The following is a 112,855-nucleotide window of genomic DNA, read 5'->3' on the forward strand; positions in this document are numbered from 1 at the left end:
GTACCAGGGCAAGCACGCCGAGTTTAACCGAGCGCTGATGCAGAGCCAAGGCAAGCTGTCCTCTGAAAGCATCCGCGCCGCCGCCGACCGCGCGGGCATTGATCGAACTCGGCTCGCGGCGGATTTGAAGAAACATGGCACCGAGATCGATCAGGCGCTCGGCAGAACCAGCCAATATGCCGCGATGATGGGGCTGTCCGGCACGCCGGGCCTGTTGATCGGTCCCTACCTCGTGCCGGGCGCGGTCGAACTTTCGGGGCTTCGGCAAGCAGTCGGAATGGCGCGGGGAGCTGCGACAGAAGAAGTTCCGCAGCGACGCTAGGCGCATTTGCCGAGAGAAAGAGAATCTTCCACCGCCATACCGGTAATTATGCTCGTCGTGAAAGGTCCAGAAAACCCGGTTCATAAGGAGTGATCAACAAGCTGTGCCCTTCAATATACGACAGCTTAGATATGCCATCATGGCGGCCGATCACGGTAGCTTCTACCGCGCGGCGCGAGCGTTGGACGTCGATCAATCAACTTTGAGCCGCGCTATTGTTAGACTGGAGCGCTCGATCGGTATGCCAATCTTCGAGCGCTCACGCTCGGGGGTCAAAATGACCCTGGCCGGAAGCACATTCATTCGTGGCGCCAAGCCGATGGTGGACACTGCCGACAAGCTGGTGGCCATGATGCGTGCAGCGGGTCAAGGCCGTGCTGGCGGCCTGATGCTCGGACACAATAGCTCGGTCTCCGCTGGGCATTTGCGCGCAACGCTGATGAACTGGAGTGAAACACACCCGGAAGTGGATGTGGAATGCGTTGAAGCCGACCGAAGTGTCCTTCTGGCAGGACTGGACACCGGAGAAATCGATATCGCGATCCTGATGGGCACTGCAAGCCAAAACGGCTTTCGTTGCGAGGCGGTATGGAGTGAGCGAATGCTTGTCGCGCTGCCGGCGCTCCATCCGCTTGCAAACCAAGACGTTGTCCACTGGACTGATCTTAGAAGAGAGCGGTTCTTGTTACCGGCCGCTGATCCCGGCCCTGCCATCCGAGATATATTACTTGGGCGTTTGGCAGTTTCTGGCAGCAACCCGAACATCCGAATAGCTCGCTCGAGCCGAGAGACAGTGCTGAGCGTACTCGGTGCTAGCTCTGGGGTGAGTGTTGTTTGCGAGGGATCGACCGGTGTGCGCTATTCTGATGTGGTATATCGGCCAATACACGGGGAACAAGGCCCGGCATTATCTACATTTTTCGCTTGCTGGCGCGAAGATAACAGAAATCCTGCTCTTTGCAGATTTCTTGCTTTCATCAAATCACGCCATGCACTCAACTTTGAACTTGTTAAAAAATAATTGGTAAAGCAGTGTAGAAAATAGTTGGAGCGAGGCACCATGTCGCAAGGCAAGACAATTATCATCGTGGTCGTCAGCTTAGTCATCGGTTTCACGGGCGGGTTTGTCCTACGACCAACGATTGCACCGATTCCTCAAGCGACTACCGCTTCAACCAGCCCTGCCGTGGCTACGGCATCGAACCAGGCGCGCGGGACGCAGTATTTTGTCGCTCATATAGACGAAGCTCGACAGGTGGCGGCCGGGTGTCGTGACGGCTCGGTGCGTGGCGGCGAATGCGCCACGGCTGAAGAAGCGATCATCAAGGTCGATGCTCAAGAACGCCGGCGACGCTTTTTTGGTAATTGACAGCGGCGAGGCGGATTAGCCTCTTGAGGTATGCCGCCGCCGGGAAAACCCTCGGTCGCTCGCCATAAACTTCGCGAGCATCGGCGAGACGAGCTTTTCGGGAGCGACGGCTTCCCCGCCGGTCTCGGCCGCAAGCGCGGCGGCATAGGCGGCAAGATCGCGGTGGACGGCGGCGGGCAGCTCGACAGTCAGCTTGACGGGTCGATCGTCAGCCAACGGCCCCAGCTTCAACTTGGTCATCGCGTTCCTCCGATGGGTTCGAGCACCAGGTCGCGGGTCAGAACCACGCGCAGCGGATACCCTGGCCGGATGGTGAGCGTCGGCTGCACGTTGAGCTGACGGCGCACGATCTGCTGGCCGGTTTGATTGATGGTGTCCTGCGATCCGCGGCGCAGCGCGCGGGTCAGGTCGTCCTCACTGTCCGCGCCCACCTCGGCTCCGACGCCGAGCAAGGTCGAGACGGCCGCTGCCTTGAGCAGATTGCCCCAATGCTGGTTCACGCGGTCCTGTAGCCCCGCGAACCCTGCGCCGTCCGCGCCGGGCTGGCGCTCGAGAACCATCGAGCGCCCGTCCGGCAATATCAGCCGATCCCACGCGAGCAGCACACGGGTCTGCCCGGCCGCGATCTCGCTGTCGTATTCGCCGATCAACCGCGCACCTTGCGGGATGAGCAGGATGCGCCCGGTGGGGCTGTCATATACGTTGGCGGTTACTTGGGCGGTGATTTGGCCGGGCAAGTCCGAACGGATACCGGTGATGAGCGCAGCCGGGATGATGCTGCCGGCCTGCACGATGTTGGGCGATGCTGGAGCGGTCAGCCGCTCGATGCTGACCGTGCGTTGGTTGGCGGCCTGCGCCATGAAGGCGCGCTTGCCGGCCTGATCCCCTTGCGCTGATTGCTGCGCGGGCTCCTGCCCGGACGGTCCTGGCAAGCCCGACGCCGAGGCAGGCTCCGCACCCGCACGCGCGCCGCCGCTGCCGAGGAAGACCGAGCTGGTACGGGCAGCGTCGCGCTCCTGAGCGGCGCGCTGCCGGGCCGCCTCCGCAGCCTGAGCGCGCGGATCGGGCGGGCCTGGCTGCGCGCCTATCGGCGGCGCGGTGACATCCTCGCCGCGCCGCTGTGCCGACACGATCGGACGGCCGAGGTCGCCGGGAAGCGGTGGGCCGAGCCGGGGCGCTTGAGCGTAGTCGCGTGGCCCGGACGTGATCGCCTCGGAGGTGGCGCGGCTATCGGTGTTGTAGAGTTCCTGCGCCGCCCTCTCGCCCGGTGGCCGCAGCGCATAGATCAGCGAACCGCCGATACCGAGTCCGGCGGCGACGCCGACGACGGCGAGCGCCTTACGGGATAGCCGCATGACGCGGGGCGTATCGCCGCGAAGCTGGAACGCGGTTGGATCAGGGCGAGCCGACTGCGGGGCGGGCCGCTCCTCTGCTGGCGAAGCCTGGCTGTCGGTCACGGCCGCGCCCTCCGTCCGTCATCGCGCACGATGCGGACGCGCTGTTCGCTGCGCCGGTCGCCCAGGCGCAGCTCGGCGGCGGCGAACAGGCGATCGACCACCATGTAGCGGCTTTGGACACGGTAGTTGACCAGCTCGGCGTCGCCGGCCGCGCCGGTCACGAACAGCGGCGGCATCTCGCCCTGCGAGATCCCGGCCGGAAACTCGATGAATACCTGTCGGCCATCGTCGAACGCGCGAACGGGCTTCCACGACGCGCGATCGCCTTCGATCCGGTAGCGGAAATTGAGCGCGGACACGTCCACGCCGCTCGCGATCGGCGCGGCGGCTGCGGCGGCGGCATTGCCGCCGCGCAGCGCGATGAGCTGGTCTTGCGGGTAGGTCCACGACACCGACGCCATATAGGTCGAGGCCGTCGCCCGCAGCTCCACATGGTAGGTGCGGCGGTCGGTGTTGATGATGAGGTTCGTAACGAGGTCGGGCCGTGTGGGCTTCACCAGGATATGCACACGCGCCGTAGGGCCGCTGCCGCTGATAGTGTCGCCGATGATCCAGCGCACGGTATCGCCCGCCGCGACCGGCCCCGGCCCCACAAGCTGCTCGCCTTCCTGCAAGGTTATGTCCGTCACTTGTCCGGGAGCGGCATAGACCTGATAGAGCGCGCCGTCCGTCCACGGATATTGCTGAATGGCGTTGAGGAAGCCGTCGCGCACGGGCTGGATGCGCGCGGCGTCGTTGGCAGCGCCGACACGGCGGCGGGGATCGGCAGGCTCCGGCGGTCGCGGGCTCTCCGTCACCGGTTTCAACTGGCCGGGCAGCGGCAACGGCTCAGGGATCGTCACGATCTCGACGGCGCGCGGTGGTTCTGCCGCTGGCGTCGCCACGATTGCCGGGGCCGGATCGTCAAAGGCGATCACGGGCGGCTTGGCCGACGTGGTGGCACAGCCGGCGAGTGCGGAAGCAGAAATTAACAGCGCGGCCGTGGCGGCGCGGCGGATGGGTATGCCGGTCATTGCGACAGCTCCTTCGACCAGTTGAGGGCGTTGACGAATACGCCGAGTGGATTCTTGCGCAGAGCGTCGGGTGTGCGCGGCGGCTGGACGACGATGGTGAGGATCGCCGACCAGCGTTCGGTGGCGGCAAGGCTGCCGTCCTGATAGCGGCGCTCGATCCAGGCGACCCGGAAGCTGTCGGGCGATGCCCGGATGACGCTCGACACTTCCACCGCGACCTGCACCCGCCCGACATTGGCGAACGGATCGTTGGCCCGCGCGTAATCGTTGAGTGCGAGCGCGCCGCGATCGGTGGTGAAATCGTAGGCCCTGAGCCAGTTCTGGCGGACGATGACCGGATCGGCCGGGATCGCGCGGACCTGCTCTATGAAGCGGGCGAGATGGAACGCGACCTGCGGGTCGGTGGGACGGTAGCCGGCGTCGGCCGGCGCGACCGCTTGGGCCTCGCCGAGCCGATCGACCTGCACGACCCAGGGGACGATATGGCCGCGCGTCGATTGCCAGACCAGACCGCCGGCCAGACCGCCCGAGAGGGCCAGCGTCCCGAAGAAGGCGAGCCGCCAGTTCTTCGCCTGCACGCGCGCCGAGCCGATGCGGTCGTCCCATGCCTGCGCTGCGCGCTGATAAGGGGTGGCCGGTTCGGGCGTCTGGCCGTAGCGGATGCTCGGTCGCTTGAACATGGATCAATCCTTCTGGCTGGTGTCGACGGACGCGCCGCTACCGCCGCCATCGCCGGAGCGCAGCGTGTGGGCGGCGATGGTCGCGCCGTGGGTCATGGTCTGGCGGTTCTTCATCGCGGACGCCCAGGCGGGCGCGCCGGTCGGTGCGTCCGGCGACGGCATGGAGCTGCCGCCCGAAATGGTCCCGCCGGTGGCAGTAACGGCGGCACGTCCGCCGGAACGGTAGCTGTCCTTGAGCGAAGCTGCTGCCTTGCGCAGCGGCGACATGGCTGCGCCGACGGCGGCTTGGCCGACGCCGCCTGCGCCTCCAGCGACTGCGGCCGCGCCGGACTTGCCGGCCGAACCGAGCGCATAGGCGCTGTTGGCGGCGCCTGAGGTGAAGGCAGCGCCTCGCGCAGCCCCGCCGACCGCGCCCGCCGCCGCGCCGACGCCGAGGCGGGCCGCAGCGGCGCCACCGGCCAGCGCGCCACCGGCTGCGAGCACGGTTCCCGCTGCGGCCCCTGCGCCAAGCGCCGGGCCGCCGGAGACGATGCCATTGGCGATCGACGGGCCGAAGATGCCGAGCCCGAGCAGGCAGAGCGAGGCAAGCGCGACCGCCATCGCGTCCTCGATGCTCGGCTGCGCGCCGCCGAATCCGGCGCGGAACTCGTCGAACAAGGTCGAGCCGATGCCGACGATGACGGCGAGCACCAACACCTTGATGCCCGACGAGATCACTAGGCCAAGCACGCGCTCGGCCATGAAGGCGGTCTTGCCGAACAGGCCGAACGGGATCAGCACGAAGCCGGCGAGCGTCGCCAGCTTGAACTCTATCAGCGTCACGAAAAGCTGGATCGCCAGAATGAAGAAGGCGAGGATGACCAGCAGCCAGGCAATCAGCAGCACCGCGATCTGGATGAAGTTCTCGAAGAACGCGACCCAGCCCATAAGGTCGGAGATCGACTGGAGGATGGGTTCGCCGGCCTCCAGCCCGACTTGCGCGACGCGGCCCGGCTGGAGCAGCTCGGCGGCGGTGAAGCCGGTGCCGGACGCTTTCAGTCCGAGCCCGGCGAAGCTCTCGAAGACGATGCGCGCCAGGCTGTTCCAGTTGCCGATGATGTAGGCGAAGACGCCGACGAACAGGGTCTTCTTGACGAGGCGCGCAATGATGTCGTCGCCTTCACCCCACGTCCAGAACAGCGCGGCCAGGGTCACGTCGATGACGATCAGGGTGGTGGCGATGAACGCCACCTCGCCGCCGAGCAGGCCGAACCCGCTGTCGATGTAGCGGGTGAAAACATCCAGAAAACGATCGACGACGCCGGTGCCGCCCATGTCAATTCTCCTGCGGGGTAGCGCCATCGGCGCGCGCGCCGGGCGCAAGGAACCGGCGGCGGTTCTCGGCCCAGGCGCGCAGGCAATCGGGGTCACTTGCCCCGGCCGCGCCGATTGACTGGCAGCGGCGCAGCTCGATCAGCAGCGGGTCCGTCGCCGATTTCTTGGCGACGGCCGCCGGCCCCGCGCGCGGTGATTCGGGCGCACGGCTCATCTCGATCGCCGTCATCGTGATGGCGATGGCGATGAAGATGACGGCGCCGATGCGCGCGAGGAGCTTGCTGTCCATGACGATCAGTCGTGGAACATGCGGGCGTTGCCCGGCTGATAGCCGGTGGACCGGGTGAGGAAACGGCGGAGCCGCTCGCGGCTTTCGGCTTCGACGGCGGCGTTGCGCGCCGAATCCAGCGCCTGAGCCCGACCCTGCGCGGCGAGCAGCGCCGTCAGGTCTGCGAGCTGCTGCGATTGCAGCGCGAGAAGTTGATTGCCGGCCTGCGCGGCCTGAAGCGCGCCCGTCGCCGACTGGCTCGACGTGACCAGGCCGTCCATCGTCGTGCGCGCGCCGTCGATATTGCCGACGACGCCGGCCTGAACGCGAAGCGCGTCCTCGAACGCGCCGACGCTATCCTCCCAACGCGCATTGGCGTTGGCGACCATCTCCGCATGGGTGCCGGTGAGCGCCGCGCCCTTGTAGCGGCCGTTGAAGACCTGCTGGACGTTCTGCACATCATAGGCGATGCGCTGCGCCTCGCCGAGAAGCTGCTGGGTGCGCTGCACCTGCTGCTGCAACTGCTGGAGCGAGTTGAATGGCAGCGACGCCAGATTGCGCGCCTCGTTGATGAGGCTGGTCGCCTGCTGCTGGATTTGCTGAATCTGATTGTTGACCTGCTGGAGCGACCGCGCGGCCGTCAGCACGTTCTGCGCATAGTTGGTCGGGTCATAGACGATTCCGCCGAACTGAGCGTGCGCCGGCGTGGCGGCAGTGATGCCGATCATGCTCGACGTGGCGATGGCGCCGGCCAGCATGGCACGGCGCAGGATGGAGGTCTTCATGGGGTCATGTCCTTCAAGGCAAGGGGGAACTGGCCGGGTTCTTCCCGGCGGCCGGCCAGCGGATCGGATTGGGGATCGGGAAGAAGCTCGACCGCCCAAGCGCAGCCGCGACGACGCAGCCACTCGGCCGCGAACTCCGACTGCCCGTGGGCGGCGATGATTTCGGCGATGGCGAGCTGGTCGGTTTTGGCCGAGGCGGCGGCGAACGCCAGCGCGACCTCGCCCAGCCCTAGCTCGAACAGGCGATTGCCCCGCCGGCTCTGGCAGTAATAATCCCGCTTGGGCGTTGCCCGGCTCAGTATCTCGATCTGGCGGGCGTTGAGTCCGAACCGCTCATAGATGGCGGCGATCTGCGGCTCGGCGGCCCGCTCGTTCGGCAGGAAGATGCGCGTCGGGCAGGACTCGATGATGGCCGGCGCGATGTCGCTCGTCTCGATGTCAGCGAGGCTTTGCGTGGCGAAGACGACGCTGGCGTTCTTCTTGCGCAGCGTCTTCAACCATTCACGGAGCTGCGCGGCGAAGTCGGGGCTGTCGAGGACCAGCCAGCCCTCGTCGATGATGATAAGCGTGGGCGAGCCGTCCAGCCGATCGCCGATGCGGTGGAACAGGTAGGACAGAACCGCGGCGGCCGAGCCGGCGCCGACCAGGCCCTCGGTCTCGAACGCCTGCACGTCGGCTTCGCCGATCCGCTCGGCCTCGGCGTCGAGCAGCCGGCCCCATGTCCCGCCGATACAGTATGGCGCGAGCGCCTGCTTGAGTTGCTGGCTTTGGAGCAAGACGGCAAGGCCGGTGAGCGTCCGTTCGGTGGGCGGCGCGCTGGCGAGCGAGCCAAGTGCCGACCAAAGATGCTCCTTGGCCTGCGGATCGACCGCGACGCCTTCGGAGGCGAGGATCGCCGCCAGCCATTCCGCCGCCCAGGCGCGCTCCGCCGGATCGTCGATGCGCGCGAGCGGCTGGAGCTGCACGCCGTCGCCGGCCTCGTCGGCGAGCATCCCGCCGAGATCCTGCCAGTCGCCGCCCATGCCGATCGCGGCGGCGCGGATGCTGCCGCCGAAGTCGAAGGCGAAGACTTGGCTGCGTTCGTAGCGGCGGAACTGCATCGCCATGATCGCGAGAAGCACCGACTTGCCGGCGCCTGTCGGGCCGACGATCAGCGTGTGGCCGACGTCGCCGACGTGAAGGGAAAACCGGAACGGGGTCGAGCCTTCGGTTCTTGCGTAGAGCAAGGGGGCTGCACCGAAATGCTCGTCCCGTTCCGGCCCCGCCCATACTGCTGACAGGGGGATCAGGTGGGCGAGATTGATGGTGGAAATCGGGGACTGGCGGACGTTAGCGTAGGTGTGGCCGGGGAGACTCCCCAGCCACGCCTCGATCGCGTTCATGCCCTCGGGGATGACGGTGAAGTCGCGGCCCTGGATGACCTTCTCGACCAGCCGCAGCTTCTCGTCGGCGATGGCGGGATCGCGATCCCACACCGTCACGCTGGCGGTGACATAGGCCATGCCGGCATAGTCTGCGCCCAGCTCCTGCAGGGCGGTGTCGGCGTCGGCGGCCTTGTTCGATGCGTCGCTGTCCATAAGGGCCGACGCTTCGTTGGTCATCACCTCTTTCAAGATCGCCATGACGCTCTTGCGCTTGGCGAACCACTGACGTCGGATGCGGCTCAGCAGCTTGGTCGCGTCGGTCTTGTCGAGCATGATCGCGCGGGTTGACCAGCGATACTCGAAGGCGAGCCGGTTCAGCTCGTCAAGCAAGCCGGGAAAGGTCACGCTCGGGAAGCCAACGACAGTAAGCGTCCGCAGATGATGCTCGCCGAGCTTTGGTTCGAGCCCGCCGGTCAGCGGCTCGTCGGCCAGCAGCGCGTCGAGTTGCATCGGCGTTTCCGGCACGCGAACGCGCTGGCGGCGCGTCGAAACCGTGCTGTGCAGATAGGTCAGCGTCTCGGCATCATCGAGCCAGCGGACCTCGGGCACGAAGCCTTCGACCAGGTTGAGCACGCGGTCGCTGCGATCTGCGAAGCCCTTGAGCAGCTCGCGCGGATCGACGCCGGTGGTGGCGCGACCCTCGTAGAGCCAGCCTTCGGCGCGCGTGGCGTCCTCCGCCGGCGGCATCCACAGCAGCGTCAGGAAGTAGCGGCTCTCGAAGTGAGCCCCTTCCTCGCGGAACTGTTCGCGCCGCTCCATATCGACCAGCGCCGACACGGGATCGGGGAATGCGCCGCCGGGATAGTCAAGCGCGGGCGTGCGCTGCGCCTCGACGAAGATCGCCCAGCCCGATCCGAGCCGGCGCAGTGAATTGTTGAGCCGCGATGTTGTCGCGACCAGCTCGGCCGGCGTGGCGCTGTCGAGATCGGGACCGCGGAAGCGGGCGGTGCGCTGAAACGACCCGTCCTTGTTCAGCACGACGCCTTCGTCGACCAGCGCGGCCCAGGGCAGGAAGTCGGCAAGGTACGCCGCCTTGTTGCGGTATTCGCGCAAACTCATCATGGCCGCATCCAGCTCGGGTAACGGAGGTGGCGGCGGGCCACGTCCACGAATTGCGGGTCGCGGCGTGCGGCCCAGACGGACAGCGCATGGCCGATCACCCAGATGACCATCCCGGCGATCCATAGCCGCAGGCCGAGACCGATCGCGCCCGCCAGCGTCCCGTTGACGATGGCGAGCGAGCGCGGGGCGCCGCCGAGCAGGATCGGCTCGGTCAGCGCCCGGTGGACGGGGGCATAGAAACCCGCGATCGGCTCGCCCGCTTCCATCAGACCAGCGCTCCGCCGCCGAACGAGAAGAACGACAGGAAGAAGCTCGACGCGGCGAAGGCGATCGACAGGCCGAACACGATCTGGATGAGTTTCCGCGCACCGCCTGACGTGTCGCCGAAGGCGAGCGTCAGCCCGGTGATGATGATAATCAGCACTGCGATAATCTTCGCCACCGGCCCCTCGATGCTTTCGAGGATCGACTGGAGCGGCGCTTCCCACGGCATCGACGAACCGCCGGCATGGGCGGGAACAGCGAAGGTCAGCGCGATCACGCTGGCGGTGGCGGTAAGCATGGCGCGGTGTGCGCCATGCCGAAGGGCATGGATCATGGCAGGTCTCCGGCTTGGTGGTTGGTAAGGGGTGCGAGGCGGTAGTCGCCGGTCGCGGGGTCGAGCCCTTCGACGCGGGCCAACTCGGTGAGCCGCCGCCCGTGCGCGTCGCGGACCAGCACGGCGATGAGGTCAATGGTCTCGGCGATGAGCGCGCGCGGGACCGTCACCACGGCCTCCTGCACGAGCTGCTCCATGCGGCGGAGCGCGCCGAGCGCGGACCCGGCGTGGATCGTGCCGACGCCGCCGGGATGGCCCGTGCCCCACGCCTTGATGAGATCGAGCGCCTCGGCGCCGCGCACCTCGCCGATCGGGATGCGATCGGGGCGCAGGCGCAGCGACGAGCGCACCAACTCGGCAAGCGTCACCACGCCGTCCTTGGTCCGCATGGCGACGAGGTTGGGCGCGGCGCATTGCAGCTCGCGCGTGTCTTCGATCAGCACGATGCGATCGGTGGTCTTCGCCACCTCGGCGAGCAGCGCGTTGACCAGCGTGGTCTTGCCGGCGCCGGTGCCCCCCGCGACGAGAATGTTGGCGCGCGTCTCGACGCCGTGGCGCAGCGCCTCGGCGTGCCCCGCCGACATGATGCCGGCCGCCGCATAGTCGCCAAGCGTAAAGACGGCGACGGCGGGCTTACGGATGGCGAAGGCGGGTGCTGCGACGACGGGCGGCAACAGCCCCTCGAACCGCTCGCCTCCTTCCGGCAGCTCGGCCGACACGCGCGGGGAGCGGTCATGCACCTCGACGCCGACGTGGTGTGCGACCAGGCGAACGATGCGCTCGCCATCGGCGGCGCTCAGCGACTCGCCAGTGTCGCTGATCCCGTCACCGAGCCGATCCAGCCAAAGCCGACCGTCCGGGTTCAGCATCACTTCGATGACTGCCGGGTCGTCGAGCCAAGCCTCGATTGACGGGCCGAGCGCGGTGCGAAGCATCCGCGCGCCGCGTGACCTCGCTTCGGAACGGATCGGGTAAACGGTCAAGGATCAACCCCATAGATGGGCCGGGGCGAACCGCCGCTCGGCTGTCGGGGCACAGCAAGAGACGCAGAAATATTGGTGCAGCAATAGCTAGTTGCGGGCGTAGTAGAGAGGGCGGTAGATACGGTGCCGAAGGCGAGTTTTGTTCCGCTCGAGTGGAGTCCGCGCTTAGCTCATTCGCGCTTTATGCTGCAGTTGATTCGCCAGCGCGGCGGACGCTGCCAGCCGCGCTGAAGCGATCGATTCGTACCGAAGCGCGTTGACGATGAGGCTTGTAAGGGCCCCGATAGAAAGGATTACCCGTGAGCTTGATTATGGCGGTCGCGTTTCTTGCGGTGGGAGTTGGGGTCGTTCTTTTGATTAACCGGCGAGTATTCAACCGCCGCAATGTCGCGGGAGTTCAGGAGTTCAGCTCTTACGGTCACTCGCTTTTAGTCCGAATTTTCGAGATGATCGGCCGGATTGCGGCTTGGCTGTTCATACTGGCCGGGATAGGTGGTATCCTCTCAACATTCTTGGCTCAGCCACGCTAAGTGTCTGTTGAAGACTGCGATGAGACTTCTTCTGGAATTTCATCGAGCAAGCTCTTGCCACTGGCGAGGCGGCGGCCGAGTGTTTCCACGAAGCCCTCATAGCGCTGGCGCCCCTTCACCTGCGCTGCGGCCTGATCCTCCTCAGGTAGCGGTGGCGTCACCGCCAACCAGAATCTAACGAACAACGTCAGCGCCTCGGTCGTCAGGCCGGTGTTGCGCTCCAGGCGCTGCACCTGACGCGACAACCGATCAAGCCGGCGCGCGAATGCTGCCTCCATGCGGTCGGCGCCGTCTGGCGACAGGTATGACGACACCGCCGCCTCTACGATCGCCGACCGCGAGATGCGTCTTCGGATCGCCAACTCGTCGACCTGCTTGGCAAGCGCGGGCGGGAAATAGACGTTAAGCCGGGTTCGCATGGACGTTGCTCCTACAGCTCGATGCCGTCGCCGGGATCGAGCGACGCCTGCCGCGCGAGCCCTTGCATCCGCCGCCGGACTGTCGCCTGACGCGCGGCGTCGTCCTGCTCGTCATCGACGATCGCAAACTCTTGGCTCGGGGGCGTCGTCTTCTCCGGCGCTATGGCGACGTGCTCGGGTAGCTCCGGCTCCCGGCGCAGTCCGCCGTTGGCGGCATCCTCCTGCGCGCGCACGATGCGCGCCACATCGGTGGGATCAGCGGCGGCGGCGCGCCCGGTCCAATCGTCGGGCCGCACCGCATCGACGGCAGGCATCGGCGCATCCATGATCCGCTCGGCGAGACGCCGATCACGGAAGTAGCGCGCCTTCTTCGCGCGGATCGGATGAACGCCCGCGACCATTACGATCTCATCGTCGGGTGGGAGCTGCATCACTTCGCCAGGGGTGAGGAGCTGCCGGGCCGTCTCCGACCGCGACACCATCAAATGCCCCAGCCACGGCGACAGGCGGTGGCCGGCATAGTTTTTCATCGCGCGCATCTCGGTCGCTGTTCCGAGCGCGTCCGACACGCGCTTGGCGGTGCGCTCGTCGTTGGTGGCGAAGCTCACGCGGACATGGCAGTTGTCGAGGATCGCGTTGTTAGGACCGTAAGCTTTCTCGATCTGATTGAGCGACTGAGCGATCAGGAATGCCTTGAGCCCGTAGCCGGCCATGAACGCCAAAGCGGACTCGAAGAAGTCGAGGCGGCCGAGCGCCGGAAACTCGTCCAACATCAACAATACGCGATAGCGGTTGCCCTTGGGGGTCAGCTCCTCAGTCAGCCGGCGCCCGATCTGGTTGAGGATGAGGCGGATCAGCGGTTTGGTGCGGGATATGTCGCTGGGCGGCACGACCAGATACAAGGTCGCCGGCCGATCGCCCTCGACCAGATCCGATATGCGCCACTGGCACGCCCGCGTCACCTGCGCGACGACGGGATCGCGGTAAAGGCCGAGGAACGACATGGCGGTCGAGAGCACGCCCGATCGCTCGTTGTCCGACTTGTTCAGAAGTTCGCGGGCGGCGCTGGCGACAACGGGATGCACGCCGGCTTCGCCCAAGTGCGGCGTGGCCATCATTGCCGCCAGCGTCTGCTCGATCGTCCGGCAGGGATCGGAGAGGAAGGAGGCGACGCCGGCGAGCGTCTTGTCGGGCTCGGCGTAGAGGACGTGCAGGATCGCGCCGACCAGCAGCGAGTGGGAGGTTTTCTCCCAGTGGTTCCGGCGCTCTAGCGAACCCTCGGGATCGACCAGCACGTCGGCGACATTTTGCACGTCGCGCACCTCCCACTGGCCGCGCCGGACCTCCAGCAGCGGATTGTAGGCGGCCGACGCGGCGTTGGTCGGATCGAACAGCAGCACGCGCCCGTGCCGGGCGCGAAAGCCGGCCGTGAGCGTCCAGTTCTCACCCTTGATGTCGTGGACGATCGCCGAGGCCGGCCAAGTCAGCAGCGACGGCACGACCAAGCCGACGCCCTTGCCGCTCCGGGTCGGCGCGAAGCACAGCACATGCTCGGGACCGTCGTGGCGCAGATAGTCGGCGGCGAGCTTGCCGAGCACTACGCCGTTCGCCCCCAGCAGCCCGGCCGCGCGCACCTCCCGCTCGGTCGCCCAGCGAGCGGAGCCGTAGGTCTCGGCGTTCTTTAATTCACGCGCGCGCCACACCGACATGCCGATGGCGACCGCGATCGACACGAACCCGCCCGACGCGGCGATGAACCCGCCGGTCTTGAAGATGTCGGGCGCATAGGCGTCGAACGAGAACCACCACCAGAAGAAGGCCGGCGGCGGATAGACCCGCCACTCGCCGAGTATGAACCAGGGCGGCCCCAGCTCGAGCTGATAAGCGAGCGCTGCGGCGGTCCACTGTGTCGCGCCCCACACGGCGGCCAGCACGATCAGGAACACGATGATGATCTGGCCCCACAATATCTTGGTCGCAGACATGGATTCTCCTGTCGTCAGAGGCCGAGGCCGCGCTTGCGGCCGAGCGTCCAGTCGACGCCGCCACCGGCGCGGACGACGCCCGCGACCTGCCGGCCGAGCTGTTGTTCGAGCGTGCTGGCCCAGGGCACGAGGCGGAAGCCTAGGCCGTCGTCGATCATCGCGAAGCGGCCCGAGGCGAGCGCGAGGCGTTGGCGGACAACGCCGGCGATCCTTTCGCCAGTGGCGGCCGGGCGGTAGGCAAGGCCGGTCTCGTCCGCGATCTTCGCGCCAACCGAGTCCAGCTCGCGCTTGCGGAGCGTGTCGAGCATCCCGCGCTCGAACACCGTCCGCTCGCCGAAGCGACGGGCGAGCCCTTCCTTGACAAGATGGTCGGTGCGCGCGTCCATCGCGCGGCGAACCTCGACGCCGAACCCGCCATCGGCGACGCTTGCGCCGCGCTCGATCAGCCGGTGGTCGAGCCACGTCGCGCCGGGCGCCCTGATCTGAGCGGCGAGGTCGAGATCCGAGCGCGCGGCGAGGATAAGGGCAGGCTTCTCCTCGCCGGCCCTTCCGATCGCGCGCAGCTCGACGATACCGCCGACCTTGGGGCTATGCTCCAGCGTCTCGATGCCGGGGAGCCGGACATGATGGGTGCGGCCATCGGTGCCGTCGATCACGGCGTAGGCCGTGCCGGTTAGCTCGTCGTGCAAGCCCTTGTCGATCAGCCTACCGGCGATCGGCTTCTCGGGCGCGCTGGTGACGACAGCGTAGCTGTCGAGCGGCCGGTCCTGCCCTCGATCCTTGAGGGCCGCGCTGATCGTGCGGATGATGTCGCTGCGCGTGCCCAGCTCGCGCAGCTTCGCCGCCGCGCCTTCGGCCACCGCCCACTGGCCGGTATCCCCTTCGGCCGCGAGCCCCATCGTTTCCAGATGCTGCAAGCGGCCGACCATCAAGCGGCGGAGCCGCGGATCGTCCGGGCCGGGCCGCTCGGGTCGTAGGTCGATGATTCCCATCTCGTCGGCGGAGCGCTGGATCTCGGTGTCGAGCCGGGTCCAGCGCTCCGCCGTCACCTCGCGGTCGAGCGCATGCTGCACCTCATGCTCGGGCTTCGGCCCAAGCTCGGCGAAGGCCAAGTCTTGCGCGCGCGAGCGGAGATTGTGGCTGATGTAGTCGCGGGAGATGACGAGATCGGCGCCCTGATCGGTAACGCCGCGCACAAGCAAGTGGACATGCGGATTGTCGGTGTTCCAGTGATCGACCGCGACCCAATCGATCCGCGTTCCCAGGTCTGTCTCCATTTGGCGCATAAGGTCGCGGGTGTATTCGCGCAGGTCGGTCAGCTCGGCGGCGTCCTCGGGCGAAACAATCACCCGGAAATGGTGCCGGTCATCCTTGCACCGCTCGGTGAAGCCGCGGTCGTCGGCGTTGTCCCCAGCCGCATCGAACATGCACGTAGGCGAGCCGTCGCGGGTAACGCCGTCGCGCTTCAAATAGGCGACGTGCGCGGACAGCGGCGCGGAGCGTCGGCCGCCCCGGTTGCGGGTGGTCACGGGTAGCATCTTGACCATGACGCGACGGCCGGAGCCGAACAGGCGGCTGCGGGCAAACGCGGTGCGTCCCCGCCCGAAGGTCGATTGCACACCCCGGCGCGCGCCGCCGGCGCCGCCACGTCGGCCGCCGCTGTGGATCGCGGCAACCCGCAGCACCTCCGCAACCAGACCGCGCGCGTTGCGGCCCTGCGACTTGCTGCGCTTGGACTTGCCTGGCCGGACGCGGAACTCGCCGTCCTCGCTCATGGCCGGGGCGCTTTCGGCCGAAAATGGCCTGTGGTGCCGTTCGAGGCGTTGATATTGCTGGCATTTCCCTTCCGCGCGGCACGCGCGCCGACCGATGCCCCCGCGTGAAGCCACGGAAAAGCCTCGGCTTTTCGGCTAAACGGGGCGCTGCTTATATCTTGCCCTCGTCTGTCCCTGCCGTATTCCTCCTCTCCAGCGCCTTTACTGCTTCGGACGGATGAAGGGAGCGACAGGCCGATCATTGCGGTCGGCCCGCGCGGGCGCGGGACACGAACAGCGTGTCGCGCGCCTCATTGGCCGGCGGATCAGCAGCGCGAACGTCGCCCGATGTCGGTCGATCGGTCGGCAGCTCGGACGCAGGTTCTTCGCCGTCCGACTGCCTGATGACAGCTTCCGAAGCGGCGCTGGCGGTGCGGACGAACAGTGTCGCATGACGCCATGCGAACGGATCAGGCTTAGCGATCGCCCTCACCTCCACCGCGCCCGATGCGCCCGTGATCGGTGCGAGCTGGGCGAGATAGCCGACCGTCTCGGGCGGCAGCGGACGGCCGCGCGACATGAAGGCGTCGTAGCGGCCCGGCCCGGCATTATAGGCCGCCAGCATCGCGCTCGCGTTGCCGTAGCGGTCGTGCATCGCGCGCAGATAGGCCGCGCCCGCCATGATGTTGTCACGCACGTCGAAGGGGTCAGCGCCAAGGCCATGCCGGATGCGAAGATCAGCCCAGGTCGCGGGCATGATCTGCATCAACCCCATCGCACCCGCGCTTGAGACGGCGCGCGCGTTGCCGCCGCTCTCGACGCGCATCACCGCCCATATCCATGCCTCGGGGATGCCGAACCGCCGCGCGGCATCGGCGACGTGGCCGGCGTAGGGATGAACCGCGGCCGATCGCGCGGCCGGCAAATCCTGCGCCGTCGCCGCGACCGGCGCAGCCCCGCCGGACAGCAGCGCGACAGCTAACGCCAACGCCGATCCGACTCCACTCCGCCGCCAGCCTGCCAGCGTGCTCGCTACGCTCAAGGGTGCGCGCGCTGCGCCGGCCTGCGGCCGCCCTTGACCTTCGCTGCGCGCCCCGGCCGGCCTGCGACCAAGCGGGACAGAGGGATGAGACGGCTTTCCCGCGAACAAAGGGATGATGGACAAGCGCACCGGATCAGTCCTGCTCGCGCGACTTCGGCTGGCGGTTCCAGCGCAGCGACCAGGCCGACTTGTCGCCGGTGTTCTGGAACAGCGCGGCGCGGAGCGGCTGCGCGAAGGCGGGATCGTCGATGCGCAGCGAGACGTAATCCCCGGCGCGTTCGCCGGTCTCGTTCCAGCCGGCACCGATCTCCGGGCCTTCACCATCGTCGCCGCGATGAACGCGCCAGTCCGGCGCCTTGTCGGCGTCGCTCGCCTCGGCCGGGACGATCGAGATGCGGATGTCGAGCGTCGCCGTCTCGATGATGCCTTCGTAGCCGCTGGCGGTGCGGAAAAAGCTGCCGATCTGCATGGGACTCTCCTTTGGGTTGGCAGAAACAAGCGGGTTCAGCGCCACGCGAGCGGCGCGTTTGGGGTGTCGCGGGTGAGCACGGGCACGGCGCGGCCGAGCACGCTCGAGGCCGGCAGCGGCCCGAAATAGCGGCCGTCCATGCTGTCTGCGTGATCGGGATTGAGCATCAGCAGCTCGCCGGCGCGCAGCGTGCGGCAGCCCTGCCAGACAGGCAGCGACCGGCCTCGTCCATCACTCGCCAAGGCGACGACGACGAGCCGTGCATCGACGCTCACCACGGCGCCGATCCGGCACACGCGCTGTCCGGCTCTTGCCGCGACATGCTTCAACAGCGGCACGCGCTCGCCGAGATAGCCGCGCTCGGCCAGCCACCGCGCCAGCGGCGCGGGCGGCGTCACGGCGACCAGCGCGCCGACTTCGGGATCGTGGTCGGGCTCGATGCGGTAGAGGCCGAGCGGCGCGCTCGCGCTGGCGTTCCAGATGACGCGCGGCAGCGGGTCGAGCACCGCGACGGTGGTGAACGACACGGCGAACAGTGGCGCGGCGAAAGCCGTCGCGATGGTCCAGCCCCGGCGCGTCATCCTTCGATCTCCCGGCGCTTGAGCCAAGCGCGATGACGCTCCAGCGTGTAGGGGCGCGGCTGATGTCCGGCGGCGATGCGGTTGGCGACATGTCGCCAATGATCGGGCGCGGCGTCGCACGGATCTACGCCTGCGGCCTCGGCCGCGTCGATTGCCGCGAGCACTTGGCTGACCTTAGGCCAGCCTTCGATCTTGAGCAGGATGTCGCCGCCGGGCCGCACGAACGGCAGCGTCGTGAACGCCTCGCCGGGCTCGACCGCACCCACGATGTCGATGCGCGAGCTGACCGTGCCGTAGTCGTTGGCGGCCCAGCGGACGAACGCGAAGATGGTGCCGGGACGGAAGCGGACGATGCGGCGGCGGCGGTCGACGATCTCGTCGACGGCGACGCGCCCGAACCTGATCCAATGCTCGACGCGCCTCTCTATCCACGTCAGTTCGACCCGGGTCATGCCGTCGTCGGACGGTTGGCGGTGGCGCATGGGAGACGGCGGGACGGTCATCGCCGGCTCCGGGCGATGACCGAATCCGCGCGCGGCATGAGGTCGTCCTGACCCGGATCGGAGGTCGAGTGCTTGATGCCGATGTCGGCCCAGGCGCGCAGGTCATCGACCGAATAGACTACCCGCCCGCCGATCCGGCGGTAGGCAGGGCCAGTCCCGAAATAGCGGTGCTTTTCGAGGGTGCGGCCAGAGAGGCCGAGGAAGCGTGCGGCTTCCGGCGTGCGCAGGAAGCGAGGCGGCAGATTGGTGGGCGTATCGGACAAGTGACGGCTCCTGCGGGCGGTGGCGGCAGGAGACGTGATTGTCAGAATGGAGGTGGCCGGGTGGGGTATGAAGATCTGCGACCGCACGGATGTGACCACCCCAGGCAGGGCGTGCGTCTCCATCGCGGCGGCCAGCCTCGCAATTCATCAGGATGCTTGGCGTGTAATGTCTAGACTGGCAAAAAAGCCGGGATGGACAGCCTCTTTTGCTTTCCGGCTGCGCGCCGAGATGACCCCGAGGTGGAGGCATGGTTCTCCCACGGCGACGCGCTTCGCGGCTTACTTGCCCCATGGTTTGCTCGGTTGTGTGCCTGTGACGACGAGGTGGGCAGCCTGATTCATGACGGGCGTCCTACCGTGTGTCTGGAAGACGTGGCCTTCGCCTACGTCGACTCTTATGCGCAGCACGCCAATATTGGATTCTTCTTCGGTGCCGATCTCGATGACCCCGCCAGCTTGCTCGAAGGGGCCGGAAAACATATTCGTCACGTCAAGTTGCGACCCAGCCGGATGCCTGATGAGGCTGCACTTGCCCGCCTAATTGCCGATGCCTATCGCGACATTTGTCGCCGGCTCGACGAAGCTCGTGAAGTGTAGCCGCGGTCAAAATTGAAAGGCGCAGCACCAACGCGGATTATTTGGATGGCTGAGATTGAACCCTTCGAGAAGCGTCACAGGAATGGTAGCATCTGGGCCGTTGGTCAGACGCTAGACGGGCAGCCCACTGGATATTGGGAGTGGTTTCGTAAAGATGGATCGAAGCTTCGATCCGGCCATTTCCGAGACGGTGAGCAAGTCGGCGAGTGGACGACCTACGATAGTGCCGGACGAGTCTACAAAGTCACCACGATTAAGCGCGCCGAGTGATGCAGGGGGGATTTCCGGCATCATCTGATGCGGAGTAGTTTTCGGTAATCGCCACCGGCCAGCGCCTTTGCGTCGCGCACCAACCGCACCACGAACGAGCGAGTTGCCGAAACCTTCCACTCGATTGCGGGTAGCTGTGCCGCTTCTTCGCGGCCTAGCTCGACGGCGATCTGGCGGTAAGTCGCGCCGCCGTCGCGCAGGTCGAGCGCCCGAAGCATTAGATCGAGCCGCGCCAGCCGGTAGGCGGTCAGGGGCCAACCGCGCGGCAATGGCCCCGCCGCTCGGCCGAGCAGGCGGCGGTGGAAGCGCAGCAGGCTGGCGATGCGGGTGATGAAATCCTTGTCGAGCGGGACGATTGCCGCGAGCGGCCTGCCCGGTGAGGGCTCGCGGAGCCACAGCCGATGCTCGCCGGCCGCATCGGCGATGATGACATGGCGACCGTCAATCCCTGCCAGGTCGGCGAGCAGCGCGCCGAGCGTGCGCGGATCAACCGGCGAAGCGCTGTCGAATCCTTCTGGTGCTGCGTCGAGGATGACCGTGACGGCGGTCAGTTCCGGGCGCCAGCTTACCGGGTCTGAAAGGTCATCCGGGGCCGTGGCGAAAGGATAACCCCCATCGCCGCGCGAAGGCCGCCTCGGCGACGCTCTGCGCGACGGCGCCGCTCGCGATGCGCTGCTGCATCTGCGTGTGTTCGGCGCGATAGGTGCGGTTTCGCCGCAGGAACTCGGCGGCTAGATCGGCGCGCCCGAGGGCGTCGGGCAGTCCGCCGGCGCGCCACTGGCGACGCCCAGGCGGCGTCGGCATTGCATCCTCCCTACCGCGCCCTGCGCGGATTTCGGAACACCGAACATCCCCGTCGCCATTCACATGCACTAGGGCGAAGATCGCGCACAATCATGCCGCGTGGGCGGGGCGATTGCCTCCAAAATCGGTCCAGACTGGAGTTGAATCTTAACGACTTAGCGGGCGCTGACAGCCGAGAAGATGAGCATAACCGACCTCGGTCATCCAGCGCGCTCGGGCCAAATGGGTGTCGTGCATCGTCTTAGCGCGATCCGGTTCGGACGCTACGTTGATGCCGAAGATTACTCCCGCAGCCTCGCGCCAATCGGCCCCATCGGCGTCGGCATCGAGCAAGCGAAGATAGTCCACTAAATGACCTTCGTCATAAGCGGTGAGCTGCTGCGATTTGGGCGCGAAATCATCGAATCCCATCTTGACCATGATGCCCCCAACTTCTCGCCCGCGTTAACCAATGGGACATTCACCCCGCATTTTCGATGCGCTTGTTCGGCATGACTTCATGCGGATTCCGCATTGCTCAACAACTGCTCGTGGGGCTGCTGGTTTGCGGTGCGCCCCCGCAAACAGCTCCTGACCCGTAGCCGGGGAGTTGGAAAACCGGAATATCTCGGTCCCTATGACCTTTAGCCCGGAAGCCTGTTGTATACGTCACAGGCTCCCCGACCATGTGGTCAAGGATGGCGGCGTCGTCACGGCCGACGCCCAACCGAATATTCAGGGGTTTCCACGCCCCAGGCCACCGCGTAGCGGCCCGCCCGCTTCATAGAGCAGCGCAGCCGTTTTTGCTACCCAGCGCGAGCCGCGCGCCCCTGCGGCCGCGCGCCCCTGCGGCCGCGCGGACCTCTGGGACGCGCGGCCGCCGCCGATCCGGGGCAGCGGATCGGCGCGAAAATGGCGAAACCGCAGGGGCGGAAGCCCGGCCCTGCGGCGTGGATGGGTCAGGCGGCCTTCAGGCGCTGCATTCCCTCGGCCAGCGTCCAGAGCGCGCGATTGAGGGTCACATTCTGATCGATACCGTTGATGGCGCGGGTCTGCGCCCGGCGGATACGGCCCTCGGCATTACGCTTGCGGCCCTGCAACCCGCCACGAACCACATTCTCCTGAATGACGTTGAACGTGGTCCACAGGCTGCGGTCCACATCCTCACGGCGGCGCGGCTCGATGATCTGCTCGGGCCGAACCGGGCTTTCGTCCTCGTCATAGCGGGCGACAAGGCTGACCTCGCCGAGCAACCGTCGCTCGTCTTCGGAAAGCTGGATGGACTTCATCGACTCGCTAGCGTCAATCAGCCGGGGGAAATCCTCGGCGACGGTGAACACGCCCTCAATAATGTCGTGCTCGATGTTGCCCTTGTGCGGCACGCGGACTTCCTCGAACCGCTCACCCGCGATCATGCTGTTGGTGCAGACGAACCGCAGCATCCCGGCGAACATCTGATAGGCGCTGGTCCCGTCATGGCTGTTGACGATGATGACTTCGGCAGCCTCCGGCTTGCCGATGCCGTCATCACGGCGCAGGCGGAGCATATGCTTGGCGTGACCGTGTCGGCTGCCGTCGCGGGGGACCGACTGGACGGCGAAGAACGGCGACCATCCCTCCCGGCGAAGCCCATCTACGATGTCGATGGTGGGGACGTAGACGTAGCGATCCGAACGGCTGTCGTGCGCCTCGCGGGCGAAGATGGACGGGACGTGCCGATACAGCGCCTCGTTGTCGAGTGGCTCCCGGCCGCTGATCTGATGGGCGTTCCGGCCGAACCGGGTGGCAAGCTGGTAGTGCATTTGGGCCTCCTTGGGCTTGGGTTTCCGCGCAGCGGAGCGCCGCGCTGAAACCCTGCCCGTCGGCGAGACCGGGGGTGCAAACGGAAGGCGGCTTCGCGGGGAACCGGCTGCACTGAGCGAAGCGAGGGAAGCTGGGCGGAAGCCGCTTGAAGTGCGCCGGGGGCTGGCCCCAAGCGCCGCGCCGCCCTGCGGCGCCCACAAACAATCCTTGCCATTTGTTCCTGTTTTGATCCAAACCGGAAGCAAGGAGTCGGTATGAGTATCACGATCAAAGGACAGCCGGGCCAGCGCATCGCTGTCGCGGGCGACATCACCAAGACGCTGCGCGTTCCCTATCACGAGGCAGAGGAACGCTTTCTGCTGGCGGCGAGCGACGGTTCGCTGATCGAAGGCCGCCTCGGAGCCGAGGAGGATCGCTTCGATTTCCGGGTCGTGGTCGACGGTGCGGGGATCTCGCATGTCGGTCCCGGTGTGCTGACGCTGGACTGGCAGGTCGAATGGGTGACGATCGCACCCTATGACGCCGGCGCGCTGCCAGAGCGCGGCCCGATGCCTCTGCCTCTGTTTGACTCACTGTCCGGCTAGTCGCCCCCTCCAACGCGAGAGGCGCCCCCGCTCCGGTGGAGCGGGGGCGCCGCGTCGGGTCAGCGGGACCAGATGAGCGCGTATTCGCCGACGGTGTCGGTTTCGGACAGGGTGGCGTAGATCGGAGCCGGGAAGGTCGGATCGTCCAGCTTGACCGAGATGTAATCGCGGCCTTCGCGGCTGGTCTTCTTCCATCCCGCGCCGCACTCGACGGAGCCGACTGCGAGACGGTAGTCGGGCGCCTTGTCGCTCTCCTTGTCGACCGGCCGGAGGGTCGCCTTCGCGTTGAGGGTCAGAGTCTTGATGGTTCCGGTGAAGGAGCCGTTGCCTGCCTGAGTGAAAGTGCCGATGGTCGCCATGTCGAAGTTCCTTTCGTTTTCGAGCCACGACCGCCGCGGCCTCGATGGCGATCGGTGAATCGGGGACGATCGGACGCGCACCGCTTGCGGCCGGAGCACAGCGGAGGATGGCGACGCGCGGCTTTTTTGCTTCGCGATGCAAAGCCGAAGGCGGCGGAAAAAAGCCGCGCGGCGGCGTTGCGCCAGGCCGAGCGAGGCGAAGCCGGCCCCGGTTAGATCAAGCCAATCGAGAGGCCGCGCGATCGTGGCTGGCGCGAGGATAAGTTATGGCGACGACGCTGCACTCACCTCAAATCCACAGCAAGCGACCTAGTACCTCAAACGCCATTTCACGACGTCGGCGCCCACTTGCCGGCGACATTTGCGACCGCAGGCGCATTAAGGACGCGGGAGTGCGTCATTGTCGCGGACGCGATGCGAAGGCCAGCGTCCGTCGCGTGAAATCCGCGAGTTCACGGTCGTTGATGGCCTCTGTCTGATAGGCTGGATTTTCGTCATGGTGATATCGGTTGCCGAAGTCTAGCAACGCTCTCAATTCAGCGGTGTCGATCGGCCCCATCACTTCATCTGCGCTACCGATCCGCTGACGGCAAATATCGGCGAACTGACCCAGCTTTCCGCCGGGCCTGAACTGCGCTGGAAAGGCAACGCGGACAAAGGTTTCGAGCATCGGGCGAAGCGACTCCGCAATTTTGCGCTCGGCGGCCGGGTCCGCCGCCTGGAGATAAGCGAGCGCATCGGCGTGCCTCTTGTCGTGCAGCGTAATCATGTCGCCAGTGACGTCCCAGCCCACCAGCGTAGAGCCTTGCTGCGCGCGCACGACCTGGAGTGAGGCGCGCGGGAGCGCGCCACACTTTTCCCAGACATTGAGAATGAACGGCTTCGAGTGCGAGAGGACGATAACCTGCCCCACAGCGCCCGCGAGGCGGTGAATCTCTTGCACAGTGTGCAGGGTGCGGTGCTCATCAAGGCTGCTCATGGGATCATCGATCACGACAATCTTCTGCGCGAGCGCCTGGTCACGTTCGAGCGTGGCGAAGAAGAAGGCGAGCGCCAAGGTGTTGCGATCGCCCGCACTCAGCGCAGTCCGGAAACTCGGTCCCTCGGCGGCGTTAAGCCCCACGGCGATATTGTTGATGAGCACGTTGTAGTTGGCGGCCGATCCGCCGCGATTGTTCACGGGAGCGACGTTGCCCAAGCGAAAGCCGGCGTTGAAACGACGCAGGTAGTCGTTCACCGCGTCTTGGTAGGCCGGGAAGACGTTCTGACGATATTGGTTCAGCGCCTCGCGGGCTTGGTCCCGCGCGGTCTCGGTCCGGCCCTTCTCATCGCGCTCGTCAACATAGGCGGTGCAGAGCGCCGCCATGTCCGGCTGATGTCGGGCCTCGACGGCGCGAAGCCGCGTTAGATCGGCAGCCAGCGCGGCGACGTTGGCCGCCCGCGCTTCTTCCTTGACGAGCGCCAGAGCCTCGTTCGCCTGCACCAAGATCGCAGCGACGCGGTCAAGGCCAAACCGCTGTTCCTCATACGTCGCGGCGGCGGCGCGCACGTCGTCGCCGAGCACCAAGGGCTCCAGCGGGGCGGCCTGCTTGGCTTTCAAACGCTCCATGATGCCGTCGCGGGCGGCTTTCCAGGCACGCGCAATTTCCGCAGTGTCGATCTGGATGGCGGGAACTTCGGTGAATGCCTGCCAAAACTCGCGGCGTTCGATCGCCTCGCGCACGGTACGCTCGAAGGCGGCGGGCACGTCGCCGGCATGGGTGGTCGTGAGGGCATGGATGGTGTTGGCGATGTCGCGCTTCAAGTCGTTGTAGGCGTCTCCGAAATAAGCGCGGTAGTGCCCGATCACAGGGGAGCCGGCGAGATCCTGGGCGCAGAACGGACAGATGGCCGCGCCTGCTGCCGCGGCATGGTCGGCGTGCGTCAGCCCTTCGCCAATCCAGCGCTCGCCGCCACGGGCAAGCAGCGCGATATGGGCCTGCACCCGCTCGGCCGCCGCCTCTTCCAGACCCGGCAAATCTCGGCCGAGAAGCCCGTCTAGGGCGTCGAGGTCGAAGGCCGGCAGGGAGAGCGCTGGGAATATCGCCGCCGCCGCGACGGCCTCGGACGACCGCGCGGCGGCCAAGCGCTTTTCTGCGTCGGCCAATTCCCGGTCGAGGTCGGGGATCGGCTGCAACGCGCAGAATGCTTCGGCATCGAGCCCGCCGCGCCGCGCGGCGGGGATCGCTTCGGCCTTGGCGCGGAGATCGCGGTTGTGCTGCTCGATCCGATCGACATGCGTTTGCACGGCGGCGTTCAACGCGACACCCTGGCTCCCGACAATCAGCTCATGCAGGTTCTGGCGATTGCCGGGAATAACCTCGATGCCCGAACACACGTTCTGCGCCACGAACTCATCGTCGAAGACGGCGACATTGGGCTCGGTTCGGGACCAGGCGCCGTTCTGGAAGACGGCGGGCGCCCCGGCGGCCAAGCCGATCACCACATGCGGGGGATTGGCGGCGCCGAGACGATGCCGATCGGTGATCGGCGCGGCGGCCCCGGTCGCAAGTGAGCGCAGGATGGCGGTCAGCGTCGTCTTCCCGCGCCCATTTTCGCCATAGACGACCGTGAGCTTCGCGAACGGAATCTGAGCACCAGCGTTCACCGAATCGAATTGGCCAATATTCCGCAGTAGTTGAATTGCCTGGACCACGCCGAATCCCCCCTTGGTCCGCCACTATACTATGGATGGCACAACCATAAGCTGCTCCGTCGCGAGGTCAGTGGTGATTCAGGTCAAAACCACCGGCCTGCGAACTTTGGGTCTGCGCTGCCCGGCCGACATCGCCAGATTGCGGGTCCGGGCCACGATTCTCAGAATAGCGGCGCCATGATGGAATTGCCGGAACGCGGCGACAACGGCCGGATCGACGAATGTCGTCGTGGTTTGGCTGTCTGCCGGGACAGTAACGGTGCCGGGGCGCACTTCATGCTGCCATCCTCGCGCGGCGCGAAAGCTCAGAACCAGTTGGCCGAACGTCGGATAGGCGTGGTCGATATGGGCCGATTCGATAGTGATAAGCTCGTCGGTCAGCTCGCAGGGGACGCGACCGAGTTCATCTCCATAAGTTTTGAAGTGTCGGGCTTTGGCGGCTTTCAAGTCTGCCGCAACCGCCGCCCGGCAGGCGTCATAGAACTCCTGGGCGTTTGATTTCGGCGCTCCACGAACGGCCGCTAGATAGCTGAAATCCGTCTCGCTGCCGTCAACGCGCCGCACCCAAAAGCCGGGTGTCGAGTAGCCGTCGCCGGTGTTCCGGCGCCGGAAGAAAGAATCCACTCCGTTGCCTATCTTCGAGGGGCCATCGACAATGACGGCGTCATAGCGTTCGAGGAGGGCGATCAGGTCGTCATGGTCGACACGGTCTTCGACCACTTCCTCATCGGAATAGCGGGCCAGCATAACCTTGAAATGAGCCAAGGCGGCGCTTTGGGTCTTCCATGCCCTGCCGTTCGACAGATTGATCGCCTTTGCCACCGTTGCCCCGTATCCTCGTTCCGCTTGCCAAGCTGGCTATCGGCGAGGATGGTTCGACGCAAGGTGACACACAACAAGGTCGGCCGCGCGCCCGCGCGCGGCCGAATTTTTCTGGGTGAGAGCAAGGCCGGGACCGCTCGCGCGGCCCCGGCCCGGTGCCGCTACTCGGCGGCGATGGCGTAGGACCTTTCGCCATTCTCCGCTTCGCACGCCTGCTCCACCGCCTCGGCGTCCTCGGCCTCGATGGACGCGGGCTGGTCCGCCTCCGGCTGCGGTGTCCGCAGCGCGGCGGGAAGCCAGCCAGTCCCGGCCAGAAGCTGCTCGGCGGCTTGCGCCATGTCCGGCTTCTTCATGTCAGCGAGACGGCGGGCGGCGTCCTCGGACACGCCCTCGGCCACTGCCTCGACGATATGCGCCTTGGTGACGCGGCCAAGATAACTGTCCACGGTCGGTGTCCAGTCCTTCGCCACGTCCAGCGCCAGCGCACTCGCCAGCCGGTCGGCGGTTTGTAGCGAACGGGGCTTGCGATCCCACGGCAGCCACAGGGAGTTGACCGTGCGAGCGGCGCAATGCGCCAGCAGCGCAATCCGCTTCTCGTCCGTTAGCCCGACGATGAAGCCCCACAGGTCCGTCACGTCGCGGGGCATCCGTTCGGCCCAAGCCTCGTGCTGCTCGCTCGACCGCGCTGCCAAGGGGGTATCCTCGATCCCGTCCGCGTGGCTTCCCAAGGGGGTCACGGTCGGGCGGACCTCAAGGCAACCCGCCTCCGCATAGCTGTAGAACAACTGCGCGGTGAGCGTGTGGGCCAGCGCGATCAACGCCGTATCCGGCTGCTCGGCCAGCGCCACGCGGAGCGCCAGCGTCCGGTAGGCGGACAGGTCGCGAGTGAGGCTGTCAGAAATGGGCTTGCCCGGCTCCTCGTCCTCTTCCTCGTTTTCCTGCACCGCTTCGTCGCCGTCCTCCGGTTGCTCGTCCTGACCGGCCTGCGGTTCGGGCGCATCACCCTCTGCCTTCGGCTCGGGCTGCGGGTCCGCCAGTGCCTCGTCCTCGGCCCGAACGAAACCGCGCTCGACCCTGACACTGCCGTCATGGTGAAGCACGACGAACGCGCCGCCATGCGCGACCACGTTGGCGTCGTAGGCGGAACGCTTCTCGGAAATGGCGTCGATCTCGTCGGACACCGCCTCCAGCTTTGCCGCCACGTCCTCGGGCATTTCGTCATAGGACGAATAGCCTTCGGCAAGCTCGTCATGCTCGGTGGACAGCGCCTCCAGCCGCGCCTCGTCCTCGTCGGACAGGGAAACGGACTGCGGATAGAAACGCCGCATCCCGTGGGCGTGGGGATAGTCGATATGCGCCTCGGCCCATTTCCACCCCTCGGCCTGCACTTGCTCGGCAACCTCCCGCAGCTTCTCGGCGGCAAGAATATCGAGCAAGCCCGCATCCTCGAAGAACCCGCCTCGGTCTTCGCTGAACAGGTCGCGGATGATATGGCCGCCCGCCTCGATATAGGCGTCGGCCCCGACGAACACCGCGCGGCGATCATCGGCAGGCACATTGCTCGCGGTCATGTCTCGCCGGATGATCCACGGTTCGCGGTTGTGATGCAGGTTGGCGAACACCTGCTCCTGCCGGTCATGGTCCTCGGTGATGGCGAAGGCCATAAGCTGGTCCAGCGTAAGCCCGTCCTCTCGATAGACCTGCAACAGCTTGGGACTGACCGCGCCGAGGCGAAGCCGCTGCTTCACCACTGCCGCCGTCTTGCCGAACCGCGCGCCGATTTCCTCCGCGCCCCAACCCTTGCCGTCCGCCAACTCGCGGAACCGCTCGAACTCGTCGGCGGGGTGCATATTGGTCCGGGTCACATTCTCGTCCAGACTGATCTCGGACGGGTCGTTGGCGGTATCGAGCCAGCAGCGCACCGGCTCGGACTTCTTGATCTGCTTACGCTTTGCGCGCAGCAGCATCGCCAGCCTGCGGCCTTCGCCAGCGGTGACGAGATAATAGCCGGTCGGCGTCCCGTCCTCCTTGGTTTCCGGCTCCACGACAAGGTTCTGGATCAGCCCCTTGTGCTGGATCGAAGCGGCCAGCGCCTCGATAGCGGCTTCCCCATGCGGCACCTTGCGGGCATTGCGCGGGGACTTCTTGAGCTTGGCGAGCGGCACGAAAATCTCGATGCCCGACACAGGCTCGGCGGCTGCGGTTTGAGTAACAGCGTTCATCACACTTCTCCGTAAAACCACACTCACCCCGGAATGGGGTGGGCGGCGAAGAAGCGACCGGCAGGCCCGCCGGCGGAGCCGGGCAGCATCCGCAGGACCGGAACGTAGAGGAGGTAAGCGCGCCTGCGCGCGTTGCGGCCCGGCGCGGCGGGCCTAAAGGGAAGCGTCGCCCACCCCATATCGGGAGTGCAACGACCAACAATGCAATCGGGCCGGCGAACGCCCTGGCCCGATCTCCGCAGCAGGAAGAATCGCAATCCGCGCCGCGGATTGACCGACGGGCGCCAGAGCGCCGTACGCCAGTCCGGTCGTCACCCGCATGGGACGAGACCCGTCAGGGGCTCGGTCGAAGCGCAGCGGAGATAGGGCGGCGGTCCCGCCGGGAGGCGCCAACCCTGATCTTGCAATTTTCATCACCATCGACTAATATGCAGTCATTGACTTATGGAGGCGCGCATGGCGGTTATGACGATTCGAAACATCGACGATGCGATCAAAAATCGGCTGAGGCTGCGCGCTGCAATGCACGGCCGTTCTATGGAGGATGAAGCCCGCGACATCTTGCGCTCGGCGCTCTCGACCGAAATCCCGCGCCCTCGCAATCTGGGCCAGGCCATCAACGAGCGCTTCGGCGAGCTGGGCGGCGTCGATCTGCCTGACGTTCCGCGCGAGGCGATCCGGCTGCCCGTGGACTTCGGCGAATGATCGTCCTCGACACCAACGTCATTTCCGAGATGATGCGACGCGAGCCTGACCCGCAAGTCATGGCGTGGATCGCCGATCAGCCTATGGCGGGCGTGTTCACGACTACGTTGACGCAGGCGGAAATCTTCTACGGGCTGGCGCTGCTTCCCGAGGGACGCCGCCGCGATGACCTGCTGGCGGCCGCGCGTCCGATGTTCGAGGTCGATCTGGCCGGGCGTGTCTTGCCGTTCGATACCGACGCGGCCAGCGCCTATCCCGAGATTGCCGCCGGGCGGAAACAGGGCGGCAAGCCGATCAGCCAGATTGACGCGCAGATTGCCGCCATCGTGCGCTCGCGCGGCGCGCGGCTGGCGACTCGCAATGTGCGTGACTTCGCCGAGTGCGGGATCACGGTCGTCGATCCGTGGGGCAAAACATGACGCCCGCCGCCGCACATCCCTATCTGCGCTACGCGGGGATGGAGCCTTTGTGCGAGGCGCAGCGGCGAGGCAGCTTGGCGGGATGGCCCTTCCTCGCAAAGTCCGTCGCCGCACGCCTCAACGCTGGGCCGAGTGCCCGGATGACCTGCACGACTACACCAACCGGGTCGCACCGCGCCGCGCTTCGCGCGGGTCGCGCAAGGATGATGGACCAATCGTCGTCACCGACGATTGGCCGGAGCAAGTTCCCATCGGCGACGCCGAGCTGCGCGCGATCGAAGGCCACATGCGGCAAGAGCTGGACAAGATGTTCGGACCGCTGCCGTGAAGTGAGGAGTGAAGCATCATGACCAGCGCCGCGTTGCGACAGGATGATCATGAGGCGCCGGTCGCCGCGACCGCCCGCGCGGCGCTCTACCTGCGCGTCTCCACCGGCCGCCAAGCCGATAGCGATCTGTCGATCCCCGACCAGCGCCGCCAGATCGAAGGCTATTGCCTGTCGCGCGGCTGGGAGGTGGCGGCGGAGTTCGTCGAGCCGGGCAACACGGCGACCGATGATCGTCGCCCCGCTTTCCAGGCGATGATCGACGCCGCGATGCAGAAGCCGTCGCCGTTCAACGTCATCCTCGTCCACAGCTTCTCGCGGTTCTTCCGCGACCAGTTTCAGTTCGAGTTCTACGTTCGCAAGCTGGCGAAGAACGGCGTTCGGCTGATCTCCATCACGCAGGATTTGGGCGACGATCCGATGAGCGTGATGATGCGTCAGATCATGACGCTGTTCGATGAGTATCAGTCGAAGGAGAACGGCAAGCACACGTTGCGGGCGATGAAGGAAAACGCCCGGCAAGGTTTCTGGAACGGCGCTCGCGCGCCCATCGGCTATCGCGTCGTTGCGGCCGGGGAGCGCGGCGCAAAGATCAAGAAGAAGCTAGAGGTCGATCCGCTCCAAGCCGAGACGGTGCGGCGTATCTACCGCATGGCGCTCAATGGCGTCGATAACCGCGGCCCGATGGGTCTCAAGTCGATCGCCACATGGCTCAACGAGAACAACATCCGCACCCGCGACGGCGGGCGTTGGGGCTTGGGCGCGGTGCATCAGGTGCTCACCCGCACGACCTATATCGGCCAGCACCGCTTCAACACCCGTGATCACAAAACGAAGACGCCGAAGCCGGAGAGCGAGCACGCCGTCATGGAAGTGCCGGCGATCGTTTCGGAAGCCGAGTTCGAGGCCGTCCAGCGTTCGCTCAAGGCGCGCAGCCCGAAGATGATGCCGCCGATGGCCGTGGGCGGCCCGACGCTGCTCACCGGCATCTGCTTCTGCGCGTGCTGCGGCGGCGCGATGACGCTGCGCACCGGCACCAGCAGCGTCGGGCGGGAGTATCGCTATTACACTTGCTCGACGAAGGCGCGGCAGGGTGCGACCGGCTGTCCCGGTATCACCGTGCCGATGGACCGGCTCAACGAGGCCGTGGTCGGTCATCTCGAAGCCCGGCTGCTCGACCCGGCGCGGCTCGAAGTTCTGATGGATCAGATCCTCGAACGGCGCGACGAGTGGGTGAACCAGCGCCGCGAGCATGTCGTCGATCTCGAACGGCGTGCGACCGAGGCGGAAGCGAAGCTCAAGCGCCTCTATGATGCGATCGAGAACGGCGTCATCGACGTGAGCGACCCATCGCTCAAGGATCGCATCGGCGAGCTGACCGCGACGCGGGATCAAGCCAAGGGCGATTCGGAGCGCGCCCTCGCCCATATCGTGAAGATCGGTCCGGCGATCACGCCGGAAAGCCTGCGCGCGTTTGCGGCGGCCCTGCGCAAGAAGTTGCGCAACGGCGACGGGACATTCGCCCGCGACCAGGTTCGCGCCGTCGCGCAGCGCGTGGAAGTCGTCAATCGGAATGAGGTCCGCATCCGTGGGCTGCGGAGCGAGCTGCTCCGAACCCTAACCGCCGCCTCTGGCGTAGAGGCGGCGGTGCTAGGCGTTCGTGCCTTTGAACCGAAATGGCGCACCCGGAACGATTCGAACGTCCGACCCTCAGATTCGTAGTCTGATGCTCTATCCAGCTGAGCTACGGGTGCGTTGGAGTGGCGCAGATAGAAGCGGCCAGACATTTGGGCAAGCCCTTTTTACACTTTTTTGGCGGACTGCCTGATCGAAGGCGCCGTACCGCAACCTTGTCCCGCTCCGGTCGTTCGAGAGGCAGGAAAGGATGCTGAGATGACCTTCACTCCCAACGAAATTGCGCTGCTGGTGATCGCGCTGCTGATCGGGCTGCTTCTGGGCCTCATCATGAGCGGACGCGGCAAATATAAGCGCTACTGGCGTGATGAGCAGCTTGCCCACGCCCAGGCGGTCAAGGACCGCGACGCCCGCCTGACGGCGGCGCAGGAGCGGATTGCCGAACTGGAACGTCAGTCGGTTCCTCCACGCTCCGCCACCCTTGGGACCGCCGGAAGCGCGCATGAGCGGGATGATTTCAGCCGCATCCGGGGCATCACCCCGCAGGACGAGATCGCGCTCAATCAGGCGGGCTATCATCGCTACGATCAGATCGCGGCGATCAGCAGCGAGCAGGAGGCAGCGCTTGAAACGCGCCTCGGCCTGCGAAGCGGCATGATTTCCCGGGAGGAATGGCGGGAACAGGCCCGCCTGCTGGATGCGCGTCAGGATCATGAACATGCGAGGCTCTACGACCAGCGCGCCACGCCTGTCTGAAAATGAAGGGGGCGGGATAATCTCCCGCCCCCTTCCTGTCATTTCCGGTTCGCCAGCGCCGCCTGAGCCGCCGCCAGTCGCGCGATCGGCACGCGATAGGGTGAGGCCGACACATAATCGAGGCCGGTCTTCTCGCAGAAGGCGATGGAGGCCGGGTCGCCGCCATGTTCCCCGCAAATGCCGAGCTTGATGCCCTCGCGGGTCGCTCGACCGCGTTCGGCGGCCAGTTCGATCAGTTCGCCGACGCCTTCCACGTCGATGCTGACGAACGGGTCGCGGGCGAAGATGCCCTTGTCCACATATTGCGTCAGGAAGCGGCCGGCATCGTCGCGACTGATGCCGATGGTGGTCTGCGTCAGGTCGTTGGTGCCGAAGGAGAAGAATTCGCCCACTTCCGCGATCTCGCCTGCCTTCAGCGCGGCGCGCGGCAGTTCGATCATCGTGCCGACCAGATAGTCGACGCTGGCGCCCTGCTCCTCGAAAACCTGTTTGGCTACGCTGTCGACGATCGCCTTCATCAGTTCCAGCTCTTTCTTCGTCGCAACGAGCGGGATCATGATTTCGGGGATCGGCGCCTCGCCGCTGCGCTGCTTGATGATCAGCGCGGCTTCGAAGATGGCGCGGGCCTGCATCTCGTAGATTTCAGGATAGGTGACGCCCAGACGGCAACCGCGATGGCCGAGCATCGGGTTGAATTCGTGCAGTTCGGCAGCGCGGCGCTTCAATGCTTCCACGCCGACGCCCGCAGCCTTGGCCACTTCCTCGAACTCCGCTTCGCCATGCGGCAGGAATTCGTGCAGCGGCGGATCGAGCAGGCGGATGGTGACGGGCAGGCCCGCCATCACCATGAAGATCTGCGCGAAGTCGTCGCGCTGCTCCGGCAGCAGCTTGTCGAGCGCGATGCGGCGGCCCTTTTCCGTGTCCGCGAGGATCATCTCGCGCACGGCGGTGATGCGGGCCGCGTCGAAGAACATATGCTCGGTACGGCAGAGGCCCACGCCTTCAGCACCGAAATCGCGGGCGGTCTGGCAATCCAGCGGCGTTTCGGCATTGGCCCGGACCTTGAGGCGGCGGACCTTGTCGGCCCAGCCCATCAGCGTGCCGAAGTCACCCGCCAGTTCCGGCTGCACGGTCGGCACTTCGCCCGCCATCACCTCGCCGGTCGAACCGTCGATGGTGAGAATGTCGCCTTCCTTGAGGGTGCGGCCTTCGATGCGCAGCGTCTTGGCGGCATTGTCGATCGATAGGCTGCCCGCGCCGGAAACGCAGGGACGGCCCATGCCGCGCGCCACCACGGCCGCGTGGCTGGTCATGCCGCCGCGCGCGGTCAGGATGCCCTTGGCCGCATGCATGCCGTGAATGTCCTCCGGAGAGGTTTCCACACGAACGAGGATCACCGAATCGCCCAGTTCGTTGCGGCGCTCCGCAGTGTCGGCGTCGAACACGATGGCGCCCGAAGCCGCGCCCGGAGAGGCGGGCAGGCCCTTGGTCAGCACATCGCGCGGCGCCTTGGGATCGAGCGTCGGATGCAGAAGCTGGTCGAGCGCGGCGGGATCGACGCGGGCGACGGCTTCTTCCTCGGTGATCAGGCCCTCATTCGCCATGTCGACCGCGATCTTGAGCGCGGCCTTGGCGGTGCGCTTGCCCGAACGGGTCTGGAGCATCCAGAGCTTGCCCTGCTGCACCGTGAACTCGATGTCCTGCATGTCGCGATAATGGGTTTCGAGGATCTGGAACACCCGCGCCAGTTCGGCATAGGTTTCCGGCATCGCCTCTTCCATCGACAGCGGCTTGGCCCCTGCCCGCTCGCGCGCCTGCCTGGTAAGATACTGCGGCGTGCGAATGCCCGCCACCACATCCTCGCCCTGCGCATTGATCAGATATTCGCCATAATAGGCATTCTCGCCGGTCGCCGGGTCGCGGGTGAAAGCGACGCCGGTGGCGGAAGTATCGCCCATATTGCCGAACACCATTGCCTGCACGTTGACGGCCGTGCCCCAATCATGGGGAATCGAGTTCAGGCGGCGATAGACCTTGGCGCGGTCAGCCTGCCAGCTGCCGAAGACGGCGCTGATCGCGCCCCAGAGCTGGTCGTTCACATCCTGCGGGAAGGGCTTGTTCCAAAGTTTTGAAACAAGGCCCTTATATTCGGTGACGAGCGCCTTCCAGTCGTCGGCGGTCATTTCCGTGTCGAGCGTGTAGCCCTGGTCTTCCTTGGCGACTTCCAGCGCTTCCTCGAACGCGCCATGGTCGAGTTCCAGCACCACGTCCGAATACATCTGGATGAAACGGCGATAGCTGTCCCAGGCGAAACGTTCGTCGCCGGAAGCGGCAGCCAGACCCAGCACGGTTTCGTCGTTGAGGCCGAGGTTCAAGACCGTGTCCATCATGCCGGGCATCGAGATACGCGCGCCGGAACGAACAGAAACCAGCAGCGGGTCGGCCTTGTCACCGAACTTCTTGCCGGTGATGCCCTCGATATGGGCGATGCCGTTGGCGACTTCCGCTTTCAGGCTTTCAGGATAGACCCCGCCGTCCTGATAATAGCGGGTGCACATCTCCGTGGTGATGGTGAAGCCCGGGGGCACCGGCAGGCCGATCGCAGCCATGCCGTCCAGATTCGCACCCTTGCCGCCGAGAAGATTCTTGTCCCCTTTGCCGCCATCATCGACGCCGCCGCCGAAACGATAAACATAACGGGTTGCGGTCGTGCTCATGCTGGCCTCTTCCATTGTCAACATAATCGCGGCTCTCCTGCACTGATTGCCGTGTATTTGTGCGATGCAACAAAACTTAAACAACAGGCGGGCGACAAACGCACCCGCTTTTACGACGATTGCTCTCCGATTCCACTGATTTTCCCGCTTGTGCGGGTATGTTTTGGTATTAGCCCGTAATTTTCGAGAAGTCGGCCACCGCGTGGACGGCGTTCCGCACCCGCGCAAGTAGCGCGAGGCGAGCGGAACGTTTCGCCGGATCGGCATCGTTGACGGTGACGGTTTCGAAAAAGGCGTCGATCGGCGCCCGCAATGTTGCAAGTGCTGCCATGGCCCCTTCGAAATCTTCCGCCGCCAGAGAGGCGTCAGCGCGAGGCTCCGCGGCGTCCAGCGCGGCGATCAGATCCGCCTCCGCCTGTTCGGGGGCATGGGAGAGTTCGACCTGCCCGGCTGTTTCGGCGCCTTCCTTCTTGAGGATGTTTGCCGCACGCTTGTAGCCGGCGAGGAGGTTGGCGCCGTCGTCCGTGGCGATGAAGGACTGGAGCGCCTTCACGCGGGCTAGCAGACGGACCAGATCGTCTTCGCCGCCCAATGCGAATATGGCGTCGATCAGGTCATGGCGGACGCCGGCTTCACGCTGCTGGACCTTCAGACGGTCCGCGAAGAAGTCGAGCAATTCACCCTCCGCCACGGACAGACGCAAATTATTGGCGGTGACGATCTGGATGACGCCCAGCGCTGCCCTGCGGAGGGCGAAGGGATCGCGCGAGCCGGTAGGCTTCTCATCGATGCCGAAGAAGGAGCGGAGCGTATCCAGTTTGTCGGCCAGCGATACAGCCACGGTCAGCGGCGCGGTCGGGACTTCATCTCCCTGCCCGACCGGCTTGTAATGGTCGCGGATGGCATCTGCTACGCCATCGGGCAGGCCTTCGGCCCGGGCATAGTAGCCGCCCATGATGCCTTGAAGTTCGGGGAACTCGCCTACCATTTCGGTGACGAGGTCGGCCTTGGCGAGACGGGCAGCCTGTTCGGCCAAGTCCGCCAGCGCCTTTTTCCCTTCGTCATTCCCACGCAGGCGGGAATCCATCGCCGATGTTGCGTCCGGGTGAGAGGTCTGGGGATGGGCCCCCGCCTTCGCAGGGGCGGCGATGCCTTCTTCCACCAGCCGGCGCGCCAGCTTTGCGACACGCTCCACCTTATCGGCCACGGTGCCGAGCTTTTCGTGGAAGGTGATGCGTTCCAGCTTCTTTGCGTGATCCCCCAGCTTCGTCCTGCGATCCTGCTCCCAGAAGAAGCGGGCATCCGACAGGCGGGCGGCGAGAACCTTGCGGTTGCCCGCCACGATCGCCGCGCCGCCATCCTTCGCCTCGATATTGGCGGTGCAGATGAAGGCGGGGGCCAGCTTGCCGTTCGCGTCGCGCAGGACGAAATATTTCTGGTTGATGCGTAGGGTTAGCTGAATGACTTCAGGCGGCACCTCAAGGAAGGCCGGGTCGAAATCGCCCAAGAGCGGGACCGGCCACTCTGTCAGCCCCGCATTCTCCGCGATGAGGCCCTTGTCCTCGATCACCGCGTAGCCGCGGGCTGCCGCGGCTTCGGCAGCCCTTGCCTCGATGATCGACTGGCGTTCCTGGTGGCTGGCGATCACATGGCATGCGCGCAGCTTTTCGGCATAGTCATGCGCGCCGCCGATGGTGATCTCGCCCGGATGGTGGAAGCGGTGCCCCAGCGTTGCGTAGCCGCTGCGGATGCCTTCGATTTCGATGTCGACCAGATCTTCGCCCAGGATCGCGACGATGCCTTGCAGCGGGCGGACCCAGCGCAGGCTTTCCGTAGTCTGCGACGCGGGGCCCCAGCGCATCGACTTGGGCCAGGGGAAGCTGCGTATAATGGCAGGGACGGCTTCGGCCAGAACCTCGGCAGTGGCGCGGCCGGGCTTGTTGACCGTGGCGAACCAGACGCCGTCACGATCCTCAAGCTGATCCTGGGTCAGTCCGGTCTTGCGAAGGAAGCCCTCCAGCGCCTGCGCGGGCGCCGAGGTGCGGGGCCCCTTGAATTCTTCGCTGACAGCGGCGGTTTCCAACGGCAGGTTGCGGGCTATCAGGGCCAGGCGGCGGGGGGTGACGAAGCTGTCGATGCTTTCGGGCTGCAGGCCGGACCTTGCCAGTTCCTCGGTGAAGAGGCGGGCAAGGTCTTCCGATGCCTTGATCTGCATGCGCGCGGGGATTTCCTCGCAGCGCAGTTCGAGGAGGAAATCAGTCATGCGGCTTCCTCCAGGTTGGGCGCGCCGCGCCGCAAGTGGGACGCCGCCGGGTCCGAAATCCCGGCTTTGGTGGGCATGGCGGAAATAATCGAGTCCTTCATGCGGCCCACCCGTTCACTTCCATCCACTTTTCGCAGGCGCCCTTGGCGAGGTCGCGAACGCGGCCGATATAGCTGGCGCGTTCCTGCACCGAGATGACGCCACGCGCTTGCAGCAGGTTGAAGACGTGGCTCGCCTTGATCGCCTGATCATAGGCGGCGAGCGGAACGCCTGCCTCCAGCGAAGCCTTGCACTCCGCCTCAGCATCCCTGAACCAGCGGAACAGCTTTTCGGTATCGGCTATCTCGAAATTCCATTTCGACATCTGCCGCTCATTTTCCAGAAACACTTCGCCATAGGTGACGCCCGCATCGTTGAACTTCAGGTCATACACGCTGTCGACGCCCTGGATGTACATGGCGAGGCGCTCCAGGCCATAGGTCAGCTCACCCGCGACCGGCTTGCAGTCGAAACCGCCCATCTGCTGGAAATAAGTGAACTGGGTGACTTCCATCCCGTCGCACCACACTTCCCAGCCAAGCCCCCAGGCGCCCAGCGTCGGGCTTTCCCAATCGTCCTCGACGAAGCGGATGTCGTGGACCAGCGGATCGATGCCGATCTCCTCCAGCGAACCCAGATAAAGTTCCTGGAGGTTTGCCGGGCTGGGCTTCATGATGACCTGATATTGATAATAATGCTGGAGACGGTTCGGGTTCTCGCCATAGCGGCCATCGGTCGGACGGCGGCTGGGCTGGACATAAGCGGCGTTCCAGGCATTGGGGCCAAGACTGCGCAGCGTCGTCGCGGGGTGGAAGGTGCCCGCGCCCACTTCCATGTCATAGGGCTGCAGGATCACGCAGCCCTGCCGTCCCCAATAGGCATGCAGGGTCAGGATCAGGTCCTGAAAGGAAAGCGCTTTACTTGTCGCCACCGGTGGTCCCCAGAAATCACGGCTTTAAGAAAATGACGGATCGATTGCGGCGCGCCTTGGCGCAGCGAGGGCGCAGGGTCAAGGGAAAGAGGGCGGGCTTAACCGTAAATCCGCTTGCTCTGGCGGCCGGTGGCCCGCATGGAAGGGAAAACCCTTAAGGAAACGGACCCGCAATTCAGATGAGATGGCCCTCTTTCCGCTGGCTGGCCCCCGCCATGATGCTGCTTGGCGGATGCGCGCTGGAACAGCCCGCCGCCGCCCGCGGTTCGGCGACGCGCTCCGCCTATGTGACGCCGGCCCTGTGGGAGGTGAAGGACGCCGACACCACCATCTATCTGTTCGGCACCGTCCATGTGATGAAGCCGGGGGTCGACTGGTTCAAGGGCGGGGTCAGATCGGCCTTCGATCGGTCGGACGAGCTGGTGCTGGAGATCGTCGAGCCGGAAGATCCCAATGGGCTGGCGTCCACCATGGCGGGCGCGGCGCTTGCGCGGGACGGCGTGAAGCTGTCGGACCGCCTGGGCGCGGACGACCGCGCCAAATATCAGGCGGCGATGAGCACGAACGGGCTTCCCTGGCAGGCCTTCGAGATGTTCAATCCCTGGATGGCAGGCATGGCGCTGTCGGTGAAGCCCCTGGAAGCGCTGGGCTACAAGTCGGACCTGGGCGCGGAGAAGGTGCTGACGGCGGCGGCCAGGGCTTCGGGCAAGAAGGTCGGCGCGCTGGAGACGGTGGAACAGCAGCTCGGCTATTTCGCCGGCCTGCCGATGGAGCAGCAGGTGAACTTCCTGACCGCGACCATAGAAGGCCTGCCGGACATGGACCGGGAGTTCGCCAGCCTCGTCGCGCACTGGCAGGGCGGGGAGCCGGACAAGCTGGCGGCGGAGATGAACGAATCGCTGGAGGCGACGCCGGAACTGGCCCAGGTGCTGCTGATCCAGCGCAACGCCAACTGGGCGAAATGGATCAAGCAGCGGCTCGACCAGCCGGGCACGCTGTTCATTGCCGTCGGCGCCGGGCATCTGGCGGGCAAGGGCAGCGTGCAGGACCAGTTGGCGGCGCTGGGCATCGCGTCGGCACGGGTGAAACAATAGGATGATCGGCCTTCTGGCGCGCTGGCTGGGGCTGGCCGTCCTATGCCTGATTGCCGCTTGCGGGGAGAATCCCCCTGCCCCGCCGCCCGGTGGAGGGCCCGCGCTCTGGCGGGTGGAGGGCAAGGGCGTCGACGGCTGGCTGTTCGGCACCATCCATATATTGCCGGGCGGCGTGGAATGGCGGACCGGGCCGATCGGGGAGGCGATCGGACGAGCGGACAGGCTGGTGCTGGAATCGGCCGGGATACAGGATCAGGCGGGCACTTTGGCGCAGTTCGAGAGGATGGGGCGCAGTCCTGGGCTGCCCCTGCTGGAGACGCGCGTTCCGGCGGGAGACAAGGCGGCGCTGGAGGAGATCGTCCAGAATGGCGGCACCAATACGCAAACTCTCTCCGCTTATGAAGATTGGGCGGCGGCGATGCTGCTGTCGGCGGCGGCGCAACAGGCCCTGCATGTCAGCCAGGATCATGGCGTCGAACCCGCGCTGATCGCGATATTCGGAAAGGCGGGCAAGCCCATAAGCGGGCTGGAGACCGTGGAGCGGCAGTTTCGGGCGTTCGATACGCTCCCCCCGGATGCGCAGCGGCGGCTGCTGGTCGATACGGTGCGCGAGGCGAAGGAGATGCGGCGGCTTTACGACCATATTCTCAACGCCTGGATCAGGGGCGATCTCGCCACCCTTGCGCGGGACGGCAGGTTGGGCGAGACGCCCGATCCAGTGGTGGAACAGGCGGTGCTGGTGGACCGGAACCGTGACTGGGTGAAGTCCATGGAGACGCTCAAGGGGCGGCCCTTCATTGCGGTGGGCGCGGGACATCTGGCGGGCAAGGACAATCTGGTCGACCTGCTTCGGGCCGGTGGATACAGGGTGACGCGGATGCAGTAGCACCCATCCCGCTTCCCGGCCCTTGCTTTCCAGCGCCTTTCTGCTATTGGGCCGCGGTCCCGACATGGTCATCCCTGGAGGCGTGGCGGGCACCTACATCAATTTGCTTTTGGAGACACGCAATGAGCGAGCAGCTTACGCTGTCGGCAGAGGCACGCGATCGGGCAGGCAAGGGAGCCTCCCGCGCTCTCCGCCGTGAGGGCCGCGTACCCGCCGTCATCTATGGTAACAATGAAGAACCGCAGTCGATCCATGTCGAGGAAAAGCTTCTCAACAAGCTGCTCGGCACCGGCCATTTCTTCAATTCGGTCGTCTTCGTCGAAGTGGGCGGCAAGAAGGTCCGCACCCTCGCCAAGGATGTGGCTTTCCACCCCGTGACCGACCGTCCGCTGCACGCCGACTTCCTGCGCGTTTCGGAACATGCCACCGTCCACGTCAACGTGCCGGTTGTCTTCAGCAATGAAGACGCTTCGCCCGGCCTCAAGAAGGGCGGCGTGCTCAACATCGTCGCGCACGAGATCGAACTGATCGTCGATGCGGCTGAGATTCCGGACGATGTCGTCGTCGACCTGACCGGCCTGGATGTCGGTGAGTCGATCCACATCGGCGCCGTGAAGCTGCCCAAGGGCGCCAAGGCTGCCCATGACGAAACCGACTTCACCGTCGCGACCATCGTTGCCCCCTCGGCTCTGAAGAGCGCCGAAGGCGACAATGAGACGCCGGCTCAGGGCGAATAAGCCCCTAGTCTGGCTGACCGTTTTATCGGTTCGCTCAACCCCCGTTCGGGCTGAGCTTGTCGAAGCCCCGCTCTTTTCGAAGAAGTGAGGCCGATCGACAGGTTCAGGACGAACGGGGGTTTGTCTTATCGGGAGTATCGACGCGATGCAGATCTGGGTGGGCCTGGGCAATCCCGGAACCCAATATGCGATGAACCGGCATAATGTCGGTTTCATGGCGGTCGACCTGATCGCGGACATGCATCGCTTCTCTCCGCCGAAGAAGCAGTTCCAGGGCTGGGTGCAGGAAGGACGCATCGGTCCTGAGAAGATCGTCCTGCTGAAACCGGCAACCTTCATGAACGAAAGCGGACGCTCGGTTGGGGAAGCCATGCGCTTCTACAAGCTGACGCCGCAGGATGTGACGGTCTTTCACGACGAACTGGACCTTGCGCCCATGAAGGTCAAGGTGAAGCGCAGCGGCGGCAATGCGGGACATAACGGCCTGCGTTCGACCGATGCGCATATAGGGGCGGAGTTTCGCCGGGTGAGGATCGGCATCGGCCATCCGGGGCACAAGGACCGGGTGCACGGCTATGTGTTGGGCAATTATCACAAGAGCGAGATGGACGCGCTGGCCGACATGCTGGGCGCGATCGGGGCGGAGGCGGAGTGGCTCGCCAAGGGAGAGGATGCGCGGTTCATGAATGAGGTGGCGCTGCGGCTGGCGGACTGAGACGGGCGAATTGCGCGTCCGTCCGCCCTGCCCTCACGGTGAAATGGCCAGGGTGGATTGCGGACTGTCGCAGTCCCACGCCATAGAGTAGGCCTGACTTTCCACTGACCAAGGGGATCCGGGTGATACAGACCTTCGCGACGCAGCCTTTCGACGACCAGAAGCCGGGCACGTCCGGCCTGCGCCAGAAGGTGCGGGTCTTCCAGCAGCCCCATTATGCCGAAAATTTCGTCCAGTCGGTCTTCGACAGCCTTGAAGGGTTCGAGGACCAGACGCTGGTGGTCGGCGGCGATGGCCGCTACCTCAATCGGGAGGTTATCCAGACCGTTTTGAAGATGGCGGCGGCCAATGGTTTCGGCCGTGTTCTGGTGGGGCGGGGCGGAATTCTCTCCACTCCGGCGGCCTCGCATCTGATCCGGTCGTCGGGGGCCTTTGGCGGACTGGTTCTGTCCGCCAGCCACAATCCGGGCGGGCCGGACGAGGATTTCGGGATCAAATATAATGTCTCGAACGGCGGCCCGGCGCCGGAGAAGGTGACCGACGCCATTCATGCGCGAACCCTGGCCATCGACAGCTATCGCATTTTCGAGGCGAACGATGTCGACATCGACACGTTGGGCAGCACGCCCCTGGGCGACATGACCGTCGAGGTGGTCGATCCGGTCGCGGGCTATGCCGAACTGATGGAGAAGCTGTTCGACTTTACCGCGATCCGGGCGATGATCGCGGACGGCTTCACCCTTTCCTTCGATTCGATGAGCGCGGTGACGGGCCCCTATGCCGTCGAGATTTTCGAAAAGCGGCTGGGCGCGCCTGCGGGCACCGTGCGCAACGCCACCCCCCTGACCGACTTCGGCCATCATCACCCCGATCCCAATCTGGTTCACGCCAGGGAACTATACGACCGGATGATGGCGCCGGACGCGCCGGATTTCGGCGCCGCTTCGGATGGCGATGGCGACCGCAACCTGATCATCGGGCGACATTGTTACGTCACCCCTTCGGATTCGCTCGCCGTGCTGGCGGCCAATGCGCATCTGGTGCCAGGCTATGCGGCGGGCCTCAAGGGCATTGCGCGCTCGATGCCGACCAGCGGCGCGGCCGATCGCGTGGCGGAAAAGCTGGGCATTCCGCTCTACGAAACGCCGACGGGATGGAAATTCTTCGGCAATCTGCTGGATGCCGGCATGGCAACCATCTGCGGGGAGGAAAGCGCCGGCACCGGGTCCGACCATGTGCGGGAAAAGGACGGCATCTGGGCGGTGCTGCTGTGGCTGAACATCCTGGCCGTCCGGCGGCAAAGCGTGGCGCAGATCATGGCCGAACATTGGGCGACCTATGGCCGCAACTATTATGCGCGGCATGATTATGAAGCGATTGCCAAGGACAGGGCCGATGCGCTGATGGCGGCGTTGCGGGACCGACTGGAGGCGCTGCCGGGCACGACAAACAGCGGCGGCACGGTGCAAAGCGCCGACGATTTCGCCTATAGCGATCCGACCGACCAGTCCGTCAGCCGGAACCAGGGCGTGCGCGTGCTGTTCGAGGATGGTTCTCGGGTGGTGTTCCGGCTTTCGGGGACGGGCACGGAAGGCGCGACCCTGCGCGTCTATATCGAGCGCTATGTGGGCGCGGATGGCGATCTGGCGCTGGAGACGAGCGAGGCGCTCGCACCGCTGGTGAAGGCGGCGCAGGAAATTGCCGACATTTCGGGCTTTACCGGGATGGAGCGGCCGAGCGTGATTACCTGAGGACAGTCGCCAAAGCTTACCATGGGGAAATGGACCGGAAATGAGGGCACGCTAAAGGGCGGGCAATCGACCGACGCTCTTCGTGCTTCTGCGAAGGCAGTAGCCCAGTCCGGCCATTTGGAAGACGAATAACCGTCTGAACTGGACTCCTGCCTCCACAGGAGCAGCATCATCAAGAGCGGCGCTTTTTTTTTGCGAGGACGTGATGCGTCGCCTGTTGCCTGCCCTCTCCTGCGCGCTGATCGCCATGGCCGCCCCTGCCCGGGCCCGGACGGCGGAGGATGAGCAATTCTGGCTGAACCTCACCGCCATGGGCCCGATCTCCGGCGATCTCGTCTATTTCGCGGAGATTCAGCCACGCTTCGGGGATGGCGTTTCAGGGGTCGATCAGACCATCCTGCGCGGTGGCCTGGGCTGGAAACTGTCCCACCGCGTGACTGTCTATCAGGGCTATGCCCATGTCGTGCTGCCGGTCGACAATGGGCGCGACGTCAATGAGGAGCGAAGCTTCCAGCAGGTCAACTGGACCATCGGCAAGCCCTGGGGCGGCGAGCTTTCGTCGCGGACCCGGCTGGAGCAGCGCTGGCGTTCCGACGGCGACGACATGGGCTGGCGACTGCGGGAGATGCTGCGCTACGAAAAGCCGCTGGGCAGCAAGGCGGTGAGCGCTCTCGTCTATGGCGAGGGCTTCGTGGCGCTCAACAGCACCGGCTGGGGCGCGAAGGGTGGGTTCGATCAGTTGCGCAGCTTCATCGGGGCCGAGATCGGGCTGGGCGGCGCATCGACGGCCGAGATCGGCTATCTCAACCAGTGGATCGACCGGCGCGGCGGCAATGCGCGCGTGAACCATGTCGCTTCCGTCACGCTCTTCTTCCGTCATTGAGACCGCACGGTCTCTGGCCAAGCCGCCGGGAAAGCGCTATCGGCGCGGCCATCGGATTTGACGTGAAGGCAGTATCATGGGTTTTCGTTGCGGTATCGTCGGGCTTCCCAATGTGGGCAAGTCCACCCTGTTCAATGCGCTGACGGAGACGCAGGCGGCGCAGGCGGCGAACTATCCCTTCTGCACGATCGAGCCCAATGTCGGGCAGGTCGCCGTGCCCGACCAGCGCCTGCAGACGATCGCGAAGATCAGCGGTTCGGCCAAGATCATCGAGACGCAGCTTGCCTTCGTCGACATTGCAGGGCTGGTGCGCGGCGCGTCCAAGGGCGAAGGCCTGGGCAACCAGTTCCTGGCGAACATCCGCGAGGTGGACGCCATCGTCCATGTGCTGCGCTGCTTCGAGGATGACGACATCACCCATGTCGAGGGCAAGGTGGACCCCATTGCCGACGCCGAGACGGTCGAGACCGAGTTGATGCTGGCGGACCTCGAATCCCTTGAAAAGCGCGTGCCGAACTTCGCCAAGAAGGCGGCGCAGGGCGACAAGGAGGCGAAGGCCGCGGCGTCCGTGCTGGGCAAGGCGCTGGACCTGCTGCGCGAGGGCAAGCCGGCGCGGCTGACCCGGCCGGGCGACGATGAAGAGGAACGCATCTTCCGCCAGGCGCAACTGCTGACGGCCAAGCCTGTCCTCTACGTCTGCAATGTCGAGGAAGAAAGCGCGGCGCAAGGCAACGCCCATTCGGCCCGCGTGTTCGAAAAGGCGGCGGCGGAAGGTGCGAAGGCGGTGATCGTCTCGGCCGCGATCGAAGCCGAACTCATCACCATGCCGGTCGAGGAACGGGCTGAATATCTGGAGGCTCTGGGGCTGGAGGAAGCCGGCCTCGCCCGCATCATCCGCGCCGGTTATGAACTGCTTGGCCTCATCACCTTCTTCACCGTTGGACCGAAGGAGGCGCGCGCCTGGACAGTGGCCAAGGGATCGAAGGCGCCCCAGGCGGCAGGGGCGATCCATACCGATTTCGAAAAGGGCTTCATCCGGGCGGAAACCATGGCCTATGCGGATTACGTCCAGTATAATGGCGAGGCCGGGGCCAAGGAAGCGGGCAAGTGGCGTTCCGAAGGCAAGGAATATGTGACGCAGGATGGCGACATCATGCTGTTCCGGTTCAACGTCTGAGGGCCGATGCTGCGTCCGGGACAGATGGCTGCGCGACGCAAGGCGGCCTTTCCCCCCAGCGTAGACGAAGCGACGCGGCTGCTGATCCTGGGCAGCCTGCCGGGTGACGTATCGATCAGGCAGGGCGAATATTATGCGCATCGCGGCAACGCCTTCTGGGCGCTGATGGGCGATGTGCTGGGCGAGGATCTGCGCAGCCAGCCCTATGCGATGCGGTTGAAGCGGCTGAAGGCAAGGGCAGTGGGCCTTTGGGACGTGATCGAAAGCGCCGATCGGGAGGGCAGCCTGGACAGCGCGATCCGGGGCGCGGAGTTGCGCGACCTGTCGGCCTTCGTGGATCGGCTTCCCGCGCTGGAGGCTGTGGCCTTCAACGGCAAGACCGCCGCGCTGCATGGGCGGCGCCAGATCGGTGCGCGGCCGGGACTGGCTCTGATCGACCTCCCCTCCTCCAGCGGCGCTTTCGCCAGCATGTCGCGGGAGGCGAAGCGGAACGCCTGGATGGCGATGATGCCCTATGTGAACGGGGCATAGGGCGCTCGTCACTTTACCGTCATGGTCCTTCTGCTAAGGCAGGGGCATGTTTTTCCGCCGCTTTTCCTTCGCCGGCCTTTTCCTTCTTCAGGTGCTCGGCGGCTGCGCGCGACCGGACGAGCGGCCGGTGTCCAGTTCCGCACTGGCCGAGCGGCGGGAACCGGTCACGATATTGATATCCATCGACGGCTTTCGCCCGGATTATCTGAAACGAGGCGTAACGCCGCATTTGTCCACGCTGGCCGCGAGCGGGGTCGAGGCGGCGATGCGCCCCTCTTTCCCCACCAAGACCTTCCCCAATCATTGGGCCATAGTGACCGGCCAGCGTCCCGACCGCAGCGGCATCGTCGCGAACAGGATGGAGGATGCGGCGCGCCCCGGTGAGACCTTCACCATGGCGACCGACGATCCCTTCTGGTGGAACGGGGCCGAGCCGATCTGGGTGACGGCGGAGAAGGCCGGCGTACGGACGGGGACATTGTTCTGGCCCGGATCGAACGTGGCCTGGGGCGGGACTGAAGCGGCGGAGTGGCCGCACAGGATCAGCGGCGGCACCCGGCCGGGCGACTGGGCACAGTTCAACCAGGAGATTTCGGGGACGCAGCGGGTGAACGGCGTGCTGGACCTGTTGCGGCGGCCGGCGGCGATCCGCCCGCGCTTCCTGACGCTCTATTTCGATGCGGTGGACACGGCGGGCCATGCAGCCGGACCGGAAGCGGCCGAGACGACGCAGGCGGCGACGGAGGTCGATGGCGAGATCGGCATGCTGGTCGACGGGCTGAAGGCCATGGGCCAGCCGGCCAATCTCTTGATCCTGTCCGACCATGGCATGGCGCAGAAATCGAGCGAGCGGGTGGTCGCGCTGGACAAGGTGGCGGACCCGGCTGACTACCGCATCGTCGAAAGCGGACCTTATGCCAGCCTGGCTGCGCAACCGGGTCATGAAGCGGCGCTGGAAACGGACCTGCTGAAGCCCCATGCGCATATGCAATGCTGGCGGAAAAGCGCGATCCCAGCGCGTTTCCATTATGGCGCGCATCCGCGCATCCCGCCTTATTTCTGCCTTGCCGAAACCGGCTGGATGATACAGCCGAGCGGTCCCGTCAAACCGTTCGTCGGCGGCGATCATGGCTGGGACAATCAGGCGCCGGAAATGCAGGCCCTGTTCATTGCCAATGGCCCGGCTTTCGACAGAGGGTTCACGCCGCCTTCGGGTTTCGACAATGTCGACGTCTATCCGCTGCTGGCAAGGCTGCTGGGAATCGCGCCCCGCCCGGGCGACGGCAATTCCGCCACATTGGCAGGCCTTGTCAGGCATTGACGTTCGCGTAAACGGAAACTACTCCTTCACCCGTTGCGGAAGGAAACGGGCATGAGCGAGATCGTCTATTTCGAAGATGTGCAGGTAGGTGACAGGAACGAATTCGGTCCGCTCACCATCAGCCGGGAGGAGATTGTCGCCTTTGCCAGCGAATTCGACCCTCAGCCCTTCCATCTGTCCGACGAGGCTGCGGCAGGCACGCATTTCGGCAGCCTGGCCTCCAGCGGGTGGCATACCACGGCTCTGTCGATGAAGATGATGGTGGCGGAATGGCAGCGCAATCCGGGCATTCAGGCCGCGAGCCTGGGTGCGATGGGCGTGGATGAACTGCGCTGGTTGCAGCCGGTTCGTCCGGGCGACACGCTGCGCGGCGTTTCCGAGGTGATAGAGGTCAAGGCGTCGCGCAGCCGCCCCGAAATGGGGATCGTGAAGACCCACATCACGCTCTTCAACCAACGCGACGAGCCGGTGCTGTCGATGAAGCCCATCGCCATGTTCCGGACGCGCCCGACTTGAGTCAACGGGGCTGGTTGGCGCGGGCGTCGGCGGCCATGATGCGGATCGACGGCTTTAAGGCGCTGGCGATCTGGATGGTGTGAAGGCCCGGCGACAGGTCGAACCACAGGATCTTGCGGATACCGGAACAGGCCGGCCCATGCTCATGGGCGACGGAGGTCAGCGCGGTCGTGCCGGTGGCGGCGTCCACCCAGGCCCCTTCCGACAGAGCGATGCCGATGCGCGCCGCATCCTTCACGGCCAGGGTGAAGAGGCCGGCATGGCTTTTCGGAAGGACCTTGCCGGGCGGGACGATGAACTGAACCTGCGGACCGGGTCGCAACTCTGCGACGACGGGCTTGCCCAGGATGATGCGCGGCGCGGTGGATGCCGTCGCGCCCGCGGTCGCGGCGCCGCTCTGGGTCCAGCTTGTCCAGGGTTCGGGCAGGGATGGCGCACCGGCGCAGGGATCAGCTGCGGCTTGGGCGTGTAGCGGGGCGAAGGCAAGAAGGAGGAGAAGCCGCTTCATCGGTGCTTCCTTCACAGGCGATGGGATGGCGTCCGGACCGGATTTATCGCGCGCGCGCATTGCGCTGAATGGTCGATCCCCGTCATCCTATTTCCTCCCGAACAGCTTTTCTATGTCGCCATGGCCCAGCTTCACCCAGGTCGGGCGGCCATGATTGCATTGGCCGCTGCGGGGGGTGATCTCCATCTCGCGGAGCAGGGCGTTCATCTCCGTGACGCTCAGCACCCGTCCGGCGCGGACGGAGCCATGGCACGCCATGGTGGCGGCCACCAGATCCAACCGTTCCTTCAGGGAGAGCGCACTGTCATAGGCGGCGAGATCGTCGGCCAGATCGGACACCAGTCCCTGCACATCCCCCTGCCCCAGCATCGCAGGCGTTGCGCGCACCAGCATGGCGGCGGGACCGAAGCGCTCCAGTTCCAGCCCGAATTCCTTCAGTTCCTCGATCCGCGCCTCCAGCCGGTCGCAGGCGGGCTCGTCCAGTTCGACCACTTCGGGCAGCAACAGCGTTTGGGCGGCGACCCCCTGCCCTTCCATGGCGCGGCGCATGCGTTCGAGGGTCAGCCGTTCATGCGCGGCATGCTGGTCGACGATGACCAGCCCATCCTCTGCTTCCGCGACGATATAGGTGCGGGCGACCTGCCCACGGGCGACGCCCAGCGGAAAGCTGGTTCCTTCAGGCGCGGGTGCGGCGGCAGGTTCGGCGCGGGCCTGCGGCGGGGGCGTCAGGAAGCCGGGACGGCGCTCGGCCACAGAATAGGTCGGAACGGACGCGCCGGCGGCTTCGAATATCGGCATGGCGCCGATCGGCGTGGGGGAAACCGGTTCGGGCTTCCATGCCGAAAGGCCGGCGGGGTCGGCATGCTGGACAGCGCGGAAACCCTCCGCATCCAGCGCGCGGCGCAGGCCGGAGACGATCATGCCCCGGATCAGCGCGGGATCGCGAAAGCGGACCTCCGTCTTGGCGGGATGGACGTTGACGTCCACCTCCAGCGGCGGAACGTCAAGGAACAGCGCCACCACAGGATGCCGATCCCGCGCCAGCATGTCTGCATAGGCGCCCCTCACCGCCCCGACCAGCAGCCGGTCGCGCACCGGACGGCCGTTCACGAACAGGAACTGATGATCGCCCACCCCCCGATTATAGGTCGGCAGCGAGGCCACGCCCGACAGGCGCACCCCCTCTCTTTCCAGCGCCACGATGACATGATTGTCGGCCAGCGCCCGGTCGGTGAGCGCGGCGACGCGATCCTCCCGCGCCTCCCCCGCCTGCACGCCCAGCACGCGCCGACCGTCATGCTCCATGCTGAAGGCCACGGACGGATGCGCCATGGCAAGGCGACGGATGACATCGAGGCAGGCGGCATATTCCGCCTTGGCGGAGCGCAGGAACTTGCGACGGGCGGGGACGCGGGCGAAAAGCTGTTCGACCGTGACGCGCGTGCCGGGGGGCAGCGCGGCGGGGCCTTCGCTCACCACCACGCCATTGTCGACGGTTCGGTTCCAACCGTCCTGCCCCTGCGGCCGGCTGTCGATGGAAAGACGCGCGACGCTGGCGATGGAGGGCAGCGCTTCGCCCCGGAAACCCAGCGTAGCGACATTTTCGATGGCGTCGTCGGGCAGTTTGGACGTGGCGTGGCGCTCCAGCGCCAGCGCCATATCATCCCGGGTCATGCCGCAGCCGTCGTCGCTCACCTCCATCCGGTCGAGCCCGCCATTGGAGATGCGGATGGCGATCCGGAGAGATCCGGCATCCAGCGCATTTTCCACGATTTCCTTGAGCGCGCTGGCGGGCCTTTCGACCACTTCGCCCGCGGCGATGCGATTGACCAGATGTTCGGGCAGACGGCGTATTGACATTGATTAGTGACTAGCCCAAGCGAGCGCTTTCCGCGAGACACAAGCCTTATAAAAATTGACATCCAGGGGGCGGGTGGAACGTGGGGCGAACTTTCCGACTGTCCCGGTTCGCTTCGCCGGGGCATGCGGGCTGAACAGGAACAGGCATGTCGATCTTCTCGCGTCTCTTCAAACTCTCCTCCCAGGACATGGCCATCGACCTCGGCACGGCCAACACCGTGGTCTATGTGCGGGGGCGCGGCATCGTGCTCAACGAACCGTCCGTGGTGGCGGTCGAGACGCTGAACGGCGTGAAGCGGGTGAAGGCGGTCGGCGACGACGCCAAGCTGATGATGGGCAAGACCCCCGATTCGATCGAGGCGATCCGTCCGCTGCGGGACGGCGTGATCGCGGACATCGACGTGGCGGAGCAGATGATCAAGCATTTCATCACCAAGGTGCACGGCGGCAAGTCGCGGCCGTGGCGCTTCCCGGAGATCGTGATCTGCGTGCCTTCGGGTTCGACCAGCGTCGAGCGCCGCGCGATTCGCGATGCGGCGAGCAATGCGGGCGCATCCCAGGTCTTCCTGATCGAGGAACCCATGGCGGCCGCCATCGGCGCCGACATGCCGGTGACGGAGCCCATCGGTTCGATGGTGGTCGACATCGGCGGCGGCACGACCGAGGTCGCGGTGCTGTCGCTGCGCGGTCTGGCCTACACCACTTCGGTTCGCGTCGGCGGCGACAAGATGGACGAGGCGATCGTCTCCTTCGTGCGCCGTCATCATAATCTGCTCATCGGTGAAGCGACCGCCGAGCGGATCAAGAAACAGTTCGGCGTCGCCCAACCGCCCGAAGACGGCGTGGGCGAGACGATCCATATCAAGGGCCGCGACCTGGTGAACGGGGTTCCCAAGGAAATCTCGATCAACCAGGGCCAGATTGCCGACGCGCTGGCGGAGCCGATCAGCACCATTGTCGAGGGCGTGCGCATCGCGCTGGAGAATACCGCGCCGGAACTGGCGGCGGACATTGTCGACCAGGGCATCGTTCTGACCGGCGGCGGCGCGCTGCTCAAGGGGCTGGACGACGAGCTGCGCGACGAGACCGGCCTGCCCGTCACCATCGCTGAAGATCCGTTGACCTGCGTTGCGATCGGCACCGGCCGCGCAATGGAGGATCCGATCTTCCGGGGCGTGCTGCAAACCGCTTAAGGGGACAAGATGGCGCGGCCACCCAGCCGACGCCCCGGGCATAACCGGAAGGCGCAATATAGCCTCTTCGCCAGCTATGTCGTGGCGATGACGGGCGCCGCCGTGGGCCTGCTTCTGGTGGTCGTCGCCATTTTCGATCCCACCGGCTTCGCCGCGATCCGCATCGCGACGGCGGAGATTACGCGCCCCGCGTCGGTGACGCTCAAGAATATGGTGAGCGGCGTCGCCTCCATCGACGAAGTGCTGGCGAGCTACTGGCGTGCCGGTTCCCAGAACGTCGCGCTGCGGCGGCAGGTGGAGGCCGACCGCAACCGCATCATAGAGGCGAAGGCGGTGGCGCAGGAAAATCTGCGCCTCAAGAAGCTGTTGAAGCTGGTCGAGGATGACGGCAGCGAATTGCTGACCGCGCGTCTGATCGCATCCTCCTCCACCAGCACGCGTCGGCTGGCGCGGCTGAACGCGGGACGCTGGCAGGGCGTGCGGCCGGGCATGCCGGTGCGCGCGCCGGAAGGGCTGATCGGGCGCATCCATACCACCACGCCCAACACGGCCGAAGTGCTGCTGCTGACCGACACCAGCAATATCGTGCCGGTGCGGCGGGCCAATGACAGCGTCCCCGCGATTTCGACGGGACTTGGCGACGGCACGCTGGAGGTCCGCGCGCTGGCGGCCGGGCGTAATCCGTTCAAGCCGGGCGACCTGCTCGTCACCTCCGGCGTCGGCGGGGTCTATCAACCCAATATTCCCGTAGCGGTGATCGTGCGCATCGCGGGCGAGATCGCCTATGGCGTGCCGCTCGCCAACCCCTCCAGAGTGGATGCGGTTGTGGTGGAGCGCTCCTTCGAGGAGGCTGTGACCCGGCCGGAGGGCAATGGCCCGCCGGCTCCTGTCGAACCGGGCGCCGCGCAGAATTCGGTCACGCCATGATCGATCCCCATTTGCAGCATGTGCCGCGCCTTGGCCGTCATCCTTCGCGATTTCGGCTGGCGGGAACCCCGGTCATCACGGTGATGCTGGGATCTCTGGTGACGACGCTGCCGGTGATCGCGCAATCGCCGGTCATGCCGCCCTTCGGCCTGTTGCTGCTTCTGTCCTGGCGGCTGCTGCGCCCCGAATTATGGCGCACCTGGATCGGCGTGCCGCTCGGCCTGTTCGACGACATCGCCAGCGGCCAACCCATCGGATCGGCCATGTGCCTGTGGACCGTCACGCTGATCGGCATCGATGCCATCGAACATCGCATGGTCTGGCGCAGCTATCGGCAGGACTGGTTAATCGCCTCCTTCGCGATTATCTTCTGCATCGCCGGCGGCGTTTTCTTCGCGCGGATCACCGGCGGAGGAGACATCAAGCTGCTGTTGGTCGCGCCGCAAATTCTCTGGACGGTCCTGCTCTTTCCCTTTGTCGTCCGGCAATGCGCCCGGATCGACCGTTGGCGCGTGATGGCATGAAGCTGCCCCTGCTCAAGAAGAAGACCGTCACCGAAGCCTCCCTGTCCTTCACCTTCACGCGCCGGGCGATGGTGGTGGGGGGCCTGCAAGGGGCTATCGGCGCGCTGCTGGTCGGGCGTATGGGCTGGATCAGCGTCGCCGAGAATGAGAAATATAATCTGCTGTCGGAAAGCAATCGCGTCAACCTGACGCTGATCCCGCCGCGACGCGGGTGGATCATCGACCGCAACGGACGGCCGCTGGCGAACAATCGCACGGACTTCCGCGTCGACCTGATCCCGGAGCGGGCGACGGACGCGGAGAACACCATCCGCAGCCTCGCCCATCTGCTGGCGCTCAGCGATGACGAAGTGGATCGGATCAAGGAGGAACTGGACAAGTCGGCAGGTTTCCGCCCGGTGCAGGTGGCGGAAAAGTTGACCTACGATCAGTTCGCGGCGGTCAGCGTCCGGCTGCCCGACCTGCCGGGCGTGGCCCCGAGCCAGGGCTTTTCCCGCAATTATCCGGCAGGTGCGACGGTCGGACACCTGCTCGGCTATGTCGGCGCAGCGTCGGCCAAGGACTATGAGGAGCGCAAGGACCCGCTGCTGATCACGCCCGGCTTCAAGGTCGGCAAGGACGGGCTGGAGCGGTCTTTCGACAAGGAATTGACGGGCAAGCCCGGCGCGAAACGGGTGGAGGTGACGGCGCGGGGCAAGATCGTGCGGGAACTCACCACCCGGCCCGACACGCCGGGCAACGCGATCAAGCTGACCATCGACGCGGGCCTCCAGGAATATGCCGGGCGGCGGCTGGCGACGCAGAGCGGGTCGGTGGTGGTGATCGACTGCCATAATGGCGACGTGCTGGCCATGGCGTCCATGCCCAGTTTCGATCCGAACAGCTTTTCCGACGGCATCAGCCATCTGGAATGGGACATGCTGTCGAAGGACGACCATGTCCCGTTGCGCAACAAGACGTTGCAGGGGCTGTACCCGCCGGGATCGACGGTGAAGCCGATGGTGGCGCTCGCGCTGCTGGAGGCGGGAGTTTCACCCATGGAGACGGTGAACTGCGCGGGTGCGATCCGGGTCGGCAACACGCTGTTCCACTGCCATAAACGGCGGGGCCATGGCGGGCTCAACATGCGGGGCGCCATCGCCCAAAGCTGCGACATCTACTTCTACCAGATGGCGCAGCGGATCGGCATGGACCGGATCGCCAGCATGGCGCGGCGCGTGGGCATGGGGCAGAAATTCGCCCTTCCCTTCCCCAGCCAGAGTTTCGGCACCGTTCCCGATCCGGCGTGGAAGCTCAAGAAATACAATCAGAAATGGCAGGTCTACGACACGGTCAACGCGACCATCGGCCAGGGCTATATGCTCATCAACCCGTTGCAGATGGCTGTAATGGCGGCGCGGCTGGCGACGGGCCGGCAGTTGATGCCCAACTTCATCTTCGGCGCACAGCGGCCCACGCCTGCGTCCGTGGGGGTGAATGAGGAGCATCTGGTGACCATCCGCGACGCGATGAGCGCGGTGGTGAACGGCGGCGGCACGGGCGGCGCGGCGCGCATCCCGCTGCCCGGCGTGATGATGGCCGGCAAGACCGGCACGGCGCAGGTCCGCCGTATCACCATGGCCGAACGCGGGGGGGGCGTGCGCAGCAACGCATCGCTGCCGTTCAAGCTGCGCGACCATGCGCTGTTCCAGGGCTTCGCACCGTTCGACAATCCCCGCTATGCCATTGCCTGCATCATCGAGCATGGCGGCCACGTCAACCGCATCGAGGACGCGCCCATGATCGCGGCGGACACCATGACTTTCCTGTTCGACCAGGCGAAGGCGATCGAGAAGCTGGAGACCATCGAAAAGGACTGGGGCGGTCCGCCGGCCGAACGGCTGGCGCGGCAGATGGCGGCCTACAGGCTGGCGAAGGCGATCGAGAAGGGCGAGGCGCCTCTTCCCGAAGCGGCCAATGCGATGAACGCATCCGCCGGCAATGGCGCGACCCCGACCGCCGCGCCTGCCGCCCCGCCTCCGGCACCGGCTGCCGAAGCGGACGACGCCCCGCCCCCGGCGGACAGCGCGCCATGAGCATCGTTCCCGAACCCCTGACCGAATTCCCCTGGCGCGTGCTGGGCATATTGCTCGCCATCGCCGGGTTCGGGACGTTGGTGCTCTACAGCGCCGCCGGCGGCAGCATCACCCCCTGGGCGATCAACCAGGGCGTTCGCTTCGTCATCTTTTCGGGCATGGCGCTGGTGCTGAGCCGCATACCGCTGGAGACCTTCGCGCGCCTCGCCTTCCCGGCCTATGGCGTCGTGCTGACCGCTCTGTTCCTGGTCGAACTGATCGGCGGGGTGGCGGGTGGCAGCCAGCGATGGATCAACCTGGGCTTCATGCAGTTGCAGCCTTCCGAGTTCATGAAGCCGGTGATCGTGCTGGCGGTCGCGCGCTTCTACGCGCTGCTTCCGGTGGGGGAGATCAGGCGCTGGAACGCGATCTGGCCGGCGCTGGTGCTGATCGGCATTCCCTGGGCGCTGGTGCTGGTGCAGCCTGACCTCGGCACCGCGACCATGATCGCCGCGGGCGGGGTGACGGTGATGTTCCTCGCCGGTCTGCCGCTGCGGCTGTTCGTGGGATCGGGACTGACGCTGGCCGCCATCGTGCCCATCGCCTTCAGCTTCCTGCACGATTATCAGAAGAACCGCGTCCTCATCTTCCTGGACCCGGAAAGCGATCCGCTGGGCGCCGGCTATCATATCAGCCAATCGAAGATCGCCATCGGTTCCGGAGGCATTTTCGGCAAGGGATTCCTCAAGGGGACGCAGAGCCATCTGGACTATCTGCCGGAGGGGCATACCGATTTCGTCTTCGCCACCATGGCGGAGGAATGGGGGCTGATGGGCGGCGTGCTGCTGATCGGGGCCTTCATGCTGCTGTTCCGCTGGGGCATCGGCGTGTCTCTCCGCGCGCAGGACAAATATGCGCGGCTGGTGGCGGCGGGACTGACCACGACGATCTTCTTCTATGTCGCGATCAACCTGATGATGGTCATGGGACTGGCGCCGGTGGTCGGCATTCCCCTGCCCTTCATGTCCTATGGCGGGTCGTCCATGTTGACGGTCATGCTGTGCGTCGGAATCATCATGGCCATTGAGCGTTCGGGCCGGCGGCGCAGCCGGCCGGGAAACTGGGGATGAAACGGGGCCTGCGCGCAAAAATTTGCCGGCAGACGCGATTTCCTGTTTGCAAAGTCCGATGCGGCTGCTAACAGCCCGCCCACGCCAAAGCGACGGCCCATCCGGGACTAGCCGAAAGCGGATGTGGACGCATAGCTCAGTTGGTAGAGCAGCTGACTCTTAATCAGCGGGTCCTAGGTTCGAGCCCTAGTGCGTCCACCAAATTCCCGGCGATCGAGGCGCAAGCCGAAAGCGGGCGTGGACGCATAGCTCAGTTGGTAGAGCAGCTGACTCTTAATCAGCGGGTCCTAGGTTCGAGCCCTAGTGCGTCCACCAAAAAACTGCGTCCACCAGATCCTCCCCACCCTTGATGCATCGCCGCACGGCTTCTCCCGTCGCCCTCAAGGTCAGACCGGCAGGGCGGTGGTGAACTTCGTCATGGACAGGGCGAAGTGCGACGCAGCACCGGCGACCGAGGGATGCCCCAAAAGGGTCATCATCAGGAAGCGATTATAGTCCGCGACATCCGCCACCACGATGCGCATCAGATAGTCCCATTCCCCCGACATCGAAAAGCATTCGACGATTTCCGGGCGACCCTCGACAAACTGCTCGAAGGCGCGGCGGGCCTCCTGCGCGTGGCTTCGCATGCGGATGTTGCAAAGGACGTTGACGCCCCGCCCGACCTTTTCCGGATCGACCAGCCTGACCGTCCCGGCGAGGACGCCCGCAGCCTCCAGCGCCTTGATCCGACGCCAGCAGGAAGCGCTGGAAGCCCCAACCCGCTCCGCCAGCTCGGCATGGCTGAGCGTCGCATCCTCCTGCAGGGCTGCGATGATCTTTCGGTCGACGGCATCGATCTGTCGGTCCTGTTTCATGAGGGGCAGGATAATCGCCGCATCCCTTTCATCCAAGGGTCCAGTTGAACGATCCGACGCGGATGATTTTGCCGAAACGAAAAGCCTGAATCTGCTTTCCTTTTCGGCCAGCCGGGCTATTCTGTCGACAGGTCGCATCAGGGATGGTTGGGACTGCGGACATGATCGACCTTTCTCCCCAACCACAGGACAAGGGCAGCGGCGCAAAAGCCGCTCCTGCCGCGCCCCAGCATGATCCTGTGCAGACGAACAGCCGGGAGGATGGAAATCCCGCTTCCTGGTGGCATGTTCCGCAAGAGCAGATGGAGGGCGCGATCCAGCGCCTGTCGCGCTGGGCAGGCCCCTTCGCGCTGCTCGCCACACTGTTTTTGCTGGGGTGGTGGATAATAGGCTGATCCTGCTGGTGATTCGGATCGGGCGGCGTTCTTCGCGCCCCGGAAGCGCCGCATGGCAACGCTCGCCATTTCAGGTCGTCGCAAATCTGGGGCAGAGCATCTTCCAGGACAAACGGATCATCGGAAAAGCGGGTCCGCGCACCCCAAGCCCGATTGTCAGTCCACGGCATTTATGCCCTGCTGCTGCGCAACATAAATCAAAACGCTGCGGATGTCTGATGGTTAACACACTGCCGCGCGGCGGTGCCCGGCTTGACGTCAAGACATAAAAAGGGTTGCAGATGTCGAAAATTGATCTGGCGATCGAAGGTGTTCCCAGTCGCCAGCCCGCTACGGCCTCAGGGCAGCGGAATGCGCGGCTTTGGCTGTGCCTGCTCCTGCTGGTTGCCGATATGGCCGCGCTTGCCACGGGCTTCGCCTTCGGGCTGCGCGCCGCCGGCCTGCAATGGCTGGCGGACGGGCAGTGGCAGCCGCTGGCGGGCGGCATGATCGTTTACGCGGTCCTGGCTTTCCATAACCAGGCCTATAATCCCCATTGCCTGATGCGCATGACGCAGTCCTGCCGCAGCGCTACCATGGCGTTCGCGGGAACATTGCTGATCTTCCTGCTGGTTGTCTTTTCGCTGAAGGCGACGGGACAATTGTCGCGGCTTGGCATTTCGGCCGGTATCTTGTGCAGCGGCACCTTGCTCGTCCTACAGCGGCTGATGATCGTGCATATGGTGCGCCGCAACTTTGCCGACGGCCTGTTCGCCCAGCTCCTGATCATCGATGACGGCGCCATTCCCGACGACGTCAGCGGCATGGTGATCGTCGATGCGGCGGCCATCGGGCTGAAGGCCGATCTGGACGATCCCTATATGCTGCATCGCCTGGGCACCCTGCTCCGCGACTATGATCGCGCGGTGATCTCCTGCCCTGCCGAACGCAAGGCGGATTGGGCCCAGATGCTGAAAGGCGGCAACATATTGGGTGAGATCATCGTGCCCGAACTGGACCCGATGGCGCCGCTGGCGGTCCAGTCTTACCGCGGCACGCCCACGCTGGTGGTGTCGCGCGGGCCGTTGAACCTCGCCAACCGAGCCAAGAAGCGCCTGCTGGACATCGCCCTGACCGTACCGGTGCTGATCCTTCTCGCGCCGCTGATGGCGGTGGTGGCGATCCTCATCAAGCTGGACTCCCCGGGCCCCGTCTTCTTCAAGCAGGAACGGATCGGGCGCGGCAACATGCTGTTCCACATCCTGAAATTCCGCAGCATGAAGGTGGAACAGTGCGACAGCGCGGGCGCGACTTCGACGCAGCGGGACGACAATCGCATCACGCGCGTCGGCGCATTCATCCGCAAGACCAGCATCGATGAACTGCCGCAGCTCATCAACGTATTGCTGGGAGAGATGAGCCTGGTTGGCCCCCGCCCCCACGCCCTGGGATCGACGGCGGAGGAACAGCTATTCTGGCAGGTGGACCGGCAATATTGGCACCGCCATGCACTGAAGCCGGGGATCACCGGCCTGGCGCAGATCCGCGGCTTCCGGGGTGCGACGGAAACGCGCCGCGACATATTGAACCGGGTCGAGGCGGATCTGGAATATCTGCATGGCTGGAGCCTGACCCGCGACATTGCGATCCTGTTCGGAACGCTGAACGTGCTGGTCCACAAGAACGCTTATTAGCACCCGCCGAATGCCAAATCTGGAGCGCGAATCGGCGGAGCGGCCAAGACGCGGGAGAGCGAAAAAGGTTCCGCCTAAAAAATGATATTTGCGACGAAATGTTGCTGAAAACGCTTCGTCGCAAAAAAACTTATCCCAGGTTAAGAATTGGGCGTTGTCGCATGGTCATATGCGACGAATCGATGTCAGCAGGCCTGCCTTCCCAACTATTTGTTAACCGCAAAATCGGATATTAACGCCATCACCAATCGGGCGGCGGGAATATCGACGTGGCGGAAGAATTTGCAGCAGTTGCGACGGCACCCTCTTTGATCGAAACGGCGGAGGTGCGCCGTGAGCTTCCCGCTCGCATCGACGGCATGACTTTTGCCGATCACGCCGAAAGCGGCGTACAGCTCCTGTCGCGTTGGGCCGGCATCGTGGCCTTTGTCGGCGCGGTCGCAGCCATCGCCTGGCTGATCTTCTGACCGGACTCGCAAGGCTCAAGCTTTCTCCCAGATTAACAGCTGCAGGGTGCGCCGGGACTGGTCCCGCCGCGCCCTGTTTGCGATGAACCGAGCCGTTGTTTTGACGCGACAAGCTGCTTTTCGGGCAGTGGTTTTACGTAGAAATACTTCTAGCATGCCCTGATTGCTGCAATGCAATAAGGGTCGATTGGTTTTGAACAAATATAATAATCCGCGATGGCGGGGCCGCATTTCTGCGCCTTGCGATCGACAGACTTCATGGTCGCGCACCTGTTTTGCGGCAGCGCTAAGTGGTGCCGCAATGGTCGCGGCCATGCCGACAGTTTCGCAGGCGCAGGATAATGACGGTACGACTGAGCCAAAGCGCATCAACAATGCCATGGAGCAGAAGCGGATCAGGGATTATGGTCTTCATCTGACAGCCGGCCTCGATCTACTCTATGACGACAATGTCTATCGCGTGGACGACCGCGTCGAAAACCCCACCGACGACCTGATCGTCACGCCCTCTCTGGAGGCGACCTATGGCATGCCGGTGGGCCGTCACGACATCCTGCTGCGGGGGAAGATCGGCTATGACCGTTTCATTTCCGAAGGACAGCGGAGCAAGTTGCGTCTGGATACCGAGGCGAAGGCCAATATCCGCTTCGGCGCGACCTGCCTGATCACCCCTCGCGCCTCCTATCGCCAACAGCGCGCTGATTATGGCGACATCAATTCCGCGACTGAAAACCTCCAGAAGTTCGCCACGGTCGGCGCGGATTTCACCTGCGAGCGCCCGGGGCTGTTCCCTGTGGCGAGCTATGAGCATGACAGGACGCGCAATGCCGACCAGTTCGACTATGCCGACCAGACCAGCGATATGTTCATGGGCGGGATCGGCTATGCCATGCCCAGCCTGGGCACGCTGACCGCTTATTATGAGCGGGTGAACAGCAAGCGCGACACGCTGGGCATAGAGAACCGCATCAACAGCTATGGCCTGCGGTTCCAGCGCGCGGTGACACCCATCACGCAGATCGACGCGGATGTCCGTTGGCTCGACGTCAGCAGCGACAGCGCGGCGGTGGGCGGCTATGACGGGCTGGGCTGGAAAGTCAGCCTGTCGACGCAAGCCATTCCGCGCCTGAAGCTGACGGCCATGACAGAGCGCGCCATCGTCAACGACAGCCTGATCGCCAGCGGTTTCGCCATCGATACCAGCTACCGCGTCCAGGGCGAATTTTCGATTTCCGAACTGACGTCCGCCGGCCTTTATGCGGAATGGGACCGCAGAAAGTTCCGTCAGGATGCGGCGCTTCGTCCCTATTCGATAACGGCCGACCGCAATCGTCGCTTTGGCGGGCTATTGACCAGGAAACTTTCGGATCGTTTCGATCTTAGGCTGGATGCCCAGCATTACACCCGCAGAACGGACACCAGCGTCTCCAACTATAGCGGCACGCAAGTAACGTTGGGCGCTGCCCTGCATTTCTAGACCCTCAATATATTGGGAGCATGAGCTGTGAAAGCCGATACTCTCCTGAAATCCATCTCGACCCTGATCATCATTGCAGGTCCGATGGCCGCGACTGCCCAGACCGCCGCCGGAAACGCGGCGGCGACTGCAACTGCCGCGCAGGCGGCAAGCGCAGGCTATCAGCTCGGTCCGAATGACGAGCTGAAAATCTCCGTCTTCGGACAGCCCGACCTGTCGACGACCACGCGCATCAAGGAGGACGGCACCGTCCTGCTCGCGCTGGTCGGGCCGGTTTCGGCCAAGGGGAAGACGACCTCGCAACTGGCGCAGGACATTGCGGCCGGCTATGCCAGCGGCGGCTATCTGACCAAGCCGTCCGTCAGCGTGGAGGTCAGCAATTATGTCAGCCGGTTCGTCACCGTGCTCGGCAATGTGCCGGAAGCGGGCAATTATCCGCTCGACCGGGATTATACGGTGGCGTCGATGCTCGCCAAGGCCGGCGGTTCGACCAAGGACGGCGCCAATGCCGTCATCCTGACACCAGCGGACGGCAGCGGGCCAGTACGCATTTCGCTGGCCGATATGGGCGCGGGCGCGATGCGGCCGCTGAAGGCGGGGGACACGCTGTTCGTGCCGCCGGCGGAAAAAGTCTATGTCTACGGCCAGGTCCAGCAGCCCGGCGCCTTCTCCTATGTGCCGGGGCAAAGCTTCCGGCAGGCATTGGCGTTGGCAGGCGGACCGACGCTGGCGGGTTCGACCAAAAGGATAAAAGTCCGGCGGGAGGGGAAGGAAATACAGGCCAAGCTGGACGATCCGGTCAAGCCTGAAGATGTCCTCATCATCCGGGAGAAGCTGTTTTGACGACACTCGATCAAGGCTTCGCGCAATCACGCTCCAGCCAGAAATCCGGTATTTTCGACAGGTTTCTGTCCCTTACGCGCAGCGGCGAAAAGCGCAACGAGCGCGTCATACCCGACGACGTGCCGTTGCACCTGGACGTGCCCGCCCTGCCCGGCTTCCGGCATGACGCGCCGGAAGCGCAGCCGGAGGAAGCGGCGCACCGGCCGCTCTCCATGAGCGCCATGGCCGCGCCGATCAAACCCATCAGCCTGCGCCGCGACAGCATCTATGCGGCGTTCAACACCGCCATGCCGGTGACCGACCGCCATGGACTGGCAGGGCGCAACAGCGAACTGGAAAAGCTGGTCGAGGCGATCGTCGTGCAACGCAAGCATGCCGTGATCTTCGGCACGCGCGGATCGGGCAAGACCTCGCTCGCCCGCGTGTTCGGGGATCTGGCGGACGAGGCGGGATGCGTCGCGCTTTATGCATCCGCCAATGGCGAAGCGGATTTCGACTCCCTCTTCCGTCCCTTCCTGACCGAATTGCCGATGAGCAGCGCGGGACAGGAACGGGCGCGCAAGATGATGAGCGAACCGCTGGACGTGTCCCGCCTCTCCGCCCTGCTGGTGGAGGAAGTGCGGGAGCGTTCCATCCTCATCATCGACGAATATGACCGGGTGCAGTCGGAAACGGCCAAGCAGGACGTCGCGACGCTGCTGAAGCTGCTGACCGACATCCACTCGCCGGTACAGGTCGTGCTGGTCGGCATCGCCAGCGACATTGACGGGCTGATCGCCGCCCACCCCTCGCTGCGCCGCCATCTGGTGCCGCAGCGGGTCGCGCCGATCCCCAAGCCGGAGCTGGAGCGGCTGCTGCTGTCCTGCGCCTCCAACGCCCGGCTTTCCATCGACGAGGATGCGCTCGACGCATTGTCGAGCGCGGCCATGGGATCGCCCTATCATGCGCGGCTGTTCGGCATGTCGGCCGCGCTGGTGACGGAATCGGCCGCGCGGGACCGGATGCTGCTGTCCGATGTCGAGCAGGGGCTGCTTTCCGCGCTGGAGGATTGGGAGGAAATGAGCGGCCAGACCCATGCGCTGTTCCGCCGCATCCTGTGGGAAGCCGGGTCCACGCGGCGGATGATCGCTCTTGCAGCCGTCGTCGCCTCCCAAATGTCCGCCATCAGCTATGAGCGGCTCGTGAAGCTCGGCCATGAGGTGCTGGGTGGCGGGTCGGTGAACGAAGGCCAGGCGCGCGACGCGATGATGCGGCTGCAACCCGCGCTGGTGGCGACGCCCAATGGTGAGCTCTGGATGTTCGAGGATACGCTGGCGCCGCAATTTCTGCTGCTGATGGCGAAGCAGCCGGTGCAGAGCGCACCGCCTGTGCAATCGCCCGCGGAGGAGATGCGCGCGCTGCTCAAGGGAGTGGACGGGCTATGACCATGAACCCGATGGATTTGCTGGCCGCGCTTCAGGCGCGCTGGCGCACGGCGGCGATGATCGGGGGCATATTGTTCCTGCTCGTCGCGATCACCGCTTTTCTGCAACCGCGGCAATATATGGGCACGGCGTCGCTGCTGCTCGACCTTTCGCAGACCGATCCGACCGACACCAATACGGCGCAGGGGCCCAAGCCCGACACGGATTCCATCCTGGGCACGCAGACGGACATCATCCGCAGCGGCAAGGTGATGAACGCCGTGGCAAGGGAAGCGGGCTTCGTCGATGCGATGCCGACGGACATGCCCGCCGATGCGCGGGTGCAGGCGGCAGCCGCCACGGTCGCGAAGAACATGACCATCACCACCGGCCGGCAGAGCAACGTGCTCCAGATCCAGTATCTGGACGCCGATCCGCAGGTCGCCGCAAAGGTCGCCAACCTGATCGCCCGGATCTACATGCGCGAACAGGTGGAACTGCGCGCCTCCCCGGCGCGCGGATCGGCCAAATGGTTCGACGAGCAGACGGAGGAAGTGCGCCGTCGCTATGAGATCGCGCAAAAGAAGCTGTCGGACTTCCAGCGGGCGCACGACATCATCGGCATCAACCGCATGGACCTTGAGGCGGAGAAGCTGAAGAACCTGTCCTATCAGCTTACCCAGGCGCAGGCGGAAGCGGCAGCCGCACGGTCCAAGGCCGGTGCGGGCAGCGTTTCCGACATCGAAGGATCGCTGATCGTCCAGAATTTGCAGGAACAGGTGGCGGCGCAGTCCGCCAGGGTATCGGAACTGCAAAAGACCCTGGGGCCCAATCACCCGACCATGGCGGCGGCCGCCGCCCAGCTGTCCGAACTCCAGTCCAAGCTGGCGGCGGCGCGCGCCAGCCAGGCCGGCGCGGTCAGCGCCAACAGCGTGGCGGCCAGCCGGCGAGAGGGCGACCTCAAGTCCAACATGGCGGGGCAGGAGGATCGCATGATCCGCATGTCGGACGTTCAGGACCAGCTCATGGTCCTCCAGCGCGACGTGGATGCCGCGCGGCAGACCTATGACACGGTGCGGCAGCGCTTCAACGAGGCGGTGCTGAAGAGCCAGATATCCCAACCCAATGCCAGTCCGCTGGATGAGGCCACCGTGCCCCTGCTGCCTGCCAAGCCCAATATCATGCTGTGGCTGATCGGCGGGATCGCGCTTGGCCTGGTCGGCGGCGTGGCTGCCGTCATCCTGATGGAGATCGTCCATCCCCGCGTTCGTTCCGCGGCCGGCGTCGCCCGCGCCACCGAGGTCGATGTCATCACCGAACTGGTGCCGGTCCCTGCGCGCCAGGCCAAGTTCTTCAAGCAACAGGAGGCCGCATGAGACTGCGTTCCACGGCGGGCGCCCCGCATCAACTGGCCTCGGGCGGCATGGCAGGCGGCGGCGCCGCGCTGCGTCCCCGCGCCCGCGACAGCCATAATTTCGCCCGACTGGCGGTGGAGCACGGTTTCCTGGCCGAAGCCGATGTGCACAAGGTCGAGGCGCATGCCCGATCCCAAGGGCTGGCGCTGCATGACGCGGCGGTTGACCTGGGGCTGCTGAACCCGGAGGATGCGGGCATGCTCGCGGCCTTGCAGGGCGGCTTCGCCCTGCTGCCGGAGGGCGACCAGCGGGTCGATCCGCTGGTGGTCGCGGCCTTCGACCCCGCCAATGCCTATGCCGCCAAGGTGCGGACGATCCGCGCCAAGATGCGCGCCGCGGCAAAGGAGGGCGATCCCGCTGCCCTGCGGCTGGCGGTGCTGGCCATAGAGGCAGGCGACGAGGCTGCGATCATGGCGGCGAACCTTGCCGTCGTGCTGGCCCAGATGGACGGGCAGACGATGTTGATCGACGTCGACATGGGCCGGCCTTCGCTCGACCGGCTCTTCCGCATCGCGAACAAGGCAGGACTGGCCGAACAATTAATGGGCAGCGCCGCGCTGCTGCCCGCGGCCAGGACGGCGGTGGAGGGCTTGTGGCTGATGACCGCCGGTCGCGCATCCGGCAGCGCGGCGAGCCTCGTGACGCGCGGCCCGCTCGCGGAAACGGCCAATGGCTGGGGCCTGCGCGACACGTCGATGCTGTTCTACCTTGCGGAGCGGAAGGGCGACCAGACGCCCTATGGAAGCATATTGGCGGGCTTCGACGCCGTCGTGATCGTCGCGCGGCGCGGCGATACCGCCATTGCCGACATGCGCCGGGTCATCGACGATCTGGACCGGCATGGCGTACCGATCGCCGGGACGGTGATTGCATGAGCGCCGAACAAGCGCTGGCGCGTCCCCAGCCCCTTCCTTCTCCCGGAATCGGTCCGGGCATAGGGAATGAAGCCCCCGTCGCGCATGTCGGCGGCCTGCCCGTATCCACCCTGTCGCTGGATGCGCTGATCGCGAAGATGCTGGTGGAAGCGCCCCTGCGCCGCAGCCTGGAACAGCAGCCGTCGCTGGTGTTCGACGCCAACGGCCAGGGCCTCTCGATGAACGCCACCGATCCGGACTTCCGCGCCAATCTGGCGCAGGCGGACCTGATCCATGCCGACGGACAGATCATCGTCGCGGCCTCCCGCTGGTTCGGCGGACCGCAGATCGCGGACCGCTCCAGCACGACGGACATGTTCATCGACAGCCTGAAACCGGCGGCGGAGGCCCAGGTCAGCTATTTTCTGCTCGGCGGCGAGGAGAAGGTGAACGCCGCCTGCGCGAAGGAGATCCTTGCGCTGGCGCCGGGTCTTCAGCTCGCCGGACGGCGCAACGGCTTCTGGAAGCCGGAGGAAGAGGATGCGGTGATCGACGCGATCAATGCCGCCGCGCCCGACGTCCTCTGGGTCGGCACCGGCAAGCCGCGCGAGCAGGCCTTTTGCGTGCGCAATCGCGACCGGATCAAGGCCGGCTGGATCGTCACCTGCGGCGGCCTGTTCAACTATATCACCGGCGACTATCCGCGCGCCCCGCTCTGGATGCAGAAGTCCGGTTTCGAATGGCTGCACCGCATGGCGACGCGGCCCAAGGAACTGGCCTGGCGCTACATCACCACCAATCCGCACGCCCTCTGGCTGATCTGGAAACATCGCCATGGCTGAAGCCCAGGTGGCTGAAAATCTTCCGACGGGCCGCGTCCGGCGCCTTGGCAGCCTGTTCGGCCGCTTCGGGCTGGCGAGCCTGTCGTCGGCGATCGTCTCGGTCAGCCATCTGCTGGTCCAGCTCTTTTCCATCCATCATCTGGAAACGGCGGCCATCGGCACGCTGGCATTCCTGCTGGTGATCATCCAGTTCGGCTATGGCCTGTCCAATGCGCTGGTGTCGACGCCCTATACCATCGCAGTGAACCAGGGAGACGATGCCGATGCCCGGAGCTTCGACTTCTTCTTCCCGGTCAACCTGATGCTGGCGGCCAGCCAGGGACTGATCTGCGCCGCCATCGCCTGGGCAACCGCCTCTCCCGCCGCCGCCCTGCTGTTCGGGATGGCGGGCATGCTGTCGCTGATCCGCTGGTTCGGGCGCTCCAATGCCTATGCGCATCATGCTCCGGCAAGGGCTGCACGATCGGACCTCGCCTATGCAGGGACGATCCTCGCCGGACTGCTGATCGCGATGCGGACCGGCGCCGACATGCCCGCCATCGGCGGCATGCTGGTGGCGGCCAGCCTGGTCGGACTGCTCCCCTTCGGTCTCGCCTATCTGCGGCGGCACTTCGCCATGGCGCCCGCCCGCGCGCTGGGCGCCTATCGCCCGATATGGAAGGAGCAGTCGGCCTGGACGCTGGTCGGCGTGCTGTCGACGGAGGCGACCTCCAATTCGCACAGCTATATCGTGACGCTGCTCGCCGGGCCGACCGCCTTCGCGCCGATCGCCGTGGGGATGCTGTTCTTCCGCCCGGTCAATGTCTGCATCACCGCCCTCACACAGTTGGAGCGGCCCCGCATGACCCGGGCCGTGGCGCGCGGCGATCATGACGCGGCGATCAGGTCGGAACGGGTCTTCATGGCCGCGCTGGTCATGCTGTGGCTGGCGACCTGCGCCGTGGCGGCGATTGCCCTCTATGCCTTTCCAGGCCTGATCCTGAAGCCCACGCTGGACCACCGGCTGGTGATGATCGCGGTGGGCCTGTGCGCCCTCCTCTCCCTCGTCCAGTGCGTGCAGACGCCGATGAGCGTGATGACCCAGGCGCGCAAGGCCTTCCGCCCGCTCGCCGCGCAGAGCATGCGCAGTTGCGGCATCGGGCTGGTCGCCGTGACGCTGCTCGTGCTGGGCACCGCGCCCGTCTTCTCCATCGGCGGCGTCGTGCTGTCGCAGCTCGTCATGATGCTCGGCATCTGGCAACTCAACCGCAAATGGCGGCGCGACCGGCAGGGAGCCGCCTGACCATGGCGACAAGCTGGCATCGCGGCGGTGTCGCCGCCATCCCCGCACAGACGGGCGGCGGCCAGAGCATGCGCATGATCTGGATCACCCAGATCTTCTATTTCGTCTTCCTGATGATGGTCTTCATCGGCCAGCAACCCTTCGCCTCCCGCACGCAGGACGAGCTGGTGGCGATGGCGCAGGAAAATGACGGGTCGGACCTGTTCAAGCAGATGCTGTTCATCGGCTTCGCCCTGCTGCTGACCGGCGTGCAGATCATCCGCAAGCATCCGCTGCAATATAGATTCACCTTCTGGCCGCTGGCGATCATGCTGGTCTGGTTCTTCATTTCCTGCACCTGGGGCGTGGACCCGTTCGTGTCCTTCAAGCGGGCGATGCAGCAGCTCATCGTGATCTACATCACCTTCTGCGCGCTATCCCTGATGGGGCCGCAGCGGCTGTTCGACGCGCTGCGCGCGGCGCTGATCGTCTCGCTGATCATCTGCTGGGTGTCGCTGCCGCTGACACCCGCCGCCGTCCATCCACCGACCGAAAGCGACAAGGCGCTGATCGGCGCATGGCGCGGTTTCTTCTTCCACAAGAATATCGCCGGGGCCGTCATGGCGCTGACCTTCATCGTCTGCGGCAATGCATGGATCGACCGGCGCAAATGGTATTATGCGCTGTTCGCGGTCATGGCGTTCGTCTTCGTGATCGGGACCAAGAGCAAGACTTCGCTCGCGCTGTGCGTCGGCATGCTGGCGATCAGCAACATCTATCGGGCGCTGAGCGACAACACGCAGAAGCGCGCGATATTGCTGCTGATGCTGGGTTTCGGCATGGTGGGCTTCCTGGCGCTCTACATCGCCTATCAACCGACCATCGAGCGGCTGTTCGCCGATCCGACCAGCTTCACCGGGCGGGTATCGATCTGGCGGGTGGTGTTCGATTATCTGGCCGATCATCCCTATCTGGGCGCGGGCTTCGGCGGCTTCTGGCAGGTGGGCGTGAACAGCCCTGCGCATGACTATCTGAACCAGCAATTCCAGATGCTGACCGCCCATTCGCATGACGGCTATCTGGAAATCTGGGTGACGACCGGGCCGCTGGGCCTCATCATGCTGCTGGTCAGCTTCCTTGCCTTGCCCGCCTATTGGTTCCTGACCGGCTCGACCAGGGAGAACCAGGCGCTGATGGTGCCCGCCTTCGCCATCTGGGTGTTCGTCATGTACCAGAACCTGCTCGAAACCAGCTTTTTCGACAAGGATCGCCAGGTCTGGGTGATCTTCCTCGCGGCCATCGCGGCCGCCCACGCCACTTTCAAGGCCAAGCCGCGCCCGCAATGGACCCGGCGCCACCATCTCCAGCAGGAGAGCGTCCATGGCTAATATCATCGTCTGCATCGCCACCTGCAACCGGCCACAGGGATTGCGCCGGACCCTGGAATCCCTCGCTGCGCAGCAAACGCAGCACCATCTGGAAGTGCTGGTGGCCGACAATGACGCGGCCCGTCAGGAAGGGCTCGCCGTGGTCGAGCAGCTCGCTTCCCAAGGCTATCGCTGGCCGGTCGAAGCCCTGCTGGTTGCGGAACGCGGCATTCCGCTGGTGCGCAACGCGCTCGCGGCCGCCGCGCTGGCTCGGCCCGGCGCGACCCATGTCGCCATGCTGGACGATGACGAGGCAGCCTCCCCCGGGTGGATCGACGCCATGGCCGATACGGCGCAGCGCTGGGAGGCGGACGTGGTCGGCGGCGCCGTGCTGCGGGAGATGGACAGCGCCATCGCCCCCTGGGCGGCGCGCCATCCCCTGCTCGCCCCCAAGCAGCGCGGGCAGTCCGGCCCGGTCGCGCTGGTGGACAGCACCGCCAATGTGCTGATCGCCGCCACGGCCCTGCGCGCCATGGGGGAGCGCCCCTTTGACGAGCGCATGGCGCTGACCGGCGGGTCGGACAAGCAACTGTTCACCCGCATGCAGCGCGCCAGCTTCCGCTTCGCCTGGTCGGAGGAGGCGGTCGTGACCGAACTCATCCCCGCCAGCCGCGTCACCGCCCGATGGCTGCTGATGCGCGGCTATCGCGTCGGTATGACCGACATGATGGTGGAGCGTTTCCACAGGGGCCGGCTGCGCGCCCTGTTGGGCGAAGCGCCGCGCATCGTCGCGGGATTCCTCGTCGGATCGGTGGGCGCTGTCGCGACGTTCGACCGGGGCAAGCGGGTCGAACGGCTCGGCAAGCTTTATCGCGCGGCCGGCAAGATCGCCGGGCTCGCCGGATTCCACTATGAAGAATATCGAAAGGTGCATGGCGCATGAGCGATGCCGCGCTGGGCAAGCAACCCTTTTTCTCCGTCGTCATCCCGCTCTACAACCGAGCGGAAATCGTCGGCGACACCATCCGGTCCGTGCTGGCGCAGGACTGGCAGGATTTCGAGATCGTCGTGATCGACGACGGTTCGCGGGACAATCCCGGCCCCGTGATCGACGCGATAGGCGATCCCCGCGTCCGCTATATCCGGCAGGATAACGCCGGCGGCGGCGCGGCGCGCAATGCCGGCATCATGGCGGCCGACGGGCGCTATATCGCCTTTCTGGACTCCGACGACCTGTTCCTTCCCGGCAAGCTTTCCATCATGGCGAAGGCGCTGGCGGGAGATGACGGGCGAACGGTGCTCTATTCCCGCATGAAGGTGGACCGGGGCGTCGACCGCTACTGGATCAGGCCCGACCGCGGCATTCGCGAGGGCGAGGATGTCGGGGAATATCTGTTCTGCGCCAATCAGTTCATGCAGACCAGCACCATGGTCGTGCCGACCGGCATGGCGCAGCATGTGCTGTTCGACCCGGCGTTGAAGAAAGGACAGGATCTCGACTTCTGCGTCCGGCTCCAGGGCGCGGGGGCCCGGTTCCGGATGATCGACCAGCCGCTGACCATCTGGCTCGACGCGACGGAGGCGGGCCGGACATCCTATGTGAAGGGCTATGAAACCTCGCTCGACTGGCTCGACCGCTGCGGCCACATGCTCACCAACCGGGCGCGGCGGGGCTATCGCGCAACCGTGCTGGCCTATCATATGGCGCCGATCAGGCCGGTGGTGGCGATCAAGGATCTGGCGGTGGGCATGGTGGCGGGCGGCGTCCCTCCCCGCGTGATCGCCCGGCAGGTGCTGCGATCCTATCTGCCCAAGCCGCTCTACCGATCGCTGGTCAACGGCTTCGTCCTGCGCTTCGGCAAGGCCGAGGCCGCCACAAGTGGAGCCGGTTCGTGATGACCGCCTGGCAACCTCCGTCCAGCCTGAAGGCTGCCACCGCCGCGCCGCTGTTTTCCGTGGTGATCCCCACCTATCAGCGGCGCGACGCGGCGGTGGCCGCCGTCATGTCCGCCCTTGAACAGACGGTCGCGATCATCGAGGTGATCGTGGTCGTGGACGGATCGACGGACGGGACGGAAGTTGCCCTGGGCGCGATCAACGATCCGCGTCTCAAGGTCATCGTGCAGGAAAATCGCGGTGCGGCGGCCGCGAGGAACAAGGGCATCGACCATGCCCGCGGGCGCTATATCGCCTTTCTCGACTGCGACGACCGGTTCCTGCCGCACCATCTTGCCGACCTGCTGCCCCTGTTGCAGGAGAGCGAGGATGTCGTCGCCTATGGCCAGGTGCTGGCCGACCGCGGCGAAGGACGCAATTTCCTCAAGCCTCCGCGCGCCATTGCCCATGGCGAAACCATGGACCGCTATCTGATGTGCGATCGCGGCTTCATCCAGACCAGCAGCATGGCCCTCAGCCGGACGCTGGCGGAGAAGGTACGCTATCGCGAGGATGTGAAATTCGGCGACGATACCGACTTCGCCCTGCGCCTGTCGCTGGCCGGGGCGCGCTTCCTGATGACGGAACGGCCCGGCACCATATGGGCCGACCGCGATGCCGACGACCGGCTTTCGCAGGTGCGCGGCAGCATCGGCAGCCTGACCTGGCTGCGGGACCTGCGCCCCCATATCAGCCCGCGCGCCTTTTCCGCCTATATGGGCTGGCACGCCGCGAAAAGCATCTGGCCGACCAGCAGGCGGCAGGCGATGCGCTACTATCTGGGGGCCGTCTGCCGGGGCGCCTTCGGTCCCCGCCTGGCGGCGACCGTGCTGTTGCAGATCGTGATGCCCGACCCGGTCTATCGCCGCATCTCCGACCGCTGGATCGACCTGTCCCACATGCTCGCCGGCAAGGGGCAGAGGCTGTGAGGCGGCGTGAATTCCTGGCGGGCGCGGCGGCGCTTTCCGCCTGCTCCCCCATCCAGCCGAGCGCCGCGCAGGTCGGCGGCACGGCAGGGCTTGCCGCCCATGCCCGCAAGTCGGGCCGCTATTTCGGCGCGGCGATCAAGTCGCGCCAGTTGCGCGAAGACCCCGATTTCACCGCCGCCGTCGCCCGGGAGTGCGACATGGTCGTCCAGGAATATGAACTGAAGCGCGGCACGACCGAGCCGAAACCCGGCAAATATGATTTCAGCGGCGCCGACCAGATCATCGCCTTCGCACAGCAGCATGGCATGCGCGCGAGGGGGCATGCGCTGGTCTGGTACGCCGCGCAACCGCCCTGGCTGGAACCGGCGTTGAAGGCCGCCGGCCGTGCCGAACGCGAAACGCTGATGACCAGTTATATCGACACCGCCATGCGCCGTTACGCAGGCAAAATCCGCGAATGGGACGTCGTCAACGAAGCCATCGAGCCCAATGACGGCCGCGCCGACGGCATGCGCGCCAAAAGCATGTGGATGGATGCGCTGGGCGAGGATTATATCGACATCGCCTTCCACCATGCGCGGGAAGTCGATCCCCGGCCCATGCGGTTCCTGACCGATTTCGGGATAGAACATGACTCCCCCCGCTGCGAGCGCCGCCGCACTGCTCTGTTGAAGCTGCTCGACCGGTTGATGGCGCGCAACGTGCCGGTGGACGCGGTGGGCATACAAGGGCATCTGAAGCCCTATAGGGAAGGTTTCAACCAGGCCCTGTTCGCGCGCTTTCTGGAACAGCTCAGCGGCTATGGGCTGGCCCTCTCCATCACGGAATTCGACGTCGCGGACCGGGGTGGGCCACCCAATCCGGACAAACGGGACAAGGAGGTCGCCTCCGTCGCCAAGGCCTTTCTGGACGTGGCGCTGGACAATCCGGCGATGCGGTCGGTGCTCTGCTGGGGGCTGTCGGACCGCTATAGCTGGCTGTCCAGTTTCAAGGATTACAAGTGGCCCGACGGCCAGTTGTCGCGCGGCCTGCCGCTGGACGGCGGGATGCGCCGCAAGCCGCTGTGGGACGCCATAGCCGCCGCCTTCGACGCGGCCCCCGCCATGAGGAGCGCAGGCGCATGAGAATTTCCTCGCTGACCGGCCTTCGCGGCGTGGCGGCGGTGTCGGTGCTGCTGTACCACATCCCGCATAATCCGGCGTTCGAGGCGTTTCGCCTGCCGCTTTTTTCCCGCGCCTATCTGGCGGTCGACCTGTTCTTCATCCTGAGCGGCTTCGTCATCTCCTTCGGCTATCACGACCGGGTGGTGAACCATCTGGGACGGGCAAGCTACGTCGACTTCCTCGTCAACCGCATGGCGCGCGTATGGCCGCTGCACCTGATCGTGACGCTGGTGTTCATGGCGCGCATCGTCCTGAACATCTCCGGCAGCCAGGCGATCGCGCTCGATGCGCCGAACATCCTCACCAACCTGCTGATGGTGCAGAGCTGGGGTTGGGGAACGGAGCCGATCGCGGGCAACAGCTGGTCCGTCAGCACGGAGGTCGCGGCCTATCTCATCTACCCGCTGATCGCCATCATCGCCTTCTCGCGATGGGCGTGGGTGCAGGGGTTGCTGTGCGTCGGAATATTGGGCCTGGTGGCGCTGTCGGGCCGGGGTTCCAGCGGTCCGCTGGACGTCAATGACAGCGACAGCGTGCTCACGCTGCTGCGCTGCCTCGCCGGTTTCTCGCTGGGCGTTCTCAGCTATCGCTGCGCAGAGAAGGCGTGGTGCCGGCGACTCATCGACCGGACGGGCGCATTCGCCATGATCTGCGGGCTCATCGCGGTCGCGCTGCTGCTCCCTGGAAAGGCCGATCTGCTGGTGGTCTGTCTGATGCCGGCGCTGGTGCTGAGCTGCTATTATAACGGCGCGGCGGCGCGGGCGGTGATGGCCAATCCGGTCAGCTTCCATCTGGGCCTGATCAGCTATTCCATCTATCTCTGGCATCCGCTGGTGCGCGACGTGTTCGCCCGCGGCATGGGCGTGGCGCACAGGCATGGAATCACCGGCTTCGACGGACTGATCGTCCTCGCCATGCTGGTGGCGACCTGGCTGCTCTGCTGGGCGAGCTATGCGCTGGTGGAGGTGCGCGGGCACCGCTTCATCAAATGGCTCCAGCGCGGCGGGCGGAGCCACAAGCCCGTGGTCGAGGCTGCCGCCTGATGCCCGCGGTCTGGATCGCCATTCCCACCTTCCGCCGGCCCGAACAGCTCCGCCATTTGTTGGAGGCCCTGCCCGGCGTGACCGACCGCCATGACGTGATGGTGCTGGTGGCGGACAATGATCCGGTCCGGCAGGAGGGGGCAGCCGTGGTCCGGTCCCTGCTGGCGGAGGGATATGGCCTGCCCATAACGCTGCTGACGGTGGCGCAGCCGGGGCTCTGCGCAGTTCGCAATGCCATCGCCGCCGCCGCTCTGGACGACCCGGCGATGCGTTTCCTGGCGATGATCGACGATGATGAGTGGCCGCAACCGGGCTGGCTCGACGCGCTGCTGATCTGTCAGGCGCAGGTGGGCGCGGATGTCGTTGCCGGGCCGGTGGACAGTTGCTTCGTGGGGCAGCCGCCGCGATGGGCGCGCGAAACGCTGGTCTTCCGCGCGGAGGAACGCCCATGGGGGGCGACCGGCATGCTCTGGGCAAGCAACAACCTGCTGGTCGGCCGGCGCGCCTTTGCAATGATCGGCGCGCCCTTCTTCGATCCGCGCTTCAACCGCAGCGGCGGAGAGGATCTGGATTTCCTGGCCCGGCTGCATGAGGCAGGCGCCCGCTTCGGCTGGTCGCCCGATGCACGGGTCAGCGAATGGGTGCCGGCGGAGCGGGCGCGCCTTTCATGGGTGCTGAAACGCATGTGGCGCATCGGCTGCACTGAAACCATGGCGCGGCGCAAGGCCCTGCCCGGCCGCATCGGCGCCGCGAAGCTGCTGGCCCGGTCGATTGCGATATTGGGACTGCGGACCGCAGGACTGGCGGCCCTGTTGCTGCCCGGCGCGCGTCGGGTGGACATCGCCGGACAGTGGGTCAAGAGCTGGGCTCGCCTCTATGCCCTGGCAGGAGGCGCGCGCAGCTATTACGGGGCGAGCCATTATGGCGCGCTGTAGATTTTGAAGCTCTTGACCACCATGTCGCCCGACCCGTCATCATAAGCGCCATCGGTCTTCACCGCGACGTCCATGATGGGGTAGAAGCGGAAGCCCCGGAAGGGATTGACCGACTGATAGGTTTCCACCCCATCCACGAACCAGGTGATGTAATCGCGCTGGATGTCCACGGCGAAACGATGAAAGCCCTGGGAATAGCCGCTGAGGCCATAGGCCTGCTGCGTCTGGATCGTGACGCCCCGCTGATCGTAACGGGTGCCGTTGGCCCCGATATGCAGGGTATGGGCGACATGGCGGTCGAAATCCCAATAGCTTTGATAGCCGAACCCTTCATAAATATCGATCTCGGGCGGCCAGCCGCTGGTCGAAACCAGCCAGAAGGCAGGCCATGATCCGCGCCGGCTGGGCATTTTGGCTTCCCATTCATATTGGCCATAGCCGATCTGCGTCGCCAGGAAATTGCGCCCGTCGAGCACCGACGACCCATAATACCATGTCTGGCCGCCATAGCTGATCGGCGTCTTCAGCTTTTGCGTATGCAGGACGAGTCCGTTCGTCCCCCAATAGACCGGCCCTTCGATGCCGGGGAAAATGCTGGAATCGAGATAGAGTCCGGTTTCCCCATTGGCGATCTGCGTCCGGCCATGGGCAAGCGAAGTCGCCCAGCGGTCCCAACCGCCATCGGGGGACCGCCTATGCGTGTCCTTGAGCAGTTCGAACTGAAGCGTGCCGGTCGCCGCGAAGCTGCGCGGCTCGCGAAACATACCCGTCGCCCTGGCGGTTGCGATGGCCGTGCTGCTGGCCATGATCGTCGCGGTCGATTGCCCCTGAAGGCCGCCCCAGGGCGCCTCCCGCAGCTTGACCTGGAACTGCTGGCCTTCCGTAGCGCCGATGATCGGCACCGCGACGGTCTGCACCAGCGGATCGCCGGGGCGGAAGATCACGACCGTGTCGACCGTCTGGTAATTATAGCCTGACAGTGCGCGATAGGTGCCCGATCCGTTGGCCGTGATGATCCGCGCGATCACCGTATTGGGCGTCGGCCGATCCAGCGTCACCGGCACATAGGCCACGCTGCTGCCCGGACGAAAGCTCGCATTGCCCAGCGACAGCGTCGCCTTTGCCGGCAGCTTCGTCCCATTGGCGAAGTCGAAATCGGAAAAATCAGAGACAATGTTCATCGTCGTGGAACCGCTGATCGTCGACGACGTTATCGTTGTGGAGTTCGTGGCGGAAAGAAGCTGCGAACTGGTGCTGGTTGCGGTCGACGTCATATTCGATGTCGACCCCCCAGTCATGATCGTAGCGGCTCCCGCTGCGAAAATACAAAGCATTCCGGCTCCAAAAATGGAGCCAGTCATTTTGACAGGCATGGTTGCGACCCCCGCAGTTAACCCCAATAGGGTCTCCCAAGAAGGTTAACAAAAACTTCGGGTCAACGACGACTCGTCGTATCCTTTCGGAATTTGCGACGAGTTGTTGGTGGACATGCCGAAAACTGGCTGAACCTGGCCACGTTTTCAGAATCGATATGACCCGGGATTTCCACGCCGGAAATGAAAAGCGCTCCCGACACAAGGCCGGGAGCGCGCCTGTTCCAGCCCTTCCCGCGAGGGAAGGGATTTCGGTCGCGGCTTATTCCGCCGCCTGAACCAACTCTTCTATCTCGGGCGTGGCGCCCCGGCCGACGCTGACATAGACGAAGCCGGCCGCCTCGGCATCGGCCGGACGATAGATGTTGCGCAGGTCGACCAGACCGTCACCGCTCATGATGCCCTTGAGGCGCGGCAGATCGAGCGCCCGCAGCGCATCCCATTCCGTGACGATGACGACCGCCGCAGCCCCCTGCGCCGCGACATAGGGATTATCGCAGAATTCGACATTCGCCATCATCGTGCGGGCGGCATCCATCCCCTCCGGATCATAGGCCCGCACCTGCGCGCCTCCGTCCTGCAGGGCCTGGATGATGGCGATCGACGGTGCATCGCGCATGTCGTCGGTATTGGGCTTGAAGGTCAGGCCCAGCACGGCGATCGTCTTGCCGCGCACCGACCCGTTGCAGACCGCGACCACCTTCCGCGCCATGGCCCGCTTGCGGCTTTCGTTGATCGCCACGGTCGTTTCGATCAGGCGGATCGGCGCGCCGGCGTCTTCGGCCGTCTTGACCAGCGCCAGCGTATCCTTCGGGAAGCAGGAGCCGCCATAGCCCGGCCCGGCATGAAGGAATTTCGAACCGATCCGGTTATCGAGACCGATGCCGCGCGCCACCTGCTGGACGTCCGCGCCGACATTCTCGCACAGTTCGGCAATTTCGTTGATATAGGTGATCTTCATCGCCAGGAAGGCGTTGGCGGCATATTTGATGAGTTCGCTTGTCCGGCGGCCGGTGAACTGGATCGGCGCCTGGTTGAGGTAGAGGGGGCGATAGACCTCCTCCATCACCGGGCGGGCGCGCTCATCCTCTATGCCGACGACGATGCGGTCAGGACGCTTGAAATCCTGGATCGCCGCACCCTCGCGGAGGAATTCGGGGTTGGAGGCGACGGCGAACTGCGCATCGGGATTGGTTTCGCGGACAATGCGGTCGACCTCGTCCCCCGTGCCGACCGGAACGGTGGACTTGGTGACGATGACCGTGAACCCGCTCAGATTGGAAGCGATCTCCTGCGCGGCGGCGTAGACATAGCTGAGGTCCGCATGCCCATCGCCTCGCCGCGCGGGGGTGCCGACGGCGATGAACACCACATCGGCCTGGCTAACCGATCCGGCAAGATCGGTGGTGAATGTCAGGCGACCCGCCTTCACATTGCGCGCGATCAGATCGGCAAGGCCCGGCTCGTAGATCGGAACGCCGCCGCCCTGCAACAACTCGATCTTGCGCGCGTCCTTGTCCACGCAGATGACATCATGGCCGAAATCCGCGAGACACGCGCCGGATACCAGGCCGACATAGCCCGAGCCGGTCATAACGATCCGCATCACTATTCTCCTTCTTCAAACGGCTTTCGACCGACGGCCAACCGATCATGAAAGGACGTAGGAATCCATTCCGGGAAACCCCGGATGCACGGACCCTCATCCCTCATCATGGGTTGGGCGCCAGGCGACCGAGCCCGATGCCCAATTGGCCGGAACCAGCCGGCGATTGACGCAGCGCAGCATACCGTCCTGCGCGGGCTGGATGCAACGCAGCCTGCCGCTCTTCGCACACATATGGGCGCGGATCAGGCGCTTAGCCCATGGAAAGGGGCGGGAGCATCGCTGCTCCCGCCCCTCGCCCTCGCCCTGAGGAACCGGTCAGAATTTGACGCGCACGCCGGCCGTGAAGGCGCGGCCGACAATGTCGTACACCGCGATATTGGTCGGCGGGTTGACGCCCGGCACGGTGCCGGGAATCAGCGGCGGCTTCTTGTCGAACAGGTTGTTGACCGTCGCGAAGAATTCGAAATTGCCGCCATCGCCATGCGGAATGGTGTAGCGCATCGTCAGGTCGGTGTACCAGACCGGCTTCACCTTGGGATTGACGAACTGGATCGGCGTCGCGCCGCCCGGAATATCGAGCCGCATCTTGCCGATATATTGTTCGCCAATGGTGAGGCCGAAGGGGCCATTGGTATAGTCCACCGTCAGGTTGCCGCGCCAGCGTGGAAAACCCTGCGGGTTGCTGGTGACGACGCTGACGCCCGCATAATGGGCGATCGGCGCGCCCGCATATTGCTGGGCATCGAACTTGTCGAGATAGTTGAGGTAGAGCCGCAGGCCCAGCCCGCCATTGCCGACCGCCGTGCGATAGGTGAAGTCGAAATCGATGCCCGCCGTCTTCAGGAAGGCGATGTTCGCAGGGGTCAGACGAATCAGCGACGGGAAGCTGGTCGGGCTCGCGCGCTCGATCAGATTGCATTCCGCAACGCCCGATCCGCCGGCATTGAGGCAGTTGGTCAGGATCTGCTGCGCCGACAGGGAGTCGATCAGCTTGTCGACCTTGATGTTGTAATAGTCGATCGAGGCCGAGAAACCGCGCAGGAAGCTGGGCGAGAACACCGCGCCGAAGGTGTAGGTGTCCGCCACTTCCGGCTTCAGATTGGGATTGCCCGACGTCACCGTGTTGGCATTGACGTTCTGGCCGCTGCCATAGCTCCCGTCCGCACTCCTGACGTCATTGACGATGCCGATGCCGCTCTGCGCGCCGGCATAAAGTTCGAACAGATTGGGCGCGCGGATGTCATGCGAATAGGTGCCGCGCAGCAGCAGGTCGTCCACCGGCTTCCAGGTGCCGCCCACCTTCCAGGTCTTGACCGTGCCGGAGGTGGAGTAATCGGTCACACGGATCGCGCCGTTCACGCTCAATTCGCGGAAGAAGGGCGTGTCCTTCAGGATCGGCACCGCAAGTTCGGCATAGGCTTCCTTGACGTTCAGCTTGCCCGCTGCCGATCCGACATTGGTCAGCCAGTAGAAGAGCGTGTTGATCGAGCCGGTAGGATAGGGAACCGTCGCCGATTCCGCCCGAGGGACGCCGCGCAAGCCGGCGAAATAGGCTTCCCGCTCCGCATCCGTGTCCAGCAGCGACGGATCGGCATTGCTGGTGAGGCGCAGGGACTGGCGCCGATATTCCACGCCCACCGCGATGTCGACCGGGCCTGCCGGCAGTTCGAACAGGCTGCCGCTGATATTGGCGGCGATCGCATCCTGCTTGAAGCGCGCCCGATAGCTGGAGGTGCCGGTCGCATAGGCGTAGCCCTCCGGCGTCGATTTCGATGGATCGCCATGCATCACGTCGATCGGCTTGCACCCGGCATATTGGCTGGCATAGGTCGGGTTCAGCAGCACGCGGCAGGTGACCTGCCCGGTCGAGGGATCGCGCACGGCGTCGAGCGCGGCATAGAGCTTCTGGTTGTCGTACAGCCCCACATTGTCCATCGAATGCTTCGAATCGCCGTGGCTGTAGGTCACCTGCCAGTTGAAGTCGTCGAACTTGCCCGCAAGGCCGGTCGTCGCCGTCCAATAATCGGTCTTTTCATAGGCGATCGGCTTGGGCTGGCCTGCATCCTGCTGACCGACGACATAATAATCGTTCGCGCCTGTCAGCGCGCCGTCGAGCGCAGTGGAGAGATAGGGATTGCCCTTGTAGATGCGCGCCGATTGCGTCGCCGGAATCAGCGAATTGCCCTGTGTGAAATAATGATATTTGCTGCGGGCGTAGAGCCCCTGGACGAAGAAATTGATGTCGTCCGTCAGGTCGTAGCTGACCCGGCCGAAACCGTTATAGTTGGTGAGCGGCGAGATCGCATTGGTGTCGTCGGGAATCTTGTAGCCGTCGCCGCCCTGCTGGAAGCCGGTGGTACCGACCACGGTCCCCAGGTTGAACGGGCGGGTGGAGCCGTCATTGTTGATGACCCGTCCGACGAACGGATTGCCGGCCACGCTGGACCCCACGATACGGCCGTTGGCGGCCAGGGCGGAGATGCGGATGTCCGGCGCAACCACATAGGGATTGGCAACCGTGCCCGGCGCCGCCGTGCAGGTGCGCGACTGGCCGTTGGCGGAAAGAGCGCAGGTGGATGTCACGCTGCCGACGAAATTATAGCCCTGCGTCGCGAAGTCGCGGTCCTGCCGCAACATGCCGTCGCTGTTGGAATATTCCGCGCTCAGCAGGACATGGCCGCGGCCGCCGGCGAAATCCGCGCCGAATGCGCCGCCCAGCCGCTGGTTGCCGTTATTGCCGCGCTGGTCCACGCCGGCCTGGGCCACGCCCTTGAAGCCCGTGAACTTCTTGTCGAGGATGAAGTTGACGACGCCCGCGACCGCATCCGAACCCCATTGGGCCGAAGCGCCCCCCGTCACCACGTCGACGCGCTGCATCAGCAGTTGCGGCAGGACGTTGGTATCGATGGTGCCGACATATTCGGTGGGCGAAACCCGCATCCCGTCGAACAGGATCAGCGTACGCAACGGACCCTTAGGATTGTTGCTGGGCGTGCCGAGGCCGCGCAGGTTCAGAACATTGCCGTGGATCGGCAGGTTGGAGAAATTATTCGCCGACTTGGACGGGCTCAGCGAATTGTTGAACTGGGGCAGCTTGTTGAGCGCGTCGGCCACGCCCGAGGGCGTCGTCTTGGCCAGTTCCTCCGTCGATGCGACCGTCACCGGAGTCGGCGCGGTATAACCGTCGCGCACGATGCGCGACCCCGTCACGACGATGTCGGCATTGCTCGCCGGCGCCGCGGCCTGAGGCACGGCATCTTCCTGCGCGGGCGCCGCCGCGGCCATTTCCTGCGCCCAGGCGGGCACTGCCATTGCGATGATGCTGGCGCCGACGGCCAGCGACGATATGAACAGCCTGTCCTTCGTCATCTTTCCTTTTCCTCTCCCTGCACGATCTTTGTCCGGCAACGTCACCGGGCGCGATCATTATTATCCCCGTGTGCACTTTTATAGTTATCCCAGCCAACGCCGATGTCAATAAATTTTGCACCAGTGGGAAAAGTTAATTGCAGATATTCCTCACTCCCCTTCACCGGAATCCCCCGGCATAATTTCCCCGCGCTGCCCCGGCGGTCCGATGTTTCCTGCACATGCCACGAACATATATTGACCCACTGTGCAGAAATGTGCGTTATAATGGCTGGAGCGGCAGTGCGCCGGCAGACCTTGCCGGGCGCTACAGGGCCGAGAGATAAGGAGAGTGGCCTTGCCGCACGATCGTCAGTCAGACAGCGCCATTTGCGCCGGGGCAATGCAACCATGACGCAGATTTCCGCGACGATGGCGTCATCGTCAGGATCAGGCGGCGCGCACGGAGATGTCGAAGCCAACATCGCCTCACCTCTCCCCGAACAGGCCGCCTATCCTTCGCCCCTGATGGGCTGGCTGACCGTGGCGATCCTGTTCCTGCTGTACATATTATCACTGACCGACCGAAACATCATGGCCCTCATGGTCGGGCCGATCAAAAAGGATCTGGGCCTGTCGGACCTCCAGATCAGCCTGTTGCAAGGACCGGCCTTCGCCATTCTCTTCTGCCTGTGCGCGATTCCGCTGGGCATGGCGCTGGACCGCTTCAGCCGCCGAGTCGTCCTTTATCTGTCGGTGACGGTGTGGAGCATCGCGGCGGCGAGTTGCGGCCTTGCCGGCAGCTTCGCGGCGCTCGCCATGGCACGGGCAGGCGTCGGCGCGGGCGAGTCGGGCTTCGGCACCGGCAGCTATTCGGTGGTGGGGGACAGCTTCCCGCCGCACAAGGTTTCGCTCGCCATGTCCGTCTTCATCATGGGCGGGGTGATGGGCGCGGGCATCGTGTTCCTGTTCGGCGGCCCGATCGTCGCCGCCGCGATGAAGGCCGGCCCCGCCGTCTGGCCGGTTTTCGGGTTGCTGCAACCCTGGCAACAGGTGTTCATCATGACCGGCGCGCCCGGCATAGCGCTCGCCTTCCTGGTCTTCGCCTTTCGCGAACCGCCCCGGCGCAGGGCGATCAGTGCGGGCGCGGGCTATGGCGAGGCATGGGCTTTCATGCGCGAATATAAGCCGCTCTATCTGGCGACCTTTGTCGGCTTCGGCCTGGCCTATGCCGCCACCATCGGTTTCCAGCTGTGGACGCCGGTCTATCTTGCGCGGGTTCATGGCTGGGAACCGGGACGCATCGGGCCGGTCATCGGCCTCGCCCAGATCGGGGCGGCGGCGATGATCCCTCTGCATGGCTGGACGGTCGACCGGCTCTATCGCCGGGGGAAGCGCGACGCCCATCTGTTCTGGTGCCTGCTGACGGTGCTGGCCTCGGCGCCATTCGGCATCGCCGCCTTTCTGGTCAGCAGCCCCTGGACGACCGTCGCCTGCTACTGGTGCTTCATGGCGCTGATCCTCTCCACCTCCAGCATGGGGCCTGCCACGGTGCAGGTGATGACGCCGCAATATCTGCGCGGGCGCGTGTCGGCGCTCTATGTGCTGGCGTCCGGCCTGATCGCCATGGCGGGCGGGCCTGCCTTCATCGGCCTTGTCACCGACAAGCTGCTGGGCGACGAGATGAAGGTCGGCCTGTCGCTCGTCATCAGCGTGTTCTGCGTGTTGCTGCCCGCCGCGCTTCTTTTCGCCTTCGGTCGCGCCTCGATGCGGCGCGCCCATGAAGCCATTGCTTGAGGATGATCCGATGATCGAGACACGCCGCCCCGCCTTCATCGACGGCAAGCCCAAAAAGCTGCTGATCGACGGCAAGCCTGTCGACGCCCTGTCCGGCGAGACGTTCCAGAGTTTCAGCCCATCGACCGGCGAACTGGTGGCCGAACTGGCGCTGGCGGGCGCGGAAGATGTGGACCGCGCCGTCCGCGCCGCCCGCGCCGCCTTTGAAGGGCCATGGAGCCGCTTCAAACCGGCCGAACGTCAGGCAGTCCTGCTGAAGCTGGCCGATCTGGTGGATGCGGAGTTCGACGATCTCGCCTTGCTCGACTGCATCGAAATGGGCCGCCCGATCACGGCCGCTCGTGGATTGCGGGGCATGCTGCAACGTTCGCTGCGCCATTTTGCGGGCGCTGCAACAGCGATCCATGGGGAGACGCTGTCCAACAGCTTCCCGGTGGACCTGCTGTCCTACACGCTGCGCGAGCCGGTGGGCGTGGTGGGTGCGATCATCCCATGGAACGGCCCGCTGTTCAGCGCGGCGTGGAAGGTCGGGCCTGTACTCGCGACCGGCTGCGCCATCGTCCTGAAACCCGCAGAAGATGCATCGCTCAGCCCGCTCCGCTTCGGGGAACTGTGCCTGGAGGCGGGTGTGCCGCCGGGCGTCGTCAATGTCGTGACCGGCGCGGGCGAAACCGGAGGCGCCCTGTCCGCGCATCCCGATGTGGACAAGATCGCCTTCACCGGCTCCTGCGAGACCGGCCAGAGGATCATCGCCGCTTCCGCCGGGACCGTGAAAAAGGTGACGATGGAACTGGGCGGCAAGTCGCCCAACATCATCTTCGCCGATGCCGATCTCGACATGGCTACGCCAGCAGCGGCGATGGGGGTATTCAACAATTCGGGTCAGGTCTGCGCGGCCGGCACGCGACTGTTCGTGGAACGTCCTGTCTATGAGGAGATGGTCCAGCGCATCGCCGCCTTCGCGAAGGCCCTGAAGATCGGCCCCAGCCTCGACACCGACACCCAGATCGGTCCGCTGGTGTCGGCCAGGCAATATGCCCGCGTCTCCTCCTATCTCGAACTGGGACCGGCGGAAGGCGCGCGGCTCGTGACGGGCGGCGGGCGCGTGACGGGCGGCGCCTTCGACAAGGGCCATTGGGTCGCGCCCACCATCTTTGCCGATGTGAAGGATGAGATGCGGATCGCGCGGGAGGAGATTTTCGGCCCCGTCTCCTGCATCATGCCGTTCGACGATTTCGACGAGGTGATCGCTCGCGCCAATGCGACGCGCTTCGGCCTGGCGGGCGGCGTGTGGACGAAGGACATCGGCAAGGCCATGACGGCGGTGAAGCGCATCCGGGCGGGGTCGATCTGGGTCAACCATTATTTCGCGATGGACCCGTCCGTCCCCTTTGGCGGCTACAAGATGAGCGGTTTCGGACGGGAGGGTGGCGCCGAACATATCGACGCCTATTTGCAGACCAAGGGCGTGTGGATCAGGACATAAGCTGGAGCCCCTTCCCGCTCCCGCGAAGGCATTGGAGCGAGATGGGGGGCTCGCGGCAGCCCAGTCCCGCCGCCGGAACCGCCTCCTGCCTCAGCAGGAGCGCCCCCTTCCCTGCCTCCGGTTCACTCGCCGATTTCCAGCGCCCTTTCCGGGCAGGATTTCGCGCCCTTCCAGGCAAGCTTCTCATCCGCCTCCGCCACGTCGATGTCGCCGGGCTTGATATAGCCCTCATCGTCCAGCTCGAAGATATTCGGCGCCATGGCCCAGCAACGCGCATGGCCCTGGCATTTGTCATTGTGCACGATGATTTTCATGGAAAGTCCCTCCTCAGGACCAGTCGAGGACCAGATTTTCGATGCCGAACACATGCCCGCCGAAAGTGACCGGCGCCGTGCCTTGCTTGATGCGGAAGGGCGGAATGCGCTTCAGCCATTCCTCCAGCCCGACCACGATCTCCCGCCGGGCGAGATGCGATCCCAGACAGCGGTGCGGACCATAGGCGAAGGCGGTATGGCGATTATCCTCCCGCGCAAGGTCGATCCTTTCGGGATGCGGGAATTCCAGCGGGTCGCGATTGGCGATCATCGTCGCGCAGGACACATAGTCGCCCCGGCGGATCGGCGCGCCTTCGAAATCGATGTCCCGGGTCGCCACGCGGATCATCTGCACGGTGGGATAGGCGCGCAGCAGTTCCTCCGCCGCCAGCACGATCCGTGACGGATCGCTGCGCAGCAATTGCTGGTCGTCCATATGCCGCGCCAGATAGTTGAGGTCGAAGCCTATGGCGGCTGCCACCGTATCCAGCCCTGCGATGAACAGCAGCACGCCGGTACCGCGAATTTCCATGTCGGTCAGCGGCCGGTCATCGATCTTCGACTGCACCAGGAAGGACATGAAGTCATCGACCGGCCGCCTGCGCCGTTCGGCGGACAATTCGTCGATGAAGCCGATGATGGTCCGTGCGGCGGCGGGACGCTGGACATTGTCGCCATGCAGCAGTTCGTTCGCCCAGCGGACGAATTCATCCAGCCGGTCGTCGGACAGCCCAAGGAAGCGCAGAAAGATGTTCACCGCGAAGGGAAAGGCGAAATCCTCCATGACATGGCAACTGGTGCCCGCCGCCGCGATCCTGTCGATCAGGAAGATCGCCCGTTCCCGCACGGCGCTTTCAAGCGCCATCACCCGCTTGGGCGAGAGCAGCGGGTTGAGCAGCGAGCGGAACTTGCCATGGTCCGGCGGGTCCAGTTCCAGCGGGATCATCGGCCAGCTTTCCCCCAGGGCGGAGGCGAAGATGCTGCGATGGCTGGAGAAGGTTTCCGGGTCCTGCAACACCTTCCGCTGGTCCTGCGCGCGGGTGATGACCCATGTGCCGCGCCCGTCGCGGGTGTTGACCGGCGAATAGAAGATGCGCGGACCCTGATGCACGACGGCGGCCGCCGCCTGCGGATCGCCATTGGGCGTCGGCTGCATGCCCGGCGAGGAAAACAGGCTGAAATCGCCGACCATATCGGGCGGAACATGCGCCGGAATGGGTCGGGCAGCGAAGGTCTCCATATGCGCGCTCTCCTATGTACGAGCCGCCCGCCGCCGAATCGCAAGGCTGCGGCTGATCTTATCAATTTTGCATTTGAGTATAGTTTATGACCTGTGGCAAAGCTGTCAACCATCACGGTCATGATCGATGAAGATGCGACTAATTTTACCCACCTGTGCAATTTATACCTAGCCAGCGGTGCAGAATTGGCATAAGGATTCGGTCATGGAGGCGGGATGCTCCATCGGAAGGCCGCGTGGCTTTTGCGGGAAACAGGGACAGGATGCATGGCCGAGTGGGATGGAATGGAAGCGCAGTCGTTCCGGCAGGAAGCGCGCGCATGGCTGCGGGCGAATTTCCCGCCTTCGCTGACCAATGCTCCATCCATTCACTTCGTCAGCGACCGGCATGCGGCGGAATCCAATGCCGACTGGTGCCTGTGGCGCGAACGCATGGCGGAAAAGCGGTGGGGCGTGCCCACTTGGGAACCGCGCTATGGCGGCGCCGGCCTTAGCGAGGCGCCGGCCAAGATCATCGGGCAGGAACTGGCTGCGATCGGCGGTTTCAATCCGATCCGCAGCTACGGCACGATGATGCTGGGCCCGACGCTGCTGGAATATGGCAGCGAGGAACAGAAGCTGGAGCATCTGCCCTTCATCGCCACCAATGAACGGCGCTGGTGCCAGGGATTTTCGGAACCGGGCGCAGGGTCCGACCTTGCTTCGCTCCAGACCAAATGCATCGACATGGGCGATCATTGGCTGGTCAACGGGCAGAAGATCTGGACATCGGGCGCCGACCAGGCCGACTGGTGCTTCGCCCTCGTCCGCACCGACACCAGCCGAAAGCAGGGCGGCATCAGCTTCCTGCTGATCGACATGAAATCGGAGGGGATCGAAACCCGCCCTATCGTCCTCATCAGCGGATCGACCCATTTCTGCGAAGTCTTCTTCAACGATGTGAAAGTGCCCAAGGGCAATCTGGTTGGCGAAGTCAATCAGGGCTGGGCCATCGCCAAGCGCCTGCTCCAGTTCGAACGCAACAGCCTGTCGGATGTGAAGGCGGAGATTACACCGCTGGCGCCGCTGGCTCATGAATATTGCGGCACGGACAGCATGGGACGGATCGACAATCCCGACCTCAGGGTGCGCATGGTCCGCAACGCCATGCGGCACGAAGCCTATCTGGCGACGGTTGCGCGCCTGACGCGGGAGGCGAAAAGCGGCGGCCCCAGCAATGGGGTCTCCGCCCTCAAGAATCTCTGGTCCGGGATCATCCAGGAAAGGGCGGAACTGCTGGTCGAGCTGATGGGCGCGAACGGACTCGGCTGGTCGGGCGAACATTATACCGACGCGGAACGGGAAGCGACGCGGGCCTGGCTGCATAGCAAGGCCTTCTCGATCTACGGCGGCAGTTACGAAGTCCAGAACAATATCACGGCGAAGCGCACGCTGGAACTGCCGGCCTGACAAAAGAGACGAATAAGGATGGGATCGGGAGGATGCTGAACGAAGAACAGCAGATGCTGAGGGACATGGCGGCGGAATGGGTGCGTGATCGCCTGCCCGTGACGGCGCTGCGGTCGCTCTATGGCCATGATGGTGGCGGCCGGCCGGATGCGGAGGGTTTCGATCCGGCGGCCTGGGCGGAAATGGCCCAGATGGGCTGGACGGGCATTTTGGTGCCGGAGGCGCAGGGCGGCTCCGATTTCGGCTGTCGCAGCATGGGACTGGTGCTGGAGGAACTGGGCCGGACATTGGGCGCTTCGCCGCTGCTGAGTTCGGCGCTGGTGGCGGCATCGGCGCTGCGGCTGGGCGGGACGGAGGCGCAACAGGCGCGCTGGCTGCCGGGCATTGCCGACGGATCGGCTATAGGCACGCTCGCGGCGGAGGAAGGGTCGCAGCATGAGCGCGAGAAGATCGCGCTCGCCGCCATGGCGGTGGGCGACGGGTGGGTGCTGAACGGCATCAAGCGGCCCGTGCAGGATGGCATGGCGGCGACCTTCGCCATCGTCGCGGCGCGCACCCATGGCCTCCCCGGCGACAGGGACGGGATCACCCTGTTCCTGGTGGCAAGCGATACGCCCGGCCTCTCGCGGGAAGCGCTGGACCAGATCGACGCGCGGCGGCCCGCTCTCTTCAGCTTCGACAATGTGACGGTGAGCGCTGACGCCGTATTGGGCGAAGTGGGCAAGGGCATCGACCTGCTCGACAGTTTGTTCGACCGGGCGGCCATCGGCCTGGCGGCGGAAATGCTGGGCAATGCATCCCAGGCCTTCGACACCACGCTCGATTATCTCAAGACGCGGGTGCAGTTCGGCGCAATCATCGGCTCCTTCCAGGCCTTGCAGCATCGCGCGGCGGAGATGTTCGGGGAATTGCAGCTCGCCCGCTCGGCTGTGGAGGCGGCGCTGGACGCCATGGACGCGAACGATCCCGCCCTTCCCGCCCTCGCCTCCCTGGCCAAGGCGACCGTTGGGGAAACGCTGCACGGTATTTCATCCCAGATGGTCCAGCTTCACGGCGGCATCGGCATGACCCATGAGCATGATGCGGGACTTTATCTGAAGCGGGCGCGGATGGCGGCGCAATGCTATGGCTCGACCGCCTGGCATCGCGAGCGCTGGGCGCGGCTCAACGGCTATTGAGGCGACCGGCATGCAATCGCGTGAAATCCACCTGAAGCGCCGCCCGATCGGCACGCCGGTCGCGGAAGACTTCGCCATGGTCACGGTCGACGCACCGCCGCCCGGTCCGGGCGAAGTGCAGGTCCGCAACCTGTGGATGGCGGTCGATCCCGCCATGCGCGGGCGGATGAGCGACGCCAAGAGCTATGTCCCGCCCTTCGCGCTCGATGCGCCGATGGAGGGGCCGGCGATCGGAGAGGTCATCGCTTCCAATGATCCGGCCTTCGCGCCGGGCGATCTCGTCTTCTCCCGCCTTGGATGGCGGGAGGTTTTCAACGCCCCTGCCAGTGCGCTTCAGCAGCGGGACAGGAGCGCCCTCCCCACCCAGGCCTGGCTCTGTTTCGCCGGGATGCCGGGCCTGACGGCCTATGCCGGGCTGATGCGGATCGCACGGCTGCGACCTGACGAGGTCGTATTCGTCTCGGCAGCGTCCGGTGCGGTCGGCTCGATAGCCTGCCAGATCGCCCGCAACACCGGATGCAAGGTAATCGGATCGGCGGGCGGCCCGGAAAAGACCGCCTTCCTGCGCGATGTGCTGAAGGTCGACGCCGCCATCGATTACAAGGCGGAGCCGAACCTCACCAAGGCGCTCGCCCGTGAGGTCAAGGCGATCGGCGCGACGGGCATCGACGTTTATTTCGAAAATGTCGGCGGCGATCATTTGCAGGCCGCGCTGTCGCTGGCCCATAATTTCGCCCGTTTCGCGGTGTGCGGGATGATCTCCCAATATAACGTCACCGATGCGCCGACCGTGCCGCGCAACCTTACCATGATCATGACCAAGCGCATCCGCATGGAAGGCTTCATCGCACTCGACCATATGGACCTTGAGGCCGAGATGGTTGAGCGGATGACGGCCTGGAACGCCGCGGGGCAAATGGCTGCGGCGGAAACGGTCTATGAAGGGATCGACAAGGCGCTGGATGCCTTTTGGGGTCTGTTCACCGGCGCGAATATCGGTCGGACCCTTGTCGGATTCCTGGGGTGAAACTGCATGTATGATTTGCTGAAAGGCCTGCGCGTCGTCGAAGGCGCCGCCTTCATAGCCGGGCCATCCTGTGGCCTGCACCTCGCTCAGATGGGCGCGGAAGTGATCCGCTTCGACGCCATCGGCGGCGGTCCGGACTACCGCCGCTGGCCGGTCGCGCCCAGTGGCGAAAGCCTCTATTGGGAGGGGCTGAACAAGGGCAAGAAATCCATCGCCATCGACCTTGGCCGTCCCGAAGGCCGCGAACTGGCCGTGGCGCTGGCGACGGCGCCGGGCGACAATGCCGGGCTGTTCCTCACCAACTATCCGGTAAAGGGTTTCCTCAGCCATGAAGCGCTGGCGGCGAGGCGCGCCGACATCATCACCGTCCGGGTGATGGGCTGGGCTGACGGATCGCCAGCGGTCGACTATACGATCAACGCAGCGGTCGGCGTGCCGCAGATGACGGGGCCGGCCGATGACGAACGGCCCGTCAACCATGTGCTGCCGGCGTGGGATTTGCTGGGCGGAGCCTATGCCGCCTTCGCGCTGACATCGGCGCTGCTCCGCCGCAGGACCAGCGGGGAGGGCGCGGAAATCCGCGTTCCCCTGTCCGATCTGGCGGCGTCCAGCCTGTCGCATCTGGGTTCGGTGGCGGAAGTGCTGTCCGCCGGAGACCGCCCCCGCATGGGCAATGACCTGTTCGGCGCCTTCGGACGCGATTTCGTGACGGCGGACGGCAAGCGGCTGATCGTCGTCGCCATCACGCCGCGCCAGTGGAGCGGCCTGCTCAAGACGCTGGACCTCAGCGATGCGGTGGGCGCTATCGAAACGGAACTTGGGACCAGCTTCGCCAGGGATGAAGGCGCCCGCTTCACCCACCGCGCCCGCCTCTTCCCGCTGTTCGAGGCTGCCTTCGCAAGCCGCACGGCCGAAGCGCTGAAACCCGCCTTCGACGCGGGCGGCGTCACCTGGGGCGAATATCAGACGCTGCATCGGGCGGTGACGACCGACGCGCGCCTGTTCACCGCCAATCCGCTGTTCGAGACGCTGACCCATCCGAGCGGCCTCAGCTATCCGACATCCGGTCCGGCGGGCACGCTGGCGAACGAAGCGCGCGGTCCCGTCGCCATCGCGCCGAAGCTGGGGCAACATACCGACGAAGTGCTCGCCACCGTGCTGGGCCTGGACAGCGGCGCGATCGGACGGCTGCATGATGAAGGGCTGGTGGCATGACCGTGACCGAAGCCGACATCGCCCATTGGCGCAGCTGGATCGGCAAGACAGAGAGCCGCACTGAAATTCTGGACAGTAAGGCGCTCACCCGCTTTGCCGCCGCCATAGGCGAACCGCTGAACGTCGGGGAAATCCAGCCGTCCCTCGCCCATTGGGCCTTCTTCCTGCCCATCGCCGCAGCGGACCGGATCGGTCCCGACGGCCACCCCAGACGCGGAGGCTTCCTGCCCCCGGTCAGCCTGCCCCGCCGCATGTTCGCGGCATCGGACATGGCATTCGGTCCCTCTCTGCTGCTCGACAGGGAAGCAACCCGCATCTCCACCGTGCGCGATGTCTCGCATAAATCGGGACGCAGCGGCGAGCTGATCCTGCTGACCGTGGACCATCGCATCGTCCAGGGGGACAATGAATGCGTGCGCGAGACCCAGACCATCGTCTATCGCGATGCAGGCGGCGCGACTCCCGCCATCGTTCCGGCCCCATTCCCCCCGGAGGAGAAGGACGCCGTCTGGACGCCGTCCACGGTCGATCTGTTCCGCTTTTCCGCCGTGACCTTCAACAGCCACCGCATCCATTACGACCTGCCCTATGCTTGCGCGGAGGAAGGTTATCCGGGGCTGGTGATCCACGGTCCCTTCACCGCCGCCAAGCTGTTCGGCCAAGCCCGCAACGGAGGGCGCATGCCCAGCCGCTTCTCCTTCCGCGCCGTCGCCCCGGTCTTTTGCGGGCAGGGCGTGCTGCTGCGCGAGGATGAGGGCGGTCGCTTCCGCGCCATTCGCTGTGACGGCATGGACGCCATGGTGGCGGACGTCGCTTACTGAAGTTCTGAGAGAGGAGTTTTTCGAGATGGACGCCGAGACGTTCGACCTGTTCCGCACCACCGTCCAGCGCTTCGTCGCGGAAAAGCTGATCCCCGCCGAAGATGCGGTCGAGGAGGCCGACGCCGTCCCCGAAAGCATCATCCAGCAGATGCGCGACATGGGCCTGTTCGGCCTTTCCGTGCCGGAGGAATTTGGCGGCCTTGGCTGCACCATGGCGGAGGAAGCGGCGATCATCCGGGAGATCACCCGCGCCTCGGTCGTGTTTCGCTCCGTCATCGGCACCACGGTCGGCATCGGCAGCCAGGGCATCGTCATGGACGGCACCGAGGAGCAGAAGCGCGAATGGCTGCCCAAATTCGCGACCGGCGAAGCCATCGCCAGCTTCGGCCTGACAGAGCCGGAGGCGGGTTCCGACGCGGGTTCGCTGCGCACGGTCGCGATCAGGGACGGCGACAATTACCGCATCAGCGGCACCAAGCGCTACATCACCAATGCCCCCCGCGCGAGCGTCTTCACGCTGATGGCGCGCACGGAGCCCGATGTGAAGGGCGCGGCGGGCATCTCCGCCTTCATCCTGCCCGCCAGCACGCCGGGGATCAGCTTCGGCAAGCCCGACAAGAAGATGGGGCAGAAGGGATCGATCACCACGGACGTTATCCTGGACGATGTGGTCGTGCCAGCGAGCGCCATCATCGGCGGCGTGCCCGGGCGCGGCTTCAAGACCGCGATGAAGGTGCTGGATCGCGGACGCATCCACATCGCGGCCGTCTCGCTCGGCATGTGCCAGCGACTGATCGACATGGCGCTCTCCTACGCGCTGGAGCGCAAGCAGTTCGGCCAGCGCATCGCCGACTTCCAGCTTGTCCAGGGCATGCTGGCCGACATGAAGGTCGACATGCTGACCACCGAAGCGCTGATGCAGTCAGTCGCGGCGAAGTTCGACGCGGGCGAGCCCGTCAGCCTGGAATGCGCCGCGCTCAAATATCATGCATCTGAAGCTGTGGGCCGGATCGCGGACCGCGCCGTGCAAATCTATGGCGGCGCCGGCTATATGGCGGAGTATAAGGTGGAGCGCTTCTATCGCGATGTCCGTCTGCTGCGCATCTATGAGGGCACCAGCCAAATCCAGCAGACCATCATCGCCAGGCAGATGATCCGCCAGGCCGAATCCGCCCGCTGATTTTTCATCCGAAGGACTTATCCCCATGCGCAGAGCCGCCATCGTCGCCCCCATCCGCACCGCCGTCGGCAAATATGGCGGGTCGCTCAAGTCGATGACGGCGGGCGATCTGGGCGCCATCATCATCAAGGCGCTGGTGGATCGCACCAGGATCGACCCCGAGCGGATCGACGACGTGGTGTTCAGCCAGGGCTATGGCAATGGCGAGGCGCCCTGCATCGGCCGCTGGTCGGCGCTGGCGGCGGGGCTGCCCGAATCCATTCCCGGCGTGCAGCTCGACCGGCGCTGCGGCTCCGGACTTCAGGCGGTGATCGACGCCGCCATGCGTATCCAGACCGGCGCCGCGGACATGGTGATCGCGGGCGGCGTGGAAAGCATGTCGAACGTCGAATATTATTCGATCGATCATCGCTGGGGCGCCCGGTCCGGCTCGACCCAGTTCCACGACCGCCTGACGCGGGGCCGGGTGATGTCCCAGCCGATCGAACGCTATGGCATCATCAGCGGCATGATCGAGACGGCGAACAATCTCGCCAGGGATTATGACATATCGCGGGAAGCCTGCGACGAATATGCCGCGATGAGCCACCAGCGCGCCGCCGCCGCATGGGAAGCGGGCAAGTTCGACGACGAACTGGTTCCCGTCCCAGTGCCGCAGCGCAAGGGCGAGCCCCTGATGTTCGTGAAGGATGAGGGCGTCCGCGCCGACGCCACGCCGGAATCGCTGGCCCTGCTGAAGCCCATCGAGAAGGACGGCGTCGTCACCGCCGGCAATGCCAGCCAGCAGAATGACGCGGCGGCGGCCTGCCTCGTGGTGGCGGAAGACAAGCTCAGCGAACTCGGCCTGGAGCCCATGGGCTATCTGCATAGCTGGTCGGCGGCGGGCTGCGACCCCTCGCGCATGGGCATCGGGCCGGTTCCGGCGGTCGAACGGCTGTTCGCACGCACCGGCCTCGGGTGGAAAGACATCGATCTGGTCGAACTCAACGAAGCCTTTGCGCCACAGGTGCTCGCCTGCCTCAAGGGCTGGAACTGGGACGACCGGGACAAGCTGAACGTCAATGGCTCGGGCATTTCGCTGGGCCATCCCATCGGGGCTACGGGCGGACGGATTCTCGCCAATCTGCTGCGCGAATTGCAGCGACGCGATGGACGCTATGGACTGGAGACGATGTGCATCGGCGGCGGCCAGGGTCTGGCCGCCATATTCGAGCGAGCCTGACAAAGGAGCATGGCCGCCCAAGGGGGAGCGCAATGTCCGCTCCCCATCCGAAGCACCTATGGGACGCGGCTCAAATTCCGCCGGCCACCACCGGCCAGCCGCCCTGCTCCAACCCGGCGCTCAAGTCCGCCACGCACCGATCCAGCCCTTCCGCGTCGACTGAGCGGATCACGAAATTAGCGCCCGTCCTCCCCTCGCGGAAGAAGGGATAGCTGCCGATCTGGCAACCCTCATGCGCCCGTTCCGTCGCGCCGAGAAGGTCCGCGATCTCGCTTTCCGCCACCCAGCAACCAATGGTGGCGGACAGCACCGGCAGCCCCCCCTCCAGCTTCCCCGTCAGGCTATCCAGCATCCCGGCGGTGATATGCGGCACGCCGGCCATGATGAAGATATTGCCATGCCGAATGCCCGGAGCGCCCGACATGCGATTTTCGATCAGGCTTGATCCGGCAGGTGCGCGGGCCATGCGCAGACGCGCCTCGGTCAAGCCTCCGCGCGTTTCATAATAGGCCGACAGCATCGCCTGCGCCTCCGGGTGGATTTCAACGTCGACGCCCAGCGCCGCGGCGATGGCGTCCACGGTAATATCGTCGTGGGTCGGCCCGATGCCGCCGGTTGTGAACAGATAATCGTTGCGCGCACGAAGCGCATTCACCGCTTCCACGATCGCGTCGCTGTCATCGGCGACCACCCGCACTTCGCGCAGGCGGATGCCCTGCACATTCAGCCATGTCGCAATCTGCGACACATTCTTGTCCTGGGTCCTGCCCGAGAGAATCTCGTCGCCGATCACGATCAGCGCTGCGGTCCATATGCGGGTCGGGTCGGCCATAGGCTGGCCATAGCTTCTGCCGCGCGCCCTGCCTAGCCGCCCTCTCGCATTATGCGGCATCCCCGCCTATAATCACGTCCATGACCGAATATATGACGATGACGGCGGACGCGCCGATTTCCCGCTCGACCGCGATCAAGCTCTATGACGCGGCCGGTTTCGAAGGCATGCGCAAGGCCGGGCGGCTGGCCGCGGAGATACTGGACGCGCTGGTGCCCCACGTCGTGCCGGGCGTCACGACCGGAGAGCTGGACGACATCGTCCGCCGCATGACGCTGGACGGCGGCGGCGTGCCCGCGACTTTGGGCTATCGCGGCTATACCCATAGCTGTTGCATCTCGCTCAACAATGTCATCTGCCACGGCATTCCCGGCGATCAGAAGCTGAAGGAAGGCGACATATTGAATATCGATGTGACGCCGCTGGTCGATGGCTGGCACGGCGACAGCAGCCGCATGTATATTTGCGGCGAAGCCCCGATCAAGGCGCGGCGCCTGGTCGAAGTCACCTATGAATGCCTGATGCTGGGTATTGAGCAGGCTAAGCCCGGCAATATGCTGGGCGACATCGGCCATGCCATCCAGCGTCATGCGGAAAAGCACCGCTATGGCGTCGTGCGCGATTTCTGCGGCCACGGCCTGGGCCGCGTGTTCCATGACAGCCCGGAGGTGGTCCATGTCGGCCGCCCCGGCACCGGCCCGGAACTCAAGCCCGGCATGTTCTTCACCATCGAACCTATGATCAATATCGGCAAGCCGGGCGTGAAGATGCTGGAGGATGGCTGGACGGCGGTCACGCGCGACCGTACCCTGTCCGCGCAGTTCGAACACAGCATCGGCATCACTGAAACCGGTTGCGAGATATTCACCAGGAGCCCTGCGGGTCTCGACGCGCCGCCATATCAGCGTTGATCATATCAGCCATGCCTAAAAAATGGGCAGCATATCATGATATTGCCCGGAATCCGGGCAATATGGACAAAAGTTGCTGCATCGCAGAAAGCAGTTTCCAGCGATTCGCTATTTGGCACGGTAATTGATTAGGAAGAGAGGCGGCTCTTGCCTTCGGGGGGGCATGACGGTCGTCGCTCGATCAGGACGAACGGCGGGATCATACCCGCCATTTGGCGCGCGTTTGAGTTGGGATATCTAGAGATGAAGAAGATCGAAGCGATCATCAAACCGTTCAAGCTCGACGAAGTGAAGGAGGCCCTGCACGAAGTGGGCGTGTCGGGCATCACCGTCACCGAAGCCAAGGGTTTCGGCCGCCAGAAGGGCCATACGGAACTTTATCGCGGCGCCGAATATGTGGTGGATTTCCTGCCCAAGGTGAAGCTGGAGGTCGTGGTGGACGATTCGCTCGCCGAACGGGTGGTGGAGGCGATCTCTGCCGCGGCGCAGACCGGCCGCATTGGCGACGGCAAGATCTTCATTTCCAATATCGAGGGTGCGGTGCGCATCCGCACCGGCGAGCGCGACAGCGACGCCATCTGATTTTCACCAAACTTCTCGCCGGCTTCAGCGGTCTGGCGGCTGACCACATCAACTTACCCCTTCGGGGGGGTATCATGAAAGAAGGGCAAGGTTCACATGGCTAACACGCCTAAAGACATCCTGAAGATGATCGAGGAAAAGGAGATCGAATGGGTCGATGTCCGTTTCACCGATCCCAAGGGCAAGTGGCAGCACCTGACCATGGTGTCTTCGGTGCTGGGCGAGGATGAACTGACCCAGGGCCTGATGTTCGACGGTTCGTCGATCGAAGGCTGGAAGGCGATCAACGAGTCGGACATGATCCTGAAGCCCGACCTGGACGCCGTCTATGTCGATCCGTTCAGCGCCACGCCGATGCTCATCATCTTCTGCGACATCGTGGAACCCGATACCGGCGAACTCTACAGCCGCGACCCGCGTTCGACCGCGAAGCGCGCCGAAGCCTTCGTCAAGTCGGCCGGTTTCGGCGACACCGTCTATGTCGGCCCGGAAGCCGAATTCTTCATGTTCGACGATGTCCGCTTCAACTCGGACTATAATGAATCCTTCTTCAAGATCGACGATGTCGAGCTGCCGACGAACACCGGCAAGGAATATGAAGGCGGCAACCTTGCCCACCGTCCGCGCGCCAAGGGCGGCTATTTCCCCGTCGCGCCGGTCGATCCCTGCACCGACATCCGCGCCGAGATGGTGTCGACCATGCTGGAAATGGGCCTGCCCTGCGACAAGCACCACCATGAAGTGGCCGCTGCCCAGCACGAACTCGGCTTGACCTTCGGCACGCTGGTCCAGACCGCCGACCGCATGCAGATTTATAAGTATGTCGTGCAGATGGTCGCCCAGGCCTATGGCAAGACGGCGACCTTCATGCCGAAGCCGATCGCGCAGGACAACGGTTCCGGCATGCACACCCACATGTCGATCTGGGAAGGCGGCAAGCCGCTCTTCGCGGGCGAAGGCTATGCCGGCCTCAGCGAAACCTGCCTCTACTTCATCGGCGGCGTCATCAAGCACGCCAAGGCCCTGAATGCCTTCACCAACCCGACCACCAACAGCTACAAGCGCCTGGTGCCGGGCTTCGAAGCCCCGGTTCTGCTGGCCTATTCGGCCCGCAACCGCTCGGCCTCCTGCCGTATTCCCTACGGCGCGGGCGCCAAGGCGAAGCGCGTCGAATTCCGCTTCCCCGACGCGATGGCCAACCCCTATCTGTGCTATTCGGCGCTGCTGATGGCCGGCCTTGACGGCATCGAGAACAAGATTCATCCCGGCGCCGCGATGGACAAGAACCTGTACGACCTGCCGCCGGAAGAACTGAGCCAGGTGCCGACCGTTTGCGGTTCGCTGCGTGAAGCGCTGAACTCGCTGGCCGCCGACTACGACTTCCTGCTGAAGGGCGATGTGTTCACCAAGGACCAGATCGAGGCCTATCTCGAACTGAAGTGGCCCGAAGTGTACCGCTGGGAAATGGCTCCCTCGCCGGTGGAATTCGACATGTACTATAGCGCCTGATCCATTCGGGACTGTTGGAAAAGGGGCTCGGTCGCACAGGCGACCGGGCCCTTTTCATTTGGGATGTGGGAATGGACGGAAGCAGAACGCCATTATCCGATCCAACCGGGCCATGCTCCTCCGAAGGCCGACGCACAGCTCAAACGATGTTCAAGCGCCGGACCGGCCCTCATGGGCCACTTGCCTCATTCGGCTGCCTTGGCATGATGCGCTTGATGGCGACAATTGGCGAATTCAGCTTCAGCCCAGATCCGCCCATTGCCCGCCTGCCGCAAAACTCCGACAATCGTTCCCATGTCGATCATCGAATCGCTGGGCCTGTCCCATCCCATCATCCAGGCGCCGATGGCCGGTGTCTCTACGCCCGCCATGGCGGCAGCCGTCTCCAATGCAGGAGCGCTTGGCTCCATTGCCGTGGGCGCCACCGACGCGGCGGGCGCCCGCGCTATGATAGAAGCCGTCCGCGCCCAGACCAGCGGTCCCTTCAACGTCAACCTTTTCACCCATCGGCCCGCGCGCAGCGACCCCGTCAGGGAAGCGGCCTGGCTCGCCGCACTGACGCCACTGTTCCAGGCCTATGATGCCCAGCCTCCGACCGGCCTGCGCGAAATCTACCGCAGCTTCGTGGAGGACGACGCGATGCTCGCCACCTTGGTCGAACTTGCGCCGCCGGTCGTCAGCTTCCATTTCGGATTGCCCGATCCAACCAGCATCGCGGCGCTCAAGCGAGCCGGATGCCTTCTCCTCGCAACCGCCACCAATCCGGCCGAAGCGCGGGCTGCGCGGGAAGCGGGCATCGACGCCATAGTCGCACAGGGATATGAGGCAGGAGGCCATCGAGGCGCCTTCGATCCCGAATCGCCTGACGACCAGCTCGGCACCCTCGCCCTCACCCGCCTGCTTGCAGCCCAATGCGACCTGCCCGTGATCGCCGCGGGCGGCATCATGGACGGGCAAGGCATTCGTGCCGCGCTCGCCCTCGGCGCGGTCGCGGCACAACTGGGCACAGCCTTCATCGCCTGCACGGAAAGCAGCGCCGACGCAGCCTATCGCGCCGCCCTCACGAGCCCCGCTGCCCATCACACCGCGATGACCCGCGCCATTTCAGGTCGCCTGGCCCGCTGCCTTGCCAATCGCTTCACCGCCTGGGGCGCCGAGGCAGCATTGCAGCCGCCCGCCTACCCCATCGCCTATGATGCGGGCAAAGCGCTGAACGCCGCGGCAAAAGCCAAGGGCGAAGGCGGCTTCGGCGCGCAATGGGCCGGCCAGGGTGCACCGCTGGCTCGCGCCCTGCCCGCCGCCGAGCTGATCGGCCTTCTGGCGAGGGAAATGCAGGAAAGCGCCTAGCGCGCGTCGGGAATGGACGCCCCGAACAGCAAGATCAGCTCGCCAGCAGGCGACAGCGCAATCTCCCCGCCGACGCTCGTCACCAAGGTGCGCACCATCCACGCCGCCGACGTGCGCGAAGCCAGCCCCTCCGGCGGCAAAGTCCCCGCCAGCGCGGCCCGCAGGTCGGGATCAAGCACCAGTTTCGGCCCTTCCGCCCGCACGACGATCTCCGTCACGCCCGGCCGCTTTTCCGCCCCGATGTCGAGCTGGCCGCCCCGCACGAGCGCATCGCCCGCGATCAGCGCCAGGTTCAGCAACACCTTCACCGGCAGCTTTTCCAGCATGTCGTCCTCGACCAGCCAGCCGATCTTCACCCGGCCCGAAGCCGCGAACATACCCTCGATCGCGACCCGCGCCTCATGCGTCGGCACGGCATCGCCAAAGCCGCCCGCCGAACCGAAGGCCAGGCGGAAGAATTTCAGCTTGTTCGCAGAGGTCTTCGCGCTGTCCGCCAGCAGGTCCAGACAACGCTGCCGCATTTCCGGGTCCGTTTCGTCCGCCATCAGCTCGAGCCCGTTGTTGAGCGCGCCGACCGGGCTCAAAAGGTCATGACAAAGGCGCGAGCAGAGCAGGCTGGCAAAATCGATGCTGTCGATCGGATTGGTCATGAAGGTTCGCTGCCGCCGGAGAAATGAACAGGAAGGAATGAACGGCTAATGCGCTGCCCTGCATCGCGATGCAACCCTCACTCACATGATGTCGAGCAAAGCCTCGACAAATTGCACCTGTCCGTCTCTCCCCGCCTTGGCAAGCCACAGGCGGGCCGCGCCGCCCCCGACGATCAGCCAGAGGCTGCCGTCGGGCGTCGCGCAGGCCGCGTCGGTTTCGGATGGCACCGCCTGACCGCCCGGATGCGAATGATAATGGCCGACGATCGCCGCCCCGCCCGCCCGCGCCGCGCGATGGGCGGCGATCAGTTCGACCGGGTCCAGTTCGAAATGCCGCGCCGGATCGCCGGCGACATTGGCGGCGGGCCGAACCGCCTCGATCCGGCCCGCCTTCCCCAGCAGCAGCCCGCAGACCTCATGCCTGTGCGCCGCCGCTTCGGACATGATTTGTTCCAGCAGCCCTCTTGAAATCCCAACCCTCATTCCTACATTCCTACCCAATGGGTTCGGGGGTTTCCATCATTGAAGCGACAATCGGTGAGGCGCAGGCTGGCATGCGGCTAGACAAGGCGCTTGCCGAGCTGGTTCCCGATCTTTCGCGCGAGCGGCTGAAGGCGCTGATCGTCGAGGGCCAAGTGACGGAAGACCCGGGCAAGGGGGGTGCGCGATCTCCCAATCCTTCCATGAAGGTCGCCGCGGGACAGGCTTTCGCCATCACCCTTCCGCCACCCGTCGAGGCCGAGGCCGTCGCGCAGGACATCCCGCTGGTCGTGGTGTATGAGGACGCAGACCTGATCGTCATCGACAAGCCGGCGGGCCTGGTCGTCCACCCGGCGGCGGGCAATCTGGACGGCACGCTTGTCAACGCGCTGCTCCATCATTGCCAGGGCCAGCTTTCCGGCATCGGCGGGGTGGCGCGGCCAGGCATCGTCCATCGCATCGACAAGGATACTTCGGGGCTGTTGGTCGTTGCCAAATCCGACCGCGCGCATGAAGGGCTCGCGCAGCAGTTCAAGGCACATTCGATCGATCGGCTCTACGCCGCGATCGTCTATGGCGTGCCGCAGCCGGCGACGGGCACCATCGACACATGGATCGGCCGGTCCGACGCCGACCGAAAGAAGATGGCGGTTCATCGGGAAGGGCGCGGCAAACATGCCGTGACGCATTACCGTACGATGGAAAGGCTGCGCGGCGCGGCCATGGTTGAATGCAGGCTGGAAACCGGACGAACGCATCAGGTCCGCGTCCATATGGCGCATCTGGGACACCCCTTGATCGGCGACCCGGTTTACGGTAAAGAGAGAAAAGGTTTCAAATCGATACTGGAAACGCTGGGTTTCGAAAGGCAGGCATTGCACGCGAAAAGGCTGGGGTTCATACATCCGTTAACGGGTGAGGCGCTCAGCTTCGACAGCAAACTCCCTGTCGATATGCAGGAACTGTTAAGCGAGCTTCACGTATAGTTTTGGACAAGTTTGCGACGGCGCCTTGGACGCCTCTTCTGGGTCCCGCCGCGCATGAAAGGGAAAGGTGACGACATGGCTGATAAAAGCAATGTCCCCGCGGTTCCGGCGCTGGGCGGTGAAGCCAGCCTCAACCGCTATTTGTCGGAAATTCGCAAATTTCCGATTCTGACGCCCGAGCAGGAATATATGCTCGCGAAGCGCTATGCCGAGCATGCGGATTCCGAGGCCGCTGCCCAGCTCGTGACCTCGCATCTGCGCCTCGTGGCGAAGATCGCCATGGGCTATCGCGGCTATGGCCTGCCGGTCAGCGAGCTGATCAGCGAAGGCAATATCGGCTTGATGCAGGGCGTGAAGAAGTTCGAACCGGATCGCGGCTTCCGTCTGGCGACCTATGCCATGTGGTGGATTCGTGCATCGATCCAGGAATTCATCCTGCGGTCCTGGAGCCTCGTGAAGATGGGCACCACCGCTGCGCAGAAGAAGCTGTTCTTCAACCTGCGCCGGATGAAGAACAATATCGAAGCGTTCGAGGATGGAGACCTGCACCCCGACGACGTCAGGAAGATCGCGACCGATCTGGGCGTTACGGAGGAGGATGTCATCTCCATGAACCGCCGCATGGCGATGGGCGGCGACACGTCGCTCAACGTGCCGATGCGCGAGGATGGCGAGGGCCAATGGCAGGATTGGCTGGCTGACACCGATCCGCTCCAGGACGAACGCGTCGCCGACCAGCAGGAGAGCGAACTGCGCCACGACATGCTGGTGGAGGCGATGGACGACCTCAACGATCGGGAGAAGCATATTCTGGCCGAACGGCGCCTGGCGGAAGAGCCCAAGACGCTCGAGGAACTCTCGCAGGTTTATGGCGTCAGCCGCGAGCGCGTCCGCCAGATCGAGGTCCGCGCTTTCGAGAAGCTGCAAAAGGCGATGATGCGGATTGCAGGCGACAAGCTGGGCAAAATCTCCCGCCTCGCCGCTGTCTGATCGGATGGCAAAACGCAAAGGAGCCCCGGAGTGAAATCCGGGGCTTTTTTTCGCTCACCCACTCAATAATCATTCGTGATCCGCGCGAAACCGGGATCTCAGGCAGCAAAAGTGCACCCGGCGTCATAAGCCCGGCTTTCGTCGGCGCTGAGAGTGGCCTTCTCCCATCTTGAACCGCCCGGCATCCGCGCTACCACGGCAATATGAACGCCAAGTCCGCTTCCCCTCGCCGCCGCTCCCGCTGGATCGGGATCATCCTCAAGATCATCGGTGGTTTCGTTGCCCTCTCTCTGCTGATGGTGGTGATTTATCGCTTCGTGCCGCCGCCCGTGACATGGACGATGTTGCTGGACCACAACGGCATCACCAAGGATTGGATGAGCCTGGACAAGATGGACCCGGACATGGCGCGCGCCGCCATCGCTGCGGAGGATAGCCGCTTTTGCAGCCATCATGGCTTCGACGCCGTCGCCATCGCTCAGGCCATGCGGCACAATGCGAGCGGCGGCCGCATCCGCGGCGGATCGACCATCAGCCAGCAGACCGCAAAGAATGTTTTCCTGTTCCAGGGCGGCGGTTTCGTCCGCAAGGGGCTGGAGGCCTGGTTCACGCTCCTGATCGAAGCGATCTGGGGCAAGCGCCGGATCATGGAGGTGTATCTGAATGTCGCGGAAACCGGCATCGGCACTTATGGCGCGCAGGCTGGTGCGATCCGCTATTTCCACCACGGCGCCCAGCGACTGACCCGTGCAGAGGCCGCCCGCATCGCCGCAGTCCTGCCTCTTCCCAAGAAGCGCGAAGCCATCGACCCCCATGGCTTCACCCGCCGCTATGGCAACAGCATCACCGCCCGCATCGGTATTGTCCAGCGCGACGGGCTGGATAGCTGCCTGAAATGAAAAGGGCGCGGATTTCTCCGCGCCCTTTCTTCCATAAGGTACCAAACCTTAGAAGCTGACGACCAGCGATCCCACGAAGGTCCGCGGCGCGCCAATCTGCGCGAAGGTGATGCTCGTATTCGACAGGGTGCCATCGAAACCGCCCACATAGAGCTTGTCGAACACGTTGGTCACGTTCAACTGAACCGCGACGCCGGGCGCACCGAATTTCTCCAACGAATAGCGCGCGTCGAGATCGACGAGCGTATAGCCGGGCGCCTTGGCACCATAGACCTGCGCTCCGTTCTGGAATACCGGCAGGTTCTGGTCGTTCACATAACGTGAGCCGGTGCGCTTCGCCTGAACACCCAGACGAACTCCTTCGATCTCGCCCTGAATGCGACCGCCAAGCGTATAGATGGGAGCACCCGATTCACGCTTCCCCGAGGTTTGCGCCTGGGTGGTCGCCGTCAGTTCGACATCATCCTTGATCTTCGACTTCAGGTAGGAACCGAAGACATAGAACATCAGCTCCGGCATCGGCTGATATGTAATGCTGCCATCTATGCCATATTTATCGACACGACCCAGGTTGCGATAGATGGTGGTGTCCAGATCGCGATCATAAGCGGATGCGAGGCGATCCTTATAGATCGTGTACCAACCCGACAGCTGCGCCTGTAGCGTAGCCGTCCGATAACGAATGCCAAGGTCGAAATTGTCCGTTGTTTCAGGCGAAGGATTGGCGTTGGGATTTGCCGGATCGTAATAGAAGGACTGATAGAGGTTGTCGGTCCCCGGGACCTGCAGGCCCTTTGAATAGTTGCCGAAAATGTCCAGCGCCTGGTTGGCGTTGAAAACGAAACCAGCGTTCGGCAGCAGTTTGTCATATTTGAAGATGCGCTGCTGCGGTCCCTGCACTGTTGGGTTCGCAACCGCATAAGCAGCCTCGATCGACGATCCCGGCTCGAAACAGCGAAGGTTGCCCGACGCACTCTGAGTGAAACAGTAGTTGTTAAGGTCGCGCTTGAAGAAAGGCGCCCGCAACCCGACATTGACAGTGAAGGCATTGAATTTGCCGCGATATTCACCCGAAACCTGATGCAGGATGGCATAGGACAAGCGATTGCGCTTCTCCACCGCCGCACCGTTTACGTCCTTGATCGGATGATTGACGGGAAAAGGTTCGGCGCCGAAGCCGATCGTCTGAAGATAACCCGCTTCGCCGGTCTGCCGATGCCGGCCACGATCATAGCTGTAGGCCACGCGCAACGTGTTGTTGTCATCCAGATCGTAGCGCAGCGAAGCGATCAACCCATAGCGATGGGTCTGCGTCTGGCTGGGCGAATGAACACGAACGGTGTCGCGCATATCACCATCGCCATTCAGGTCGCGCCCGAAATAATATTGGGTTGAGCTCGACGAACCCTGAATGAAGCCGACCGCGCCTGCAATGCCCGAGCTTGCCGGGGTAAGACCTTCAGAAGCGATGCTGGTACCGCCGCCGTTCGCCTTTGTATATTGGTAGCTGGGATCGACGGTAAGGATCAGTCCGTCCGCCAACGTAAAGCGTGAATTGATGCGGATGTTGCCTGTATTGGACGGGTTGTATCGATACTCATAATCGGAACCACAGGAACTGGCGGTATCGACTGCACCAGTAACTCCGGCCGGAATGGTACAACGAGCGGTTTCGTAAAAGCGTTCATCCTTCGTGATTGGAAAACGGTTGGCGCTCGCGCTGCCAGCCACTCGCCCGCCGTCTACCCGCAAGGGAACTGAGCCAAAAAAATTGTTCCGATTTTCATTATAGTGCCCGGCGAGGGAGATGAAGTCGCCATTGCTGCCGATCGGCTGGTAAATTTTGGCGTTATATTGCTGCTTGTCGATTTCACCTATACCGCCGTAGATGGCATTGTTTGTCGCACGGCTGGCAGAAACGAATGCACGAGTGCCCCACGGCGTGAGATTGCCCGTCTGAACCATGCCGAACAGACGAAAGAAGCTGAAATCCCCAACGGAAGCGACCATCTTCGCGCCAAAATCTTCACTTGGCGTGATCGAACGGTAATTTACCGTTGAACCGCTGGCAGCAGCCGTTGGGCTGTCCACATCGGTAGAACCTAAGTTCACGTTCACTTGGTCGATGATTTCAGGATCGAGCTGCTGGTTCGAATAGATCGAGTAACCGCCCGTGTCGTTGAGGGGAAGACCGTCGAAGGTTTGGGAAATGCGGCTGTCGTCGAAGCCGCGGATTGTCATGGTGCCGCCAGCAGAACCAAAGGGATCGTTATTCTGGAAGCTAACGCCCGGAAGCTGGTTGATCACCTCGTTGATCGACTGGCCGGGTGTCTGGGCTTGGATGAACTCAGCGCCGAGCACGGCCTTGGCCTTGCTGGTATCAGGTACGATTACGCCGCCTAGGCCCTTGTCCACACTAGCGCCAGTCACAACGATTTCATTTTCAAAGTCGATCGACCCCGTCGACTGCGCAAACGCGGCAATAGGCGCAGCCACGGCGACAAGCGCAGCGCTACACATAAGAAGCTGTTTCATCTGATTTTTGTCCCTTTGAAAGTTTGGCGCGTCGCGCCCGCTTTATTTTGCTCTGTGGAGCTGGCGCCGCCTGTGGCGGCCGATGGCGACGGCCCTGTGATGCTCTGATTGCAATTTTACTACAATATAACAGCATTCACGTGACGGCCGCGCATGCAGCATGGACAATGCTTACAAGGGACGTTGCAAGATGACATCAAGCTATTGATTTATATAGACTAACTGATCTCTCGAAGCAGCTATTTGACAGTGGTGCAATTTTGCAACGCAACAAGAATTTTTACCGAGCCAATATTAAGACGCGAAAAAGGCCAGCGAAACTCGCTGGCCTCTCCCTGATTTAAGCTGTTGCAGCGCGCGAAAGTCAGGCCGCGTCTTCGGCCCGCTTGTCCTTTTCGCTGAACACGCGAATCGGCTCCTTGCTGCCGGCGACCACATCCTTGTCGACCACCACTTCTCCCACGCCCTCCATCGAAGGCAGGTCGAACATGGTATCGAGCAGGATGGCCTCCAGGATCGAGCGAAGCCCGCGCGCGCCCGTCTTCCGCTCGATGGCCTTCTTGGCAATGGCGGTCAGGGCATCGTCGGTGAAGCTGAGTTCGACATTCTCCATGTCGAACAGCTTGGCATATTGCTTCACAAGTGCGTTCTTCGGCTCAACCAGGATCTTGACCAGCGCAGCCACGTCCAGATCTTCCAGCGTCGCTATCACCGGCAGACGGCCAACGAACTCAGGGATGAGCCCGAATTTCAGCAGATCCTCCGGCTCGCTCTGGCGCAGCAGTTCGCCGGTCTTCCGCTCCTCTGGCGCGGCGACATGAGCACCGAAGCCGATCGACTTGGCCTCCAGACGGTCGCCGATGATCTTTTCCAGGCCTGCGAACGCGCCACCGCAGATGAAAAGGATGTTGGTCGTATCGACCTGGAGGAACTCCTGCTGCGGATGCTTGCGCCCGCCCTGCGGCGGAACCGAAGCCGTCGTACCTTCCATCAGCTTCAGCAGCGCCTGCTGCACGCCCTCACCCGACACGTCGCGCGTGATCGACGGATTTTCGGCCTTGCGGCTGATCTTGTCGATCTCGTCGATATAGACGATGCCGCGCTGCGCCTTCTCGACATTATAGTCCGACGCCTGGAGCAGCTTGAGGATGATGTTCTCCACATCCTCGCCCACATAACCCGCCTCGGTCAGCGTGGTCGCGTCGGCCATGGTGAAGGGCACGTCAAACGTCTTGGCCAGCGTCTGCGCCAGCAGCGTCTTGCCGCAGCCGGTCGGACCGACCAGCAGGATGTTGGACTTGGCCAGTTCCACCTCGCCCGGCTTGGTGCCGTGGTTGAGGCGCTTGTAATGGTTGTGGACGGCAACCGACAGGACGCGCTTCGCCCGGCTCTGGCCGATCACATAATCGTCCAGCACATCGCAGATTTCCTGCGGGGTCGGCACGCCGCCATCCTTCTTGCCGACGAGACCGCCCTTGGTCTCCTCCCGGATGATGTCGTTGCACAGTTCCACGCACTCGTCGCAGATGAACACGGTCGGCCCCGCGATCAGCTTACGCACCTCATGCTGCGACTTGCCGCAGAAGGAGCAGTAAAGCGTGCTTTTAGAATCGGAGCCCGTAAGCTTAGTCATTCGCCAATCTCTCTTCCCTCTTTTGAGGCGAACAGCCGCCCCATGCCGAGGGATATTCTGGTCCTAGGATCATCCTAGACCGCGACGCGCCCGTTTCACAAGGGGAGAAAAGGGCGCGTGGCGGCAAATATAGGTTTTAGCCTTCCGGCGTTTCCGCCATTGCTGGGCGACGGTCGAACACTTCGTCGACCAGACCGAACGCCTTGGCTTCCTCCGCTTCCAGGAAGGTGTCGCGGTCCATTGCCCGCTCTACTTCTTCCAGCGAACGGCCGGTATACTGGACGTAGAGATTGTTCAGGCGGCTGCGGATGCGCAGGATTTCCTTCGCCTGAATCTCGATGTCCGACGCCATACCCTGCGCGCCGCCCGATGGCTGGTGCACCATGATGCGGGCGTTGCTGAGCGCGATGCGCTTGCCCGGCTCGCCTGCCGCGAGCAGGAAGCTGCCCATGGAGGCCGCCTGGCCGATGCACACGGTGCCCACCTGTGGACGGATATATTTCATCGTATCGTGGATCGCCATGCCGGACGTCACCACCCCGCCGGGCGAGTTGATGTACATCCAGATGTCCTTCTTCGGGTTTTCCGACTCAAGGAACAGCAACTGGGCGACGATCAGCGAGGCCATATGATCCTCGACCTGGCCGGTGACGAAGATGATCCGCTCCCGCAGCAGGCGCGAATAGATGTCGAAGCTGCGCTCGCCCCGGTTCGACTGTTCGATGACGATAGGGACCAGAGCGGCCATGGGATCGGACATGATATCGGTCATTTTGCTCTTTCAGGATGTGTTGCTTTTGCCCGTTCTCTACATCGGCACAAAAAGCGGACTGTTCAAGGGGTCGCGTGAAACGCGGTCTGTTTGCCCGGCCGAACGGGGCGCAATCAGTCGCGCCGGGCGAAGTCGGATGGCGCCTTGAAGGCGAGATAGGCAAGCCGGCGAACCTCCCGCCGCCCGCGCACCACGGTGTCCAATATAAGGCCGCACATGCCCGAAAGCGTGGCGAGGATCATGAGGCCCGTCACCAATATGGCGGTCGGAAAGCGCGGCACAAGCCCCGTTTTCATATAGGTGAGGATCAGCGGCGCCGCCAGGACCAGTCCCGTCAACGCCAGCAGGGCGGCGATGATGCCGAAGAAGAGGATCGGCCGTTCGATGCGATAAAGGGTGATGATCGTCCGCAGGATGCGCCAGCCGTCGCGATAGGTGCTGAGCTTGCTCACCGATCCTTCCGGCCGCGCGCCATAGGCGGTGACCACCTCCGACACGGGCATGGCGAGTTCCAGCGCGTGGACGCTGATCTCCGTCTCGATCTCGAACCCGGCGGAAAGGACGGGAAAGCTCTTGACGAACCGTCGGGAGAAGACACGGTATCCGGAAAGTATGTCCGTGAAGCTGCGTCCGAACAGCCGCTTGAGCAGGCTGGTGAGCGCCCAATTGCCGAAGCGGTGCCCGCGCCGATAGGCCTCCTCTATCTCGCTCCGCCTTGCGCCCACGACCATGTCGAGATTGTCTTCCAGCATTGCCGCCACCATCTTTGGAGCGGCCGCAGCCTCATAAGTCGCATCGCCATCCGCCATGATGTAGATGTCGGCATCCACGTCCGCGAACATGCGGCGCACCACATGGCCCTTGCCCTGCTGCGCCACGCGGCGGACGATAGCCCCAGCCCCGGCTGCCAGTTCGCGGCTGCCGTCCGTGCTGTTGTTGTCGAAGACGTAAATTTCGGCGGAGGGGAGCGCCCGGCGGAAATCCCCCACCGTCCGAACGATCGCGCCGGCCTCATTATAGCAGGGCAGGATGACGGCGATCCTCGGCGTGGCAACGCCCTCCCCGCTTTCCACTGCCGGAAATTCCTTCATCGACCCGAAACCTTTTTAGCGCCGCCGCATCACCTCGGAAACACGGCATGTTCCTGCGAAGGCAGGACCCAATTCAAACGGCGGGACTGGAATCCTGCCTTGGCAGGAGTTCGACTCCCCCCGATCCTGCCCCCTCTCGACATGAACGGACCTCATTAACATTTCGTCTGCCATGCCGCGCCCGAAATGAAAAGCGCCCGGGCTTCCTTGCGAAGCCGGGCGCTTGTCCAGTCAGACCGAAAAGGCCTTATTCAGCCTTGGCGGCAGCCTTCTTGGCCGGAGCTTTCTTGGCCTTGGGCTTCTCCTCGGCAGCGGCTTCCTCAGCCACGGCCTCATCCTTCTTGGCAGCGGCCTTCTTGGCCGGAGCCTTCTTGGCCGGGGCCTCTTCGGCGGCAGCCTCGGCCGGAGCCGCTTCCTCGGCCTCGGCAGCCTTCTTCTTCGGCGCAGCCTTCTTCGCCTTGGGCTTTTCGTCATGATCATGGTCATGATCATGACCACAGCCCGGACCGTGGACGTGCGGCTTCAGATCGCCATCCTCAGCCTCGATCGCGGCTTCCAGCTCTTCCCGGCTGACCGCCCGGTCGGTGATCTCCGCCTTCTCGAACAGGAAGTCCACCACCTTGTCCTCATAGAGCGGCGCACGGAGCTGCGCGGCCGCCATCGGGTCCTGACGCACATATTGCACGAAGCGCTCGCGGTCCTGCGGGCTGTACTGCTGGGCTGCCTGCATGATCAGGCGGTTCATTTCCTGATCGCTGACGACAACGCCATTGGCCTGGCCGATTTCCGAAAGCAGCAGGCCCAGGCGGACGCGGCGCACGGCGATGGCGCGATAGTCTTCCTTCTCCGCTTCCATCTCCTTGAGGGCCGCTTCGGGGTCTTCCTCATGGCTGGCTTCGTGCTGGAGCTGCGCCCAGATCTGGTTGAACTCGGCCTCGACCATGCTCGGCGGCACGTCGAAATCGTGGGCCGCGGCCAGCTGGTCGAGCAGCTTGCGCTTCATATGGGTGCGGGTCAGGCCATTATGTTCCTGCTCGATCTGGCCCTTCAGCAGTTCCTTGAGCTTGTCCAGACCCTCCAGGCCCAGCGACTTGGCGAAATCATCGTCCAGCTTGGGCTTGTCGGCATTCAGGATCGCCTTGACGGTGATGTCGAAGGTCGCTTCCTTGCCGGCGAGGTGCGCCGCGCCATAATCTTCCGGGAAGGTCACGGTGATGGTCTTCTCGTCACCCTTCTTGACGCCGGCAAGCTGCTCCTCGAAGCCCGGGATGAACTGGCCCGAGCCGATCTTGAGCTTCACGTCCTCGGCCGAACCGCCCTCAAAGGCCTCGCCGTCGATCTTGCCGACGAAATCGATGGTCAGCGTATCGCCGTCCTTCGCCTTGTGGCTGGCGGCATGCTCTTCCAGCGCGCCCTGCTGGGTCGCGATGCGGCCAGCGGCTTCATCCACCTGCGCATCAGCCACCTCGACGGTGAGACGCTCCAGCTTCAGCCCTTCGATGCTCGGCGCCGCGATCTCGGGCAGCACTTCCAGTTCGACCTTCACCTCGGCGTCCTTGCCGAATTCGAAGGCCTCGTCCAGCTCGACCGAAGGCTGCATCGCGGGGCGCAGCTTCTGGTCAGCGATCAGCTTCTGGATGCTGTCCTGGATCGAGCTGTTGAGCGCATCGCGCTGCAGCGATTCGCCATGCATCTTCTTGACGAGGTTGGCAGGCACCTTGCCGGGGCGGAAGCCGGGCATGCGGACCTGCGGCGCGATGGCGGCCACTTCCTTTTCCACGCGGGCGTCGATGTCCTTCGACGTGATGGTCACGGTGTAGGCGCGCTTCAGGCCCTCGTTCAACGTCTCGACAGTCTGCATCTCTTCTCTCAAACGCTTTCTAAAGCTGAATTTCGTTGGCGCCTGCGCATCCTATAGAGTCTGGCGCACTGGTGCGGGCGAAGGGACTCGAACCCCCACATCTTGCGATACCAGAACCTAAATCTGGCGCGTCTACCAATTTCGCCACGCCCGCATCGGTCGCCGGTCGGCGCGGCATAGAGAAAAGCGACCCATGAAGCAAGGCCCAGAGGTCCAGCCTGTGGATAACCGGTGGATAAGTCCGAACGGAACCCATCCGCCCGGCCGGGCGTAACCCCTCATATCAAGGAGAGACAGCAATGGCCACCCATCCCGACCCGGCGCCCGACGGCGTGCCATCCCCCGACAGGATCGACCCTCAATCGCCGCCGGAAACCCCTGCGCCCCTCACGCCCGACGAAACCCCCGCCGGCGAGCCGCCGGAAATCGTGCCCAATGGTCCCGATTTCGACCAGCCGGACAGCGCGCCGCCCGAACTCCCTCCCGTCTGATCGACATTTTGGTCACAGACCGTGGGTTTTCCACAGAAACGGGAAATAATGCCTGCGCAATCGCTGGACAGGCCCCTGCATCCATGATTGAACTATGACAAACAGATGAATTCGGGAGAGGCGCGGCTGACAGCAAGGGGGTCATCGTGCACAGGGTTCGCGCTAAGCTGGAATGGTTCAAGACAGTGATCCTACCACAGGAAGCTGCTCTCAGAGGGCGCCTCCGGAGGATCCTGCCTGCCAATCAGGAACTGGAAGACATGGTCGCGGAGGTACTCGCCCGCGCCTATGCCACTGAAAATTGGGAAAATGTGACGACCGGTCGGGCTTATCTCTTCACCATAGCCCGCAATCTGGTGATCGACACCGCGCGCCGTAACAAGGTGGTGAGTTTCGAAACCATTGCCGACCTGGAACTGCTGCAGGGCGAAAATAATGTGGAGGCTCAGCTTCACGCCCGCGAGGCCCTGCGACAGGTCGAGACGATCGTCGATTCGCTTCCGACACAATGCCGCCGGGTCTTCATTCTCCGCCGTATCCATGAAAAATCGATGCTGGAAATAGCGGAGGAAATGTCCCTGTCCGTTTCTACAGTTGAAAAACATCTGGCCAAAG

At 64.6% G+C, this 112,855-nt stretch carries 108 protein-coding genes and 4 tRNA genes (2 of these 112 cut by a window edge); 64 read left to right on the top strand and 48 right to left on the bottom strand.

Translation table 11 applies throughout. The annotated features are described in order from the left end of the window. The 3 genes from A0J57_RS02330 to A0J57_RS25150 form a co-directional block, all read left to right on the top strand. Positions 1 to 322, top strand: partial view of a DsbA family protein gene (locus tag A0J57_RS02330; RefSeq protein WP_061938063.1) — the final stretch only. The gene continues 374 nt to the left of window position 1, outside the view; only the last 322 of its 696 coding nucleotides appear in the window; the start codon falls outside the window, past its left edge; it ends in the stop codon at positions 320 to 322. A 103-nt stretch (positions 323 to 425) separates the two neighbouring features. Further along, positions 426 to 1,343, top strand: coding sequence for a LysR family transcriptional regulator (locus A0J57_RS25145; protein ID WP_082718722.1), 918 nt, complete (start codon positions 426 to 428; stop codon positions 1,341 to 1,343). Positions 1,344 to 1,382: 39 nt separating this feature from the next. Further along, on the top strand, positions 1,383 to 1,691 hold the full coding sequence (locus tag A0J57_RS25150; protein ID WP_076605704.1) for a hypothetical protein: 309 nt from the start codon (positions 1,383 to 1,385) through the stop codon (positions 1,689 to 1,691). Between the two features lie 15 nt (positions 1,692 to 1,706). On the opposite strand, the gene A0J57_RS02335 is transcribed toward A0J57_RS25150, so the two are convergent. The 11 genes from A0J57_RS02335 to trbB are packed head-to-tail and all read right to left on the bottom strand — an operon-like array spanning position 1,707 to position 11,275. Further along, on the bottom strand, positions 1,707 to 1,931 hold the full coding sequence (locus A0J57_RS02335) for a DUF2274 domain-containing protein (RefSeq protein WP_061938065.1): 225 nt from the start codon (positions 1,929 to 1,931) through the stop codon (positions 1,707 to 1,709). Further along, entirely contained in the window at positions 1,928 to 3,148 is a 1,221-nt protein-coding gene (locus A0J57_RS02340) for a TrbI/VirB10 family protein (RefSeq protein ID WP_061938068.1), read from the bottom strand. Before A0J57_RS02340 ends, A0J57_RS02335 begins: the two co-directional genes overlap by 4 nt. Then, a complete protein-coding gene (trbG, locus tag A0J57_RS02345; protein WP_061938071.1) occupies positions 3,145 to 4,161 on the bottom strand; it encodes a P-type conjugative transfer protein TrbG in 1,017 nt (338 codons plus the stop codon). Before trbG ends, A0J57_RS02340 begins: the two co-directional genes overlap by 4 nt. Further along, complete coding sequence (trbF, locus tag A0J57_RS02350; RefSeq protein WP_061938074.1) at positions 4,158 to 4,841, bottom strand: conjugal transfer protein TrbF; 684 nt, start codon at positions 4,839 to 4,841, stop codon at positions 4,158 to 4,160. The genes trbG and trbF overlap by 4 nt, the downstream gene beginning before the upstream one ends. Positions 4,842 to 4,844: 3 nt before the next feature. Continuing rightward, entirely contained in the window at positions 4,845 to 6,155 is a 1,311-nt protein-coding gene (gene trbL / locus A0J57_RS02355; protein WP_062017010.1) for a P-type conjugative transfer protein TrbL, read from the bottom strand. 1 nt (position 6,156) lies between these two features. Then, on the bottom strand, positions 6,157 to 6,444 hold the full coding sequence (gene trbK-alt, locus A0J57_RS02360) for a putative entry exclusion protein TrbK-alt (protein WP_061937655.1): 288 nt from the start codon (positions 6,442 to 6,444) through the stop codon (positions 6,157 to 6,159). A gap of 5 nt (positions 6,445 to 6,449) precedes the next feature. Continuing rightward, the gene (gene trbJ / locus A0J57_RS02365; RefSeq protein WP_061937658.1) at positions 6,450 to 7,208 is read right to left on the bottom strand and encodes a P-type conjugative transfer protein TrbJ; all 759 of its coding nucleotides are present in this window, start codon (positions 7,206 to 7,208) and stop codon (positions 6,450 to 6,452) included. After that, complete coding sequence (trbE, locus tag A0J57_RS02370) at positions 7,205 to 9,694, bottom strand: conjugal transfer protein TrbE (RefSeq protein ID WP_061937661.1); 2,490 nt, start codon at positions 9,692 to 9,694, stop codon at positions 7,205 to 7,207. Before trbE ends, trbJ begins: the two co-directional genes overlap by 4 nt. After that, a complete protein-coding gene (locus A0J57_RS02375) occupies positions 9,691 to 9,960 on the bottom strand; it encodes a VirB3 family type IV secretion system protein (protein WP_061937664.1) in 270 nt (89 codons plus the stop codon). Before A0J57_RS02375 ends, trbE begins: the two co-directional genes overlap by 4 nt. Then, positions 9,960 to 10,256, bottom strand: a complete 297-nt coding sequence (locus A0J57_RS02380; protein ID WP_235600767.1) for a TrbC/VirB2 family protein — start codon at positions 10,254 to 10,256, stop codon at positions 9,960 to 9,962. Before A0J57_RS02380 ends, A0J57_RS02375 begins: the two co-directional genes overlap by 1 nt. 32 nt (positions 10,257 to 10,288) lie before the next feature. Next, the gene (gene trbB / locus A0J57_RS02385) at positions 10,289 to 11,275 is read right to left on the bottom strand and encodes a P-type conjugative transfer ATPase TrbB (protein WP_061937669.1); all 987 of its coding nucleotides are present in this window, start codon (positions 11,273 to 11,275) and stop codon (positions 10,289 to 10,291) included. Positions 11,276 to 11,574: 299 nt separating this feature from the next. On the opposite strand from trbB, the gene A0J57_RS26795 reads away from it, so the two are divergent. Further along, positions 11,575 to 11,805 (top strand): hypothetical protein, encoded by a 231-nt coding sequence (locus A0J57_RS26795; protein WP_061937672.1) that lies wholly within the window; start codon positions 11,575 to 11,577, stop codon positions 11,803 to 11,805. On the opposite strand, the gene A0J57_RS02395 is transcribed toward A0J57_RS26795, so the two are convergent. The 8 genes from A0J57_RS02395 to A0J57_RS02430 all read right to left on the bottom strand — a co-directional run bounded on the left by A0J57_RS02395 (position 11,802) and on the right by A0J57_RS02430 (position 18,821). Continuing rightward, positions 11,802 to 12,224, bottom strand: a complete 423-nt coding sequence (locus A0J57_RS02395) for a CopG family transcriptional regulator (RefSeq protein ID WP_061937675.1) — start codon at positions 12,222 to 12,224, stop codon at positions 11,802 to 11,804. The genes A0J57_RS26795 and A0J57_RS02395 overlap by 4 nt on opposite strands. A gap of 11 nt (positions 12,225 to 12,235) precedes the next feature. Further along, a complete protein-coding gene (locus A0J57_RS02400) occupies positions 12,236 to 14,209 on the bottom strand; it encodes a conjugal transfer protein TraG (RefSeq protein ID WP_061937678.1) in 1,974 nt (657 codons plus the stop codon). Between the two features lie 14 nt (positions 14,210 to 14,223). Then, positions 14,224 to 15,984 carry a DUF3363 domain-containing protein gene (locus A0J57_RS02405; protein WP_061937681.1) on the bottom strand — a complete coding sequence of 587 codons (1,761 nt, stop codon included), beginning with the start codon at positions 15,982 to 15,984 and terminating at the stop codon, positions 14,224 to 14,226. A 238-nt stretch (positions 15,985 to 16,222) separates the two neighbouring features. After that, positions 16,223 to 17,134 (bottom strand): lytic transglycosylase domain-containing protein, encoded by a 912-nt coding sequence (locus tag A0J57_RS02410; protein WP_061937684.1) that lies wholly within the window; start codon positions 17,132 to 17,134, stop codon positions 16,223 to 16,225. Between the two features lie 4 nt (positions 17,135 to 17,138). After that, entirely contained in the window at positions 17,139 to 17,474 is a 336-nt protein-coding gene (locus tag A0J57_RS02415) for a DUF736 domain-containing protein (RefSeq protein WP_061937687.1), read from the bottom strand. A gap of 35 nt (positions 17,475 to 17,509) precedes the next feature. Further along, complete coding sequence (locus A0J57_RS02420; RefSeq protein WP_061937690.1) at positions 17,510 to 18,055, bottom strand: S26 family signal peptidase; 546 nt, start codon at positions 18,053 to 18,055, stop codon at positions 17,510 to 17,512. Then, the gene (locus A0J57_RS02425; RefSeq protein WP_061937693.1) at positions 18,052 to 18,558 is read right to left on the bottom strand and encodes a DUF2840 domain-containing protein; all 507 of its coding nucleotides are present in this window, start codon (positions 18,556 to 18,558) and stop codon (positions 18,052 to 18,054) included. The genes A0J57_RS02420 and A0J57_RS02425 overlap by 4 nt, the downstream gene beginning before the upstream one ends. After that, a complete protein-coding gene (locus tag A0J57_RS02430; protein WP_061937696.1) occupies positions 18,555 to 18,821 on the bottom strand; it encodes an AlpA family transcriptional regulator in 267 nt (88 codons plus the stop codon). Before A0J57_RS02430 ends, A0J57_RS02425 begins: the two co-directional genes overlap by 4 nt. Before the next feature lie 192 nt (positions 18,822 to 19,013). On the opposite strand from A0J57_RS02430, the gene A0J57_RS02435 reads away from it, so the two are divergent. Next, positions 19,014 to 19,418 (top strand): DUF1801 domain-containing protein, encoded by a 405-nt coding sequence (locus A0J57_RS02435; RefSeq protein WP_061937699.1) that lies wholly within the window; start codon positions 19,014 to 19,016, stop codon positions 19,416 to 19,418. Between the two features lie 290 nt (positions 19,419 to 19,708). On the opposite strand, the gene A0J57_RS02445 is transcribed toward A0J57_RS02435, so the two are convergent. After that, complete coding sequence (locus A0J57_RS02445; protein WP_328587030.1) at positions 19,709 to 20,155, bottom strand: DUF2285 domain-containing protein; 447 nt, start codon at positions 20,153 to 20,155, stop codon at positions 19,709 to 19,711. Between A0J57_RS02445 and A0J57_RS26305 the strand changes: the two genes are divergently transcribed. After that, positions 20,090 to 20,266 (top strand): hypothetical protein, encoded by a 177-nt coding sequence (locus A0J57_RS26305; protein ID WP_158298496.1) that lies wholly within the window; start codon positions 20,090 to 20,092, stop codon positions 20,264 to 20,266. The two genes, A0J57_RS02445 and A0J57_RS26305, sit on opposite strands and share 66 nt — an antisense overlap. A 4-nt stretch (positions 20,267 to 20,270) precedes the next feature. Here the strand turns inward: A0J57_RS26305 and A0J57_RS02450 are convergent, their stop codons facing one another. The 3 genes from A0J57_RS02450 to A0J57_RS02460 all read right to left on the bottom strand — a co-directional run bounded on the left by A0J57_RS02450 (position 20,271) and on the right by A0J57_RS02460 (position 22,273). Further along, entirely contained in the window at positions 20,271 to 20,492 is a 222-nt protein-coding gene (locus A0J57_RS02450; protein WP_061937705.1) for a DUF6499 domain-containing protein, read from the bottom strand. A gap of 147 nt (positions 20,493 to 20,639) precedes the next feature. Continuing rightward, positions 20,640 to 20,912, bottom strand: a complete 273-nt coding sequence (locus A0J57_RS02455; protein ID WP_061937709.1) for a DUF2285 domain-containing protein — start codon at positions 20,910 to 20,912, stop codon at positions 20,640 to 20,642. Between the two features lie 518 nt (positions 20,913 to 21,430). Continuing rightward, positions 21,431 to 22,273, bottom strand: coding sequence for a DUF932 domain-containing protein (locus A0J57_RS02460; RefSeq protein WP_061937711.1), 843 nt, complete (start codon positions 22,271 to 22,273; stop codon positions 21,431 to 21,433). Positions 22,274 to 22,528: 255 nt separating this feature from the next. Here A0J57_RS02460 and A0J57_RS02465 point away from each other — a divergent pair, with 255 nt between their 5' ends. After that, complete coding sequence (locus A0J57_RS02465) at positions 22,529 to 22,858, top strand: hypothetical protein (RefSeq protein ID WP_061937714.1); 330 nt, start codon at positions 22,529 to 22,531, stop codon at positions 22,856 to 22,858. A 59-nt stretch (positions 22,859 to 22,917) separates the two neighbouring features. Here A0J57_RS02465 and A0J57_RS02470 read toward each other — a convergent pair whose 3' ends face one another. The 4 genes from A0J57_RS02470 to A0J57_RS02485 all read right to left on the bottom strand — a co-directional run bounded on the left by A0J57_RS02470 (position 22,918) and on the right by A0J57_RS02485 (position 28,956). After that, positions 22,918 to 23,217, bottom strand: a complete 300-nt coding sequence (locus A0J57_RS02470) for a DUF736 domain-containing protein (RefSeq protein WP_061937717.1) — start codon at positions 23,215 to 23,217, stop codon at positions 22,918 to 22,920. Between the two features lie 397 nt (positions 23,218 to 23,614). Beyond that, the gene (locus tag A0J57_RS02475) at positions 23,615 to 25,912 is read right to left on the bottom strand and encodes an AAA family ATPase (RefSeq protein ID WP_061937721.1); all 2,298 of its coding nucleotides are present in this window, start codon (positions 25,910 to 25,912) and stop codon (positions 23,615 to 23,617) included. A gap of 78 nt (positions 25,913 to 25,990) precedes the next feature. Continuing rightward, on the bottom strand, positions 25,991 to 26,734 hold the full coding sequence (locus tag A0J57_RS02480; RefSeq protein WP_061937724.1) for a DUF3223 domain-containing protein: 744 nt from the start codon (positions 26,732 to 26,734) through the stop codon (positions 25,991 to 25,993). Between the two features lie 161 nt (positions 26,735 to 26,895). Further along, positions 26,896 to 28,956 carry a ParB/RepB/Spo0J family partition protein gene (locus A0J57_RS02485; RefSeq protein WP_061937727.1) on the bottom strand — a complete coding sequence of 687 codons (2,061 nt, stop codon included), beginning with the start codon at positions 28,954 to 28,956 and terminating at the stop codon, positions 26,896 to 26,898. Positions 28,957 to 29,412: 456 nt separating this feature from the next. On the opposite strand from A0J57_RS02485, the gene A0J57_RS02490 reads away from it, so the two are divergent. From A0J57_RS02490 to A0J57_RS02500, 3 genes are all read left to right on the top strand, one after another. Then, the gene (locus A0J57_RS02490) at positions 29,413 to 29,661 is read left to right on the top strand and encodes a plasmid stabilization protein (protein ID WP_170978405.1); all 249 of its coding nucleotides are present in this window, start codon (positions 29,413 to 29,415) and stop codon (positions 29,659 to 29,661) included. Next, on the top strand, positions 29,658 to 30,080 hold the full coding sequence (locus A0J57_RS02495; RefSeq protein ID WP_061937733.1) for a type II toxin-antitoxin system VapC family toxin: 423 nt from the start codon (positions 29,658 to 29,660) through the stop codon (positions 30,078 to 30,080). The genes A0J57_RS02490 and A0J57_RS02495 overlap by 4 nt, the downstream gene beginning before the upstream one ends. Before the next feature lie 346 nt (positions 30,081 to 30,426). After that, positions 30,427 to 32,127, top strand: coding sequence for a recombinase family protein (locus A0J57_RS02500; protein WP_076605710.1), 1,701 nt, complete (start codon positions 30,427 to 30,429; stop codon positions 32,125 to 32,127). Here the strand turns inward: A0J57_RS02500 and A0J57_RS02505 are convergent. Then, positions 32,083 to 32,159, bottom strand: a tRNA-Arg gene (locus tag A0J57_RS02505). The genes A0J57_RS02500 and A0J57_RS02505 overlap by 45 nt on opposite strands. Before the next feature lie 139 nt (positions 32,160 to 32,298). On the opposite strand from A0J57_RS02505, the gene A0J57_RS02510 reads away from it, so the two are divergent. Further along, on the top strand, positions 32,299 to 32,796 hold the full coding sequence (locus tag A0J57_RS02510) for a hypothetical protein (RefSeq protein WP_061937736.1): 498 nt from the start codon (positions 32,299 to 32,301) through the stop codon (positions 32,794 to 32,796). 38 nt (positions 32,797 to 32,834) lie between these two features. Here A0J57_RS02510 and ppdK read toward each other — a convergent pair whose 3' ends face one another. From ppdK to A0J57_RS02525, 3 genes are all read right to left on the bottom strand, one after another. Then, entirely contained in the window at positions 32,835 to 35,537 is a 2,703-nt protein-coding gene (ppdK, locus tag A0J57_RS02515) for a pyruvate, phosphate dikinase (RefSeq protein ID WP_044662403.1), read from the bottom strand. 145 nt (positions 35,538 to 35,682) lie between these two features. Then, positions 35,683 to 37,776, bottom strand: a complete 2,094-nt coding sequence (glyS, locus tag A0J57_RS02520; protein ID WP_061937738.1) for a glycine--tRNA ligase subunit beta — start codon at positions 37,774 to 37,776, stop codon at positions 35,683 to 35,685. Positions 37,777 to 37,873: 97 nt separating this feature from the next. Next, the gene (locus tag A0J57_RS02525; RefSeq protein ID WP_061937741.1) at positions 37,874 to 38,746 is read right to left on the bottom strand and encodes a glycine--tRNA ligase subunit alpha; all 873 of its coding nucleotides are present in this window, start codon (positions 38,744 to 38,746) and stop codon (positions 37,874 to 37,876) included. Between the two features lie 179 nt (positions 38,747 to 38,925). On the opposite strand from A0J57_RS02525, the gene A0J57_RS02530 reads away from it, so the two are divergent. From A0J57_RS02530 to A0J57_RS02575, 10 genes are all read left to right on the top strand, one after another. Further along, entirely contained in the window at positions 38,926 to 39,840 is a 915-nt protein-coding gene (locus A0J57_RS02530) for a TraB/GumN family protein (RefSeq protein ID WP_061937745.1), read from the top strand. 1 nt (position 39,841) lies between these two features. Next, positions 39,842 to 40,726 carry a TraB/GumN family protein gene (locus A0J57_RS02535; protein ID WP_061937748.1) on the top strand — a complete coding sequence of 295 codons (885 nt, stop codon included), beginning with the start codon at positions 39,842 to 39,844 and terminating at the stop codon, positions 40,724 to 40,726. A gap of 122 nt (positions 40,727 to 40,848) precedes the next feature. Next, positions 40,849 to 41,463 carry a 50S ribosomal protein L25/general stress protein Ctc gene (locus A0J57_RS02540; protein WP_025550158.1) on the top strand — a complete coding sequence of 205 codons (615 nt, stop codon included), beginning with the start codon at positions 40,849 to 40,851 and terminating at the stop codon, positions 41,461 to 41,463. Between the two features lie 145 nt (positions 41,464 to 41,608). Beyond that, on the top strand, positions 41,609 to 42,178 hold the full coding sequence (pth, locus tag A0J57_RS02545; protein ID WP_061937751.1) for an aminoacyl-tRNA hydrolase: 570 nt from the start codon (positions 41,609 to 41,611) through the stop codon (positions 42,176 to 42,178). Positions 42,179 to 42,300: 122 nt separating this feature from the next. Beyond that, on the top strand, positions 42,301 to 43,929 hold the full coding sequence (locus A0J57_RS02550) for an alpha-D-glucose phosphate-specific phosphoglucomutase (protein WP_061937754.1): 1,629 nt from the start codon (positions 42,301 to 42,303) through the stop codon (positions 43,927 to 43,929). Positions 43,930 to 44,134: 205 nt separating this feature from the next. After that, on the top strand, positions 44,135 to 44,812 hold the full coding sequence (locus tag A0J57_RS02555) for a DUF2490 domain-containing protein (RefSeq protein ID WP_061937757.1): 678 nt from the start codon (positions 44,135 to 44,137) through the stop codon (positions 44,810 to 44,812). A gap of 76 nt (positions 44,813 to 44,888) precedes the next feature. Continuing rightward, complete coding sequence (gene ychF / locus A0J57_RS02560; RefSeq protein ID WP_061937760.1) at positions 44,889 to 45,989, top strand: redox-regulated ATPase YchF; 1,101 nt, start codon at positions 44,889 to 44,891, stop codon at positions 45,987 to 45,989. 6 nt (positions 45,990 to 45,995) lie between these two features. Continuing rightward, the gene (locus A0J57_RS02565) at positions 45,996 to 46,520 is read left to right on the top strand and encodes a DNA-deoxyinosine glycosylase (protein WP_061937763.1); all 525 of its coding nucleotides are present in this window, start codon (positions 45,996 to 45,998) and stop codon (positions 46,518 to 46,520) included. 46 nt (positions 46,521 to 46,566) lie between these two features. Next, entirely contained in the window at positions 46,567 to 47,841 is a 1,275-nt protein-coding gene (locus tag A0J57_RS02570) for an ectonucleotide pyrophosphatase/phosphodiesterase (RefSeq protein ID WP_061937767.1), read from the top strand. A 51-nt stretch (positions 47,842 to 47,892) separates the two neighbouring features. Beyond that, entirely contained in the window at positions 47,893 to 48,357 is a 465-nt protein-coding gene (locus A0J57_RS02575) for a MaoC family dehydratase (RefSeq protein WP_025550153.1), read from the top strand. 1 nt (position 48,358) lies between these two features. On the opposite strand, the gene A0J57_RS02580 is transcribed toward A0J57_RS02575, so the two are convergent. After that, on the bottom strand, positions 48,359 to 48,865 hold the full coding sequence (locus A0J57_RS02580; protein WP_061937770.1) for a hypothetical protein: 507 nt from the start codon (positions 48,863 to 48,865) through the stop codon (positions 48,359 to 48,361). 87 nt (positions 48,866 to 48,952) lie between these two features. After that, entirely contained in the window at positions 48,953 to 50,725 is a 1,773-nt protein-coding gene (mutL, locus tag A0J57_RS02585; RefSeq protein WP_061937773.1) for a DNA mismatch repair endonuclease MutL, read from the bottom strand. Between the two features lie 146 nt (positions 50,726 to 50,871). On the opposite strand from mutL, the gene A0J57_RS02590 reads away from it, so the two are divergent. The 7 genes from A0J57_RS02590 (at position 50,872) to A0J57_RS02620 (ending at position 56,868) form a co-directional block, all read left to right on the top strand. Further along, positions 50,872 to 51,918 carry a rod shape-determining protein gene (locus A0J57_RS02590; protein ID WP_007685698.1) on the top strand — a complete coding sequence of 349 codons (1,047 nt, stop codon included), beginning with the start codon at positions 50,872 to 50,874 and terminating at the stop codon, positions 51,916 to 51,918. A gap of 9 nt (positions 51,919 to 51,927) precedes the next feature. Beyond that, entirely contained in the window at positions 51,928 to 52,845 is a 918-nt protein-coding gene (gene mreC, locus A0J57_RS02595) for a rod shape-determining protein MreC (protein ID WP_025550150.1), read from the top strand. Continuing rightward, positions 52,842 to 53,369, top strand: coding sequence for a hypothetical protein (locus A0J57_RS02600; RefSeq protein WP_025550149.1), 528 nt, complete (start codon positions 52,842 to 52,844; stop codon positions 53,367 to 53,369). The genes mreC and A0J57_RS02600 overlap by 4 nt, the downstream gene beginning before the upstream one ends. Next, a complete protein-coding gene (gene mrdA, locus A0J57_RS02605; protein ID WP_061937775.1) occupies positions 53,366 to 55,444 on the top strand; it encodes a penicillin-binding protein 2 in 2,079 nt (692 codons plus the stop codon). Before A0J57_RS02600 ends, mrdA begins: the two co-directional genes overlap by 4 nt. Next, positions 55,441 to 56,553, top strand: coding sequence for a rod shape-determining protein RodA (gene rodA, locus A0J57_RS02610; protein ID WP_044662416.1), 1,113 nt, complete (start codon positions 55,441 to 55,443; stop codon positions 56,551 to 56,553). Before mrdA ends, rodA begins: the two co-directional genes overlap by 4 nt. Before the next feature lie 125 nt (positions 56,554 to 56,678). Beyond that, positions 56,679 to 56,754: transfer RNA gene (locus tag A0J57_RS02615), tRNA-Lys, on the top strand. Between the two features lie 38 nt (positions 56,755 to 56,792). Beyond that, positions 56,793 to 56,868, top strand: a tRNA-Lys gene (locus tag A0J57_RS02620). 71 nt (positions 56,869 to 56,939) lie between these two features. Here the strand turns inward: A0J57_RS02620 and A0J57_RS02625 are convergent. Next, positions 56,940 to 57,410, bottom strand: coding sequence for an Lrp/AsnC family transcriptional regulator (locus A0J57_RS02625; RefSeq protein WP_025548786.1), 471 nt, complete (start codon positions 57,408 to 57,410; stop codon positions 56,940 to 56,942). A 161-nt stretch (positions 57,411 to 57,571) separates the two neighbouring features. On the opposite strand from A0J57_RS02625, the gene A0J57_RS02630 reads away from it, so the two are divergent. From A0J57_RS02630 to A0J57_RS02705, 17 genes are all read left to right on the top strand, one after another. Continuing rightward, positions 57,572 to 57,805 carry a hypothetical protein gene (locus A0J57_RS02630; RefSeq protein WP_025548787.1) on the top strand — a complete coding sequence of 78 codons (234 nt, stop codon included), beginning with the start codon at positions 57,572 to 57,574 and terminating at the stop codon, positions 57,803 to 57,805. A 281-nt stretch (positions 57,806 to 58,086) separates the two neighbouring features. Further along, positions 58,087 to 59,478, top strand: a complete 1,392-nt coding sequence (locus A0J57_RS26800; RefSeq protein ID WP_025548789.1) for a sugar transferase — start codon at positions 58,087 to 58,089, stop codon at positions 59,476 to 59,478. 269 nt (positions 59,479 to 59,747) lie between these two features. Next, positions 59,748 to 59,945: a hypothetical protein gene (locus A0J57_RS26500; protein ID WP_130029976.1), complete on the top strand. Its 198-nt coding sequence runs from the start codon at positions 59,748 to 59,750 to the stop codon at positions 59,943 to 59,945. Positions 59,946 to 60,258: 313 nt separating this feature from the next. Next, positions 60,259 to 61,422, top strand: coding sequence for a hypothetical protein (locus A0J57_RS02640; protein WP_235600763.1), 1,164 nt, complete (start codon positions 60,259 to 60,261; stop codon positions 61,420 to 61,422). A 27-nt stretch (positions 61,423 to 61,449) separates the two neighbouring features. Continuing rightward, the gene (locus A0J57_RS02645; protein ID WP_061937780.1) at positions 61,450 to 62,265 is read left to right on the top strand and encodes a polysaccharide biosynthesis/export family protein; all 816 of its coding nucleotides are present in this window, start codon (positions 61,450 to 61,452) and stop codon (positions 62,263 to 62,265) included. Further along, positions 62,262 to 63,689, top strand: a complete 1,428-nt coding sequence (locus A0J57_RS02650) for an ATP-binding protein (RefSeq protein WP_061937783.1) — start codon at positions 62,262 to 62,264, stop codon at positions 63,687 to 63,689. The genes A0J57_RS02645 and A0J57_RS02650 overlap by 4 nt, the downstream gene beginning before the upstream one ends. Then, the gene (locus tag A0J57_RS02655) at positions 63,686 to 65,044 is read left to right on the top strand and encodes a GNVR domain-containing protein (protein WP_025548795.1); all 1,359 of its coding nucleotides are present in this window, start codon (positions 63,686 to 63,688) and stop codon (positions 65,042 to 65,044) included. Before A0J57_RS02650 ends, A0J57_RS02655 begins: the two co-directional genes overlap by 4 nt. Next, positions 65,041 to 65,958 (top strand): capsular biosynthesis protein, encoded by a 918-nt coding sequence (locus tag A0J57_RS02660; RefSeq protein ID WP_025548797.1) that lies wholly within the window; start codon positions 65,041 to 65,043, stop codon positions 65,956 to 65,958. Before A0J57_RS02655 ends, A0J57_RS02660 begins: the two co-directional genes overlap by 4 nt. Continuing rightward, the gene (locus tag A0J57_RS02665; protein ID WP_061937786.1) at positions 65,955 to 66,779 is read left to right on the top strand and encodes a WecB/TagA/CpsF family glycosyltransferase; all 825 of its coding nucleotides are present in this window, start codon (positions 65,955 to 65,957) and stop codon (positions 66,777 to 66,779) included. The genes A0J57_RS02660 and A0J57_RS02665 overlap by 4 nt, the downstream gene beginning before the upstream one ends. Continuing rightward, positions 66,772 to 68,061, top strand: coding sequence for a polysaccharide biosynthesis protein (locus A0J57_RS02670; RefSeq protein WP_061937788.1), 1,290 nt, complete (start codon positions 66,772 to 66,774; stop codon positions 68,059 to 68,061). Before A0J57_RS02665 ends, A0J57_RS02670 begins: the two co-directional genes overlap by 8 nt. Before the next feature lie 2 nt (positions 68,062 to 68,063). Further along, positions 68,064 to 69,428: an O-antigen ligase gene (locus tag A0J57_RS02675; protein ID WP_037482297.1), complete on the top strand. Its 1,365-nt coding sequence runs from the start codon at positions 68,064 to 68,066 to the stop codon at positions 69,426 to 69,428. Continuing rightward, positions 69,421 to 70,350 carry a glycosyltransferase family 2 protein gene (locus A0J57_RS02680; protein WP_061937791.1) on the top strand — a complete coding sequence of 310 codons (930 nt, stop codon included), beginning with the start codon at positions 69,421 to 69,423 and terminating at the stop codon, positions 70,348 to 70,350. The genes A0J57_RS02675 and A0J57_RS02680 overlap by 8 nt, the downstream gene beginning before the upstream one ends. Beyond that, positions 70,347 to 71,303 (top strand): glycosyltransferase family 2 protein, encoded by a 957-nt coding sequence (locus A0J57_RS02685; RefSeq protein ID WP_044662422.1) that lies wholly within the window; start codon positions 70,347 to 70,349, stop codon positions 71,301 to 71,303. Before A0J57_RS02680 ends, A0J57_RS02685 begins: the two co-directional genes overlap by 4 nt. Further along, entirely contained in the window at positions 71,303 to 72,271 is a 969-nt protein-coding gene (locus A0J57_RS02690; RefSeq protein WP_025548804.1) for a glycosyltransferase family 2 protein, read from the top strand. Before A0J57_RS02685 ends, A0J57_RS02690 begins: the two co-directional genes overlap by 1 nt. Beyond that, complete coding sequence (locus A0J57_RS02695) at positions 72,268 to 73,395, top strand: endo-1,4-beta-xylanase (RefSeq protein ID WP_025548805.1); 1,128 nt, start codon at positions 72,268 to 72,270, stop codon at positions 73,393 to 73,395. Before A0J57_RS02690 ends, A0J57_RS02695 begins: the two co-directional genes overlap by 4 nt. Continuing rightward, entirely contained in the window at positions 73,392 to 74,477 is a 1,086-nt protein-coding gene (locus A0J57_RS02700; protein WP_061937793.1) for an acyltransferase, read from the top strand. The genes A0J57_RS02695 and A0J57_RS02700 overlap by 4 nt, the downstream gene beginning before the upstream one ends. Next, positions 74,477 to 75,412, top strand: a complete 936-nt coding sequence (locus A0J57_RS02705; RefSeq protein ID WP_061937796.1) for a glycosyltransferase family 2 protein — start codon at positions 74,477 to 74,479, stop codon at positions 75,410 to 75,412. Before A0J57_RS02700 ends, A0J57_RS02705 begins: the two co-directional genes overlap by 1 nt. On the opposite strand, the gene A0J57_RS02710 is transcribed toward A0J57_RS02705, so the two are convergent. After that, positions 75,397 to 76,542 (bottom strand): family 16 glycosylhydrolase, encoded by a 1,146-nt coding sequence (locus tag A0J57_RS02710; RefSeq protein ID WP_061937817.1) that lies wholly within the window; start codon positions 76,540 to 76,542, stop codon positions 75,397 to 75,399. The two genes, A0J57_RS02705 and A0J57_RS02710, sit on opposite strands and share 16 nt — an antisense overlap. Positions 76,543 to 76,585: 43 nt before the next feature. Between A0J57_RS02710 and A0J57_RS26805 the strand changes: the two genes are divergently transcribed. After that, complete coding sequence (locus A0J57_RS26805; RefSeq protein ID WP_061937799.1) at positions 76,586 to 76,834, top strand: hypothetical protein; 249 nt, start codon at positions 76,586 to 76,588, stop codon at positions 76,832 to 76,834. Between the two features lie 213 nt (positions 76,835 to 77,047). Here the strand turns inward: A0J57_RS26805 and A0J57_RS02720 are convergent, their stop codons facing one another. Both A0J57_RS02720 and A0J57_RS02725 read right to left on the bottom strand, forming a co-directional pair. After that, positions 77,048 to 78,391 carry a UDP-glucose/GDP-mannose dehydrogenase family protein gene (locus A0J57_RS02720; protein ID WP_048575737.1) on the bottom strand — a complete coding sequence of 448 codons (1,344 nt, stop codon included), beginning with the start codon at positions 78,389 to 78,391 and terminating at the stop codon, positions 77,048 to 77,050. A 318-nt stretch (positions 78,392 to 78,709) separates the two neighbouring features. Then, positions 78,710 to 81,763, bottom strand: a complete 3,054-nt coding sequence (locus A0J57_RS02725) for a TonB-dependent receptor (protein WP_044662426.1) — start codon at positions 81,761 to 81,763, stop codon at positions 78,710 to 78,712. Between the two features lie 390 nt (positions 81,764 to 82,153). Here A0J57_RS02725 and A0J57_RS02730 point away from each other — a divergent pair, with 390 nt between their 5' ends. Together A0J57_RS02730 and A0J57_RS02735 are read left to right on the top strand one after the other, a co-directional pair. Then, entirely contained in the window at positions 82,154 to 83,539 is a 1,386-nt protein-coding gene (locus tag A0J57_RS02730) for an MFS transporter (protein ID WP_061937802.1), read from the top strand. Between the two features lie 10 nt (positions 83,540 to 83,549). Then, on the top strand, positions 83,550 to 85,025 hold the full coding sequence (locus A0J57_RS02735; protein WP_061937805.1) for an aldehyde dehydrogenase: 1,476 nt from the start codon (positions 83,550 to 83,552) through the stop codon (positions 85,023 to 85,025). A 122-nt stretch (positions 85,026 to 85,147) separates the two neighbouring features. Here the strand turns inward: A0J57_RS02735 and A0J57_RS02740 are convergent, their stop codons facing one another. Beyond that, positions 85,148 to 85,339 carry a ferredoxin gene (locus A0J57_RS02740; RefSeq protein ID WP_061937807.1) on the bottom strand — a complete coding sequence of 64 codons (192 nt, stop codon included), beginning with the start codon at positions 85,337 to 85,339 and terminating at the stop codon, positions 85,148 to 85,150. A gap of 13 nt (positions 85,340 to 85,352) precedes the next feature. Next, positions 85,353 to 86,579: a cytochrome P450 gene (locus tag A0J57_RS02745; RefSeq protein ID WP_025548819.1), complete on the bottom strand. Its 1,227-nt coding sequence runs from the start codon at positions 86,577 to 86,579 to the stop codon at positions 85,353 to 85,355. Between the two features lie 267 nt (positions 86,580 to 86,846). Here A0J57_RS02745 and A0J57_RS02750 point away from each other — a divergent pair, with 267 nt between their 5' ends. The 7 genes from A0J57_RS02750 to A0J57_RS02780 are packed head-to-tail and all read left to right on the top strand — an operon-like array spanning position 86,847 to position 94,671. Further along, complete coding sequence (locus A0J57_RS02750) at positions 86,847 to 88,028, top strand: acyl-CoA dehydrogenase family protein (RefSeq protein ID WP_061937810.1); 1,182 nt, start codon at positions 86,847 to 86,849, stop codon at positions 88,026 to 88,028. A 32-nt stretch (positions 88,029 to 88,060) separates the two neighbouring features. Continuing rightward, entirely contained in the window at positions 88,061 to 89,206 is a 1,146-nt protein-coding gene (locus tag A0J57_RS02755; RefSeq protein ID WP_062017016.1) for an acyl-CoA dehydrogenase family protein, read from the top strand. 10 nt (positions 89,207 to 89,216) lie between these two features. Further along, complete coding sequence (locus A0J57_RS02760) at positions 89,217 to 90,233, top strand: NADP-dependent oxidoreductase (RefSeq protein ID WP_061938812.1); 1,017 nt, start codon at positions 89,217 to 89,219, stop codon at positions 90,231 to 90,233. A 6-nt stretch (positions 90,234 to 90,239) separates the two neighbouring features. Then, complete coding sequence (locus A0J57_RS02765; RefSeq protein WP_061938815.1) at positions 90,240 to 91,448, top strand: CoA transferase; 1,209 nt, start codon at positions 90,240 to 90,242, stop codon at positions 91,446 to 91,448. After that, a complete protein-coding gene (locus A0J57_RS02770) occupies positions 91,445 to 92,269 on the top strand; it encodes a hypothetical protein (protein WP_061938818.1) in 825 nt (274 codons plus the stop codon). Before A0J57_RS02765 ends, A0J57_RS02770 begins: the two co-directional genes overlap by 4 nt. Positions 92,270 to 92,294: 25 nt before the next feature. Beyond that, a complete protein-coding gene (locus A0J57_RS02775; protein WP_025548828.1) occupies positions 92,295 to 93,449 on the top strand; it encodes an acyl-CoA dehydrogenase family protein in 1,155 nt (384 codons plus the stop codon). 25 nt (positions 93,450 to 93,474) lie between these two features. Next, positions 93,475 to 94,671, top strand: a complete 1,197-nt coding sequence (locus tag A0J57_RS02780; protein WP_061938821.1) for an acetyl-CoA C-acetyltransferase — start codon at positions 93,475 to 93,477, stop codon at positions 94,669 to 94,671. A gap of 70 nt (positions 94,672 to 94,741) precedes the next feature. Here the strand turns inward: A0J57_RS02780 and A0J57_RS02785 are convergent, their stop codons facing one another. Then, entirely contained in the window at positions 94,742 to 95,503 is a 762-nt protein-coding gene (locus A0J57_RS02785; RefSeq protein ID WP_025548830.1) for a molybdopterin-binding protein, read from the bottom strand. A gap of 80 nt (positions 95,504 to 95,583) precedes the next feature. On the opposite strand from A0J57_RS02785, the gene map reads away from it, so the two are divergent. From map to A0J57_RS02805, 4 genes are all read left to right on the top strand, one after another. Next, entirely contained in the window at positions 95,584 to 96,414 is an 831-nt protein-coding gene (map, locus tag A0J57_RS02790; protein WP_025548831.1) for a type I methionyl aminopeptidase, read from the top strand. 243 nt (positions 96,415 to 96,657) lie between these two features. Further along, positions 96,658 to 96,996, top strand: coding sequence for a P-II family nitrogen regulator (locus A0J57_RS02795; protein WP_007685085.1), 339 nt, complete (start codon positions 96,658 to 96,660; stop codon positions 96,994 to 96,996). Positions 96,997 to 97,092: 96 nt separating this feature from the next. After that, on the top strand, positions 97,093 to 98,505 hold the full coding sequence (gene glnA, locus A0J57_RS02800) for a type I glutamate--ammonia ligase (protein WP_025548834.1): 1,413 nt from the start codon (positions 97,093 to 97,095) through the stop codon (positions 98,503 to 98,505). A gap of 294 nt (positions 98,506 to 98,799) precedes the next feature. Next, positions 98,800 to 99,852 (top strand): nitronate monooxygenase family protein, encoded by a 1,053-nt coding sequence (locus tag A0J57_RS02805; protein ID WP_061938824.1) that lies wholly within the window; start codon positions 98,800 to 98,802, stop codon positions 99,850 to 99,852. Here A0J57_RS02805 and A0J57_RS02810 read toward each other — a convergent pair. Next, the gene (locus A0J57_RS02810) at positions 99,849 to 100,502 is read right to left on the bottom strand and encodes a histidine phosphotransferase family protein (protein ID WP_061938827.1); all 654 of its coding nucleotides are present in this window, start codon (positions 100,500 to 100,502) and stop codon (positions 99,849 to 99,851) included. The two genes, A0J57_RS02805 and A0J57_RS02810, sit on opposite strands and share 4 nt — an antisense overlap. Positions 100,503 to 100,583: 81 nt before the next feature. Continuing rightward, on the bottom strand, positions 100,584 to 100,985 hold the full coding sequence (locus A0J57_RS02815; protein WP_061938830.1) for a Mov34/MPN/PAD-1 family protein: 402 nt from the start codon (positions 100,983 to 100,985) through the stop codon (positions 100,584 to 100,586). Between the two features lie 17 nt (positions 100,986 to 101,002). Between A0J57_RS02815 and A0J57_RS02820 the strand changes: the two genes are divergently transcribed. The 3 genes from A0J57_RS02820 to mtgA all read left to right on the top strand — a co-directional run bounded on the left by A0J57_RS02820 (position 101,003) and on the right by mtgA (position 103,857). Beyond that, positions 101,003 to 101,968: an RluA family pseudouridine synthase gene (locus A0J57_RS02820; protein WP_061938833.1), complete on the top strand. Its 966-nt coding sequence runs from the start codon at positions 101,003 to 101,005 to the stop codon at positions 101,966 to 101,968. Between the two features lie 75 nt (positions 101,969 to 102,043). Continuing rightward, a complete protein-coding gene (rpoH, locus tag A0J57_RS02825) occupies positions 102,044 to 102,958 on the top strand; it encodes an RNA polymerase sigma factor RpoH (RefSeq protein ID WP_025548839.1) in 915 nt (304 codons plus the stop codon). A gap of 203 nt (positions 102,959 to 103,161) precedes the next feature. Then, a complete protein-coding gene (gene mtgA, locus A0J57_RS02830) occupies positions 103,162 to 103,857 on the top strand; it encodes a monofunctional biosynthetic peptidoglycan transglycosylase (RefSeq protein ID WP_061938836.1) in 696 nt (231 codons plus the stop codon). Positions 103,858 to 103,905: 48 nt separating this feature from the next. On the opposite strand, the gene A0J57_RS02835 is transcribed toward mtgA, so the two are convergent. From A0J57_RS02835 to A0J57_RS02860, 6 genes are all read right to left on the bottom strand, one after another. Further along, positions 103,906 to 106,392 (bottom strand): TonB-dependent receptor, encoded by a 2,487-nt coding sequence (locus tag A0J57_RS02835; protein WP_061938839.1) that lies wholly within the window; start codon positions 106,390 to 106,392, stop codon positions 103,906 to 103,908. Positions 106,393 to 106,756: 364 nt separating this feature from the next. Next, positions 106,757 to 108,025, bottom strand: coding sequence for an ATP-dependent Clp protease ATP-binding subunit ClpX (gene clpX / locus A0J57_RS02840; RefSeq protein ID WP_061938843.1), 1,269 nt, complete (start codon positions 108,023 to 108,025; stop codon positions 106,757 to 106,759). Positions 108,026 to 108,161: 136 nt separating this feature from the next. Beyond that, the gene (clpP, locus tag A0J57_RS02845) at positions 108,162 to 108,797 is read right to left on the bottom strand and encodes an ATP-dependent Clp endopeptidase proteolytic subunit ClpP (protein ID WP_007685070.1); all 636 of its coding nucleotides are present in this window, start codon (positions 108,795 to 108,797) and stop codon (positions 108,162 to 108,164) included. Between the two features lie 113 nt (positions 108,798 to 108,910). Then, positions 108,911 to 109,888, bottom strand: coding sequence for a glycosyltransferase family 2 protein (locus A0J57_RS02850; RefSeq protein ID WP_044662442.1), 978 nt, complete (start codon positions 109,886 to 109,888; stop codon positions 108,911 to 108,913). A gap of 247 nt (positions 109,889 to 110,135) precedes the next feature. Further along, on the bottom strand, positions 110,136 to 111,749 hold the full coding sequence (gene tig / locus A0J57_RS02855) for a trigger factor (protein WP_061938846.1): 1,614 nt from the start codon (positions 111,747 to 111,749) through the stop codon (positions 110,136 to 110,138). A gap of 69 nt (positions 111,750 to 111,818) precedes the next feature. Next, positions 111,819 to 111,903 (bottom strand) — tRNA-Leu (locus A0J57_RS02860). A gap of 145 nt (positions 111,904 to 112,048) precedes the next feature. Between A0J57_RS02860 and A0J57_RS02865 the strand changes: the two genes are divergently transcribed. Together A0J57_RS02865 and A0J57_RS25155 are read left to right on the top strand one after the other, a co-directional pair. Next, positions 112,049 to 112,240: a hypothetical protein gene (locus A0J57_RS02865; RefSeq protein WP_061938849.1), complete on the top strand. Its 192-nt coding sequence runs from the start codon at positions 112,049 to 112,051 to the stop codon at positions 112,238 to 112,240. Positions 112,241 to 112,386: 146 nt separating this feature from the next. Further along, positions 112,387 to 112,855: the 5' portion of a sigma-70 family RNA polymerase sigma factor gene (locus A0J57_RS25155; RefSeq protein WP_048575718.1), read on the top strand. Its footprint extends 137 nt past the window's final position; the window shows 469 of its 606 coding nt (coding positions 1-469); it begins with the start codon at positions 112,387 to 112,389; its stop codon lies off the right edge, out of view.

The organism is Sphingobium sp. 22B, from assembly GCF_001580035.1.
Taxonomy (GTDB): Bacteria; Pseudomonadota; Alphaproteobacteria; order Sphingomonadales; family Sphingomonadaceae; genus Sphingobium; species Sphingobium fuliginis.

Bases quoted from the DNA above. Each gene is read 5' to 3' on its own strand.
- A0J57_RS25150 (WP_076605704.1), top strand. From the start codon at position 1,383: ATGTCGCAAGGCAAGACAATTATCATCGTGGTCGTCAGCTTAGTCATC.
- A0J57_RS02335 (WP_061938065.1), bottom strand. From the start codon at position 1,931: ATGACCAAGTTGAAGCTGGGGCCGTTGGCTGACGATCGACCCGTCAAG.
- trbG (WP_061938071.1), bottom strand. From the start codon at position 4,161: ATGACCGGCATACCCATCCGCCGCGCCGCCACGGCCGCGCTGTTAATT.
- trbF (WP_061938074.1), bottom strand. From the start codon at position 4,841: ATGTTCAAGCGACCGAGCATCCGCTACGGCCAGACGCCCGAACCGGCC.
- trbL (WP_062017010.1), bottom strand. From the start codon at position 6,155: ATGGGCGGCACCGGCGTCGTCGATCGTTTTCTGGATGTTTTCACCCGC.
- trbK-alt (WP_061937655.1), bottom strand. From the start codon at position 6,444: ATGGACAGCAAGCTCCTCGCGCGCATCGGCGCCGTCATCTTCATCGCC.
- trbJ (WP_061937658.1), bottom strand. From the start codon at position 7,208: ATGAAGACCTCCATCCTGCGCCGTGCCATGCTGGCCGGCGCCATCGCC.
- trbE (WP_061937661.1), bottom strand. From the start codon at position 9,694: ATGATGAGTTTGCGCGAATACCGCAACAAGGCGGCGTACCTTGCCGAC.
- A0J57_RS02375 (WP_061937664.1), bottom strand. From the start codon at position 9,960: ATGGAAGCGGGCGAGCCGATCGCGGGTTTCTATGCCCCCGTCCACCGG.
- A0J57_RS02380 (WP_235600767.1), bottom strand. From the start codon at position 10,256: ATGCTTACCGCCACCGCCAGCGTGATCGCGCTGACCTTCGCTGTTCCC.
- A0J57_RS02395 (WP_061937675.1), bottom strand. From the start codon at position 12,224: ATGCGAACCCGGCTTAACGTCTATTTCCCGCCCGCGCTTGCCAAGCAG.
- A0J57_RS02400 (WP_061937678.1), bottom strand. From the start codon at position 14,209: ATGTCTGCGACCAAGATATTGTGGGGCCAGATCATCATCGTGTTCCTG.
- A0J57_RS02405 (WP_061937681.1), bottom strand. From the start codon at position 15,984: ATGAGCGAGGACGGCGAGTTCCGCGTCCGGCCAGGCAAGTCCAAGCGC.
- A0J57_RS02415 (WP_061937687.1), bottom strand. From the start codon at position 17,474: ATGCAGATCGGCAGCTTTTTCCGCACCGCCAGCGGCTACGAAGGCATC.
- A0J57_RS02420 (WP_061937690.1), bottom strand. From the start codon at position 18,055: ATGACGCGCCGGGGCTGGACCATCGCGACGGCTTTCGCCGCGCCACTG.
- A0J57_RS02425 (WP_061937693.1), bottom strand. From the start codon at position 18,558: ATGACCGTCCCGCCGTCTCCCATGCGCCACCGCCAACCGTCCGACGAC.
- A0J57_RS02435 (WP_061937699.1), top strand. From the start codon at position 19,014: ATGGACAGCCTCTTTTGCTTTCCGGCTGCGCGCCGAGATGACCCCGAG.
- A0J57_RS26305 (WP_158298496.1), top strand. From the start codon at position 20,090: ATGCTCGCCGGCCGCATCGGCGATGATGACATGGCGACCGTCAATCCC.
- A0J57_RS02450 (WP_061937705.1), bottom strand. From the start codon at position 20,492: ATGCCGACGCCGCCTGGGCGTCGCCAGTGGCGCGCCGGCGGACTGCCC.
- A0J57_RS02455 (WP_061937709.1), bottom strand. From the start codon at position 20,912: ATGGTCAAGATGGGATTCGATGATTTCGCGCCCAAATCGCAGCAGCTC.
- A0J57_RS02460 (WP_061937711.1), bottom strand. From the start codon at position 22,273: ATGCACTACCAGCTTGCCACCCGGTTCGGCCGGAACGCCCATCAGATC.
- A0J57_RS02465 (WP_061937714.1), top strand. From the start codon at position 22,529: ATGAGTATCACGATCAAAGGACAGCCGGGCCAGCGCATCGCTGTCGCG.
- A0J57_RS02470 (WP_061937717.1), bottom strand. From the start codon at position 23,217: ATGGCGACCATCGGCACTTTCACTCAGGCAGGCAACGGCTCCTTCACC.
- A0J57_RS02485 (WP_061937727.1), bottom strand. From the start codon at position 28,956: ATGAACGCTGTTACTCAAACCGCAGCCGCCGAGCCTGTGTCGGGCATC.
- A0J57_RS02490 (WP_170978405.1), top strand. From the start codon at position 29,413: ATGGCGGTTATGACGATTCGAAACATCGACGATGCGATCAAAAATCGG.
- A0J57_RS02495 (WP_061937733.1), top strand. From the start codon at position 29,658: ATGATCGTCCTCGACACCAACGTCATTTCCGAGATGATGCGACGCGAG.
- A0J57_RS02500 (WP_076605710.1), top strand. From the start codon at position 30,427: ATGACCAGCGCCGCGTTGCGACAGGATGATCATGAGGCGCCGGTCGCC.
- A0J57_RS02510 (WP_061937736.1), top strand. From the start codon at position 32,299: ATGACCTTCACTCCCAACGAAATTGCGCTGCTGGTGATCGCGCTGCTG.
- ppdK (WP_044662403.1), bottom strand. From the start codon at position 35,537: ATGTTGACAATGGAAGAGGCCAGCATGAGCACGACCGCAACCCGTTAT.
- glyS (WP_061937738.1), bottom strand. From the start codon at position 37,776: ATGACTGATTTCCTCCTCGAACTGCGCTGCGAGGAAATCCCCGCGCGC.
- A0J57_RS02530 (WP_061937745.1), top strand. From the start codon at position 38,926: ATGAGATGGCCCTCTTTCCGCTGGCTGGCCCCCGCCATGATGCTGCTT.
- A0J57_RS02535 (WP_061937748.1), top strand. From the start codon at position 39,842: ATGATCGGCCTTCTGGCGCGCTGGCTGGGGCTGGCCGTCCTATGCCTG.
- A0J57_RS02540 (WP_025550158.1), top strand. From the start codon at position 40,849: ATGAGCGAGCAGCTTACGCTGTCGGCAGAGGCACGCGATCGGGCAGGC.
- pth (WP_061937751.1), top strand. From the start codon at position 41,609: ATGCAGATCTGGGTGGGCCTGGGCAATCCCGGAACCCAATATGCGATG.
- A0J57_RS02555 (WP_061937757.1), top strand. From the start codon at position 44,135: ATGCGTCGCCTGTTGCCTGCCCTCTCCTGCGCGCTGATCGCCATGGCC.
- ychF (WP_061937760.1), top strand. From the start codon at position 44,889: ATGGGTTTTCGTTGCGGTATCGTCGGGCTTCCCAATGTGGGCAAGTCC.
- A0J57_RS02565 (WP_061937763.1), top strand. From the start codon at position 45,996: ATGCTGCGTCCGGGACAGATGGCTGCGCGACGCAAGGCGGCCTTTCCC.
- A0J57_RS02570 (WP_061937767.1), top strand. From the start codon at position 46,567: ATGTTTTTCCGCCGCTTTTCCTTCGCCGGCCTTTTCCTTCTTCAGGTG.
- A0J57_RS02575 (WP_025550153.1), top strand. From the start codon at position 47,893: ATGAGCGAGATCGTCTATTTCGAAGATGTGCAGGTAGGTGACAGGAAC.
- A0J57_RS02580 (WP_061937770.1), bottom strand. From the start codon at position 48,865: ATGAAGCGGCTTCTCCTCCTTCTTGCCTTCGCCCCGCTACACGCCCAA.
- mutL (WP_061937773.1), bottom strand. From the start codon at position 50,725: ATGTCAATACGCCGTCTGCCCGAACATCTGGTCAATCGCATCGCCGCG.
- A0J57_RS02590 (WP_007685698.1), top strand. From the start codon at position 50,872: ATGTCGATCTTCTCGCGTCTCTTCAAACTCTCCTCCCAGGACATGGCC.
- mreC (WP_025550150.1), top strand. From the start codon at position 51,928: ATGGCGCGGCCACCCAGCCGACGCCCCGGGCATAACCGGAAGGCGCAA.
- A0J57_RS02600 (WP_025550149.1), top strand. From the start codon at position 52,842: ATGATCGATCCCCATTTGCAGCATGTGCCGCGCCTTGGCCGTCATCCT.
- mrdA (WP_061937775.1), top strand. From the start codon at position 53,366: ATGAAGCTGCCCCTGCTCAAGAAGAAGACCGTCACCGAAGCCTCCCTG.
- rodA (WP_044662416.1), top strand. From the start codon at position 55,441: ATGAGCATCGTTCCCGAACCCCTGACCGAATTCCCCTGGCGCGTGCTG.
- A0J57_RS02625 (WP_025548786.1), bottom strand. From the start codon at position 57,410: ATGAAACAGGACCGACAGATCGATGCCGTCGACCGAAAGATCATCGCA.
- A0J57_RS02630 (WP_025548787.1), top strand. From the start codon at position 57,572: ATGATCGACCTTTCTCCCCAACCACAGGACAAGGGCAGCGGCGCAAAA.
- A0J57_RS26800 (WP_025548789.1), top strand. From the start codon at position 58,087: ATGTCGAAAATTGATCTGGCGATCGAAGGTGTTCCCAGTCGCCAGCCC.
- A0J57_RS02640 (WP_235600763.1), top strand. From the start codon at position 60,259: ATGCCGACAGTTTCGCAGGCGCAGGATAATGACGGTACGACTGAGCCA.
- A0J57_RS02655 (WP_025548795.1), top strand. From the start codon at position 63,686: ATGACCATGAACCCGATGGATTTGCTGGCCGCGCTTCAGGCGCGCTGG.
- A0J57_RS02660 (WP_025548797.1), top strand. From the start codon at position 65,041: ATGAGACTGCGTTCCACGGCGGGCGCCCCGCATCAACTGGCCTCGGGC.
- A0J57_RS02665 (WP_061937786.1), top strand. From the start codon at position 65,955: ATGAGCGCCGAACAAGCGCTGGCGCGTCCCCAGCCCCTTCCTTCTCCC.
- A0J57_RS02670 (WP_061937788.1), top strand. From the start codon at position 66,772: ATGGCTGAAGCCCAGGTGGCTGAAAATCTTCCGACGGGCCGCGTCCGG.
- A0J57_RS02675 (WP_037482297.1), top strand. From the start codon at position 68,064: ATGGCGACAAGCTGGCATCGCGGCGGTGTCGCCGCCATCCCCGCACAG.
- A0J57_RS02680 (WP_061937791.1), top strand. From the start codon at position 69,421: ATGGCTAATATCATCGTCTGCATCGCCACCTGCAACCGGCCACAGGGA.
- A0J57_RS02685 (WP_044662422.1), top strand. From the start codon at position 70,347: ATGAGCGATGCCGCGCTGGGCAAGCAACCCTTTTTCTCCGTCGTCATC.
- A0J57_RS02690 (WP_025548804.1), top strand. From the start codon at position 71,303: ATGACCGCCTGGCAACCTCCGTCCAGCCTGAAGGCTGCCACCGCCGCG.
- A0J57_RS02700 (WP_061937793.1), top strand. From the start codon at position 73,392: ATGAGAATTTCCTCGCTGACCGGCCTTCGCGGCGTGGCGGCGGTGTCG.
- A0J57_RS02705 (WP_061937796.1), top strand. From the start codon at position 74,477: ATGCCCGCGGTCTGGATCGCCATTCCCACCTTCCGCCGGCCCGAACAG.
- A0J57_RS26805 (WP_061937799.1), top strand. From the start codon at position 76,586: ATGTTCATCGTCGTGGAACCGCTGATCGTCGACGACGTTATCGTTGTG.
- A0J57_RS02720 (WP_048575737.1), bottom strand. From the start codon at position 78,391: ATGCGGATCGTTATGACCGGCTCGGGCTATGTCGGCCTGGTATCCGGC.
- A0J57_RS02725 (WP_044662426.1), bottom strand. From the start codon at position 81,763: ATGACGAAGGACAGGCTGTTCATATCGTCGCTGGCCGTCGGCGCCAGC.
- A0J57_RS02730 (WP_061937802.1), top strand. From the start codon at position 82,154: ATGACGCAGATTTCCGCGACGATGGCGTCATCGTCAGGATCAGGCGGC.
- A0J57_RS02735 (WP_061937805.1), top strand. From the start codon at position 83,550: ATGATCGAGACACGCCGCCCCGCCTTCATCGACGGCAAGCCCAAAAAG.
- A0J57_RS02740 (WP_061937807.1), bottom strand. From the start codon at position 85,339: ATGAAAATCATCGTGCACAATGACAAATGCCAGGGCCATGCGCGTTGC.
- A0J57_RS02745 (WP_025548819.1), bottom strand. From the start codon at position 86,579: ATGGAGACCTTCGCTGCCCGACCCATTCCGGCGCATGTTCCGCCCGAT.
- A0J57_RS02750 (WP_061937810.1), top strand. From the start codon at position 86,847: ATGGCCGAGTGGGATGGAATGGAAGCGCAGTCGTTCCGGCAGGAAGCG.
- A0J57_RS02755 (WP_062017016.1), top strand. From the start codon at position 88,061: ATGCTGAACGAAGAACAGCAGATGCTGAGGGACATGGCGGCGGAATGG.
- A0J57_RS02760 (WP_061938812.1), top strand. From the start codon at position 89,217: ATGCAATCGCGTGAAATCCACCTGAAGCGCCGCCCGATCGGCACGCCG.
- A0J57_RS02765 (WP_061938815.1), top strand. From the start codon at position 90,240: ATGTATGATTTGCTGAAAGGCCTGCGCGTCGTCGAAGGCGCCGCCTTC.
- A0J57_RS02770 (WP_061938818.1), top strand. From the start codon at position 91,445: ATGACCGTGACCGAAGCCGACATCGCCCATTGGCGCAGCTGGATCGGC.
- A0J57_RS02775 (WP_025548828.1), top strand. From the start codon at position 92,295: ATGGACGCCGAGACGTTCGACCTGTTCCGCACCACCGTCCAGCGCTTC.
- A0J57_RS02780 (WP_061938821.1), top strand. From the start codon at position 93,475: ATGCGCAGAGCCGCCATCGTCGCCCCCATCCGCACCGCCGTCGGCAAA.
- A0J57_RS02785 (WP_025548830.1), bottom strand. From the start codon at position 95,503: ATGGCCGACCCGACCCGCATATGGACCGCAGCGCTGATCGTGATCGGC.
- map (WP_025548831.1), top strand. From the start codon at position 95,584: ATGACCGAATATATGACGATGACGGCGGACGCGCCGATTTCCCGCTCG.
- A0J57_RS02795 (WP_007685085.1), top strand. From the start codon at position 96,658: ATGAAGAAGATCGAAGCGATCATCAAACCGTTCAAGCTCGACGAAGTG.
- glnA (WP_025548834.1), top strand. From the start codon at position 97,093: ATGGCTAACACGCCTAAAGACATCCTGAAGATGATCGAGGAAAAGGAG.
- A0J57_RS02805 (WP_061938824.1), top strand. From the start codon at position 98,800: ATGTCGATCATCGAATCGCTGGGCCTGTCCCATCCCATCATCCAGGCG.
- A0J57_RS02810 (WP_061938827.1), bottom strand. From the start codon at position 100,502: ATGACCAATCCGATCGACAGCATCGATTTTGCCAGCCTGCTCTGCTCG.
- A0J57_RS02815 (WP_061938830.1), bottom strand. From the start codon at position 100,985: ATGAGGGTTGGGATTTCAAGAGGGCTGCTGGAACAAATCATGTCCGAA.
- A0J57_RS02820 (WP_061938833.1), top strand. From the start codon at position 101,003: ATGGGTTCGGGGGTTTCCATCATTGAAGCGACAATCGGTGAGGCGCAG.
- rpoH (WP_025548839.1), top strand. From the start codon at position 102,044: ATGGCTGATAAAAGCAATGTCCCCGCGGTTCCGGCGCTGGGCGGTGAA.
- mtgA (WP_061938836.1), top strand. From the start codon at position 103,162: ATGAACGCCAAGTCCGCTTCCCCTCGCCGCCGCTCCCGCTGGATCGGG.
- A0J57_RS02835 (WP_061938839.1), bottom strand. From the start codon at position 106,392: ATGAAACAGCTTCTTATGTGTAGCGCTGCGCTTGTCGCCGTGGCTGCG.
- clpX (WP_061938843.1), bottom strand. From the start codon at position 108,025: ATGACTAAGCTTACGGGCTCCGATTCTAAAAGCACGCTTTACTGCTCC.
- clpP (WP_007685070.1), bottom strand. From the start codon at position 108,797: ATGACCGATATCATGTCCGATCCCATGGCCGCTCTGGTCCCTATCGTC.
- A0J57_RS02850 (WP_044662442.1), bottom strand. From the start codon at position 109,888: ATGAAGGAATTTCCGGCAGTGGAAAGCGGGGAGGGCGTTGCCACGCCG.
- tig (WP_061938846.1), bottom strand. From the start codon at position 111,749: ATGCAGACTGTCGAGACGTTGAACGAGGGCCTGAAGCGCGCCTACACC.
- A0J57_RS02865 (WP_061938849.1), top strand. From the start codon at position 112,049: ATGGCCACCCATCCCGACCCGGCGCCCGACGGCGTGCCATCCCCCGAC.